The sequence below is a fragment of the Aquamicrobium sp. YD-1-mutant5 genome (genome assembly GCF_059509755.1).
This window is the reverse complement of the sequence record NZ_JCAKKP010000009.1, coordinates 1-113801: the sequence shown is the minus strand read 5'-3', so window position 1 is coordinate 113801 and position 113801 is coordinate 1. Positions and strand designations below refer to the sequence as shown.

Genomic DNA, 113801 nt, shown 5'->3' with positions numbered 1-113801 from the left:
CATGAATTAACGATGGAAGTGTAAGCGCTCAGGATGAGGAACGCTGTGGATAAGCGAGTTCGTGACGCCGGTCTCAGGCCGACGCGCCAGCGCGTCGCGCTGGCAGAGCTGCTTTTTGCCAAAGGTGATCGCCATCTTTCGGCTGAGGAACTGCATGAGGAGGCGCTGGCCGCCGGCGTTCCGGTTTCTCTCGCCACCGTGTACAACTCGCTGCACCAGTTCACCGAAGCCGGCCTGTTGCGCATTCTGGCCCTCGAAGGGTCCAGAACCTATTTCGACACCAACACCTCGGATCACCACCATTTCTTCATCGAGGGCGAGAACCGTATCTTCGACGTCGAGGGCGACGCGATGACGGTCACCAATATTCCGGAACCTCCGGAAGGCATGGAAATCGCCAATGTCGATATCGTGATCCGCCTGCGCCCCAGACAATAATCAGACCTGACCGGTGACAAGGACGCTGCTCAGGCTGGAAGGCGCCGGCCTGCTGTTGGCGGCCGTCATTCTCTATGCCGCATCAGGTGTGAACTGGTGGCTGTTTGCCATTCTGCTTCTGGTGCCGGACCTGTCCATGCTCGGCTATATGAGCGGACCGCGTGTCGGCGCTCATCTCTACAACGCTTTCCACACGACCTTGTGGGGGCTTGCGCTGGCCGTTGCCGGATATGCTTTCACGGCAGAGCTGCCCCTGAGCATCGGGCTGATCTGGCTTGCCCATATCGGCATGGACCGGGCGCTGGGATACGGGCTGAAGGAAGCATCATCCTTTCAGGACACGCATCTTGGCCGCATCGGAAAGGATTGAGCAGGCTCAGTCCTCTACTTTTTCACCCGGATAGGCGCCCCAGACGAGCGACTGGCTGATCCAGCCGGAGCGGCCGGCAAAGCTCATCTCGCACCATTTTCCGTTGCAGGACTTGATCGTGCCGATCGCGCCGGGTTCCACCATGGCCGTCACTGCGGCATCCTCGGAAGGCCGGCGCAGAAGATTGATGCGCGCATCCTTGCCGCGCTGCCATGGCGCAACCATTGCCGTGCGCTTGCCGGAAAGCAGCGACTGGTTCACCCAGCCTTCGGATCCCTCGGCATCGCGCACGCGCCGCCAGGTATCGTATTCCTGAATGATCTCCATCGGCAGACCGGCCTTGGTGTACATCCAGTCGACGGAATAGTTGGTGCCGGGGCCAACGCGCGAATTAACGCGCGCGGACTTCAGGCTGACGAAGCGCGGCAGCGGCAGGCCGGAGGGTCCGAGCCGCACACTCTGGGTCTGCGCGCCGGCGGATTGGGCGCCGGCGGACTGGGCATCGGCGGAAACCGGTGCAACAAGGCCGATCAGCATTGCACCGAGGGCAAGATGGCTAAGGCGAAACGACACGAAACCAGACACTTTCGTTCCCTTGCAGGCATTCTGTTGGATGGAGCGGATGAAGCGGCCGCCCCTTTTTCTTTGTCTTCGGCGGATCGGCTTGGTACATGAGCTATCGAACCGCGACCGCTTTGCAGTTTCGCCGGTCTTGGTTAAAGAGGTCTCAACGGTAACTGCGATCGGGGTAAATATGGCCGGCAGGAAGAAACCTCTCGTCGTCATCACACGCAAGCTGCCCGACCCTGTCGAGACACGCATGCGCGAGCTTTTCGACGCGAGGCTGAATGTCGAGGACCGGCCGATGAGCCAGGCCGAACTGATCGCGGCGGTCCGCGAGGCGGATGTGCTGGTTCCGACAGTTAGCGACCTGATCGATGCCGAGGTTCTGAATGCTGCCGGCGAAAATCTCAAGCTGATCGCCAATTTCGGCAACGGTATCGACAAGATCGATATCGCGGCAGCAACTGCCCGCGGCATCACTGTCACCAATACGCCCGGCGTGCTGACGGAAGACACCGCAGACATGACCATGGCGCTTATTCTGGCCGTGCCGCGCCGGCTCACGGATGGTGCGGCCATTCTGCCCGACGGCAAGAAGTGGGAAGGCTGGTCGCCCACATGGATGCTTGGCCGCCGCATCTGGGGCAAGCGGCTGGGCATCGTCGGCATGGGGCGCATCGGAACCGCTGTCGCCCGCCGCGCCAAGGCCTTCGGCCTCTCGATCCATTACCATAACCGCCACCGGGTGATGCCGGCGCTGGAAGACGAGCTGGAGGCGACCTACTGGGAAAGCCTCGACCAGATGCTGGCGCGCATGGACATCATCTCCGTCAACTGTCCCTCGACGCCGGCCACCTATCACCTTCTGTCTGCCCGCCGTCTGGCGCTGATGCAGCCGGGCGCCTATCTGGTCAACACGGCGCGCGGCGACCTGATCGACGAGCAGGCGATGATCAAGATGCTGGAAGAAGACAAGCTGGCCGGCGCGGGCCTCGATGTCTATGAGAACGAGCCGGCGGTCAATCCCAAGCTGCTCAAGCTGGCGGCTAGGGGCAAGGCGGTGTTGCTGCCGCATATGGGCTCGGCCACGCTGGAAGGCCGCATCGACATGGGCGAGAAAGTCATCATCAACATCCGTGCATTCTGCGACGGACATCGCCCGCCGGATCGGGTGATTCCGACGCGCGTCTGACCGGGCACCCGCCCGCGCCGTTCCCCTTGCGTAAGCCGGGCCTCTGTTGTCTGGCACGAAAAGCCTCTCTATCGTCCGCATGTTCGGGAGGGGAGCATTTATGAGAAAAATTCTTCGTTGGGCTCTGGGCGGCGTGGCAGCGCTGGCCGTGGCGGCGGGTTTGGTTGTCTGGACGTATTGGGACACGATCCAGGATTATCGCGCAGCGCTGGAATATGCCGACAGCTTCAAGCCCGATGTGATCGATCAGAATTTCCGCTCCCTTTTCGTGAAATATCCGTCGATTCGGGTGCCGAAGAGCGCTGTTGCCAGCCCGCTGGAAAAGCAGGAGCGGCCGCTGCCGGAAAACTACAGCTTCGCCGGCGAGAACCGTTCCGTGGAAGAGTGGATCGAGCGCACGCAGACCACAGGCCTCATCGTCATCAGGGATGGTGCCATCGTTCATGAGCGCTATCTGCGCGGCAATGGGCCGGAGACCCAGTCGATCGCCATGTCGCTCTCTAAATCCTTCGTCTCGGCCCTTGTCGGCAGAGCGGTCGAGGATGGCCTGATCGACATCAGCCAGCCTGTGGATAGCTATGCGCCCGTTCTGGCCGAAGGCGGCTACAAGGGCGTCAGCGTCAGGAACGTGCTGCAGATGTCGTCCGGCATCGGATTCAACGAAGACTATGGCGATCTCAACTCGGACATCGTGCGCTACATCATCCAGATCCTGCGCGGCTCGGTGACAGAGTTCACCGCGCATCTGAAGAACGACATCCCGCAGGGCACCGTGAACCGCTACGTCTCGGCCGACACGCAGGTGCTGGGCCTTGTGCTGGAAGGCGCAACGGGCAAGCCTCTGGCCGATTATTTCAACGAGGTTTTGTGGTCGAAGCTCGGCACGGAGGCCGATGCCTACTGGCTGGCGGATCAGAAAGGCGAGGCCATAGCGGCCGGCGGCCTCAACGCCGTGCTTCGGGATTATGCGCGTTTCGGGCTTCTTTATCTGAATGAAGGCCGCACGCTGTCCGGCGAGCAGATCGTGCCGGTGGACTGGGTGAAGGCCTCCACCACACCAGATGCGCCGCACCTGATGCCGGGCCGTGACGACGGCAGAGGCGGCAAGACATATGGCTATGGCTATCAGTGGTGGATACCGGCGGAACGAAAAGGTGGCGACTTCACCGGCGTCGGCATTTACGGGCAGTTCATCTACATCAACCCCGAGCGAAAGATCGTCATCGCCAAGACCTCCGCCTATGCCGACTACAACAATACGGGACAGGAAATGAAGCGGGAGAGCATCGCCGCTTTTCAGGCGATCGCCGAGGGATTGTAAGCCTACTGGCTGTCGGCGCGCCGCTTGTAGCGGATGGTGTCGAAACGGGCGGCAAGCGCATCGTAAAGCAGAAGCCGCCCGACAAGCGGCTCGCCAATGCCGGTGATCAGCTTGATCGCCTCCATCGCCTGCAGGGTGCCCATTACGCCCACAAGCGCGCCGACAACGCCGGCCGCCGCGCAGGAGGGCACCAGCCCCGGCGGCGGCGGTTCCGGAAACAGGTCGCGATAGGACGGGTTTTGTCCGCCATCTTCATTCACCTCGAACGGCATGAGCACGGTGAGCGAGCCGTCGAAACGTCCGACGGCGGCATGAACCAGCGGACGCCTTTCCCGCTCGCACGCATCGGCCACCGCAAAGCGCGTCTCGAAATTGTCGGTTCCGTCTACGGTGAGGTCGTAGGCCGCGACGAGGGCAGGGGCGTTTTCCGGCGTCAGGCGCAGCCGGTGAAGCTCGACCTTCACATGCGGATTGATGCGCAGGATCGCATCGCGCGCACTTTCAGCCTTCGGTCGACCCAGCGATTCCGTGCCGTGGATGATCTGGCGTTGCAGGTTTGAAAGCGACACCTCGTCGTCATCGATAATGCCGAGTGTGCCGACGCCTGCTGCCGCGAGATAAGCGAGAACCGGCGCGCCGAGCCCGCCGGCACCGACCACCAGCACCCGCGCCGCCTTCAGCCGGCGCTGGCCTGCACCGCCGATTTCCGGCAGCACGATGTGGCGCGCATAGCGCTCAAGTTCGTCATCGTTCAGGGAGGGCAGGGTCATGACGCCGACCATAGCGTGTCAGGCGGGACGTGTCATTCGCAGCAATGCCGGATCGTTTGGTCAGGCGGGCGTGTCGTCCACCGTTCCGTGATCCACGGTGAGGAACTGCGCGCGGCCTTCGAGGCTGGAAAACAGCGCTGCATCTGTGCCTGTCATGAAGGCCTGACAGTTCATGTCTTCCAGAATGGAGAACAGCGCCGCGCGGCGGCCGGCATCCAGATGCGCGGCGATCTCGTCGAGCAGCAGGATCGGCGTCATGCCGGAAATCTCGCCGGTCAGCCGCGCATGAGAAAGCACGATGCCGACCAGCAGCGCCTTCTGCTCGCCGGTCGAGCACAGTTCGGCGGGCATGGATTTCGGCCGGTGGCGCACGATGAGGTCGGAGCGGTGCGGACCGTCCAGCGTGCGCCCCGCCGCCCGGTCGCGTTCGCGCCCGGTGGCAAGAGCGCGGCGAAAACCTTCCTCGACATCTACGGCCGGCATGGTGCCGACCTGCGCTTCCAGTTCGCCGGAAAGGGCGATGTCGGCCTGCGGAAAGGGACCGTCGCCGGGCAACTGCTCGATCTTGGCGGCCAGCAGCCGCACCAGTTCCGCACGCGCGGCGGCGATCGCCACGCCGGTCTCGGCAAGCTGCGTCTCGATGGCCTCGAACCAGGCGCCATCGCGGGAATTTTCGGCCAGCAGGCGGTTGCGCCCGCGCATTGCCTTCTCATAGGCCAGCGCGCGCTGGCCGTGAGCGGCGTCTATGGCCAGCACGAGACGGTCGAGAAAACGGCGTCGATCACCGGCAGGGCCGGTGAACAGCGTGTCCATGGAGGGCGTGAGCCACATCACCCGCAGCCATTGCAGCAATTCGTCGGCATTGCGCGCCGGCGCGCCATTGATGCGCACGCGCCGTCCGCCTTCGCCTGCCTCCGCTGCCATGATGCCGGTGCCGATATCGACCTCGCCTTCCGGCCCGTCGAGCTTTGCGTGCAGGGCAAAGCCGCCGTCACCGCCTTCGCGCGCCACTTCTGCATAGGGCGCGCGCCTGAGGCCGCGACCCGGGGCGAGCAGGGAAACTGCTTCGAGAAGATTGGTCTTTCCCGCGCCATTGTCGCCGCTCAGCACAACGGGGCCGGGCTTCAGCTCAAGCGACAGCGCCGCATAGTTGCGAAAGTTGGTCAGGGTGAGCCTGCGGATGTGGGAACTGAGCGGCATGGCCATGGCGCGGGCCTCACGGAGAGGCCCGCAAACTGCCCTACACGCGCATCGGCATCAGCACATAGAGCGTGTTCTCGTCGCTGGTGTCGCGGATGAGCGTGGGCGATCCGGCATCGGCCAGCATGAATTCGGCGTCGCCGCTGGAGAGCTGGCCCGCAACGTCCAGCAGATAGCGGGCGTTGAAGCCGATCTCGATGGGATCGGACGAATAGTCGGCGGCTAGTTCCTCGACCGCGCTGCCGGAGTCAGGATTGTTGACCGCAAGCGTCAGTTGCCCTTCGCTGATCGACAGCTTCACCGCGCGCCCGCGCTCGGACGAGATGGTGGAGACCCGGTCGACGGCGGCGGCAAAGCTCTGGCGGTCGATGACGAGGCGCTTGTCGTTGCCGGTGGGAATGACGCGCTGGTAATCGGGGAAGGTGCCGTCGATGAGCTTTGAGGTCAGCACTACGGAGCCGATGGTGAAGCGAATCTTGGTGTCGGACAGTTCCGTGGTCACCGCCACGTCCGGATCGTCCACCAGCTTCTGCAGTTCGCCAACCGTCTTGCGCGGAATGATGATGCCCGGCATGCCTTCGGAACCGGCAGGCGCGTCGATTTCGGCGCGGGCCAGACGATGGCCATCCGTCGCCACGGAACGCAGTCTGAGATTGCCGCCAGCCTCATGGGTGTGCAGGAAAATGCCGTTGAGATAGTAGCGCGTCTCTTCGGTGGAGATGGCGAACTGGGTCTTTTCGATCAGGCCCTTCAGTGCGGTGGAATCCAGTCGGAAGATATGCGGGAACGAGCCGGCCGACAGTTCGGGGAAATCCGATTGCGGCAGGCATTGCAGGCGAAACGATGAGCGCCCGGAGGTCACGGTCATGGCCGCGCCGTCCTCGTCGGTCTTGAGCATCACCTCGGCGCCGTCGGAGAGCTTGCGCACGATGTCGTAAAGCAGATGCGCGGGCACCGTGGTGGCGCCGGGCTGCTCGACCCGCGCGGCAGTTGCCTCGGTGATCTCGAGGTCAAGGTCGGTAGCCTTCAGTTCGAGGCTGGAACCGTCCGTGGACAAGAGCACGTTGGAGAGGATCGGAATTGTGTTGCGCCGCTCGACCACGCGGTGAACGTGGTTCAGGGACTTGAGGAGGTTCGACCGTTCCAGAATTACACGCATGACGAAACAGGCTCACTTGAAGGAAAGGGCAGGTTCCCGGACCGGCAACCTGCCACAGTCTGAATTGCTCGGAGCATCGGGCCGAAAGCGGGATCGGTTTTCGCAATGCCCCCGACGCTCAATCAAGATATCCGGAGCGCCCCGCCCTCGGGAAGGACGCATGACACTCCGGAATGGGGATTAAGCTGACAGGAAAAGCGCCCTGAAAGCAAGACCAAACGGCTTTGTTGCGCGGGTTTTACAAGGTTTTAGAGCATTTTGCAGTCAGACGGAAAAGTCTGACGTCGCACAAGTGCGGCCGGGCAAAACAAGCTGGAGCAGCGAGGCTGCGTTCGTCAGAACGTCCGTTGCTCCGGAGCATGGCGACGCAATGAGCCGCCATGCCTTCATGGCGCGCGTCAGGCCTGATCGTTGATCAGACGACGCAGAAGCTCAAGTTCCTGCGCCAGCGTGTTGTCGTTGTCCGACAGGCCCTCGATCTTGCGCACCGCATGCAGCACCGTGGTGTGATCGCGGCCGCCGAAACGCCTGCCGATTTCCGGCAGCGAGCGCGGCGTCATCACCTTGGAAAGATACATGGCGACCTGACGCGGCTTGACGATGGTGCGCGTGCGCCGGTTGGACAGCAGTTCCGTTTTCGACACATTGTAGTGACGGGCAACGATGCGCTGGATGTCCTCGATGCGAACCCGCTTCGGCTCGCCGGAGCGGTAGATGTGGCCCAGAATCTCGTCGATCCGGTCCACGGTGATCTGCGGCTCGAAGGTCTGGCGGAACAGAAGCTGGTTGAACGCGCCTTCAAGCTCGCGGCCGCTGCCGGTGACGGTGCGGGCCACATGCTCAAGAACGTCGTCGGCAACCTCGATGGATGCATCTTCAGCCTTTGCCGCCGCCAGCCGCTGCTGGAGCATCGACAGGCGCATGGAGAGGTCAGGCGTCGACATTTCCAGCGCGACGCCGCCGTTGAGGCGCGAGCGTACGCGCGGCTCCAGCGATTCCAGTTCAGCCGGCGGCCGGTCGGCTGCGACAACCACCTGCTTGGCGCTGTCCAGCAGCATGTTGATGAGGTGGCAGAACTCGTGCTGGATCGACTTGCCCTGCAGGAACTGCATGTCGTCGATGATGAGCAGGTCGATGTCGCGAAGCTGCTCCTTGAGCGTCAGCGCATTGTTGTCGCGGATGGCGGTGGCAAAGCGCCACATGAAGTATTCAGCCGTGAGATAGACGACGCGCGAGCGCGGGTTCTGACGCAGCGATTCCGCCGCTATCGCCTGCAGAAGGTGCGTCTTGCCGAGACCGACGGTGGCGTGCAGGAACAGCGGGTTGAAGCGCACCGCGCTGGACTGCGATTCCGCCACGGCGCGCGCGGCAGCGAAGGCAACGCGGTTCGACGGGCCTTCCACGAAGGAAGAGAAGGTGTAGCGCGGGTCCAGAGGCGAGCCGAGGACGTTCTGGCGGAACTCGGTTTCGACCGGGCCCGGACGCTGCGCCGGCATGCGCTCGGTCTTGCCGTTGTTGGTGCCGTTATTGGCCATGGTGGAGGCCAGCGCCGTCTGCGCCTGACGGGAAACCGGACGTCGCTGCTGGGCCGGGACCTCGGCATCAGCCGCGCGTGACTGCCTTGCGGCTGTGCGCACGATGATCTCGACCCTGAGGATCTCGGCATCCTCTTCCTTCCACAGTTCGACAATCTGGTCGAGATAGTGGCCATTGATCCAGGAGCGCAGGAAGGCGGTTGGCACGGAGATCCGCACAACGCCCTTGGAAGCTTCAGCCAGCTTCATGCGGCCGAACCAGCTCGAATAGACCTCTGCACCCAGACGCGCCTTGAGCTTTGCCTTCACACGCTCGAACTTGTGATCTGCCTCCCCAACAGTTGTCATGTCATGTCCTTTGGCAACGTCCCCCTCGTAGGGAGCACCGCCAAGTTCCCTGCCCATGCCGCTCTGCATTTCGTGATCCTTGTCCCGCACTTGCGCCAGGGGCATCATGCCCGTGGCGGCCTCGTTATGATTATGTCCGTCGCGGCCGCCGCTGGCCATCTCCGGATATGCTCGCCGCAGGCCGAACCGTTTCCGGTTCTTTCCACGACAGGGAAACCAAGCGCACGACAAAGCAAGCCGTCCGGCTTGTGGCCGGCCAAACTTCAACGCGCCATACGAATGACTGGTCCCCTACCAGTATCGAAAGCGACAACCGACCTGTACGCGGGCGAGCGCCCACGGTGCCAATGCTGTCTTGTTATGAGTAGGTCGAGGGCTAAAAGCCCGTCCCTTTCGATGACCAGACACTAACGAAATCGCTGTGGAAAGGGCAAGGCCACATCTTACTGGTTTTGAGCGAATCTGGTTACCAAATTGCCCTTGACGGCAGCGCCTGCGCGCCTAGCAATCTTGAAAGCCATTGGGATTCAAACCCTTTTCGAGAACGCCCGGAAACGATAGCTGGCGTGATTCTTTTTTTTAATATTTTGCTTGACACCCGGTTGTCCCCTTTCGGCTCCCGCCGATATGAACAAGCTGTGGATGACCTTCTTTAACTTCATGAAAATAAAGGGATTTTTTTGCCATTCTTGGCGGCGCCCATGGCGCGCTGATGCAGCAGGAAAGTCACATACCGGCAAAATTTCCGGTGACCGGAAACCTGCCCCCGCGGAAGCTCCCGGTGCGCCATTCCCGCTTTTATTCAGACGACGAAAAAAACCCGGCGCGAGCGCCGGGTTTCACAGAATTTGACGGTTCCTTGTTAAGGAATCAGGCAGAAAGGCCCTTGACGCGCTGAGCCAGTCGCGAAACCTTGCGGGAAGCCGTATTCTTGTGCAGCACGCCCTTGGAGGCGGCGCGCATCAGCTCGGGCTGTGCATTCTGGAAAGCGGTCTCGGCGGCTGCCTTATCGCCAGCGGCCAGAGCTTCTTCGACCTTGCGCACGAAAGTGCGGACGCGTGAAACGCGGCTCTTGTTGATCGCGGTGCGGCGAGCAATCTTGCGCGTAGCCTTCTTGGCCGAGGGAGTGTTGGCCATGGTGCCTCTCTTCTGATCTCAATAGGTGGACGCTTGCGGCAACCCGCACGGCGCAAAATAAATGGGCAGCAACGAGGCCACCTCAGTTGGAGCGGCTTATAGTTCAGCTTTACAGGTCAGTCAATCTTGCTTCGCATCCAAACCGCGAATTCGACCTCCTGAGAGCCTCATCTGTTGCGGAATTCGGGTTTGCGCTTCTCCACGAAGGCGCTCATGCCTTCCTTCTGGTCTTCCAGCGCGAACATGGACTGGAAAACCCGCCGTTCGAATCGCAGGCCCTCGGCCAGCGTCACTTCATAGGAGCGGTTGATCGCCTCCTTGTTCATGATCACGGACGGCAGCGAGAAATCGGCGATCTTCGTCGCCGCCTTAAGCGCTTCCCCGACCAGTTCGCCGACGGGCACGATGCGGGAGACGAGACCGGCGCGCTCGGCTTCCTCAGCATCCATCATGCGGCCGGTCAGGCACATGTCCATGGCCTTGGACTTGCCGACGAAACGGGTGAGGCGCTGGGAGCCGCCCATGCCGGGCATGACGCCCAGCGTGATTTCCGGCTGGCCGAATTTCGCATTGTCGCCGGCGATGATGAAGTCGCACATCATGGCAAGCTCGCAGCCGCCGCCAAGTGCATAGCCGGCAACCGCCGCGATGATCGGCTTGCGGGTGCGGGTGAAGTCCTCCCAGCCGGAAAACAGGTCGCCCAGATAGACGTCGACATAAGTCTTCGTCTGCATCTCCTTGATGTCGGCACCTGCCGCGAAGGCCTTTTCCGAGCCGGTCAGCACGATCGCGCCGATATTGTCGTCGGCATCGAACGCCTTCGTTGCGACAAGCAGTTCGCCCAGCACGGCCGAGTTCAGCGCATTGAGGGCTTGGGGCCTGTTCAGCGTGATCAGCCCGACCTTGCCGCGGGTTTCGACAATGATGTTTTCGTAAGCCATGCGTTTCCTCTCCTGAGCGCTGCAGAGACCTAGCCTATTTCTGACAGCTGCGGCAATAAAAGGTGGAGCGGCCGCTCTGCACGATCCGCTCCACCGTGCCCGGGCAGCCCGGTTTGCGGCAGGGTTCGCCCTCGCGATCATAAACGGCAAAGCTGTGCTGGAAATACCCGAGCGACCCATCGGTATGCATGTAGTCTTTCAGCGAGGAGCCGCCGGCCGCGATGGCGTCGGCAATCACCTCGCGGATGGATTCGGCCAGCCGCTGGCGCTGCTCCGCCGCCTTGCGGCCGGGAACGGCGATGGTGCCGGCCGCGCGCAACGGCGAAAGGCCCGCACGCCACAGAGCCTCGCAGACATAGATGTTGCCGAGCCCGGCGATCAGGCGCTGATCCAGAAGTGCAGCCTTCAGAGGCGCCTTGCGGTTTCGGAACAAGGCGGCGAGCAGATCCGCGTCGAGCGTGTTGCCGGTTGGTTCCACGCCGAGGCCAGCCAGCATCGGATGCTCGTCCGGTATGGTTTCGGAAAACAGCATGAAACCGAAACGGCGCGGGTCGTTGAACACGACGCGGTATTGCGCCTCTGCGGCCGACACCACATCGAACACGACATGGTCGTGGGCGGAATCCTTCGAGCGTTCATAATGAAAGCTGCCGGGTGTTGCGCTGTCGCTGCCGCCCTCGATGCGGAAAGATCCGGTCATGCCCAGATGGCAGATGAGGGCCGGGCCGCCATCTGTGTGCATGGTCAGATATTTGGCGCGACGGCCAAGCGCGGTGATGGTGCGTCCGTCGAGACGTTCGGCGAATTTTTCAGGAAATGGGAAGCGCAGGTTGGGACGGCGGGTCTCGACCCTGACGATGCGGGCGCCTTCCAGAACCGGCTGGAGCCCGCGCCGGACGGTTTCCACCTCGGGCAGTTCAGGCATGGCCGCCGATATCTCCGTAAAAGGATGTTCCGTATTTTCCGCGCCCGATGCCCAGATGCTCGGCAACTGTTTCGCCGATATCGGAGAATGTCGTTCTCAGGCCCGCACTCCCGCCAGCCAGTCCCGGCGCCAGGCCGATCAGCGGAATGCGTTCGCGTGTATGATCGGTGCCGCGCCATGTGGGGTCATTGCCGTGATCGGCCGTGAGCACGAACAGATCGCCGGGTGCCAGAAGCGCCAGCGCTTCCGGTACGCGGCAGTCGAACGCTTCCAGTGCCGCCGCATAGCCGGCGGGGTCACGGCGATGGCCGAACTCGCTGTCGAAATCGACGAAGTTGGCAAATACGAAGTCGCCGTCAATCGCTTCCTTCATCGCCTCCAGCGCCTGATCGAACATGGCCATGTTGCCGGCGGCCTTGCGCAGAGTGGTCACGCCGCGATGGGCAAAGATGTCACCGATCTTGCCAACGGCCAGAACGCGCCCTTGCGCTTCGGTGATCCGGTCGAGCAGTGTTGGTTCGGGCGGGGAAACGGCATAGTCGCGCCGGTTGGCGGTGCGTTTGAACGTGTCCGCGGTCTCGCCGAGGAAGGGCCGGGCGATGACCCGGCCGATCTTGAGCGGATCGCACAGCCGCCGCACGATCTTGCAGAATTCATAAAGCCGGTCGAGCCCGAAATGCTCTTCATGCGCTGCGATTTGCAGCACGGAATCGACGGATGTGTAGCAGATCGGTTTGCCGGTCGCGATGTGTTCTGCCCCGAATACCTCGATTGCCGCCATGCCGTCGGAATGGCAGTTGCCGAGGATGCCGGGCAGGTTGCCTTCGCGGATCATGGCCTCGGTCAGGGCAGGGGGGAAGGCGGGCACCGTTTCGGGAAATCGCCCCCAGCCAAAGCGCATCGGCAGCGCGGCGATCTCCCAGTGCCCGGAGGGCGTGTCCTTGCCGCTTGAAATCTCCTGCGCGGCTCCGTGAAAGGAGGAAAGCAGAAGCGGTGCGCTGGCAGGCTCGAAATCATATCCTGAAGCGATGTGGGCTGCATGAGCGAGACCCAGTGCGGTCATGTTGGGAAGAAGAAGCGGGCCATTGCGCAGGCCCGGCCGGTCCGCCTTGCCGGAGCGGCATGCATCGGCGATGTGGGCGAATGTGTTGGCGCCCTCGTCCCCGAACTCGGCCGCGTCTGCTGCGCCACCGATGCCGAAGGAATCGAGAACAAAAACGAAAGCGCGCGCCATTACGACCTTATGGTAAGGATCACATCCTCCGAGGCGGGGCGGTCCTGCGGACGCGGATCAGCTTGATCAGGAGATCCAGACATAAGCCCGGCATGGCACCTTGGCAATCTGCAAACGCCGGTCAGGCGTGCCGCTGCGTCAGCAGTTGGAACAGGCGATTTCACTCCGGATTCGCGGCCTGCCGTAATAGACCTCGTTCATATTGATGTTGCTGAACGCGCCGGTGAGGCCCGTGGTTCTTTCAGCGCCTGAGGCCCAGGCGATGATCGGTCTGTAACCCAGGCTGATTTCCACCTTTATGAGGAACGTGTCGTCGGTCTTAATGTCCTTCTCAACAGTAACGATGGAGTTTTTGGCGATACCTGTACTGTAGGTGTTGTTCGTCAGTTTTCCCGACCACACGACCTTGGGTTCGAGGCTGCCACTTTTGTTCTTTGAAATCTTGATCCCGGTAACTGTGATCGTCGGGCTGGAGCGATTGTAGGGACGCATCGTCGTCTGGCCGACGCGCATGATGCCTGTCAGAGCCTCCTTCGTCAGAGTATCCTGTTGCCCGACGAGATCGGCGACCATGGAACCCAGCCGGCTGAGTTGCTTGCTGGTATCGATGCCCTGCACCGCTTCCACGGTCATGAAGTAAAGCGCCAGCATGATCGGTGCGATGAAAGCGAACTCGACCGCCGCAACGCCGCGCCGGTCGCGCCTGAAACCGGCGATTTTCTCTCTCAGATTTTTCAGCATGCTTAGTACCCCCGTACCAGCGATCATCTTCAGCCGTTTGTGTGCGGCGCGTGTCAGTAAGGTTCGTTCTGCCAGGTCATGGTGGCAAAATGCACCGTCTTGTTGTCTGCCAGCGGTGCCATGTATTTGCTCATGTAGTCGGTGATGATCGGCCATTCGTAGAAGAGGCGCAGCATGTTGCGCGACATGGTCGAACCCGGATCGATGACGAAGCCCTTGGTGTCCGTCTTGCCATTGTCAGTCAGAACCAGCTGCTTGCCTTCGATGGCGTAGCCGAGTTTCGCGGCATCGGTGAAATTGTCGAAGTGACGAAGGTCTATCTTCAGTCCGGGGCAGTTCTCGGTGACGATGACCGACATCCGGCCGCAGACAAGTGTGAAGATCTTTTCCTGCACGGCTGTTTTTTCTGCAGCCGTGACCGGTGCCTGCCACTGGCCGGTGCGGAACTGGCGCGCCACATCGTCGGCGGCGTTCGCAAGAATCTGTTTTCCCGCAAACGAGATGCAGCTTTCCAGAATGGCGAAGGTCAGCAGGGCGAACGGCAGGATGAGCATGCCGAATTCAATCGCCGTGCTGCCTTTTGCATCGCGCCTGAACCTGCCGGGAAGGCTCGTCAGATGCCACCTCGCCTTCGTGCGGGACCTGTTGGGAACGCTTTCCATGTCTCTACCGCCGACCCCCTTTGTCAGTGGATCGGATCATAGCGGGAAGCCGTTGAAGTCCCGTTTGGGGGATCGCTAAATTCCGACGGTGGCAATTAAGGATGCGTCAACCCTGGATCGCCGGGGCCGGATGCGGTTGACCTGATGAGCCGGTTACTCGCGCTTCAGGTCGCTGTCAGACAGTCTCTCGGCCTCGCTCTTGTGGGAGCTTTCGCAATAGGGCGTGCAGGACATGGTCTGCACGTCGGAGCGCCTGTAGATGCGCACCGTCGAGGCCGTCTGGCGCGCGACCGTCACCTGTTCATCCATGATCGGAGCCCCGTCGCTGTCCAGAATGACCAGATTGGTGACCCCAAATCCCTTGCCGGTCAGGATTACCGTCGTGGCATCCTGAACCGATGCATCCGCGATTTCGGAGTTGCCGATCACGATCGTATCGGCCGGGCGCGACAGCTTGACGATGCGGGCCTGGTTCATGACGACCTCAATGCCGGTCTCTGTCGCGGGCGCGGCCGTTTCCACCACCGGCTCGGCAACAGTCGTTTCTGCGGCCCAGACTGTGCAGTTTCCTGCCGCGAACAAAGCGCCCGCAAGCAACACCGGTCTCGACATGCCCATGCCCGTTCTCCCGCTCCGCCAGAGTGATCAACGGAATATGAACGGTTTTGGTGAAGCAACGGTTAAGCTTCGCATGCAGCCATTCAGGCACAGGCTCACCGATCTTTAACGCAAGGCATGTAAGGATGCGCCCGTCATTACATGTCGGGTGGGGCCTCCATGCTTGAAGCTTTGATTTTCGTCATTTTCCCGTTTTGCATGGTCTTCGCAGCTGTCTCGGATGCGCTTTCGATGACCATCGCCAATCGCGTCTCTCTGGTTCTGGTGGGCAGCTTCATGGTGATCGCGCCGCTGACCGGCATGGAGTGGAGCACCGTGGGAATGCATCTGGCCGCGGGTGCGCTGGTTCTGAGCGCAACCTTCGTCCTGTTCGCCATCGGCGGCATGGGCGGCGGCGATGCCAAGCTCATGGCGGCAACCGCCGTCTGGATGGGCTTCGACATGCTGCTGGCGGAATACCTTATCTATGCATCGTTTGTCGGCGGCCTGCTGACGCTTGCCACACTCATGTATCGCAGGTCGTTTCTGGCGGATTTCACGCGCAACAACATGTTCCTGCGCCATTTCGGCGATACCAGCGTGGGTATCCCCTACGGTGTTGCGCTGGGTTTCGCGGGCCTTGTGATCTATCCCAAAACCGCGCTCGCTGCATGGGCCATCGCCCGTCTGGCAGGCTGACCGCCTGAAACGCAGAATTTCCGGAACAGGCTTCCAATACGCCGCACCTGACCGTGCGGCGTATTTTTTGGGCGGAAAGCGACGATAACCTCGCGTTAAGCAATTTTGTAAGCAGCTCATTAACCATAATTTGAGGATTGGCGCTGCAATGTCCGACCTGGGTTGATGCTTTCTGGGGCTTAGGGGTTGGACGTATGGCTGCATCCCGTTTGATAATTTTGGGCGTTGCGGTCGCCGCTGCGGGCGGTGCGGGCTATGTCGCCAAGAACATGGCGGTTCCGCCGCCGCAGCCTGTCATGGCTGAGCCGCAGCCGCGTGAGCCGGCCGTGAAGATGGTCGATGTAGCCGTTGTGTCGGGAGATGTGCCGATCGGCGCGCCGCTGGGCTCCAATGTGGCCTGGTCGGCATGGCCCGAAAATGCCGTCAATCAGCACTTTATCACACGCGACAACGAACCCGACGCGGTCGAAAAGCTGAAAGGTTCCGTCACGCGCATGGCGATGTACAGTGGCGAGCCGGTGCGGCGCGCGAAGCTGATCGACGAAGGACAGAGCTTCATGTCGTCGATCCTGCCGTCGGGCCACCGCGCGGTGGCCACCTCGATCGCAGCCGATACATCCGCCGGCGGCTTCATCCTTCCCAACGATTATGTGGACGTCATTATGACCCGCCGTGCCGACAATGCCGGCGGCGGCAGCGGCTTCACCACCGAAACGATCCTGAAGAACATTCGCGTCCTCGCCATTGATCAGACCATCCAGGAGGATGAGGAGGGCAAGAAGACGCGGGTGGGTCAGACCGCGACGCTGGAGTTGACGCCGCGGCAGTCGGAAATCATCACCGTCGCCCAGCAGATGGCGGATCGCCTCACGCTGGCGCTGCGCTCGATCAAGGATACGCAGGAAACAGGCCTGAGCGAGGCAGACTATCTGGTCAGCGGCAACGGCCGCCGCGGCACCGTGCGTCTTATCCGGTCTGGCGAAGTTTCCGAAGTGGGGGCAAGGAAATGAAGTCATTCAGGAAACTTCCGGTCACAGTCGCCGCCGCTCTCGCTATTTTCGCCGTCACCGTTCCGTCCGGAACGACGACGGCCGATGCTGCGGGCCAGGTGAGCGCGACCTCAGCCAGTCAGCGCATCAAGCTTGGCCTCAACAAATCGGTGGTCATCGATCTGCCGCGTGACGCTTACGACATTCTGGTCGCCAATCCCGGCGTCGCCGACGCGGTGACGCGCACGTCGAGGCGGATCTATATTTTCGGCAAGGCGGTTGGCGAAACCAACATTTTCGTGTTCGGCCCCAATGGTGAGCAGATTGCCAGCTTCGACCTGACGATCGAGCGCGATGTCGCTGGCATCGAAGACTATCTCAAGCGCTTCATCCCGAATTCGAACATCAGGGTTGAACTGGTCAATGACAACGTGGTTCTGACCGGCACGGTCGACACACCTCTGGATGCCAAGCGCGCCGAGCAGCTTGCGAATGCATTCGTGACCGGCGGCGAGGCGACGACGGGCCAATATTCCCAGACGGCGGCCGGCGGGTCCTCGAACTCCGGCGTGGACATCAACAATCCCGACAGCCAGCGCCAGCGCAGCGCCATCATCAACATGCTCCAGATCATGGGCGAGGATCAGGTCACGCTGAAAGTGACGGTCGCCGAGGTCAGCCGCAACGTGATGAAGCAGCTCAATGTCGGCATACTGGCCAGTGGAAATTCTAACGGCATTTCCTGGGGAGCGCTGAGTGAGAACGCAATGGGCCTTGGGGGCATCCCAAGTTCGAATATTGCAGGCAGCTACAGGGCCGGAAGCACGCTGATCGACGGTTATCTGAACGCAATGGAGCAGGCCGGCGTTATGAAAACGTTGGCCGAGCCGACACTCACCGCTATTTCAGGTGAACAGGCGACGTTCCGGGTTGGTGGCGAATTCAACATATTTGACGGTGTATCCAGCACTAAAAACAATGAGAATCGTGATGGCGATACTGTGCTTAATTATCGCAGGATCGAGTATGGGATTGGCCTCGAATTCCGGCCCGTCGTTCTCTCAGCGGGCCGCATCAGCCTGAAGGTCAGGACTTCGGTTTCGGAACCGACCAACGAGTCACCCGGCATGAGCAGTGGCGGGCGGGGATTGACGGTCAATTCGGTATCCCTGCGTAAGCGCCTCGCCGACACCACAATCGAACTTCCCTCTGGTGGATCGATGATGATCGCGGGCCTCGTGCGCGATGACGTGCGTCAGGTTGCTACGGGTCTGCCCGGCATGTCGAAGATTCCGGTTCTGGGAACGCTGTTTCGCAGCCGGGACTTTGTGCGCAACGAAACCGAGCTGGTTATCATCGTCACGCCCTATCTGTCTAAGCCGGTGGCGCGCAATGAGCTGGCCAAGCCGGACGACAATTTCAATGCCGCAAGCGATGGCGCCGCCATGTTCCTTGGCCGCGTGAACCGTGTCTACGGCACCATGAAAACCGACAAGCCTGCCGGTCGCTATCACGGCATGGTCGGCTTCATCTACAAGTGAGCGGGGAAACGGGCATGTCGAGCGCAATGTTCAAAGCAAGGGCAAGTGTCGCAATCCTGACCGTGGCCGCCGCCGCGCTGCTGGCCGGATGCGCCAATCGCGACAGCGTCGTCGTCGGGTCCATTCCGGATGACTATCGCACCAATCATCCGATCGTCATTTCGGAGAAGGACAAGACACTGGACCTGCCGGTGTCAGCCTCGGCACAGGGCGTCTCCAAAATGCAGCGTCAGGCGCTGGCCGGGTTCCTTGACGGATATGACACTGGTGCTGCTCCTGTCCTCACGATTGCAGTCCCGGCCGGATCCGCAAACGAGCATGCTGCCGGCAAGGTAGCCCGCGAGTTTGCTCGTCTGGCCGCGGCGAACGGCGTCAGGCCCAATCGCATCGCGATGGCGCGCTATCAGGCTTCGCCCGATGAACTGACCGCGCCGGTGCGGCTGGTCTACAGTTCGATCAGGGCGCAGACCGACAAGTGCGGGCGCTGGCCGAAGGATATTCTGGATACGTCCGACAACAGGCACTACGCGAATTTCGGATGCTCGTACCAGAACAATCTGGCCGCACAGATCGCCAATCCGGCCGACCTGCTGGGTCCGCGCAAGCAGACCACAATAGATGCGGAAAACCGTAACGTGGTTATCGACGTTTACCGGGAAGCCGGAAACGGCACCACTGCTCGCGAAGTGAACTATTGATGAAGTCCGGCCTGTCCGGGGGGCAAGCAGCATGACAAATCTGGCTTATGAACATGCGATCGAGGCGGAAATTTCCGCCGAACAGGACCTGACCTCCATGCAGATGCTGCGGCCGATCCCGCGCATCTCCATCCAGGCTTTCTGCGAGAGCGAAGGGGTCTCGGTTCCCATCGAACGTGCCGGCGATGACCGCCGCATGTCGAAGGCGCATCTGAAGGTGCATATGGGCGGGATCGCCACGGCGATAGAGTTCTATCAGACCGCGCCGACGCCGAACCTGATCATTCTGGAGTCCCGCAGCGAGCCGAAGGAACTGCTGGAGCAGCTTGCGCAGCTCGCCGAGCATTGCGACCCTTCCACCAAGGTCGTTGTCGTCGGACACTACAATGATGTCGGACTGTATCGCGAGCTGATCCGCAACGGCATTTCCGAATATGTGGTTGCGCCGGTATCGATGGCCGACATCGTCAGTGTCATTGCCACGATCTTCGTGGATCCTGAGGCGGCACCGATCGGCCGTTCCATCGCCTTCGTCGGAGCCAAGGGCGGCACCGGCTCGTCCACCATTGCGCACAATGTGGGCTGGGCGATTTCCTCGCTGTTCAGGTCCGAGGTTGTCGTCGCCGACATGGATCTCGCTTTCGGCACGGCCAACATCAATTTCGATCAGGATCCGGCTCAGGGGATTGCCGAGGCCGTGTTCTCGCCCGAGCGCGTCGACGAGGTCTATCTCGACCGCCTGCTGGCCCAGTGCGCGGAAAACCTGTCGCTGCTGGCCGCGCCTTCGACGCTCGACCGGGTCTATGATTTCGATGCCGACGCCTTCGCCCAGATCATCGATACGGCGCAGCGCACGGCGCCCGTCATCGTTCTCGACGTTCCCCACATCTGGAGCGGCTGGAGCAAGAGCACGCTCATGCACGCCGACGAGGTGGTGATCACCGCGACGCCGGAACTCGCCAACCTGCGCAACACCAAGAACCTTATGGACATGCTGAAGCGTCTGCGGCCCAACGATCCGCCGCCGAAGCTGATCCTCAACCAGACGGGCGTGCCGAAGCGCCCCGAGATTTCGGTTCAGGATTTCGCCGAGCCGCTGGAAACGGAGCCGATGGCGGTGATCCCCTTCGATCCACAGCTTTTCGGCAATGCCGCCAATAACGGGCGCATGCTGGGCGAAATGGATGCCAAAAGCCCGGTTGTGGCCACCATCAACGACATCGCCCATGTGCTGACGGGGCGCGCCGAGATCAAGGCTCGCAAGAAGGCCGGACTGGGCTCGATCCTTGAAAAGCTGAAGCGCGCAAAGTGAGCATAGCCGGGGCAGGGGACAGGTAGTCGATCATGTTCGGAAAAAGAGGCAGTGACGACAGGGACAAGCCGTTGTTCTCGCGGCCAGCGCCTGCGCCGGCAGCCCCGGCTGCGGGCACAGCGGACACCTCTCCATCGCGCGTTGCCGAGACGGCCGCGCCAGTGCCCCCGCCAGCGCGCCGTGTTGTCGAGGCTCCCCCGCTGGCGGCCCAGCCAAAGCGCGTGCAGCGCGAGCGCAGCGAAAGCTATTACGACACCAAGAGCCAGGTCTTCGCCGCGCTGATAGACACCATCGACCTGTCGCAGCTCGCCAAGCTTGATCCCGAGGCGGCGCGCGAGGAAATCCGCGATATCGTCAACGACATCATCGCGATCAAGAACTTCGCCATGTCGATCGCCGAGCAGGAGGAACTGCTCGAAGACATCTGCAATGACGTTCTCGGCTATGGTCCGCTGGAGCCGCTTCTGGCCCGCGACGACATTGCCGATATCATGGTGAACGGCTCGCGCAACGTCTATATCGAGGTGAACGGCAAGGTCGAGCAGACCGGCATTCGCTTCCGCGACAACCAGCAATTGCTCAACATCTGTCAGCGCATCGTCAGCCAGGTGGGCCGCCGCGTCGATGAATCCTCACCCATCTGCGACGCCAGACTGCCCGATGGTTCGCGTGTCAACGTCATTGCGCCGCCGCTGGCCATCGACGGAACCGCGCTCACCATCCGCAAGTTCAAGAAGGACAAGCTGACCCTTGACCAGCTCGTGCGGTTTGGCGCGATCTCGCCGGAAGGCGCAGAAATCCTCAAGATCATCGGGCGCGTGCGCTGCAATGTGGTGATCTCGGGCGGCACGGGTTCGGGCAAGACCACCCTGCTCAACTGCCTGACCAACTATGTCGACCGCGACGAGCGCATCATAACCTGCGAGGACTCGGCCGAACTTCAGCTTCAGCAGCCGCATGTGGTGCGCCTTGAAACCCGCCCGCCTAACCTTGAAGGCGAGGGCGAGGTGACGATGCGCGATCTGGTGAAGAACTGCCTGCGCATGCGCCCGGAGCGGATCATCGTCGGCGAGGTGCGCGGCCCGGAAGTGTTCGACCTGCTGCAGGCCATGAACACCGGCCACGACGGCTCGATGGGAACGATCCACGCCAACAGCCCGCGCGAATGCCTCAGCCGCATGGAATCCATGATCGCCATGGGCGGCTATTCGCTGCCGCAGCGCACGGTGCGCGAGATCATCGTCGGCTCGGTCGACGTGATCGTTCAGGCTGCCCGCCTGCGCGACGGTTCGCGCCGCATCACCCACATCACCGAAGTGATCGGCATGGAAGGCGACGTGGTCATTACCCAGGATCTGGTTCTCTACAACATCAAGGGCGAGGACGCGAACGGCAAGCTGATCGGCGAGCATGTCTCAACGGGTATCGGCCGGCCGCATTTCTGGGACCGCGCCCGCTATTATGGCGAGGATCAGAGGCTGGCTGTCGCTCTGGAAGCCATGGAAAAGCGGGCTGATTGAGCATCATGAGCGTGGAGGGCAGCCACAATGTTCGGAATTGACAGCACCGTCCTGATGTTCGTTGTGCTGGCTGGCATGAGCGCCGGCGCGGTTGCTTACGCCTTTCTCTTCAATCGCATCAGCGAAGAAAAGAACGTTGGCAAGCGTTTGCAGACGATCAAGGCCGCCGACTCCGACAGGGCCTCGGTCAAGGCCTCGCGCGATCGTGTCGCTGAAGCAGCAAAGCGCCGCAAGTCGGTTCAGGAATCACTGAAGGAACTGGACGAGAAGCAGAAGCTTCAGGACCGTAATGTCAGGAAAGCGCCCCTGAAGCTTCAGATCCGGCAGGCCGGTCTCGACCTGAGCCTCGGGCGCTTCTATCTCTACTCGGCGATATGCGGACTTGCCCTGACGCTGGTTGCCTTTGTGGTCGGTCTGCCGCCGATCATTCTGCCCGGCGTTCTTGTGGCTGGCGGCCTTGGGCTGCCGCGCTGGATCATATCCTTCCTGCGTGCGCGGCGCGTAAAGGCCTTCCTCAACGAATTTCCAAACGCGCTGGACATCATCGTGCGCGCGGTGAAATCGGGCCTGCCTCTGAACGACGGGGTGCGCCTGATTGCTTCAGAAGCACCGGAACCGGTACGCGGCGAATTCCGCCGCATCGTCGATGCCCAGCAGATGGGCCTGTCTATTCCCGATGCCGCCATGCGGATGCCTGAAACCATGCCGTGTTCGGAAGCGGGTTTCTTCGGAATCGTCATCCAGATTCAGGCGCAGGCCGGGGGCAACCTCTCGGAGGCCCTTGGCAATCTTTCGCGTGTGTTGCGTGATCGCAAGAAGATGAAAGCCAAAGTCGCAGCCTTGTCGATGGAGGCAAAGGCGTCTGCTGTCATCATCGGTTCTCTGCCTATCATCGTGGCATTTCTCGTCTATCTCACAAGCCCGGAATACATCACGCCGTTGTTCACCACCTCTGGCGGAAACATGATCCTTGGCGTTTCGGCTTTGTGGATGTCGATCGGCATTTTCGTGATGCGCAAGATGATGAATTTCGACGTCTAGGATTTAAGCGGACGCGCTTACTGGATGCATTGAACGGGAGTTTGCCGTGACAGATCTGACCATCAAGACCCTGACCGATCCGGTGTTCCTGACGGCAATTCTGGTCGGCATCGCCGTTTTTGCAACGATGATGACGCTGCTTCCGGCTTTCGGCGGCGATCCGCTCAAGACCCGGATGAAAGCGGTTGCGTTGGAGCGGGACGAACTGCGCGCGAAGCAGCGCGCGCGTCTTGCGGCGGAAGCGGAGCGCCGCAGCCGGGGCCTGCGCGAGCAGCAGTCCACCGGCATGCGCAACATCGTCGACAAGCTCGATCTGCGTCGCCTTCTGGCCGACGAGAACACGGTGCGTCATCTCAAGACAGCCGGTTTCCGTGGCCAGAACCCGATGACGAAATTCCTGTTTTTCCGCCTCGTCCTGCCCTTTGCCGGTCTGTCTTTTGCCGTGTTCTACATCTTCGGTCTCGGCGTCATGGCGGAAAAGCCGATTATGATCCGTGTGCTCGCCTGCATCGGCGCTGCCTATGCGGGGTTCTACGCACCTGTCATCTACGTCACCAACCGCGCCACCAAGCGCAAGGAATCCATCAAGCGCGCCTGGCCAGATGCGCTGGATCTGATGCTGATCTGCGTCGAATCGGGCATGTCGGTCGAAGCGGCGATGCGCAAGGTGGCCGACGAGATCGGCTCCCAGTCGGTGGAGCTTGCCGAAGAATTCATCCTGACCACAGCCGAACTCTCCTATCTGCAGGAGCGCCGGCAGGCTTACGAAAATCTTGCCGAGCGCACGGGGCTGGAGCCGGTGAAGTCGGTTACGCAGGCGCTTATTCAGGCAGAGCGCTATGGCACGCCGGTGGCCCATGCCCTGCGCGTGCTTTCCGCGGAGAGCCGCGAAGCGCGCATGACCGAGGCGGAAAAGAAGGCTGCCGCGCTGCCGCCGAAACTTACCGTACCGATGATCCTGTTTTTCCTGCCCGTGCTGTTCGCGGTCATCATCGGCCCGGCAATCATGCAACTGCGCGAAAATGGCGGTTTCTTCGGCGATCAGCCAAAGGTCACCTCAAGTTCCAGCGTCGAATAGCGGCAGCCGAAGAGCGCAACAGTCCGCCTGTCATGTTTGTGACCGGCTATCAGCAAGGTAACCCCGGTGCTGTTGCACTTCCGTCTGATCACGCAGCGTCTCTGCGCGCGTGTGCCGGGCTGAAGACTTCGCACCCGTTGCGGCCACGCTTTTTGACTGCGTAAAGCGCCTGATCCGCCTGTTCCATCAGTGATTCTGGCTGAGTGGGGGAGGCTTTCGTCCACACCGCCGCGCCCAGACTGACGCTGAGCGGAAAGCTGCGGCCCTGCCAGTGCCATGGCGGCGAGCGCACGGCTTCGACAAGCGCAGATGCGAAGGATTTCGCCTGCGCCGCCGTGGTTTCCGGCAGAACCGCGCAAAATTCATCCCCGCCATAGCGGGCAGGGAAGTCCGTCGGCCTCAGATGCGATGACAGGGTATGCGCCAGATGACGCAAGGCATCGTCGCCCGCCGCATGGCCGTGCTCGTCGTTGATTTCCTTGAACAGGTCGAGATCGATGATGAAAACCGCGAAGGGGCGCCCGGTGCGGCCCGATCTCATGACTTCGGTGGCAAGGCGTTCCAGAAACAGGCGGCGGTTCGGCAGCCCGGTCAACTCGTCCTTCGAGGCGAGGGCGGCGACCTCGTCGCGCAGCCGGTCCATGGCCATGACGACAAAGCCGAAGTTCCACACCACGCCGCTGAAGATCACGCACAGAAGCGCGTAGGACTCGACGACATTGTAGAAGCCGCGGTCCGTGTAGCCGCCCATGAGCATAAAATTCAGGGCTGTTTCCACCGCGTGGCCAGCCACGCCGATCAGCATGGCGGCAGCCGCGATCCAGTCGCCAAGCTTTCGCTCCGGACGGCGCAGGAGGAAAATCGCGGCAAGCAGCATCGGGACGGATTGAGCCGTTGCATAAACGACGTTGCGCCAGTTCCAGCTTTCGAAGGCAGCCACCATGCACAGCATGCTGGCAATGGAGATGGCGACACTGGCCTTCCAGCCTCCGCCAGCGCCGTAAAAATGGCGCACGCCGACCCAGAAAAGACAGAAGCCGAAGATGACGAAGCCGTTTCCGACGATAGCCGGGACCAGTGCGCCCTCATTCCCCTGCAGCGACAGGACAGCGCCGCCGATCACCGACAGCAGGCAGCCTGCCAGCCAGATGCGGGCGGTGATAAAAGAGCGGTAGACATAGGAAACCGCTGCCCAAATCACGCTGAGGGTCAGCGAGTTGAGCAGGATGACGATGTAGAGCGTCAGAAAGTCGAGCGCCACGATACAGGGTCCGGCTTGTGAAATCACCCAAGGGGCAGGGGTCGCGGTTGTTCTTCATGGAAGGTCGACAATTATGCCGGGTCGTCATGAAGAGAGCAACGCGCCTGAAGTGCCTGCCGGGGACGAGCTTATCACCTTACCTTGACGTAAACGCAATACGGCTTGCCGGACGGCGTGTCGCCGGACGGAAAATGTCAGTTTGTCGCGGATTTCTTGCCGTCCTGCGCCTTCAGCTGGCTCCAGGAATTCTGCTGCGCCAGCATGGAGCGCAGGTAGGCCACGTTGGATCGTGCCTGATCGGGCGACAGTTCCTGCGAGGCGATGCGTTCGGCCTCGTCGAAACGCCCCTGCAGGCCAACGACCAGCGCAAGGTTCTGGCGCACGCGGCTGTCGGCGCCCGGCTGCCGTGCCGCCGAGGCGAGGAAGCTTTCCGCCGTTCGCAGATCGCCTTCCAGAACATAGGACATGCCGAGATTGGACAGCACCGAGGGTTCTTCCGGCTTGAGATCGAGGGCCTTGCGATAGAGCTGGCGGGCATTGTCCTTCTGGCCGATCTGGTCGAGTATAGCTCCCTCGGCAGACATCAGGCGCCAGTCTGGATATTCCGGGGTCTGGGCACGGCGAACGGCGTCAAGGGCGGGCTCAAACTGGCCATTGGCCGCGAGCGCCTTGCCATAGGCCGCAAGAACCTGCCTGTCTTTCGGATGGGCGATGGCCAGCTTGCGCATCACGGCCAGCGATTGCTGGGCATTGCCGTCCATCTGCAGAACCGTGGCGAACTGTATAGCAGTTGCCTTGTCGTTCGGGTTTGCAGCATAGGCCTTGCCGAGGCTCGCCGATGCGTTGCGCAACTGACCGGAGGACATCGTCTCCATCGATTTGCCGCCACCGGCGCGACCGATAGAACCGGTCTTCATCTTGTCTGTGCCGCAGCCGGAGACGCTTGCCATCAGGACAATGGCGAGAGCAGCCGTTACCAGACGGCGTCCGTTCGCGGCGTGATTGCGCCAAATCTGCATGAGAGCCCGCCTCCATCTGCTGGCGCGGCCGTTTCAGGACGGCCGATCCTCATGCAAATCAATAGTCCGTTAACCCTAATGGTTGGTTAATTTGGGGGGCGCTGGGAGCGTCAACAGAGCGTGGTATTTTCCTCGAGGGCAAGGACCTGGCCGGCGAAGTCGCCGGGCAGGGCCGAAAAGATTACTTCAGATCTTCGAGAATGCCGTCATAGAGCTTGCATGCGCCATCGAGGTCGGTGGTGGCCTGAGACTGCGCAGTCGCAAGCTTCTGCCCGATCTCCATTGCCTTCTCCGGGTTCGTGGCTGCCAGTTCCTGCATCCTGGTCGAAACCTCCATCGCCTTTGACTGTACTTCTTCGGCCGTGCAGGCGAATGCCGGCGTAGCAGCCATCATGATGGACAGGGCAAGAATATAGGTTTTCATGTTTTTCCTCGTATTTAACCAGCCTTGTGAAAGGCCTGCCGTGTCTAGCAGCCGCCGGTGGGCCGGAGAATGGCACGGGGCTCGCCCGAGGATCACTTCATGTTTTACCGCGAAACGGCAGCACCGGAGCGATGCCGTTTCGCGATGATTTCCGGGTGCTTCAGTTCACGCCGGCCTCTTCCTTCGTCTCTTCCAGATTTGCCAGATAGGGGCGGGTCGAGGCCCATGAGCTGAGGTCGGCACCACTTGGATTCTGGAACACCGCCAGTGCGAATTCGGACAGGATGGCGAACAGGTGGTCGAATATATCGGCCTGAATACCCTCGTATGAAGTCCAGACCGTGGTGTTGGTGAAGCAGTAGATCTCGATCGGCAGACCTTCCGGCCCGGGCTGGAGCTGGCGCACCATGATGGTCATGCCCTTGTGCACGCCCGGATGGTTGCGCAGATAGGTGTCCACATAGGCGCGAAACGTGCCGATATTGGTGATCCGGCGCGTGTTCGCTGCTACTTTTGCCTTCTCGCCAAGCTTGCCGTTCCACTCGGAAATCTCGTTTTTCTTATGCCTGAGATAGGTTTCCAGCAGACCGAAGGACTCGAGTTTTGCGAGCTCGTCCGGCGAGAGGAACCTGATGCTCGTCTGGTCGAGATAGATGGATCGCTTGATGCGCCGTCCGCCCGATTCCTGCATGCCGCGCCAGTTCTTGAACGAATCGGTGACCAGCTTGCGAATCGGAATGGTGGTGATGGTCTTGTCGAAATTGCGTACCTGCACGGTGTGCAGCGCGATCTCGATGACGTCGCCATCGGCGTTGAGGCTGGGCATCTCGATCCAGTCGCCCACCCGCACCATGCCGGTGGATGAAATCTGGATGCCGGCGACCAGCGAGAGCAGGGTATCCTGAAAGACCAGAATGAGAACTGCAGCCATCGCACCGAGACCCGAGAGCAGGATCAGCGGGGAACGGTCGATGAGGGTTGCAATCATCAGCAGTGCGGCGACCACGTAGACGGCGATCTTGACCACCTGAATGTAGCCCTTGATGGGCTTCATCCGGGCTTCCGGCCGGCGGTGATAGAGCGTGTCGACGATGTTGAAAGCGGCGCTGATGGCCATTGCCACCATGAGAATCATGAAGGCATTGGCTACATTCGTCACCACCGTGACCACGACTGCCGGAAGGCCGGGCACCGCCACGATGCCTGCGGCGATCACCAGCGCGGGCGTGACATTGGCCAGCCGCTCTATCACGCCATGGCGACGCAATTCCTCGTCGCGCCCGAATGCCGTTCTGGCAACGATGCGGTTGAGGATCTGGAGAAGAACCGACTTCACGATGAAGTTGGCGAACAGGGCCGCCAGTATCAGCGCGATGAGCGCGGTAAGGGTCTGAAGCCAGGGATAGGACTGGAAGAATTCTTGAAGGGAGACCGTCACTGTCTCGATTGCCTCATCTGTGTGATCGTTGGGTGGGATTTGGAATCGGCGGACCCCAGCATAGCCGCAAGCAGGGCCCTATTTGAACCTTCGGGTTGAAATAGGGCTCAAAACCGGTTGCGACAGGGCAAGCCGGGCTTTCAAGCCATGTTTATCGCCGGGCCGCGACCTGATAAGCCGGGACCGTTCTGTGATTAACTGAAAATGCCGGCGGGTTTCATATCCCGTGCCGGATGGAGATTCGTGATGGCTGTTGAATTCGCCGCAACCGGTTCGGACCGGGCCCTTCCTGTCTATCTCGTCGGCAAGAACAAGCTGGAGCAGGCGGGGCTTTCGGGGCCGGAACTGGCATGGGCGAAGGCCAACGGTTTCGACGGGCAGGCCGGCAAGACGCTGGTGCTGCCGGGAGAGGGCGGCACCATCGCCGGCGCGGCGTTCGGTGTCGGTCATGGAGCGCATGGCGCGCTCGCGCTGGGCGCGCTCGCCCGGGCCTTGCCGGATGGCGACTGGCGCCTCCATGGCGCGCTGGAAAAGCCGGAGCTGGCGGCGCTGGCCATGGCGATGGGCGGTTACGTTTTCACCCGCTATGGCAAGAAGCAGGGCCGGAAGCTGCGCCTTTCGCTGCCCGGCGGCGTCGATGCGCAGCGGCTCGGGCGGATGACGCAAAGCGTCTTCCTCACGCGCGACCTGATCAACACGCCGGCCAATGACATGGGCCCCGATGCGCTGGAACAGGCGGCGCGGGATCTGGCGGCAAAGCATGGCACGGAGGTTTCCGTGACTTCCGGCGACGAACTGCTCGCCGCCGGCTTCCCGATGATCCACGCGGTCGGCCGCGCGTCCGACAAGGCGCCGCGCCTCATCGACCTGCGCTGGGGGCGCGAAGACGCGCCGAAGGTGACGCTGGTTGGCAAGGGCGTGTGCTTCGACACCGGCGGGCTCGACATCAAGCCGGCCTCCGGCATGCTGTTGATGAAGAAGGACATGGGCGGAGCCGCCAATGTGCTTGGCCTCGCATCCATGATCATGGCGGGCGGGCTGAAGGTGCGGCTGCGGGTTCTCATTCCGGCAGTCGAAAACGCCATTTCCGGCAATGCCTTCCGTCCGGGCGATATTCTGCCAAGCCGCAAGGGGCTGACCGTCGAGATCGGCAACACCGATGCGGAAGGGCGTCTGGTGCTGGGCGATGCGCTGACGCTGGCCGATGAGGAAAAGCCGGAGCTTCTGATCGATATGGCGACGCTGACGGGTGCGGCGCGCGTGGCGCTGGGCCCCGATCTGCCGCCGTTCTATACTGACGACGAGGCGCTGGCCGGCGAGATCGCCGCCGCATCCGCCGATGTCGAGGACCCGCTGTGGCGCATGCCGCTGTGGCGGCCATATGACGCCAAACTGGCGTCGAAAGTGGCCGACCTCAACAATGTCACCACGGACGGCTTTGCCGGGTCGATCACCGCCGCCCTGTTCCTGAAGCGTTTTGTGGAAAATACGTCCGCATGGGCGCATTTCGACATTTACGGCTGGACCCCGGCAGAACGGCCGCATGCCCCGGTGGGCGGCGAGGCGCAGGGCATCCGCGCGCTGGAGCAGGTGATCTCGAAACGCTTCGGGAACTGAAACGGAACCGAAACGATTTTGGGCTAAACCGGACGCATGGTTGTTTCCATGCGTCCGATACAGGCCTTGCGGCTGTGGCAGCAGGTGTGCCTGCACGAAGTGCGCGACGATGCGCATGACCTGACCATGCGCCAGATGGCGATCCTGTTCACCATCTATCTCGACCCGCCGCCGCATACGGTGCGCGGGCTCGCCGCGAAGCTCGGCGTCACCAAGCCGGTCATCACCCGCGCGCTCGATACGATGGGCGCGATGAAGCTGGTCTCGCGCCATCGCGACGAGAACGATCGCCGCAACGTCCTCATCCGGCGCACCGTCGAAGGGGCGCTCTATGTCGAGCGCTTCGGCGATGATATCGTCGCCAAAGCCCTCGACCTTCCGACCTGAAAGATGCTGCCCGTGACCCTATCCGACCGCCGCCTGCATGCTTATCGTCCCGACCTTGCCGATGCCCGGCTGGAGGGACAGGTGGAAGCGCAGCGCTTCGTTCCGGGCCGGCTGGCGCGCATATCGGTGGCGGTCGCGGACGTGCTGAGCGCACCGCGCGCCGATGCCGGCGTCAACACGCAGTTTCTGTTCGGTGATGATGTGCTGGTCTATGATATCGCCGACGGCTGGGCATGGGTGCAGGCCGAGCGCGATGGCTATGTCGGCTATGTGCGCGAGGCCGAAACCGGCGCGCGGGGCCCGGCTCCCACGCATCTGGTTTCCGTACCGCGCACCTTCCTCTATCCGGGTCCCGACCTGCGCTTTCCGCGCGCCGGCGCTCTGTCGCTGGGCTCCGCGGTCACGGTGGTGGGCGCGGCTGCAACGCGCGGCACAGCCTATGCCCTGCTGGACGATGGCAGGGCGGTGATCGCCGGCCATCTGGTGCCTGCGGAACAGCATGCGCCGGATTATGTGGCGGTGGCGGAAACCCTGCTCGGCACGCCCTATCTGTGGGGTGGAGCCTCCGGTTTCGGCATCGATTGTTCGGGTCTGGTCCAGCTTGCCATGCGCATGGCCGGCCGCGACGTGCTGCGCGATTCCGACATGCAGGCGGCCGGCCTTGGCGAGCCGCTCGATCCGGGCGCGGATCATGCCGGCCTGAAACGCGGCGATCTCGTCTTCTGGAAAGGGCATGTCGCGATCATGACGGATAGCAAAAACATGATCCATGCCAACGGCCACACCATGACCGTGGCCCGTGAGGGCCTGCGCGAGGCAATCGACCGCATCGGCTATCTCTACGGAACCCCAACCGGCTTCCGCCGCCCCTGATACGCGGGGACCCGATCTGCGGGCTCAGCTCTTGTTGCGGCGCAAATGCTCGTCCAGCCGGGGCATGATCTCCACGAAGTTGCAGGGCATGTGCCGGTAATCGAACTGGGCTTTGAGGATGCCGTCCCAGGCATCGCGGCAGGCGCCGGGGGAGCCTGGCAGCACGAAGACGAAAGTGGCGTTGACCACCCCGCCGGTGGCGCGGCTCTGGATGGTCGAGGTGCCGATCTTGTCGTACGAAATGCGGTGGAACACTGCCGAGAAGCCGTCCATGCGCTTCTCGAAGATCGGCTCCAGCGCGTCCGGCGTCACGTCGCGGCCGGTGAAGCCGGTGCCGCCGGTGGTGATGATGGCATCGATGCCGTCATCCCGCGACCAGCCAAGCACCCTGTCGCGGATCGCTTGCCTGTCGTCGGTCACGATGTCGCGCGCGGCGAGCACATGGCCGGCTTCGGCGATGCGGTCGGCCAGTGTCTGGCCGGAGCGGTCTTCCGCGAGGCTGCGTGTGTCAGACACGGTCAGAACCGCGAAACGCACGGGGATGAAAGGGCGCTGATCGGACATGATGCTAACCTGTCGTTGACGTGGCGGCGGCGAACCAGTCGCGCCGTCCGCGGCCTATGGCCTCCGCCGCAAGTTCGGCCGCCTGCCTGCTTTCGTAAATGCCGAAACAAGTCGCGCCCGAGCCCGACATGCGGGCAAAGGCGGCCCCGCTGGCCCTGAGTGCGGCGAGGCTTTCGGCAATGGTCGGGGCGATGGAAAGGGCGGCGGCTTCGAGATCGTTGCGGCTGGCGGCAAGCCATTCCAGCAATCCACCGAGACCGGGATTCGTCGGCAAGGAGGGCAGGGGCGCATTTTCGCGGCTGGCGAGGGCGGAAAACACCTGCGGCGTTGACACCTCCACGCCCGGATTCACCAGCACCATCGCCAGTTCCGGCAGGCCGGCCACCGGCTCGATGCGCTCGCCCGCACCCCGGGCCAGCAAGGGTCGCGCGGCAAGGCACATGGGCACGTCCGCGCCCAGCCGTGGCGCGAGTGCTGCGAGCGGCGAACTGTCGCCGAGGTTCCAGTGGCGGGCGAGCGCTCTCAACGCCGCCGCCGCATCGCTCGACCCGCCGCCGATCCCGGACGCCACGGGCAGGTTTTTTTCGAGGCGGATGGAAACGGGCGGCAGAAGGACGCCGGGAAACGCCAGCCTGAGCGCCTCGCGGGCGCGGATCACCAGATTGCCGCCGTCCGCAGGCAGGCCGGCGGCGTAGGGGCCATATATGGAGAACTCGTCCTGCTCTGCATGACCGACGCTCAGCCGGTCGCCATATTCGGTGAAGACGGCAAGGGTTTCCAGCTCATGATAGCCGTCCGGCCGGCGGCCGACGACATGCAGGGCGAGATTGATCTTGGCCGGGGCGGCCTCGGCAAGCACAGAAATCGCGTTCACGGACGGCAATCAGTCCTTGGCGACGCGGTATTCGCCCGTCTTCGGGTCCTTGACCAGCGTGCCGTTCGCGCCCGTCTTCTGCTGCTGCTCGGCGCGGCGGATTTTTGCCGTCACCCGCTCGGCTTCCCTGACGAAGGTGCGGTAGCCGATATAGGCGACGATGCCCACGGCGACGAAGAAGATGATCTGCGGCATCTCAGCTCTCCTGCGGCACGATGCCGAAAGGCATCCGGCCGATCATGCATGATGGTAGCGCGTGCGCGCGGTTTTTCAAAGGCCGAAGCGCGACCACAAGGCGCGCTCCTCTGCCGCATCGATCAGGCCGGTGGCAGCCGCCGATGCGATCTCCGGAACATGGCCTCCGCGCGTTCCGAACGATCCGACCCGCGACAGGAGCCCGCGCGGCGCGCTGATCAGCTTCAGCCGGGTTTTGCTGCCATAGCGCTGCTTCAGAACCTCGCGCATGTCGCCCAGCGAATCGACAAGGCCGAGTTCGAGCCCCTTCTTGCCGGTCCAGAACAGGCCGGTGAACAGGTCGGGATCGTCGCTGAGCTTGGCGCCGCGCCGTTGCCGGACCATGTCGATAAAGGTTTCGTGAATTTCGAGTTGCAGCGATTTCAGCCGTTCCACATCTGCCTTCTTCTCTGGCTGGAACGGATCGAGCACGGCCTTGTTCTTGCCGGCGGTGTGGACGCGGCGCTCGACGCCGATCTTCTTCAAAAGTTCGGGAAAGCCGAACGAGGAGGAGACGACGCCGATCGAGCCGACTATGGAGGACGGATCGGCGATGATCTCGTCGCCGGCCAGCGCGATCATATAGCCGCCGGAGGCCGCCACATCTTCCACGAACACCAGAACCTTGCGGTTCTTCTCGCGCGCGAGGTCGCGGATGCGTTTGAAGATGAGCCGCGACTGCACCGGAGAGCCGCCGGGCGAATTGATGGAAATGGCCACCGCCGGCGCGTCGAAGGCGAATGCCTTCTCGATCAGGCCCGCCGTCGACGCCAGCGACAGGGCCGGGCGGAACTGCGAGCCGCCGGACATGATCGTTCCGTGCAGGCGGATGACGGGAATGGTGGCGACGTTGGAGCGCCAGGATTTCGGCAGGAGGCGGTTGAGAAGTCTCTTCAAGGCAATGTCTCCGGGGTCTGCGCAGCATGTAGGTATTCGCCCCGTTGCAGCAAAGCCGTCAATCGCCGAAAAGTGAGTCCATGCCGTTTATGATCTGGTCGCTCTGGCGGCGGGGCTTTCCGCTTCCGCTCTCATGCAGCACCAGTGGAGGAAAAAGAGCAAGCCTGCCGCGCGCGCCATATGTGGCGCGAACGACGATGCGTATCGCTGCCTCATCTTCGCGGGGATGGATGGGTTTGATCCCGACGCTGCCGAAGCGTCCCTGCATGGCCTCCAGTATGGCCGGTAAGGATTCGGGACGCGAGATGACCGAGACGCCGCCGCGCGGACGGATGACGGCAGCGGCGCTACGCAGCCAGTTTTCGAACAGCCCGTCCTCCATCACATGCGCCTGCCGCCTCAGATCGTCCGGCGTCGCCCGGTCCGCTTCCGCATTGAAGGGCGGGTTCATGATCACGTAGTCGAAGGCGTTGTCTTCGAGCCCCGCCATGTGCCGGGCCTTGCCCGTCAGCGCGACATCGGCCGTCAGAACCGTGGCGCGGGCTGATAGATGCGCATTGCCGGGATGGGCGAGCGTGGCTTCGGCGCAGGCAGACATCTCGGACGCGCGCTCCACCAGAACCGCCTGCGCGGCCGGGCAGCGTGACAGCACGGCAAGGCCGGCGGCACCCGCACCCGCGCCGAAATCCGCCAGCCGGCCGGCAAAGCCGGAGGGCACGCTCGCAGCCAGCATCATGGCATCCATGCCGGCGCGGTGTCCGCCTTTTGCCGGCTGGACCAGCCAGAAGCGGCCGCGATGAAAGGCGTCAATGGTGTGCCCGTCAGGGAGTGCCTGCTCGTCGTGAGCCGTCATGCGTCGCGGATCTCATGGGCTATCCCCGCATCGGTCAGTATCCTGCGGGCCTCGTCGGCCTGTTCGGAATCAACAAGGATGCGCCTCGGCAGGATGCCGAGCGAACCGTCCAGTACGCTCATATTCTGGTCTGCCACCATGCAGGCAATGCCCGCATCGCGCATCAGCGCTTCCACGAACGAAATGACGACGGCGTCGTTGGTACGCACAAGCTCGATCATACAGGAGATGTCCCGGTTTGAGGGGCTGATGTAAACGCGTGGATCACGGCTCCTCCTCCATCAGGCTGGCGAGGTGTGCCTTCAGCCGGTCTATGTCGGCGGCCGACCAGCCCTGCACGTCCGTCACCTCGATCCATGCATCGATGTAGTGCTGTGGTGCATAGACATGGCCATGTCCCATTGGGGTCGTCGTGGCCGTCATCATGTCGACCAGCAGTTGCAGGAAGGAGACGATCGGATACCAGCGCATCTGGGGCGACACGTCCGGACCGCGCGGCTCGCTCATCCATTCAGGCGCGCGGTAGACCGACAGCGGATCGAAGAACACGACCGCGTCACTGGCATATTGCAGATAGACGACGCGCATCGGGCCCCACTTCGCGCCCGGAAGGGCGAGCGCGTTTTCCTGCCCGGTGAAGCGCACATAGGAACCGTCGCGGAACCGTGGCAGCCAGACCGGCGAGCCGGGGTTCCTGCGCTCGGTGATCGAACGCCACAACTGGCTGGAATAGGGCGGGCCGGCCCACAGCGCGCCCTGATAGGGATCGCCCAGCACTTCGAAAAGCTCGCTGGAGCGCTGCGAATTCATGGCTCCGAGGCTGAGGCCGTAGAGATAGAGCTTCGGCCGCTTCTCTTTCGGCAGGCTGGTCCAGTAGCCATAGACTTCCGTGAACAGCGCGCGCGCCGTCTCGCCGCCATATTCGGGCTCGACCAGCAGCGAAAGCCAGCTGGCCAGATAGGAATATTGCACGGCTACGGTGGCCACGTCGCCGTCGTGCAGATATTCGAGCGTGTCGATCGCAGGCGGATCGATCCAGCCGGTGCCGGTCGGAGTGATGAGGACGAGGACGGAGCGGTCGAAGGCATGGGTGCGCTTCAGTTCCTCCAGCGCCAGCCGGGCGCGTTCCTGCGGCGTTTCGGCCGAGCGCAGGCCGACATAGACGCGCAGCGGCTCCATCGCCGCACGGCCGGTGAAGGCGGAAATATCCTGACGGGACGGACCGGTGGCGACATATTGGCGGCCGCGCCGGCCAATCCCATCCCAGTCCAGCAGAGAGGCAGAGCTGCCGGTCTTGAGCGCATCTTCCGGCTGCGGGGTGTCCGGCTCGATCAGTTCGTCGGCCGCGCGAAACGAGCTGTCGGCGACATAGATGGCGTAGCGCAGCAACACACCGTTGATGAGGCCGATGAAAATCACCAGCGCCACCGCGCTGCCGATCACCGCTGCGATGCGGCGCGGCATGAAGCCCTGAAGGCGGCTGTCGATGAAGTCCAGCGTCAGGCGAAACAGACGCGTGATGCCCAGCAGAACAGCGAAGGTGACGAGGGTGATCAGGCCGACGCGAAACGGATAGACGCTGTCCACCGGCGGCATATCCACCAGCAGGCGGATCGAGTTCTGCCATTCCGGGGCCTGCCACAAGAATGTTGCCGCGATGGCGGCGCACACGATGCCGGCGATCTGCTTGGTGCGGCGCGCGGCCTGCCCCTTCAGCACAGGCAGTTCCAGATAGGTCCACAGCCAAACGCCGAGCACGCCGATCAGGTATCCGACGCCGAAGGCAAGGCCCGCCAGAACGCCCTGCAAAAGATAGTCGCGCGGAATCAGCGAGGGCGTGAACGAGGCGGCGAAGAACAGCGTGCCCGTCAGCAGCCCGATTGTGGACAGGGAATGCGCGAGGCGGGAAAAGAGATTGCCGGTGCCGGACGTGACGGAAGAAGACATGATTTCACTGTCGCCATTGAGACTGTCTGCAATTCGGTTTCAGGTATAGGCAGCGGGAGGGTAGCTTTTCCAGTTCATTCATGCGAGGCGGAGGCGAATTGCTGGCCCCGCCGTGCCAATTCGCCTCTTGCCGTGACGTGACCATCTCCCTAGAGTCCTGGCAATATGTGACCGTGTCGGCGGGTTTTCTGTTTCAGGAGTCGATAGTTGGGTATCGTTGTCAATCTCGGGGACGGCAAGCGCGAAGCCGCTACCATCAAGGAGCTGGTCGATCTGACGGCTTCGGACATGGGCCGCGTCAACGAACTGATCCTGTCCAGGGCCGGTTCAGACGTGGAGATGATTCCCGAGGTGGCCAATCATCTGATTTCCTCGGGTGGCAAACGCCTGCGCCCGATGCTGACGCTCGCTGCCGCGCAGATGTTCGGCTATGCCGGAGACGGCCATATCAAGCTCGCCACGGCTGTCGAGTTCATGCACACGGCGACATTGCTGCATGACGATGTCGTCGATGAAAGCGGCATGCGGCGCGGCAAGAAAACGGCCCGCATGATCTGGGGCAACCAGGCCAGCGTGCTGGTCGGGGACTTCCTGCTCGGGCAGGCCTTCCGCATGATGGTCGATGTCGGCTCGCTCGACGCGCTGGACATTTTGTCCACGTCCGCCTCGGTCATCGCCGAGGGCGAGGTGATGCAGCTTGCCGCGGCAAAGAATCTGGAAACCACCGAGGACGAGCATTTCGCCGTGATCAAGGCGAAGACGGCGGCGCTGTTCTCCGCTGCCGCCGAAGTGGGGCCGGTGGTCGCCGGCGCCTCGCGCAACGACCGCGCGGCACTTCGCTCCTACGGCATGAATCTCGGTCTTGCCTTCCAGCTCATCGACGATGCGCTGGACTATGGCGGATCGAGCAGCGCGCTGGGCAAGAATGTCGGCGACGATTTCCGCGAGGGCAAGGTGACTCTTCCGGTGATACTCGCCTACCGGCGCGGTGGGGCGCAGGAGCGCGCCTTCTGGAAGAAGGCGATCGAGGACAACGAGACCGACGACGCCGCGCTGGAAAAGGGAATAGGCCTGCTGGCGCGCCATGCGGCGATTGCGGACACCATTGGCCGCGCCCGCCACTTCGGCGAGATTGCCCGCGACGCGCTGGCGCCGCTGCCGGCCACGCCGCAGAAGTCGGCGATGATCGACGTCATCGACTTCTGCATCAGCCGGGTCAACTGATCCCGCCTTTTCCTGAAGCATGACGCCTGAAAGCAGGCACCGGTTTCGGGATCACGACCTGCGTACAAACAAGAGCTTGAAGCGTAAGCCGCGAATCTGAAAGATCGCGACACGCTTTAAGTCAGCCACCCAGTTCCTTCCATGACTTGTGCGAATGGGTGCGGTCGGCCAGCGTCTCGATGACCTGACATTCGCAGACGCGCCCCTGCGCGCATTGATCCACCATGTGCCTCAGTTCCTTGCGCAGAGCCTGAAGGGCTGCGATTCGCCTGTCCACCTCGGCCAGACGCGTTCTGGCGATTTCATCGGCCTGCGCGCAGGGCTGATCGGGATCGTCCTGCAACGAGAGCAGTGTGCGGATGGCCTCGATGTCGAAGCCGAGTTCGCGGGCATGGCGGATGAAAGCCAGCCGCGTCACCGCCGCAGAGCCATAACGCCTTTGCTGGCCTGTGGTGCGCAGCGTTTCCGGCATCAGGCCGATCTGCTCATAATAGCGAATCGTGGGAACCTTCACGTCGGCACGCCGGGCCAGTTCACCGATTGAAAAAGCCATTGTCTGTCTTCACCTCGTTGTTGAGGGAAAAGTAAGCACTCCGGTCAACTATGTCACCCGCTCAGGGCATCAGGCACCCGGTCTTGCAGGATTGCGCCTGCAAGCGGGTAATCGTACAAATGGCCAGGGCGCATCTGTGCGGTTGGGCAGATGCAAAAATACCCCGGATTGAAGCACGATCCCAAAAAGGCCATGCTTCGCCGTCACATGAAGATTACGACGGTTCCGGCAAGGCGTCCGGGACGCTCTCGGCTGAAAGGATGACGATGCCGCATCAACGCATTCGCTGGCTCGCGGGTCTGACTGTGGCAACCGCGCTGGCTCTGTGCGGCCCGGTCGTCGTTGCGCAGGAGGCGGCAAAGCCGATCGAGATCACCTCGTTCTCCGGCGCCTATCTGGCCGCGCGCGTGGCTGAGGGGGATAACGATCTCGACAGCGCCATTACCTATTACAAGCAGGCGCTGGCTTTCGCGCCCGATGACACCCAGCTCCAGCAAAGCCTGATGCTGACGCTGATCGCGCAGGGCCGCTTCGACGAATCGCTGCCCTATGCCGACAAGCTCAGGGAAGTTCCCGACATCGAGCGCTTTTCGCGGCTCGCGCTTGCGGTCGATACCTTCCGCAAGAAAGACTACCAGAAGGCGGAATACTGGCTGAAGCTGTCGCTCCAGGCCGATCTTGATCGCCTCATCAGCGGCGTCATGACCGGCTGGGCACGTCTCGGCGCCGGTCAGGCCGATGATGCCGTGAACTATGTCGGCAAGCTGAAGGGGCCGGAATGGTTCGATCTCTTCAAGTCATACCATCGCGCGCTGATCGCCGATGCAGCTGGCCTGAAGGACAAGGCAGCCGAGGCTTACAAGGCGACCTTTGAAAACACTGCCGCCGGTGGCGCTGCACCTGAAACATGGCTGCGCAGCACCGAGGCCTATGCCCGCCTGCTCGCCCGTGATGGCAAGAAGGACGAGGCGCTTGCGGTTCTCGACAAGTCCGAGGATTTCGTGACCGGCCGGGCCGAAATCGAAGCCCTGCGCGAAAGCATCGGGAACGGCGCGGAGATCGCGCCGATGGTGGTCACGCCGGCAGATGGCGCTTCCGAGATCCTCACCAATCTGGCCACCGCGCTCAACCGGGGTGGGGGCGAGCCCTTCGTGCGGCTTTATCTGGAATATGCGCTGGCGCTGAAGCCCGACAGCGACATTGCGCTGGTGCAGCTCGCCGGCGTTGCCGAACAGATGAAGGACGGCGAGCGCGCCATTGCCTATTACAAGCGCATTTCCGATGCATCGCCTTACAAGCAGATCGCCGAGTTGCAGCTTGGCCTCAACCTTGCCGATCTCGGTCGCAACGACGAGGCGATCGAGCATCTCAAGGCGCTGGTCGAGTCAAAGCCGGACGAGATGCGCGGTTATCTGGCGCTGGGCGGCGTCTACGGCGCCAAGGAAAACTGGCGCGCCTCGTCGGAGCTTTACGACAAGGCGGTCGAACGCCTGAAGGAGCCGGAACCGGCCGACTGGAACATCTTCTACCAGCGCGGCATCGCTTACGAGCGGCTGAAGGAATGGACGAAGGCCGAACCGAATTTCCGCAAGGCGCTTGAGCTCAATCCCGAACAGCCGCAGGTCATGAACTATCTCGGTTATTCATGGGTCGACAAGAACATGAACCTTGAGGAGGCGCTGGAGATGATCCAGCGCGCCGTGGAACTGCGTCCGAGCGACGGCTACATCGTCGATTCGCTGGGCTGGGCCTATTACAAGCTCGGCCGCTTCGAGGATGCCGTGCGCGAGCTCGAACGCGCGGTTTCCCTTCGGCCGGAGGATCCGGTTCTGAACGACCACCTCGGCGACGCCTACTGGCGCGTTGGCCGCAGGCTGGAGGCAACCTTCCAGTGGAGCTATGCGCGCGATCTCAAGCCCGAGCCGGACGTTCTGGCCGAGGTTGAGAAGAAGTTGCAGAAGGGACTGCCGCCCATCACGGCCAGCACCGCGCAGGATGCTCCGGCCCCCAAGCCGAAGCCTGCTGCGGAACCGAAGGGCTGAAATCTGTCATGCGAATGCGAAGCGCGACGAAGTGCTTCGCATTCCCCGGTACTTCGCCAGCGCTCTTTTCTTGACGCTCCGGGAGCGGCGCACTAGGGAAGGCACCATCCTTCCCATTTCCGCCGAGGCCGTTTCCGTGAACGCCGAACTTCCTGCCCATATGCATCCCAGCCGCTCGTTTCAGGGGCTGATCCTCACGCTGCACAATTACTGGGCCAATTACGGCTGTGCCGTTCTGCAGCCCTACGACATGGAAGTGGGCGCCGGCACCTTTCATCCGGCCACGACGCTGCGTGCGCTTGGGCCGAAGGCGTGGAATGCCGCCTATGTGCAGCCCTCGCGCCGTCCCAAGGATGGCCGCTATGGCGAAAATCCCAACCGGCTCCAGCACTACTATCAGTATCAGGTCATCCTGAAGCCGAGCCCGCCGGACTTGCAGGAGCTTTATCTGGGTTCGCTCGCGGCCATCGGCATCGACCCGCTGCTGCACGACATCCGCTTCGTGGAAGACGACTGGGAAAGCCCGACGCTGGGCGCCTGGGGTCTTGGCTGGGAATGCTGGTGCGATGGTATGGAAGTATCGCAGTTCACCTATTTCCAGCAGGTCTGCGGCATTGAATGCGCACCCGTTGCGGGCGAGCTGACCTATGGCCTCGAACGGCTGGCCATGTATGTGCAGGGCGTCGACAATGTCTATGACCTCAACTTCAATGGCCGCGAAGGCGAGGAAAAAGTCACCTATGGCGACGTCTTCCTGCAGGCCGAGCAGGAATATTCCCGCTACAATTTCGAGCATGCCGACACCGGCATTCTGCATCAGCATTTCATCGATGCGGAAAAGGAGAGCATCGCGCTGCTCGCCGCCGGCGCCAGCCGCCCGGAAGGTCAGCCACACCGCATGGTGCTGCCGGCCTACGACCAGTGCATCAAGGCCAGCCACGTCTTCAACCTGCTCGATGCGCGCGGTGTCATCTCTGTGACCGAGCGCCAGAGCTACATCCTGCGCGTGCGCAATCTCGCCAAGGCTTGCGGCGAGGCCTTTCTCCAGACCGAAGCCGGTGGCTTCCAGCGCGCGCCGGAGGCCGCATAAATGCCCGATCTTCTGCTCGAACTTCGTTCCGAGGAAATTCCTGCACGTATGCAGCGTAAGGCTGCCGAAGACCTGAAGAAAATGGTCACCGACGGGCTGGTGGACGCCGGCCTGACCTATGAGGCGGCGCGCGCCTACTGGACGCCGCGCCGGCTGGCGCTCGACGTGCGCGGCCTCACCGCCCGTTCGCGCGATGTGCGCGAGGACCGCAAGGGCCCAAGCACAAAGGCCCCGGAAGCGGCCATTCAGGGCTTCCTGCGCTCCGCCGGACTTGCCTCGATCGAAGAAGCGCATGTGCACTCGGACCCGAAGAAGGGAGATTTCTATGTCGCCCATATCGTCAGGCCGGGGCGCGCGGCGGAAGACATCATCGCCGACCTGATGCCCGGCATCATCCGCGCCTTCCCATGGCCGAAATCCATGCGCTGGGGTGCAGCCTCCGGACCGAAGGGCCGCAGCTATGGCGGCGTTGCCGGGCGCGGCGGCGATGCGTTGCGCTGGGTGAGGCCGCTGCAGTCGATCCTGTGCACCTTCGGCCCCGAAACCAGCGAGCCGGTGGTGATCGATTTCGAGGTCGAGGGCGTGCGTTCCGGCAACGTCACCTATGGCCATCGCTTTCATGCGCCGCAGGCGATCACCGTCCGGCGCTTCGAGGACTATGCCGCCTCGCTCGAAGCCGCAAAGGTGGTTCTCGATGCCGACCGCCGCAAGGAGATGATCCAGACGGATGCGCGCAATCTGGCCTTCGCCAATGGCCTCGATCTGGTCGAGGACGAGGGGCTCCTGGAAGAGGTCGCCGGGCTTGTGGAATGGCCCGTCGTGCTGCTTGGGGAATTCGAGGAGGAATTTCTGGCCATACCGCCGGAAGTCATCCGCCTCACCATCCGCGCCAACCAGAAGTGTTTCGTCGCCCGCCCGCAGGGCGAGACTGAAGCTCTGGCCAATCGCTTCCTGCTGATCTCGAACATCGAGGCGAAGGACGGCGGCAGGGAAATCGCCCATGGCAACGGCAAGGTGGTGCGCGCCCGCCTTTCGGACGCCGTGCATTTCTGGAAAACCGATCAGGCCGACGTGCCCGATCTCGATCAGCTGAAAGGCTCGGCCGAAAAGCTCGCGCTTGACCTGAAGAAGCCGCTCGACCAGCGCATGGCGCGTCTCGATCATCTGGGCGTGACCTTCCACGCGAAGCTCGGCACGCAGGGCGCCCGGGTTCAGCGCATCGTTAGTCTGGCGCGCGAGATCGCCCCGCTGGTGGACGTCGACCCGGATCTGGCCGCCCGCGCGGCCGTGCTCGCCAAGGCCGATCTCCAGACCGAGGTGGTGGGTGAATTCCCCGAGCTTCAGGGCGCGATGGGCCACAAATATGCACTGTTGCAGGGCGAGAAGCCCGAGGTCGCCGCAGCGATCGAGGAACATTACAAGCCGCAGGGTCCGTCCGACCGCGTGCCGACGGCTTCGGTGTCCGTGGCGGTGGCGCTCGCCGACAAGCTCGACACGCTGGTCGGCTTCTGGGCCATCGACGAGAAGCCGACGGGTTCGAAGGACCCCTATGCGCTGCGCCGCGCGGCCCTTGGCGTGATCCGCCTGATTCTGGAAAATGATCTGCGTCTGAACCTGCGAGCCCTGATCGAAAGCGCGTATCGGGCTGTTGCGGAGAAAGCCGACTCGTCTCAGAGCTTTGTGTCTTCTCAGGTAGTTACTGACGACATGCTGTCCTTCCTGCATGACCGTTTCAAGGTCTATCTGAAGGATGAAGGTGCGCGCTACGATGCCATTGATGCGGTTCTGACGGCCGACACCGACAACCTGCTTCTGGCGGCGAGGCGGCTGGAAGCCCTTATCTTTTTCCTCGATTCCGAGGACGGAAAGAACCTTCTGGCCGGCACCAAGCGCGCGGCCAACATTCTCGCAGCCGAGGAAAAGAAGGGGACCGCCGTTGCGGGGACCGTGGAACCCGAATTGTTCCGGGACGATGCGGAGAGGAACCTGTTCGCCGCCATCGGTCAGGCCGAGACCAACGCGCGCGATGCGATCCGCAACGAGGACTTTTCGGCTGCCATGCGCGCGCTGAGCGCCTTGCGCGAGCCGGTCGATGCCTTCTTTGACAAGGTTCTCGTCAATGACGAGGATGCTGCCGTTCGCGCCAATCGCCTCGCTTTGCTCGCCCGCATCCGCACTGCCACCGGCGAGGTGGCCGATTTCTCGCGCATCGCCGGCTGATCCGGCAAGGGGATGACTGAGCGTGGCCGAGATACTGCCCGCCAATAAGGCTCTGGAGCCGGCGCTGGCCCTTTTGAGGGCCGGCGAGGTCGTCGCCATCCCCACCGAAACTGTCTATGGCCTTGCCGGCGATGCCACCAGCGGCGAGGCGGTGGCACGCATCTATGAAGCCAAGGGGCGTCCGCGCTTCAACCCGCTGATCGCCCATGTCAGCGACATGGCAATGGCCGAGCGCATCGGCCGCTTCGATCCGCTGTCGCGCCGGCTGGCTGAGGCATTCTGGCCGGGTCCCCTGACACTGGTCCTGCCGATGCAGCCGGATGCCGGCATTCATCCGCTGGCGACCGCCGGGCTGGACACCATCGCGCTGCGCATGCCGCGCGGTTTCGGCGCGAAACTGATCGCGGCTCTGGGGCGGCCGCTCGCGGCCCCCAGCGCCAACACGTCGGGGCGCATCAGCGGCACCACCGCGCAGGCGGTCGCTGCCGATCTCGGCCAGCGCATCAGGCTTGTGGTGGACGATGGCGCAACGCCTGTCGGCCTGGAATCGACCATCGTCAAGGTCGAGGACGGCAAGGTGCGCTTGCTTCGCCCGGGCGGCATCGCGGCGGACGAAATCGAAGCGGTTTACGGCCGGCAGCCTGAGCGCGGCGCGAAGGGCATCGAGGCGCCGGGCATGATGATGTCGCATTATGCGCCGAAGGCTGGAATGCGGCTTGGCGTGGAACGCGTGCATCCCGGCGAGGCGCTGCTGGCCTTCGGGCCGCAGCGCGTGGCGAATGAGCAGAATGCGGTGGCGGTACTCAACCTATCGCCTTCTGGCGATTTGCGTGAGGCGGCCGCCAACCTTTTTTCCTTCATGCATGAACTGGACCGCAGCGGCGCTGCCGCCATTGCGGTCGAGCCCGTCCCGATGACGGGGCTTGGCGAAGCGATCAATGACCGGCTGGCGCGGGCAGCAGCTCCGCGTGATGTGGTGAACGGAGACTAGAATCGATGGCAGACGCGGCACTTTTCCTCGATTCTGGTCTGGTGCAGCGTTTCGCGGAAATCGTCGGCGCGCGCCATGCGCTCACTTCGCAGCAGGACATTGCTCCTTATCTGATCGAGCCGCGCGGGCTCTGGCATGGGCGCACCTCGCTGGTGCTGAGGCCGGGCAGCGTCGAAGAGGTGAGCCGCATCATGCGGCTGGCGACCGAAACGGGTACGCCTATCGTGCCGCAGAGCGGCAATACGGGACTTGTTGGGGCGCAGGTGCCGGACTCCGGCGGCGGGCAGGTGGTGCTGTCGCTATCGCGGCTCAACCGCATCCGCGAGGTTGATCTCCTGTCGAATACGGTGACGGCCGAGGCCGGTGTCATCCTCCAGACCCTGCAGGAAACGGCGGCGCAGGCTGGCCGGCTGTTTCCGCTTTCGCTGGCCGCGCAGGGCTCGTGCCAGATCGGCGGCAATCTCTCCTCCAATGCCGGCGGCACGAATGTGCTGGCTTATGGCAACGCGCGCGAACTGTGCCTTGGCGTGGAAGTGGTGCTCCCCACCGGCGAGGTGTTCGACGATCTGCGCAAGCTGAAGAAGGACAACACCGGCTACGACCTGAAAAACCTGTTCGTCGGGGCGGAGGGCACGCTTGGCGTGATCACCGCGGCGGTGCTGAAGCTGTTTCCGATGCCGAAGGGCAGGGAGGTCGCTTTCGTCGGTCTGCCATCGGCGGAGGCCGCGCTTCAGTTGTTCGCAATGGCCAGCGACAGGGCCGGCAGTTCACTGACCGCTTTCGAGCTGATCGGGCAGCGGCCTTACAATTTCACGCTGGCCCATGCCCCCGGCGTGGTGCGGCCCCTGACGAGCGACTGGCCATGGTATGTGCTGATGGAGATTTCCTCCGGCCGCTCCGCCGAAGACGCACGTGGCCTGATAGAGGACATATTGGGCGCGGCAATTGAGGAAGACGTCGCAGGTGATGCGGTGATTGCCGCAAGCCTCTCGCAGGCCGAGGCTCTCTGGAATTTCCGCGAGGTTCTGCCCGAAGCCCAGAAACCCGAAGGCGCTTCGATCAAGCACGACATTTCCGTGCCGACTGCCGCGATCCCCGCCTTTATCGACAAGGCCGGCAAGGCCGTGGAGCAGGTGGCACCCGGCGCGCGCCCGGTCTGTTTCGGCCATATGGGCGACGGCAACCTGCACTACAATGTCTCCCGGCCCGCAGACGGCGACGATGCGGCCTTCCTCGCCCTCTACCGTGCCGTCAATGATGCCGTGCATGATGTTGTGCGCGATTTCGTAGGATCGATCTCGGCCGAGCATGGCATCGGCCAGCTGAAGCGCGACGAGCTGATCGCTACGGCGCCGCCCATGGCCATCGACCTGATGCGCCGCATCAAGGCGGCGTTCGATCCGGCCGGCATCATGAACCCGGGTAAGGTTATCTGAGCCTTTACGCCGATGCCTTCCGGTTGGATTTTCCTAACCATCTGGAAGATCAGCAAAATTTAACCGAATTTCTTAAGCGCCCCGGTAAGGGGCTCACGTTACCTTGCCTTGCATAACGAGGCCGAAAACGGCCCGGGGAGACCGGAATACCGGCTCTCGGAAGAAAACAGGAAGGCACCAATGCAAACTGGACTGAAGCCGGTCTGGGCGGGGCGCAACATGCGCCTCGACCCCTTTCGCTTGCCGCAGATGGTGAGCTACGCCAGCCGCGAGGACCATGGCGATGTTACCCTGACTGTGGATCATCGCGGCGCGGTCCTGCGCCGGACGCTGGAGATGAGCGGCCTGCCGGCCGTCATCGCGCTGCCATCCAATGTGTTCCGGGGTGTTGCAGCCCGCGCGCTGGAAGACGCCGATGGCAATGTCACGGTGACGCTGGAGCTTCTTCACGACGACCCCATGCTGTCCGTGCCGCTGCTGGTCGCCCATGATCTGGACGACGTGGCCGCCGACTGGCGCGCCTGGTCGGAAGCCTACCGGTTGCCCATGCTGCTGATCGAGGCTGATGGCGTGGCCCGCACGCTGGAGGAATCGCTTGGCGCTGCGATCAAGACCATGCCGCCGCAGGAGCGCCGGCAGGGCCGCGCGCCGGCCCGCAGGCGTCCCCGCTTCCTTGCCCGCCGCCGCACCGGCAACCTTGGTCTGAGGCTGGTGATCGACGGTGAGGAAATCATCGCCCGGACCTGACGCTTTCCGATAATCGACCACAACAAAAAAAGAACCCGGCAGGAAACTGCCGGGTTCTTCTGTTCAGACGGTGAAACCGATCTTAGAACGAACGCTGGAAGCGGAGGTAACCACCCCAGCCATCCTTCTTGCCGCCGATCTTGTTGTTGTTGATGTCGCGCTCGTAACCCGAGGCGTACACAACTTCCGGACGGATGTTGAAGCCGGGAACCAGCGCGTAGTTCACGCCGACTGCGGCACCGAAGGTTTCGTTGTCGTCGTAGGCCAGCTGCACGTCCAGTGAGGCTTTCTCGTTGAAGCGATACTGACCACCGCCCCAGACAGCCCAGTCACCGCCCCAGACGCCATAGTAGCTGCTGCGGCCGGAAAGATCGAACTGGTCCGACCACCAGGCGCGCTCAGCATTGTAGTCCTGATAGCCAGCCATCACCCACAGGCTCAGAGCTTCGTTGACGTTGAAGTCGACGCGGACCTTACCGGCAACTTCACCGAAGTTGGCGTCGTAGCCGATCACGCCGGCAATCTTGCCCCAGCCCTGCGTGAACGAGGCGCCAGCCACGACATGCGGGACGTAGGAATCAAGGGTGTACTCTTCGCCCGAGCCCTCTTCCACGCCGATCGTGGCGGAGAAGCCGTTGCCACCATCGAAGGTGTAGGCGATCAGGTGGGTCTTGCCCGGCGTGTAGTTGACGCCGATCCCGTCGTTGATGACCGAGCCGGCCGAGTCGGTCAGCGTCTCGAACAGCGAGTCGGTGTAAGCGATGGTCAGGCCGCCAAGCTGAATGATGGCGTGCTCAAGAGCCCATGCCGACTCGGTGTCGGAATACGTATAATCATTGCCATTGAGAACCAGATCTCTCTCGACAGAATCGCGCTGGTAGTAAGTGGCGATGAAGCCGCGCAGGGTGCCGTACTCGGTCTCCGAACGGGCGTCGAAGGTGAGCTGGGCGCGCATGCGCTTGAAGTAGGTGTCGTTGGTGTCGACAGTGTTACCGGTGCCGCGAATGAAGTTGTAGGCGTCCTTCTTGTCGATCGACTTCAGGCCCAGAGCGTCGCCCACGCCGATGTCGTAGCGCAGGTAGCCGCCGATCTTCAGGCAGGTCTCGGTGCCGGGGATGTAGAAGTAGCCAGCGCCGTAGACGTCGCAGATGCGAACGTATTCGGCTGGTTCAGGCTCGGCCACGACGATGGCGTCGGCGGCGCGGGCGCCGGAGACTGCGACGAGAGCCGCAGCGGAGCCGAGAAGAAGGCTCTTGATGTTCATTTATGTTCTCCAGTTCAGAACTGAATGGTTTTCTGTGAGCCCGAAGGCCGTGGATGAAAAGATCGTGCGAGTCGCCCCCTCTTTCCGTGGTGATTGATTTCCCAGCCGGCCTTTTGAGGCAAGGAAAATTACATCTTTTGGTTGTGTAATTTTATGTATTACAATCAAATGTTGCATTAAGGGCACATGTCCGGGGGCGGCCGGAGGCTTGGTGGCGGTGCAGTTTCGTTGGTCAGATATGCAATTATAAATAGATTATTTACAAATAATGCAACCTATGAGAGCGTATAGGTCTCGATCTCCAGTCGAGAGAGGCCTCGCTATAGGGGGGCGGCCGTAACCTTTTACGAGGCCTCTTCTTTTTCCCTTTTGTGATTCTGAAAAATGCCCAGACGACCACCTTCTTCGATGAGTTGTCCTTACCGGCATGCGTGCCGGAAATCTGACTGCGGTGGCTTTTGTACAACCCTAAGGTTGTATCTCTGCGGATGCGGTTCCGGTCTCAGGAACCGCGCGGGCTCGGCTCCTTTCGGTTGAGGAGAGAGGCTGCCGGCGATGTCAGGCGGCTTGCAGAATGGGGCGAGACATGCCCCCCGGAAATTCGCTCTGAGACGGGCGGGGATTGCACGAAAGCGTCCGGGGAACTCGCAATGAGAACGGAGCCTTGTCGAAAAGGGCAGCACCCCAGCCTCGATCTTCGGCCGCAGAGGGGGCCGGATATACAAACAGACTGGATTGCCGCCGGGGCGTTGATCCTAAAGCGTGTCGCGATCTTTCAGATTCGCTCCTTACGCTTTAAGCTATTGTTTTTATGCACGTCGTGATCCCGAAACCGGTTTCCACTTTCGGGGGACATGCTTCAGGCCGGCCTGAACTCGTCGATGCGCCAGGCGCCGGCCCCGACCATGCAGATACGCACCTTGTAGAGCGTCACGCCGTCGAAACTTTCACGACTGCTGGAAAAAGCGCGGCACAGTTCGCCTCTCGCTTTGGTTTCGGCAATCGCCGAGATTGCACCACGGGAGCCCGTATCCGCATTGGCCCATGCCAGGGGCTGTCCGGCCAGTTCTTCAAGATCGGCTGCGGAAGCTGCGTTGCGGATGGTCATCTGGTCGGCAGCAAGGCCGGCATCGGTGGCCGTGCCACTCACGGTGGATGGCACATTGCTGGTGATGATCGAACGGTCTATTTCAGCTTTGTCGAGGCTGAAACCGCCCATGCCGCAGCCACCGAGCGACAGGAGGACGACGCACGCGATTGCCCTGACGGAGACGGAAATCCCACGTGGAGTCCACCGGTTGTCAGAAGCTTGCGCGTTGCGCGACAATCGCCCATCTCCGGTGAAAGTTGAAATTCGAGAAAAACTATGAGCGATGCCAAGTTAACAGATCATGACTTTACGCAGGAGGAGGAGCCGTTTCGCCTGTTTGCCCAATGGCTTGACGATGCGTCAGCTTCCGAGCCCAACGATCCGAACGCGGTAGCGGTGGCCACTGTCGATGAGGAGGGCCTGCCGGACGTGCGCATGGTGCTGCTCAAGGGCTTCGATGAGCGCGGCTTCACCTTCTACACCAATTTCGAAAGTGCCAAGGGCCGCGAAATCCTCGGCAGCATGAAGGCGGCCATGTGCTTCCACTGGAAATCACTGCGCCGGCAGGTGCGGGTGCGCGGACCTGTGGAAATCGTGTCGGATGCGGAGGCGGATGAATATTATGCCTCGCGCCCACGTGGCAGCCGGATCGGTGCCTGGGCCTCGAAGCAGTCGCGGCCGCTGGAAAGCAGGTTCGCTCTGGAAAAGGCCGTTGCCGAATATACCGCACGCCACGCGGTGGGGAGCATTCCGCGCCCTTCTCACTGGTCCGGTTTCAGAATTCTGCCGAAGACCATCGAATTCTGGCACGATCGTCCGTTCCGGCTTCATGATCGCGTCGTTTTCTCGCGCCAATCCGATAGTACGGGCTGGCAGACGACACGCCTCTATCCATGAGCGGGAAATGAACACGCGGGAAGGGCAGGCGCGGGCATTGTTCTTCAGCTACAGCCGCAACAGCAACGCCGCCCTTCTGGCGCCGGACAGCGCCGATATCGATGCGCTGGCCGGAGCTTTCGCCGACCATTTTGTTGGCGCTGGCCCGGCAGGCGTGATGGGCGGGACGAAAGATTCGTCATTCCCGGACATCCTGCGGCAGGGCTTCAGGAATTACCGGTCCATCGGCGGAACACGGTTCGAGATCATCGCTCTCGACGTGGAGATGCTGGACGACGCCAACGCCATGGTCAAAGCGGACTGGGAATTCGACTACCTTCGCCCGCGGGACGGGGCGAAGGGAACGATTGCCTTCCGCAATATCTACTTCGTCAACTTCGCCGGCGGCGAGGCAAAGATCTTTGCATGGATCACCCCGGACGAGGCTCAGGCCATGAAGGATCACGGCCTGATCTGAGGCTCAGCCCTTCTTCCGGTTCATGAAGGCCATGAGCGCGTTGCGCGCCTCTTCCGACGTCAGCCGTTCGCGGAAATGTGCACTCTCGATCCGGATGCGTTCCTTGAGCTCTTCGCGGGAGCCGAGCATGAGGTCGCGGGCGATCTTCAGGGCTTCCGGCGGCTTTTCGGCGATGTCTTCGGCTGCCGCCAGCGTCGTCTCTTCAAGCCTGTCTTCATGGACGACGCCGTAGATCAGGCCTGCCTGATGGGCGCGTTCGGCTGAAAAGCCTTCCCCGAGACCGAGCAGCGCAAAAGCGCCTTGCCGGCCGAGCAGGCGAGGAGCCAGCAGGCTGGATCCTGCTTCGGGCACGAGACCGAGATCGACGAAGGGGGTGCGGAACACGGTGCGCGGGGTGGCCAGCGTCAGGTCGCAATGCAGGTTGATGGTCGTTCCAATGCCGACGGCAATGCCATCCACACCCGACACGATCGGTTTCTGCGATCCGGCCAGCGCCAGCAGGAAATCCCACACTTCGGTTCCGCCTTCGCCGCCGGTGGCAATGGCGAGAAAATCGGCAAGATCGTTGCCTGCCGAGAAAGCGCCCGGCACGCCGAGAAAGACATGCACGCGCACCGCCGGATCGGCATCGCCGCCGGTCAGCGCGTCGGCCATGGCCGCATACATGGCGCGGGTCAGCGCATTCTTCTTTTCGGGCCGGTTCATGCGAATGAGCTGAACCGCGCCGCGCCGTTCGATCTGTATGTGATGGGTCAAGATCAGTTCCTCCCGCAGCCCGTCAGGCCGTTATCAGCGATGCGCCGGCAAGGCTGAGGCTCTCCGCACCGCCCAGCACCCGCTCTTTCAGCGCCGCGACTTCGCCCAGCATGTTCTCGGCGAAGAAGCGGGCGAGCGCAATGCGCTCGCTGTCATGGCCGGCAAGGGCCGCCTGCGCGAGATAGGCGCCGCCAGCCACCAGCGAGATCAGGCGCTGATAAGGCGTTGCGGCGCTCAGCGCCTCCTGCATGGAGTTTCCGGCAAGCTGTTCCTGCAAATAACGCGTCGCTTCGGTCAGGTCATCAAGCGCTTCGCGAAGCAATTTTTCGCAGCGGCCAAAGCCCTCCACGCCCTTCAGCCCGTCGACGATTGCGCCAAGCTCCCCGATATAGCCATGCACATGCTGGCCTTCGCCAAGCGGCAGCTTGCGGGTCACGAGGTCGATGGCCTGAATGCCGTTGGTGCCTTCGTAGATCGGCGCGATGCGGGCATCACGGTAAAGGGCGGCAGCCCCCGTTTCCTCGATGAAGCCCATGCCGCCATGCACCTGCACGCCGAGCGAGGCGACGTCCACGCCGACATCGGTGGAGAAGGCCTTGGCCAGCGGCGTGAGAAGATTGGCGCGGTCGCGCCAGTGTTGCGCCTTGTCGCCTTCCAACACGCGCGCCATGTCGATGGCATGAGCGCAGTTGTAGGAGATGGAGCGGGCGATCTGCGTCAGCGCCTTCATGGTCAGCAGATTGCGCTGAACATCGGGGTGGTGGACGATCGGCGCCATGCCTTCGCCCGTATAGGAAGCGGCCTTGCCCTGCCGGCGCTCATTGGCGTAGGCCAGCGCCTTCTGGAACGCCGCCTCTGCAATCGCCACGCCCTGCATGCCAACTGCCAGACGGGCATTGTTCATCATCGTGAACATGCAGGCGAGGCCCTTGTTTTCCTCGCCAATCAGCCAGCCGATGGCGCCGGGCTCCGCCCCGCCGAAACCGTCGCCATAGATCATGGTGCAGGTGGGCGAGCCGTGAATGCCGAGCTTGTGTTCGAGACCGGAGCAGAACACGTCGTTGCGCGCGCCGAGCGAGCCGTCCGCGTTGACGAAGAATTTCGGCACGAGGAACAGGGAGATGCCGCGCGTTCCCGCCGGCGCGTCCGGCAGGCGCGCCAGCACCAGATGCACGATGTTGTCGGTGAAATCGTGCTCGCCATAGGTGATGAAAATCTTCTGACCGAAGATGCGGTAGGTGCCGTCGCCCACGCGTTCGGCGCGGGTGCGCAGGGCTGCGAGGTCGGAACCGGCCTGCGGTTCGGTCAGGTTCATGGTGCCCATCCATTCGCCCGACACCAGCTTTTCGAGATATGTGGACTTCAGCTCATCGGTGGCATGCTTTTCCAGCGCTTCGACCGCGCCCATTGTCAGCGTCGGGCCGATGCCGAAGGCCATGGAGGCCGAGTTCCACATTTCCAGAACGGCGACCGAGAGCATCATCGGCAGACCCTGTCCGCCATATTCTTCCGGCCCGGTCAGGCTGTTCCAGCCGCCCTCGCGCCAGCGTGTGTAAAGATCCTTCCAGCCGGGAGGGGTGGTGACGGCCGCATCCTTCAGCACCGCGCCGACCTCATCGCCGGCCTTGTAAAGAGGCGCTACCTCTTCCGTGGCGAAACGCCCGGCCTCGGCCAATACCGCATCGACGAGATCGCTGCCCAGATCGCCCAGCGCGCCCGAGGCGAGCGCTTCCTCCAGTCCGGCCACATGCTTGAGAGTGAAGGCGATTTCTTCGACCGGTGCGCGATACATGCGGGCTCCTCCTGAGGCTGTTGGCGGCACTTACAGACTGCGGGGAACGGCGAGCGCCAGCTTCCCGCTTGTCCTTTTTACGTAAACGTCAAACTTTGTCACGCGGATTTTACGGACCCACCTATGATCCTCGCCTTCGGGAAAGGTGCGGCCGATGGGACGTCAACAATCTGTTAACCATAAATGGTGAGGATTGCCGGTCAATCGCAAGGAACACCGGCTTGGGAGCAACGCAATCAGACTTTTGGCGCAGGCTGTTCGCCGCGGCGGCAATTGCCTTTGCCGCGCCGTCCACCGCGCTTGCGTCCGATTTCAGCGAGCCGTGGAAACGCGATGACCGCGCGCTGGTCATCGATGCCTACGAATATAATTCGATAGACTGGGCCGAGCTTGCGAGCGACAAGCGCATCGTCGGCTTCATCAACAAGGCCTCCGACGGGCTGCCTCCGCCCTATGCGTGCAAGGGTGACGAGACCGAGGTGCGCTTGTGCCGGGCGCTGTTTCGCCGCCATGCGGTGGCAAAGGAGCTGTTTCAGACACGGCGCACCGTGGCGCGGGCGCTCGGCCTCGAATGGGGCGCCTATCATCTTGCCCGTCCCGGCAATCCGATCGAACAGGCGAACAATTTCATCGATTTCGCGCGGCCCGGTCCGGATGACCTGATGGCGCTCGACATCGAGGACAATGATCCGGAAAAGTGGATGTCGCTGGCCGACGCCGAGGAATTCGTGCGCCATGTGCATCGCCGCGTCGGACGCTTCCCGGTTCTCTACACCAACGGCTCGACCGCACAGCATATCGCCGACCACCGCCATCTCTATCCGCTGCTGTCGCGGCTGCCGCTCTGGTATGCGCGCTACAAGCCCGAGATCGACATGCATTTCCCAAAAGGCAACTGGCAGAGCTACGCGCTGTGGCAGTTCGCAACGCAGGCCAACTGCAACGCCCGGCGCTGCCCGTATCGCGTGCCCGGAACGCCGACCGATATCGACGTGAACGTCGCGGCGATGACGGCAGAGGAACTGCGTACTGCCTGGCCTTTCGGCGGTCTGGTCGGCGTGCCGGTCGATATGCTGTTTCGCGTGCCGGTGCCCGTCGCGCGCGCCGACGCGCTGGAGGGTGAAGTTACCATCGCATACGCCGATGTCGCCCGGCTGCCGACATTTTCAATGCTGGCGGAAGCGGCCGGCGAAGGCTGGCGCCGGATGCGTTATGGCTGGGCCGTGGCGATGAGCGGGCCTTACAAGGGCCGGTATCGCCATGGAATGGCGGAATATGCAGCTGGCAAGCTGGAGGCCTTCCAGCAGATGGTCGCCGACGCCGAATCCGCAGCCGGGATCGACCCGATAGCCACCGGATCGATCCCGGCTGCGGATTCGGCGAAGGATTAGCCTCTTTCGCGCTCCACCGCACGCCAGCCGATGTCGCGGCGGCAGAAGCCTTCCGGCCAGTCGATGCGCTCGACAGCTTCATAGGCACGTTTCTGCGCCTCGCCGGCGCTGGTGCCCATCGCGGTGACGTTCAGCACCCGGCCGCCATTGGCGATCAGTTCTCCATCACGCATCGCCGTGCCGGCATGAAAGATTTCCACATTCTCACCTGTAGCCGCAGCTTCGACGCCACGGATGACGCTGCCTTTTTCCGGCGAGGCCGGATAGCCCTTCGCGGCCATCACAACGGTCAGCGCCGTTTCGTCGCGCCAGCGGGCGGATGTATGGGCGAGCTGACCATCCACAGCGGCGTTGAGCAGCACCAGCAGATCTTCCTTCAGGCGCATCATCAGCACCTGGCATTCGGGATCGCCGAAGCGGGTGTTGTATTCGATCAGCTTCGGGCCTTCGTCATCGATCATCAGACCGACGAACAGCACGCCCTGAAAGGGGTTGCCCATTTCGGCCATGCCGCGCATGGTGGGCTCCACGATCTCGCGCATGGTGCGTTCGATGATTTCGGGCGTCATCACCGGCGCGGGCGAATAGGCGCCCATGCCGCCCGTGTTGGGCCCGGTGTCGCCGTCGCCGACGCGCTTGTGGTCCTGCGCCGTGCCGAAGGGCAGCGCCGTCCTGCCGTCGCACAGACAGAAGAAGCTGGCTTCCTCGCCCGTGAGGAATTCCTCGATCACCACTTCGGCCCCCGCAGCGCCGAAGGAGCCGTCGAAACAGGCTTCCAGTGCCTCGATGGCTTCGGGCAGCGTCATCGCCACGGTCACGCCCTTGCCGGCGGCGAGGCCATCGGCTTTGACGACGATCGGCGCACCCTGTTCGCGCACATAGGCCTTTGCCGGCTCAAGCGCCGAAAAACGCCCGTAGGCGCCGGTCGGGATGTTGAAGCGGGCGCACAGGTCCTTGGTGAAACCCTTGGAGCCTTCCAGTTGCGCTGCGGCTTTCGAGGGGCCGAAAACGCGGATGCCCGCCGCCCGCAGATCGTCGGCAAGGCCGGCCACCAGCGGCGCTTCCGGCCCGATGACGACGAGATCGATTGCCTGATCGAGGCAGAAGCGACGCACCGCATCGTGATCGCCGATGTCGAGCGCCACCAGTTCGGCTTCCTCGGCGATGCCGGGATTGCCCGGTGCAGCGTAAAGCTTTGTCAGCAAAGGCGACGCCGCCAGCCGCCACGCCAGCGCATGCTCGCGGCCACCGGAGCCGAGAAGGAGAACGTTCATGGGCAGACCTCGCGCGTGTCGGATTGCAAGGGTTTCCGCTATTGGCGATGGCTATCAAGGTCAAGGCGTAATGCCCGATTTGCGGCTGTTTCCACCAAAGCTCAGGTCATTGCGTCCGCTGGCGACAAATCCCATCTGGGATACATGCAAACTGAGGTGAAGCCATGCCTGTCATAACCGAACGCGCCGACACCGCTGAATTCGTCGCAGCAGGGCAGGGAGATTTCAGCTTCATGGTCGAGGCGTTCGCCGAACCGGAATTCGGCAAGCCGGTGACCGATTGGATCAGGACCCCGGTCGTACCGTACCTTAAGAATTACGGCGAAGACGGCGGGATTGATGACGGGACGGCGCTGTTCATCGCAAGGCTGGATGACCGACTTGCAGGGCACATGGTCCTTTCACGCAACTGGAATGGCTATGCGCTGATTGAGACGATCGGTGTCGACCGCAGCATGCGCGGGCAGGGAATCGGCTCCGCGCTGATCGAACAGGCAATCGCTTGGACAAAAGTGGAAAACCTGCCCGGCCTGATGCTGGAAACGCAGAACAACAACCTTGCCGCCTGTGCGCTCTATGAGAAGCATGGCTTTCGTCTGGGCGGCATCGACCGCTGCCTCTATCGGGGCCTGGACCCGCAAAGCAGCGAGATCGCCCTGTTCTGGTATCGCGAGGTTTAGCGGCGGAGTGCTTCAACCTGCGGCTTGACGCTCGCGCCCGCTCCTGCCACTTGAACCACCATGGAAACCATTCAGACGAAAGCATCGCAGGGACGCGTCGCCGATGCGCCGAGCGATCATTGGGTTTATCGTGTTCTGCCGCGTGCCCTGTGGCCGTACGCGCAGCTTGCGCGCTGGGACCGTCCCATCGGCTGGCAGCTTCTTCTGTGGCCGTGCTGGTGGTCGGCTGCGATGGCGGCATCGGCCTATGCCCGCCCGGAAGATACGCTGGACTCGCTTCTGCCCCTGCCGTCGACGCTGATTCTCTTCTTCATCGGTGCCGTCGCCATGCGGGGCGCCGGCTGCACCTACAACGACATCGTTGATGTGAACATCGACAATCAGGTCGAGCGCACGCGCTCGCGCCCGCTGCCGTCGGGCAAGGTCAGCCGTCGCAAGGCGTGGCTGTTCCTCGTCCTGCAGGCGCTGGTCGGCCTTGCGGTTCTGCTGCAGTTCGACAGCTTCACCATCCTGCTCGGCATCTGCTCGCTGGCGGTTGTTGCGGCCTATCCGTTCATGAAGCGCATCACCAACTGGCCGCAATTCGTGCTTGGGCTCGCCTTCTCGTGGGGCGCGCTGATGGGCTGGTCGGCCGAGTTCGGCGATGTCAACGAGCCGGCCATCCTGCTCTATGTCGGCGCGATCATGTGGACGATCGGCTATGACACCATCTACGCCCATCAGGACAAGGAGGACGACGCCATCGTCGGCGTCAAATCCACCGCGCGCCTCTTCGGAGAGAATACGAAGGCGTGGCTGATCGTGCTCTATGGCGGCGCACTGATGTGCTTTGCCGTAGCCTTCGCCAATGCGCAGGTGCCGATGCCGTCCATGGCCGGCCTCATCGCCGCGGCCGTTCATATGGGGCGTCAGATCGTCGTGCTCGACATCGATGACGGCGACCAGTGCCTGAAACTGTTCCGGTCGAACAATCAGGTCGGGTGGCTGATCTTCCTCGGTCTTGTTGGCGGTGCCTGCTGGAATTTCCTCAAGCCGATGATCTAGGCGAGAACCCCGTCGTCCGGCTCGCGTTGCCTGCCGGATCGAAGAATTGCCCCGCGGCTCTGGAATTTCTTCCTATGCGAGTACATATAATGGCCGACACCAACCCCGTTCATCTGGCAGGCAGGTTATATGCGCGACCCGTATGAGGTGCTGGGCGTTGCAAGGAACGCCTCGGCAAAGGAAATCAAGTCGGCCTATCGAAAACTGGCCAAGAAGTATCACCCGGACCAGAATCCGGATGATCCGAAGGCCAAGGATCATTTCGCGGCTGCAAATCAGGCTTATGAGATCGTCGGCGACGAGAAGCAGCGCGCAGCCTTCGACCGTGGCGAGATCGGCCCGGACGGCAAGCCGCTGTTCCAGGGCTTCGAGGGCGCGGCCGGCGGCGATCCCTTTTCCGGATTCCGGCGCCAGCAGGGGCCGGGAGGGACGCATTTTGAGTTCCGTGGCAATGGTCCCGGCGGCGAAGCTTTCGGCGAGGATATTTTCAGTCACATTTTCGGCGATGCCTTCGCCCGCCAGCAGGGCGCGCGTTCTTCTGGCGGTGAACGCAGGGGCCAGGCTCCGCGCGGTCAGGACATCAATGTCGAGCTTGGTATCAGCATCGAGGAAGCGGCAACGACACCGAAGGTGACGGCCCAGTTTCCCGATGGCCGCAAGATCGCCGTCAAGCTGCCCGCCTTTGTCGAGGACGGGCAGACCATCCGTCTCAAGGGGCAGGGCGCGCAGGGCTATGGCGCACCGGGCGATGCACTGGTCAAGATCCGCTTCCTGAACCATCCGCGTTATACCGTGGAAGGGCGCGATCTGCATGTCGACCTGCCGGTGCCCCTTCGTGACGCGGTTTTGGGGGCCAAGATCGCTGTGGAAACGCCAACCGGCAAACTGGCCGTCAATGTGCCGGCATGGTCCAGTTCCGACAAGGTGCTGCGCCTGAAGGGCAAGGGTCTGCCGACGAAGGCCGGCGGGCATGGCGACCTCTATGTGCATGTCCGGCTGATGCTGCCGGAAGGCGGCGACAGTGAGCTTGAGGCGCTGATGCGCGCGAAGAAGGTGTGACCGGCAGTCGGTTCATTGACGTTTGAGACCTTGAAGCCCGCAAGCGCCTGTGCGATAGGGCTTGCTCTCAAGCGGACAATTTGCGGAGAACGCTGACATGGCGGGTGTACAGGGCCTCATGGCCGGGAAGCGTGGCCTCATTCTGGGTGTCGCCAACAATCGCTCCATCGCTTTCGGTATCGCCAGGGCCTGTGTCGATCACGGAGCCGAAATCGCGCTGACCTATCAGGGCGAGGCGTTCAAGAAGCGCGTTGAGCCGCTGGCGGCTGAGCTCGGCGCGCATATCGCCGGCCATTGCGACGTGACCGATCCGGAAAGCCTGGATGCGGTGTTTGCGGAGGTCGAGCGCCATTTCGGCAAGATCGACTTTCTGGTGCACGCCATCGCCTTCTCCGACAAGGAGGAGCTGGACGGGCGCTATGTCGAGACGACTCGCGCCAACTTCAACCGCACCATGGAAATCTCGGTGTTTTCCTTCACCGACATCGCCAGGCGCGCCGAAGCGATCATGAACGATGGCGGCTCGCTGCTCACGCTGACCTATTACGGCGCCGAGAAGGTGATGCCGCATTACAACGTGATGGGCATTGCCAAGGCAGCACTTGAAGCCAGCGTTCGCTATCTGGCCGTCGATCTCGGCGGACGCGGCATCCGCGTCAACGCCATCTCGGCCGGTCCGATCAAGACGCTGGCCGCATCGGGCATCGGCGACTTCCGCTATATCCTGAAGTGGAACGAGTACAACTCGCCGCTCAAGCGCACCGTCACGCCGGAAGAGGTCGGTGATTCGGGCCTCTATCTGCTGTCCGACCTGTCACGCGGCGTTACCGGCGAGGTGCATCACGTCGATTCCGGCTATCATGTCGTGGGCATGAAGGCTGTCGATGCCCCGGACATCTCCACCATCAAGGACTGACACTCCACATTTCTTTTCGGCCTCCGGGCCGAGGTTGTCAGAGGATACCCCCGGAAAATGCCTGCGCCTGTTTATGTGGTGCGTCACGGTCAGACCGACTGGAACGCGGAACTTCGTCTTCAGGGGCAGGCCGACATCGATCTCAATGCCCTCGGCCGGGAGCAGGCGGCGGCCAACGGACGCGCGCTCGCCGGCCTGATCGGTGATGCGGCAGGATATGATTTCGTTGCAAGCCCGATGGCGCGCACCCGCCACACGATGGAGCTGTTGCGCGGTGCCATGGGTCTCGACCCGATGGCCTACCGGATGGACGAGCGCCTCAAGGAGCTGAATTTCGGCGACTGGCAGGGCTATACGGCCGACGAGCTGGAAGCGCTGCATCCGGGCTCGACGCGCGAGCGCCATCTTGCCAAATGGGATTTCCAGCCGCCCGGCGAAGGGGCGGAAAGCTATCAGATGCTTCTGGAGCGGGTGACGCCTGTATTTCGCACCTTGCAGGGTCCCTCAGTCTGCGTGACCCATGGCGGAGTGATCCGCGGGCTGTTCCGCTTCGCCGGTGGGCTGAGCAAGGAAGAAGCCTGCGCGCTCACCATTCCGCAGGATCGCATCCTGCGCTGGCAGGGCGACAGGCTGGACTGGCTCTGAGAGCATTTCTGTCCGCCGCCGCCTGCCTTATTCGACCACCTGCCTTATTCGACCACCTGCCTTATTCGACCACCTGCATGTCGGTGATGACGTTTTCGCCGCCGGTCACGTCGTAGGCGATGACGACTTCCATTCCGGCGCTGAGTGCGTCCACATCCATTTCGGCGTTGAGCTTGTAGGACTTGCCGTTATCCAGCGTCAGGGTCATGTTTTCCTTGCTGACCTGTTTGATGGTCCCTTCGGCCTGCTCGGCCAGGGCCATGCCCGAGAGCATCAGGAGGGCTGCAGCGGCGCCAGCGAAAATGCGCCCGATTCGAATTTGCATGTGTCGTCCTCTTGTTTCTTGCTCCGGCCTGACGCCGGTTGATTGCGGAGACGCGGCGATGTGAACAGAACCAGCCCAATGTGTCAAAGCTTAGACGCCGTCGATGACGGTTTGACCACCGCAAAAAACGCCAATAGAACGCTGGCAACATCGGATCGGGACCGGGCCATCCAACAGGCCCCGGCGTGAAAAGGCAGGGATTTGCCAATGTCGCACAACACGTTCGGCCATATGTTCCGCGTCACAACATGGGGCGAAAGCCATGGTGCCGCGCTTGGCTGCGTGGTTGACGGATGCCCGCCCGGCATCCGCTTTACGCTGGCAGACATCCAGTCGGAACTCGACCGACGCCGTCCGGGGCAGTCGCGCTTCGTCACGCAAAGGCGCGAACCCGATCAGGTGAAGGTGCTCTCGGGCTTCGTCTTCGATGACGATGGCGAGACGATGATCACCACCGGCACGCCGGTCTCTATGCTGATCGAGAATGTCGACCAGCGCTCGAAGGACTATGGCGAGATCGCGCGGCAGTATCGCCCCGGCCATGCCGACTACACCTATGACGTCAAATACGGCCTGCGCGACCATCGCGGCGGCGGACGCTCATCCGCGCGCGAAACCGCTGCGCGCGTCGCCGCCGGCGCTCTTGCCCGCAGGATAGTGCCCGGCCTCGTGGTGCGCGGCGCTCTGGTTTCCATGGGCGTGAAGGACATCGACCGCGCCAACTGGGACTGGGATTTCGTCGGCCATGAAGACAATCCGTTCTTCACGCCGGACCCGGCTTCGGTTCCTGTTTTCACAAGCTATCTGGACGAAATCCGCAAGGCCGGCTCCTCGGTCGGGGCAATTGTCGAGATCGTGGCGGACGGCGTTCCGGCAGGCCTTGGTGCGCCGCTTTACGGCAAGCTCGATCAGGACATTGCCGGCAACCTGATGTCGATCAACGCGGTCAAGGGCGTGGAAATCGGCAACGGCTTCGAGGCGGCCCGCATCACCGGCGAGGAGAATGCCGACGAGATGCGCATGGGCAATGACGGTCGCCCGATGTTTCTGTCCAACAAGGCTGGCGGCATCCTTGGTGGCATTTCGACCGGCGCGCCGGTGGTGGCGCGTTTTGCGGTGAAGCCGACATCCTCGATCCTGACCCCGCGCCTTTCGATCGACAAGGATGGGGCGGAAGTGGAAGTGCGCACCAAAGGACGCCACGATCCGTGCGTCGGCATTCGCGCCGTACCGGTGGGAGAGGCCATGGTCGCCTGCGCCATCGCCGATCATTATCTGCGCCATCGCGGCCAGACGGGCAGGGCGGACGCGTAGCCGGCTGCGAAAGGGCGGACTTGCCCGTCCCTGTTCGAGGCCTTATGCCGTTTCTTATTCCGTCGTTCTTTTTTAGCGAAGCGAGCCTCATGTCCTACGACCAGAAGAAGATCGTTGAAGCCATCCGCGCTTTCGAGCGCGGCGAGATCGTCGTGGTCATGGATGATGACGGGCGCGAGAATGAGGGCGATCTGATCGTCGCCGCCGTCCACTGTACGCCGGAGAAGATGGCCTTCATCGTGCGCCACACCTCCGGCATCGTCTGCACGCCGATGCTGCGCGAGGATGCGCGCCGGCTCAACCTTGCGCCGATGGTGGCGGAAAACGATTCCGCCCACACCACCGCCTTCACTGTTTCGGTCGATTTCAAGCATGGCACGACGACCGGCATTTCGGCGGACGATCGCACGCTGACCGTGCGCAATCTGGCCAATGGCAATGTCGGCCCGTCCGATTTCGTGCGCCCGGGCCACATCTTCCCGCTCATCGCCCGCGAAGGCGGTGTTTTGATGCGCTCGGGCCATACGGAAGCGGCCGTCGACCTGTGCAAGCTGGCCAATCTGCCGCCCGTCGGCGTCATTTCCGAACTGGTCAATGACGATGGAACGGTGATGCGCGGGCCTCAGGTGCAGGCGTTCGCAGAGAAGAACGGGCTGAAGCAGGTTTCAGTGGCAGACCTCATCGCCTACCGCCAGCGGCAGGAAACGCTGGTCGAACGCGTCGCCAGCACCGACATAGAGACACCCGGCGGCAAGGCCAGACTTTATGCCTATACGCTCCCCTGGGATCCGATGCAGCATCTCGCCGTGGTCTTCGGCGACATTCGCGATGGCGAGGAAGTGCCGGTGCGCCTGCATCCGGAAAATGTCGTTTCCGACGTGTTCGGAACGGGCGGCAGGCTGGATGGTATCATGGAGACGATGGGTGCACAGCAGCGCGGCGTCATCGTCTATCTGCGGGAAGGATCCGTCGGTGTCGGCCAGAAGGAAAGCCGTAGCCGGGGCGGAGATGAGGATCACGAGGAAGCCCGCAATCGCGAGAACGAGTGGCGCGAGATCGGACTGGGGGCGCAGATCCTGAAGGATCTCGGCATTTCGTCGATCAATCTCATCGCCTCGCGCGAGCGTCATTATGTCGGGCTGGAAGGCTTCGGCATTCGCATCGTCTCGACCGAAATCCGATAAGCATTTCGCGTTCATAGCGCATCAGGCGAAAGACCTTTGAAATGCGGGCTCCGGAGAGATTCCCCGGAGTCTGCGAGCTTTGATGCCTCATCACTCCGCCGGCTGCGCCAGAGTGTTGCCGGGTATTTCCTGCCGGCCGCCGGCAAGGCTCTTCTGGCCGGAAAGTACTGTCAGCAGGGAGGCAAAGGCGGCTGCGACCGACACAAAGAAGCCGCTGTGCGCGCCGAATGTGTCGACGACCCAGCCGGCCGCGAAGGCTCCGAGCGCCATGCCGATGCCGATGCCCGTCATCACCCAGGTGATGCCTTCCGTCAGCATCGCTTCTGGCACGCGCCGCTCGATCAGGCCGAAAGCGGTGATGAAGGTCGGCGAGATCGCCAGCCCGCTGATGAATACGGTTATGGCCAGCATCAACACTGTGTCAGCGAGAAGCAGCGGCAATGTGGTAAGTGCGATGGCCGCTACCGATATGAGCATCCGTCGGGGCAGCGGCATCGTGAGGTTGAGGCCTCCCACGATGATGCCGACGATGAAGGACCCCAGCGCATAGACGCCGATCACGAGGCTGGCCGCACCCGGCTGGCCCAGTTCCTTCGTCATCGCGACCGTACTGACCTCGGCGGTGGCGAAGATGACCCCGACGAAGATCAGCGCAAGCGTGATGATCTGGACCGGGCGCAGGCGGATCGCTGACCCCGTGGCGCGTTCGGCCGATGGCTCCAGACGCGGTTCCGTAGAACGCTGCAGGAGGAATGCCGCCGTGCCGACGGCGAGGAACAGTGTGCTTGCCAGCATCCCGGCTTCGGGAAACAGCGCCACGCTCAAGCCGACCGACAGCGATGCACCGGCGATATAGACCAGCTCATCCGCGACGGATTCGAAGGCGAAGGCCGTGTACAGTCCGGGCTGGTCCCTGAAAATGCCGGTCCAGCGCGCCCGCACCATTGCCGGTATGCTGGGCATGGTAGCGGCAAGCAGGGCGGATGCGAACAATGTCCACACCGGCCAATGCTGGTTGGTGGCGACGATCAGGACAAGGAAGGCGATTGCGGAAATCGTCGCGGCGGGCGCGGCCACTGTGGTCTGGCCCAGACGGTCGATCAGCCGTGAAATCTGCGGCGCCAGAAATGCGTTGGTCAGCGCATAGGTGGCGGAGACCGCACCGGCCAGCCAGTATTCGCCGTGAGTCTGGGACAGCATGGCCACGATGCCGATTGGCGCCATGGCGATGGGAAGACGCGCGATGAAGCCGGCGGCGGCGAAGCCTTTCGTGCCGGGCGCGCGGAATATCTCGCTGTAGGGATTGGGCATCTGGAATGCTCCTCGACATTTGGTGGAGCGCCACTTACATAGTTTCGCATACGTGGCGTATGCGAAACGAGATAGCGACATACGCCGCGTATGTCAATTGACATACATTACGTATGCGAGTGAACATATGTGAATGGATGGAGAGAATGCGCAAGCCACGCTCGGAAATGATCGCTGAAACCCGCGCCAAACTGATTGACGCCGCCCGCAAGGCGTTTGTCGAAAAGGGGTATGCCGAGGCGTCCATGGATGATTTCACCGCCGAGGCGGGGCTGACCCGCGGCGCCCTTTATCACCACTTCGGCGACAAGAAGGGTCTGCTGCTGGCGGTGATCGTCGAGATCGATGCCGAGATGTCGGAGCGTCTGGCTGCTGCTGCGGACATGTCGGCGAGCCGCTGGCAGCGTTTCGTGGACCAGAACGTCAACTATCTGAACATGGCGCTGGAGCCGGAGATACAGCGCATTGTGCTGTGTGACGGTCCTGCCGTTCTGGGCAATCCCTCCGCCTGGCCGACCGCCCTGAACTGCATCGAGGTGATCTCGTCGGGCATCCGGGAGCTTCAGGAAGAGGGCGTGGTGCGGGAGATGGACGCGGAAGCCGCCGCTAGGCTGATCACCGGTGCATCCACCTTCGCCGCCCAGTGGATCGCCAATGCGCCTGACCCTGCCGCCGCTGCGGGCAAGGCGGTGGAGGCTTTCAAGATGCTTCTGGATGGATTGCTGCTCGATGACGCAACGCCCGGTTCCGCCTGTTGACAGAGCGCCGTCCCGTGGCTTCTGGCATGGCAAAAAGTCGGGCAAAAGCCTATATCAGGTCGGATGACGACCCGCCTCTACAGCCATCCGGTCTATCTGGAGCACCTGACGCCGCCGGGACATCCGGAGCGGCCTGACCGGCTGCGCGCCATCGAGCGCGTGCTGATGGAAGAGCCATTCGAATTGCTGGACCGCGCCGAGGCCCCTCAGGGCGACGAGGCAACGCTTCTTTATGCCCACCCCGAAAGCTATGTGGAGCGGCTGCGTGCGGCCGTACCGGAGGAGGGTATCGCCACCCTCGATGGCGACACCGTCATGAGCCCGAAGAGCTGGGATGCCGCCCTTACCGCGATCGGCGCGGCGAATGCGGCGGTGGACGACGTATTCTCGGGCGCCGCCGACAATGTGTTCGTAGCCTCGCGCCCGCCCGGCCATCATGCCGAGAAAGCCGCGGCTATGGGCTTCTGCCTGTTCAACAATGCCGCGATCGCCGCCCGCCATGCACAGAAGAAGCATGGCGCAGAGCGCGTCGCCATCATCGACTGGGACGTCCACCACGGCAATGGCACGCAGGACATCTTCTGGGATGATCCGAGCGTTCTCTATTGCTCGACGCACCAGCTTCCCCTGTTTCCGGGCAGCGGACGGCGCAACGAAACCGGCGCGTTCGGCAATGTCGTCAACGTGCCGCTGGCACCCGACACGGGCTCCGATGCGTTCCGCGAGGCCTTCGGCACCCGCATCCTGCCCCGCATCGATGATTTCGCGCCGGATCTCATCATCATCTCGGCCGGTTTCGATGCCCACCACCGCGATCCGCTGGCGGACATAAACCTGACCGAGGACGATTTCGACTGGGCGACGGGCTATGTGCTGGAACGCGCGGCGCGCTATTGCGACAACCGGCTCGTCAGCCTGCTGGAAGGCGGCTACGACCTGCACGGGCTGGCGTTTTCGGTTGCGGCCCATGTCGGCCGCCTGATGAAGGGATAGAATGCATGGAAGCTTCGACCAACGAAGACGTGAAGGCGATGAGCTTCGAGCAGGCGCTCGATGCTCTGGAAAAGATCGTCGAGGACCTTGAGCGTGGCGAGGTACCGCTCGACCAGTCGATCCGCATCTACGAGCGGGGCGAGGCCCTGAAGGCCCATTGCGATCGCCTGCTGAAGGCGGCCGAGGACAAGGTGGAGAAGATCAGGCTCGCCCGCGACGGCAAGCCCGCCGGCACCGAGCCCCTCGACGCGGAGTAAGCTGCGGGCGGCGGGCCCGAAAGTGACGGACATTGAACGGTCCGTTATCCGAACGACGCTTTCCGACAGGCCTGGTGCGGCCTACATTGCAGGCATCAGAGCGCCGAACGCGATGACACTCGTGCAAGGCAGGCTCTGGCATTCTGAATGGGCATCGGCACAATCCGAAAATGTCGGACAGCTTCGCTCCGATGCTCAATCAAAGTGCTGGAGCGTCCCTTGTGCGTCCGATAGGACGCACGGCGCTCAGGACGCCAACCTGTGAGGCAGGCCATGAGCTTTTTTCCCGGAAACGACCCCAATGTCGGCGATGCTTTCGCCTGCGATCAGATCGAACTCATGGTCGTACCCAATGCCCGTGACATTGACGGATTTCAGGTGCGCCGCGCGTTGCCGACGGCCCGTCGCCGGCTGGTCGGCCCTTTCATCTTCTTCGACCGCATGGGCCCCGCGATTTTGAGGGCCGGCGAGGCTCTGGACGTGCGGCCGCATCCGCATATCGGCTTGTCCACCGTCACCTATCTGTTCGACGGCAAGATCAGGCACCGCGATTCGCTCGGCACCGAAATGGTGATCGAGCCGGGCGACGTGAACCTGATGACGGCTGGCCGTGGCATCGTCCATTCCGAGCGCACGCCCGAGGAACTGCGCGGTGCGCCAATGTCCGTCTCCGGGCTGCAGACCTGGCTCGCCCTGCCGGATGGCAAGGAAGAGGTCGCTCCGGTATTCGATCACACGGTGAAGGCCGAGCTTCCGCGCTTCGAGGCTGAGGGTGTGAAGGGCAGGGTCGTCATCGGCTCGTTCGAGGGCATGAACTCGCCTGTCTCGGTGGCGTCGAAGACGCTCTATGCCGATATCCGGCTGGAGGCCGGGGCCAGCGTGAAAATACCGCAGGATGCCGAGGAACGGGCCATCTATACGCTGGACGGAGAGGTTTCCATCTCCGGCGATCGTTTCCCCGCGGACCGGCTTCTGGTTTTCAAACCCGGCGACGAGATCGTGGTGAGTTCAGAGCGCGGCGCGCATTTCATGCTGTTTGGCGGCGACTCGCTGGGCAGCAAACGCTACATATGGTGGAATTTCGTCTCCTCCTCGAAGGAACGCATCGAGCAGGCCAAGGAAGAATGGCGTACCGGCCGCTTCGATATCGTGCCGGGCGATGAGGAAGAATTCGTACCGCTGCCAAAGGGCTGAGCAATAACGCTCCCGGGCTGCGGGCGGCGTTTACATTTCCGGCCTGCCGGCCTATTCCGGCCGCAGGCTCCAGCTTCGGGAGGACGCCACCGATGAACGCCACGCCCCATACCCAGCCTCTTGAGACGCCGCTTCTCGACAAGGTCCGCATTCCGGCGGATATGCGAACCCTTCCCGAAAGTGCGCTGCCGCAACTGGCCGATGAGTTGCGCCGGGAAACCATCGACGTGGTGTCGCACACGGGCGGTCATCTGGGTGCCGGTCTTGGCGTGATCGAGCTTACCGTGGCGCTGCACTATGTGTTCGATACGCCGGCCGACCGCATCATCTGGGACGTCGGCCATCAGACCTATCCGCACAAGATCCTCACCGGCCGCCGCGACCGCATCCGCACCCTGCGGCAGGAGGGTGGCCTTTCGGGCTTCACCAAGCGCGACGAGAGCGAATACGATCCGTTCGGTGCGGCGCATTCCTCCACGTCCATCTCGGCCGGCCTCGGCATGGCGGTGGCGCGCAATCTCGCCGGCGGGCGCAACAATGTCATCGCCGTCATCGGTGACGGCTCAATGTCGGCCGGCATGGCCTATGAGGCGCTCAACAATGCGGGCGCGCAGGGCTCGCGGCTGATCGTCATCCTCAACGACAACGACATGTCGATCGCCCCGCCCAGCGGCGCGATGAGTTCTTATCTGGCGCGGCTGGCTTCGGGGCGCACCTATCAGGGCGTTCGCGAACTGGGCAAGAAACTGACCGCTTATCTCGGCAAACGCGCCGACCGGGCGATCACCCGGGCAGTGGAACATGCCCGTGGCTACGTCACCGGCGGCACGCTGTTCGAGGAAATGGGCTTCTTCCACATCGGCCCCATCGACGGCCACAATCTGGAGCATCTGGTGCCGGTGCTGAAGAATGTGCGCGACCATGGCGAAGGCCCGGTTCTGATCCATGTGGTGACGCAGAAGGGCAAGGGCTATGCGCCTGCCGAAGCCGCTGCCGACAAGTATCACGGCGTCAACAAATTCGACGTCATCACCGGAGCGCAGGCCAAGGCCCCCGCTAATTCACCGGCCTATACAAGGGTGTTCGCCGAAAGCCTGATCCAGGAAGCGCGGGAGGACGAGAAAATCGTCGCCGTCACTGCCGCCATGCCTTCCGGCACCGGGCTCGATCTGTTCGGCGAGGCGTTTCCTTCGCGCACTTTCGATGTGGGCATCGCCGAGCAACATGCGGTGACCTTTGCGGCAGGCCTCGCCACCGAGGGCTACAGACCCTTTGCGGCGATCTATTCCACCTTCCTCCAGCGCGCCTATGATCAGGTCGTGCATGACGTGGCGATCCAGAAACTGCCGGTGCGCTTTCCCATCGACCGTGCCGGCTTCGTGGGTGCGGACGGGCCGACCCATTGCGGCGCTTTCGACACCACCTTCCTTGCCTCGCTGCCCGGCTTCGTGGTCATGGCCGCCGCCGACGAGGCGGAGCTGAAGCACATGGTGCGCACCGCTGCTGAATATGACGAAGGGCCGATCTCCTTCCGCTATCCGCGCGGCAACGGCATCGGCGTCGATATGCCCGAGCGTGGCGAGGCGCTGGCCATCGGCAAGGGGCGGATCATGCGGCAGGGCACGCGCGTGGCGCTCCTGTCCTTCGGCACGCGGCTGGCCGATTGCCTGCTGGCCGCCGAGGCGCTGGACGCGGCCGGGCTTTCCACCACGGTTGCCGATGCGCGCTTCGCCAAGCCGCTGGACACCGACATGGTGCGCCGGCTGGCGCGCGAGCACGAGATTCTGCTGACGGTGGAGGAGGGCGCCATCGGCGGTTTCGCCACCCAGGTGCTGCACTTCCTTGCCCATGAAGGGTTGCTGGACGGCGGCCTGAAGGTACGGCCGCTTGTGCTGCCGGACGAGTTCACCGATCACGGCAAGCCGGAGAAGATGTATGCGGAGGCCGGGCTGGACAGCGCCGGCATCGTCGGGACCGTGTTTGCCGCGCTCGGCCATGTCGAAAGCGCCCAGCGCGCCTGAGTGCGCAATGCGGATCTGCGCGAAGGCTTTTTCCGCTTCCGTGGCCGCATTTGCGGCATGGTTGCTGAATCGTTGCATGAGAAACTTGAATCCGCTTCTGTCGGTTTGATCATAACCCTCTGTTTACGCTGGTTTTTGTCTTTTCGCTTACCGTTCCTTTTGGTCGAATCTCAACGTCGCGCTGTTAGCTCTGACCCCGACAAGGGGCGTGATGACAGTGAAAGCGTTTTTCTGCGGACTGGCAGGATTGGTGGCGGCGACGGCGCAAGGTGCTGCCGAGACGCGCATCGACTCCCGCATAGACGAGGCGGCGCGAGAGATCGTGGCCACACGGATGGGAGAACTGCGCGGCAGCTTCGCGCCCGGCCAGCAGCCCGTGCTTGTCCGGCAGCAGGCAGAGCAAAGACAGCGCGAGCCGCTCAGGGTTCTCCAGTATGGCCGCTACGGCGACAACCCGCGCCCGGAGCCGCAAAGCAGGAAGACGCGCTGACGGCGCTTGCGTTCCCGCCCGCCTTTCGTCAATGAAGGCGGATGAAGCCCGAAGCACCTGCCAGCCGGCGGCTGCGTCTCGATGAACTGCTCATCGAGCGCGGCCTGTTCGCCAGCCGATCCCGCGCCCGCGATGCGATCGAGCGCGGAACCGTGCGCGTCGAAGGCGAGGTGGCGGTCAAGCCCGGACGAACGGTTGCAGCGGATGCTGTCCTGGAGATCGACGATCCGGCCCGCGCCTATGTCTCGCGCGCGGCGCTCAAGCTGCTCGCCGGTCTCGATGGCTTCGGTTTTGATCCGGCGGGCTGCACGGCGCTCGACATCGGCGCATCCACGGGTGGCTTTACGCAGGTTCTGCTGGAACGGGGTGCCGCCCACGTCACCGCAATCGATGTCGGACATGGCCAGATGCGCGGGGAGATCGAGGCCGATCCGCGCGTTGCGTCGATAGAAGGCCTGAACGCGCGTGACCTGACCGCCGCCGATCTGGGCGGTCGCATCCCGGACTTCATCGTGTCCGATGTCAGCTTCATCTCGCTGAAGCTCGCCCTGCCGCCGGCGCTGGAACTGGCCGCTCCCGGGGCGAGGGCGGTGCTTCTGGTCAAGCCGCAATTCGAGGCCGGGCGCGAAGCCATCGGCAAGGGCGGACTGCTGAAGAACCCTGATGATGCGGAGCGGGTCGCCGGCGGCTTGCGCGACTGGCTGGATGCTCAGCCGGGCTGGCGGGCGCCCGGCTTGCGTCCGTCGCCGATCGAGGGCGGTGACGGCAACCGCGAATTCCTGCTGGCCGGAGTGAAAGACCGATGAGCGCGCGCTTTACGATCGACAGGCTGGGCGCGCAGGGCGACGGCGTGGCCAATACCGAAAGCGGGCAGGTGTTCATTCCCTTCACGCTGGCCGGGGAGGTGGTGACCGCCGCCCGCGAGCGCGACCGTGCGACGCTGATGGCCGTTCTGGAAAAGTCGCCACTCAGGATCGAGCCTGCCTGTCGTCATTTCGGCGATTGCGGCGGTTGCGCGGTGCAGCATCTGGAGGATGGCGCCTATCGCGCATGGAAACGCGACAAGGTGGTGCATGTGCTGAAGGGCGCGCGCATCGAATGCGAGGTGGACGATCTGGTGCCCTGCGCGCCGCACACGCGCCGCCGGGTTTCGTTCAGTGCCCGGCGCACCGATACGGGCCTCGCTCTGGGGTTCAACCGGCATCTGTCGTCGCAGATCGTGCCGCTTGAGGAATGCCCCGTCGCTGTGCCGCAGATCGTGGGCGCGCTGGATATGCTGCGCGAACTGGGCACGCTGATCTGCGCCACGCCAAAGCCCTTCCACATGACGGTTACCGTCACCGCATCCGGGCTCGACGTGGCGGCTTCCGATTCTGGGCGCATGGGCGAACGCCAGCGCCAGATCGCTTCGAATTTCGTTGTCCATCATGGGCTGGCGCGGCTGTCGGTTGATGGCGAAATCATCATCGAGCCGAAGAAGCCGATGGTGCTGTTCGGCACTGCGGCGGTGCCTGTGCCGCCGGGCTCCTTCCTTCAGGCAACGGAACCGGCCGAGCAGACCATGGCCGATCTGGTTGGCCAGCATCTGGCGCGGGCGAAGAAGGTTGCCGACCTTTTCGCCGGTTGCGGCAGCTTCGCGCTGCGGCTGGCCGCGAAATCGGAGGTGCATGCGGTGGAAGGCGAGGCAGCCGCCCTTGCCGCGCTGGATCGCGGCTTCCGTTTTGCAACGGGGCTGAAGCGCGTGACCTCCGAAAAGCGCGACCTGTTCCGCCGTCCGCTTACCTTCAAGGAACTCAACGCCTTTGACGGTCTGGTGTTCGATCCGCCACGCGCCGGGGCGGAGGACCAGTGCCGCCAGATCGCGCGCTCCGACGTGCCGCTGGTGGCTGCCGTGTCGTGCAATCCCGTCACCTTCGCGCGCGATCTCGCCATCCTGCTTGCCGGCGGCTATCGCCTGAAGAAGGTCACGCCGATCGACCAGTTCCTGTGGTCCCCGCATGTCGAGGCGGTGGCGCTGCTGGAAAAGCCGAAGAAGCGGCGGTAAAAGCGCTGCGCTTGAATTGAGCGCCGATTGCGCCTATTTTGAACGGCAGATGTTCAAAATATGAAAGGAGGGCGCATCATCACCTCCATGGCCCTTGAAATCAATGCTTCCCGCTTCGGCGAAGGCGGTTCGCCTTTCCTGTCACCGAGGCGGGTGGCCGAACTGCTTGGCGTCACCCTGTCCGAGCTGGCGGCCCTGATCGGCGTCGCCCGCAACACGCTGGCGGCTAAGACCGGCGCGCGCAAGGTCGATGCGGCGCTCAGCCCTGTCGTGCGCATATTGGCGATGGCCGGCGAAATGGCGGGTGACGAACGCCGCGCCGCGATCTGGTTCAAGCACCAGCCCATACCCGGCTGGGCCGGCAAGACGGCTTACGATCTCGTCCGCGAAGGCAAGGCCGACAAGGTTCTCGCCTATTTGGAGGCCGTGCGCTCCGGCGTCTATGCCTGACAGCGCACCGCTTACCCTGTGGCGCGCCTTCGTGCCGCAATGGGCCTATCTGCCGCTGTCGGGTGAAGGTGCGGCCCGGTTCGGCGGGCGCTGGAACCCGGTGGGCGCGCCGACGATCTATGCGGCGCGCGAATTGTCGACGGCCTGGGCCGAATACAATCAGGGTTTTGTCCAGCACCCGGCGCTGATCGCCCGGCTCGAACTGAGCGGCGCACGGCTCGCCGATCTCACCGAAGACGAGACGCTGGACGCTATCGGCATCTCGCCCGCCATTCACGAATGCGAATGGCGCGACATGATGGATCGCGGCAAGGTGCCCGATACCCACAGGCTGCGGGCAAAATTGCTGCGGCAGGGCTGGGATGGTGTGATCTATCCGTCCTTCATGTCGCCCGGCGGCACATGCGTGGCGCTGTGGCGCTGGAACGGAAACGACGCGCCCGACCTCGCCGTTATAGATCCCGACCACCGGCTGCCGAAATCGTCAGCCTCGTGGATGTAGGTTCGGGCTTACCTGCCCGCCTGCGCGGCGAGCGCGCTCCATTGCGCCAGCAATGCCTCCCGCGCGCGCAGGCCTGCGGAGCGCTTTTCGCGCTTATCATCCTGCACGAGACGCGCGAACACCAGTGTCACGTCGCCCTTGCTCGCCCAGCCGACATACCAGCCCCACATCCGCGCCCGATCGAAGGTGTCGTCGGTCTTCCGGGGATAGGCTGATCCCGTCTTTCCGGAAATCCGCCAGCCATCGGAGGTTTCACTGCTTTCGACGATCGCCATGGTCTTTGCCGTGGCGTCGCGCGATATCGGCAATTGCCGGGTGATCAGCCTGCGCAGGAAAACTGTCTGCTCCACAGGAGAGATGGTCAGCGAGGACGAAATCCAGGCGCGCTCCAGTGCGTTGTTCTTTCCGGCATCTCCTGAAAAATCGGCATTGCCGTAGGCGAAGCTCCGTCCGTAGCCGCGCAGCTTCTCCAAGCCGAGCTCACGCGTGATCTGCTGCGAGTACCAGACGACCGAATGGCGCATCCATGCGGCGGGGTCTGTTGGCCTGCGCCATGCATCGCCGCCCCAGTCCGGATAGCCTTGGCGGAAGGGCAGCACCGGATTGGCCGCGTCCCGCAGAAATCCGGAATCATAGCCCATTGCCGCCAGCGCAATCTTGAAGGTGGAGGCGGGCGTCACCCGGTCTTCGCACCGGCCTTCGTTCACCAGCACGCTGCCTGTGTGGGCATCGGCGATCACCGTGCAGACAACTGCCGCTCGTGCCGGAAGAACGGAAAGGGCCGTCAACACGGCCCCAAGCGCGACTGCGAACGCCTTCAGGCCGCTCATCAGACCTGCGTGCCGCCAACCGTCATCTGGTTCATGCGCAGATGCGGCTGGCCGACGCCGACCGGCACCCACTGGCCGGCCTTGCCGCAATTGCCGATGCCGGTGTCGAGCCTGGTGTCGTTGCCGACCATGGAGACGCGATGCATGGCATCCGGCCCGTTGCCGATGAGCATGGCGCCCTTGATCGGACGCGTTACCTTGCCATCCTCGATCATGTAGGCCTCGGTGCAGCCGAACACGAATTTGCCGGAGGTGATGTCGACCTGACCGCCACCGAAGGACACGGCGTAGACGCCCTTCTTCACCGAAGCGATGATCTCCTCGGGCGTCTTGTCGCCGGACATCATGAAGGTGTTGGTCATGCGTGGCATGGGGCGGTGGGCATAGCCTTCACGGCGTCCGTTGCCGGTCGCCTTCATGCCCATCAGCCGCGCGTTCTGCCTGTCCTGCATGTAGCCGACGAGTTTGCCGTCCTCGATGAGTACGTTGTGGGCGCTCGGCGTGCCCTCGTCATCGACGGTGATCGAGCCCCTTCGCTCAGCGATGGTGCCGTCATCGACGACGGTGACACCCCTGGCGGCGACCTGTTGCCCCATCAGCCCCGCGAACGCGGACGTCTTCTTGCGGTTGAAGTCGCCTTCGAGACCGTGGCCCACCGCTTCATGCAGCATCACGCCCGGCCAGCCATTGGCCAGCACGATGTCGAAAGTGCCGGCCGGAGCCGGAACCGCTTCGAGATTGACGAGCGCCTGCCTGAGCGCCTCGCTTGCCGCATATTTCCAGTTGTCTTCCGTCAGGAACTCGCCGAAGGCCTTGCGCCCGCCTGCTCCATAGGAGCCGCTTTCCTGGCGGTCGCCGTCACCGACGACCACCGAGACGTTCATCCGCACCATGGGCCGGATGTCGCGCACCACCTGTCCGTCGCCGCGCAGGATCTCCACATGCTGCCACGAGGATGCGAGCGAGGCAGTGACCTGCCGCACGCGCGGATCCGCATTGCGCAGCCATGCGTCGATCTCCTGCAGCAGCTTCGCCTTGGCGTCGAAGCCGGGCGAGGGGATCGGGTTGTCATCGGAATAGAGGTGGCGGTTGGTGCGCGCAGGCGCGTCGGCCAGCGTTCCCGCATGTCCGCTTTTGACGGTCGCAACGGCATCGGAGGCGCGCAGCAGGGCGGCATGGGACAGTTCGCTGGAATGCGCGTAGCCGGTCGCCTCGCCGGCCACCGCGCGCAGGCCGAAGCCGCGGTCGGTGTTGAAGCTGGCCGTCTTGAGCCGGCCATTGTCGAAGAGCAGGGCTTCGCTTTCGCTGCTTTCGAGGAAAAGCTCGCCATCGTCAGCGCCGTTGAGCGTATCGGCCACCAGAGTGCGGATGCGCTCTTCGGAAATGTCGAACTCGGAAAGCAGGCTGGTCATGGCGCATCCTCGGATCAGGGTCTGCACGCCATGTAGGCGTACACGACCCGTTCGGCAATGCGAAGCTGACGCGGGCTCGTCAGGGCAGGGCGGCGAAGCCGTCCGCGAAGCCCTTGAGGTCGACGGGAATGCCGATGCCCTCTTCCGGCGTCTGGAAGATGATGAAGGTGGCCGCCATGCCTGCTTTCAGCGTATCGAGCAACTGCTTTTCCAGAATCACCTCAGCGTAGCAACCATCCTGGAAGCAACGCACGAAATAGGCCCGGCCAATATCCTTGCCATCGACATTGAGGCCCAGGCCGTTTGGCAGCAGAACGCCCAGAGGCGCCAGCACGCGCAGAATCTCGGCCTTGTTGTCGGCGGTGCGCAGCACCACCACGGAAAGACCCATCTCCGGCCTGTCCTCGGCAACGACGTTCTGCATCATCACGCACTGCTCGGTCGTGGCACCCGCTGGCGTGTCGCAGATCACGGACCATGCGCCATGCGTGGAACGCACGCTGCCGCTTTGCTGCGCCAGGGCTGTGCCCGATGCGGATATCGCCCCCAGAGAGGCGGCGAGAAGGGTGACCTTCGCCAAGGTTCCCGAAACCCAAGACTTCATGACGGCTCCACTGCGAATCGCCTCACTTTAAGCCGCACATGGGCCAAGCGGAAGGATGCGAACGCGCCCAATCGCCTCCGACTGCGGCAATAATACGGTTTTTCACTTCTATTTTGCGCGTCGTGGCGGCTTTCAGCAATAATTGCCCGTTTCATGGCAGGGTCGCGGCTTTTGTGACGCGCGCAAAAATGCCGCATGGATGAGCCGGGTCCTTCCTTGCGGAGGGAAACAGAGTATGGTTTGAACCAGCATCGACTGTCCGGGATTCCCGTTCCGGCATCAATTGGATTATTCTCGCGGCACATGCGCGAGCAAGGGAGAAGAATAGGGCGATGAAAAGATCCATTGCAGGGGGATTGTGTGCTGCCGCCGCACTGCTTTCCGCAGCGTCCGCCTGGGCGGCGCAGCCGGTAGACTGGGAATACAGGTTCCAGCCAGCCGCGACCGACATCATGCACCAGATCACATGGTTCGAGGGTTACACGCTGGCCTTCATCATACCGGTCACGCTTCTCGTTCTCGTGCTGCTCGCCTATTGCATCCTGAAGTTCCGCGCCAGCAGGAACCCGGTGCCGTCACGCACCAGCCACAACACCGCCATCGAGGTGATCTGGACCGTCGGTCCGGTCGTGCTGCTGCTGATGCTGGCCGTTCCTTCCTTTCAGCTTCTGACCAACCAGTACTCTCCACCGGAAGAAGCCAAGCTTACCATCAAGGCGACGGCCAACCAGTGGAACTGGGACTACGAGTATCAGGACAACGAAGGGCCTTCATTCAACTCGGCCATGTTACACGAGGGGGATCGGGCTGCTGCCGGCAAGGAAGACAAGTCGGTCTATCCGCGCCTGCTCGCTGTCGATAACGAGATGGTGGTGCCGTCCAATACCGTGGTTCGCGTGCTTGTCACCGCCTCCGACGTCATCCACGCCTTCGCTGTGCCGTCATTCGGCGTGAAGAGCGATGCTGTGCCCGGCCGTCTGAGCGAGGTCTGGTTCAAGGTCGAGAAGGAAGGCTTCTACTACGGCCAGTGTTCCGAGCTTTGCGGCAAGGATCACGCCTTCATGCCGATCGCCGTCCGTGTCGTTTCTCCGGACCAGTATGAAAGCTGGCTGGCGGCCGCCAAGAGCGATCTGCCCGCCGCGAACAAAGCGCTGACCGCGCAGATTGAGGCTGCCAGCAAGCTGGCCGCCGCGAATTGAGCCCGCAACCCAGGTATACAAGGTAACGGAGCCGGAAATGGCAGAAGCTGCAACACATGACGATCACCACGCGCCGCGTGGCTGGGTTCGCTGGGTCTACTCGACCAATCACAAAGACATCGGAACCCTCTACCTGATCTTCGCGATCATGTCGGGCATTCTCGGCGGCGTCATGTCGATCATGATGCGCTGGGAGCTGGCGGAGCCGGGTATCCAGATTTTCCATGGTCTTGCGTCCATGGTTTATGGGGTCGAGGGTGATGCGGCTCTTGATGCCGGCAAGCACATGTTCAATGTGTTCACCACCATGCATGCCCTGATCATGATCTTCTTCATGGTCATGCCTGCCCTGATCGGCGGTTTCGCCAACTGGATGATCCCGATCATGATCGGTGCGCCGGATATGGCGTTCCCGCGCATGAACAACATCTCCTTCTGGCTTCTGCCTCCGGCACTCATCCTGCTGCTGATCTCGTTCTTTGTGCCGAGCGCACCGGGTGCTCACGGCATCGGCGGCGGCTGGACCATGTATCCGCCGTTCTCGACGTCCGGTCAGCCGGGCCCGGCCATGGATTTCGCCATCCTGTCGGTTCACATCGCCGGTGTGTCGTCGATCCTCGGAGCCATCAACTTCATCACCACCATCTTCAACATGCGCGCACCTGGCATGACCATGCACAAGATGCCGCTGTTTGCGTGGTCGGTGCTGATCACGGCGTTCCTGCTGCTGCTGTCGCTCCCGGTTCTGGCCGGCGGCATCACCATGCTGCTGACCGACCGCAACTTCGACACGGCCTTCTTCTCGCCTGAAGGTGGCGGTGACCCGATCCTGTTCCAGCATCTGTTCTGGTTCTTCGGGCATCCGGAAGTGTACATTCTGATCCTGCCGGGCTTCGGCATCGTCAGCCACATCGTGTCGACCTTCTCGCGCAAGCCGGTGTTCGGTTATCTCGGCATGGCCTACGCCATGGTCGCGATCGGTGCCGTCGGCTTCGTCGTGTGGGCGCACCACATGTTCACCTCGGGCATCTCGCTGAATGCCCAGCGCTACTTCACCTTCGCCACGATGGTGATCGCGGTTCCGACCGGCATCAAGATCTTCTCGTGGATCGCGACGATGTGGGGTGGCTCGATCACCTTCCGCACGCCGATGCTGTGGGCGATCGGCTTCATCTTCCTGTTCACCGTTGGCGGCGTCACCGGTGTGCAGCTGGCAAATGCCGGTCTCGACCGCATGTATCACGACACCTACTACGTGGTGGCGCACTTCCATTACGTGCTGTCGCTGGGTGCCGTGTTTGCCATCTTCGCTGCCTGGTACTACTGGTTCCCGAAGATGACGGGGTACATGTACTCCGAGACGATCGCCAACACCCACTTCTGGGTCACCTTCGTGGGCGTGAACATCGTGTTCTTCCCGCAGCATTTCCTCGGACTGGCCGGCATGCCGCGCCGCTACATCGACTACCCCGATGCTTATGCCGGCTGGAACATGGTTTCCTCCTACGGCTCCTACATCGCCGGTATCGGTGTGCTGATTTTCCTCTACGGTATCTTCGATGCCTTCCAGAGGAAGCGCGTGGCCGGTGCCAATCCGTGGGGCGAGGGCGCCACGACGCTGGAATGGCAGCTGCCGTCGCCGCCGCCTTACCACCAGTGGGAACAGTTGCCCCGTATCCGCTGATACGGACTTTGATGCGAACCGCCGGCCCCGGCCGGCGGTTTGGCCACACGGAATGATCGGACGTTTGAGTACGCATGGCCCTGATTGACGACAGATGCATTGATGAAGCGCCGCTGCGCATGTCGGAAGCGACGCCGGGCGACTATATCGCGCTCTTGAAGCCGCGCGTTATGTCGCTGGTGGTGTTTACGGCTGTGGTGGGGCTTGTCGCCGCACCGGGGACGATGAACCCGCTTCTCGCCCTCATCGCCATTCTGGCTATAGCCATTGGCGCGGGCGCGTCCGGCGCGCTCAACATGTGGTACGATGCCGACATCGACAAGGTGATGAGCCGCACGGCCAAGCGGCCGGTTCCGGCGGGCCGCGTCACGCCCGGCGAAGCGCTGGGCTTCGGTCTGGTGCTGTCGGTTCTGTCGGTGATGACGCTTGGCGTCCTCGTCAACTGGCTCTCGGCTTCGCTGCTGGCCTTCACCATTTTCTTCTATGCCGTCATCTACACGATGTGGCTGAAGCGCTGGACGCCGCAGAACATCGTCATCGGCGGTGCCGCCGGCTCCTTCCCGCCCATGATCGGCTGGGCAGCCGCCACTGGAAATATCAGCCTGGAAAGCGTTATCCTGTTTCTGATCATCTTCCTGTGGACGCCGCCGCATTTCTGGGCGCTGGCGCTCTTCAAGTCGGGTGATTACGAGCGCGCCGGCATCCCGATGATGCCGAATGTTGCCGGCCCGGCTTCGACCCGCCGCCAGATATTCGCCTATGCCCTGTTGCTGGCGCCTGTCGGCGTCGCACCGTGGCTGCTTGGCTACACGACCCTGTTCTATGGCGTCATATCGCTGGTGCTGGGCGCGGGCTTCGTATGGTATTCCTGGAAAGTTCTGGGCATGTCGGATGATGACAAGACCATGGTTCCGGCCAAGAAGCTGTTTGGTTTCTCGCTGGTCTATCTGTTTGTCATCTTCGCTGCCTATATGGGCGACCGCTTTGTCGTCTGGCTTGGCGGCATGGGAGCATGAGCACCATGGATAAGCTTGAAACCGTCGATCTGACCGAACAGCAGAAGAAGGCCCGGCGTTTGCGATCCGTCGCCATCGGGCTGGCCTTGGTGGCACTCGTCATCATATTCTATGTTGCGACGCTGGCGAAGTTTGGCCCGGCGGTCCTGAACCGGCCTATGTGAGACGAAGGATGAGCAATACCCCAGCCACGGATGAGGCCAGGCAGAAGAGCAACCGCAAGGTTGCTGCGCTCTGCGTCGCCTTCTTTTGCGGCATGGTCGGCATGGCTTATGCGGCCGTTCCGCTCTACACGCTGTTTTGTCAGGTCACCGGATATGGCGGAACCACGCAGCGCGTGACCCAGTATTCCGACCGGGTGCTCGATCGTGACATCACGATCCGCTTCGATGCCAATACGGCCGGCGGCGTTCCGTGGAAGTTCGCGCCTGTCGACCGCTCTATCACGGTCAAGATCGGTGAAACGGCGCAGGCCCATTATACCGCCACCAACATGGCGGCCCGGCCGACGGGCGGACGCGCCACCTTCAACGTGACGCCTGAGACGGCAGGCGCCTATTTCAACAAGGTGGAATGCTTCTGCTTCACCGACACCACGCTTGCCGCTGGCGAGACGATGGACATGCCGGTGATCTTCTTCGTCGATCCGGACATCGTGGATGTGCCGGAGCTCAAGAATGTGAAGACCATTACCTTGTCCTACACCATGTTCCCGATCGACAAGGAGGCACCGGCGACAACCGGTTCGATCGATCGGAGCACTGTAACAACTACGAACACCGAAGCAGATGTCGGGGGCTGATATGGCTGAAGCGCACGCAAAACAACATGATTATCATATCCTCGATCCGAGCCCGTGGCCGGTTCTCGGTTCGCTCGGCGCACTGGTCATGTGCATCGGCGGCGTCTTCTGGATGCAGTATCTGAAGGGCAACGAGTTCCCCGTCTTCGGCATCAACATGGCTTCGCCGTGGCTGTTCTGGATCGGCGTGCTGATCGTTCTCTACACCATGTATGGCTGGTGGTCGGACACGGTTAAGGAGGCCCATGAGGGCCACCATACCCGCGTCGTCTCCCTTCATCTGCGGTACGGCATGATCATGTTCATCGCCTCCGAGGTGATGTTCTTCGTCGCATGGTTCTGGGTATTCTTCGATGCCAGCCTTTTCCCCGGCGAAGTGGCGCAATATGCCCGCAACGAATATACCGGCGGTATCTGGCCGCCGAAGGGCATCGAGGTTCTCGACCCCTTCTATCTGCCGCTCTACAACACGATCATCCTGCTTCTGTCGGGTACGACGCTGACGTGGGCTCACCACGCCATGCTGCACAACGACCGCAAGGGGCTGATCAATGGTCTGGCGATCACTGTTGCTCTCGGCGTCCTGTTCAGCTTCGTGCAGGCCTACGAGTATGTGCACGCTCCGTTCAACTTCAAGGACTCCATCTACGGCGCCACTTTCTTCATGGCGACCGGGTTCCATGGCTTCCACGTTTTTGTCGGAACGATCTTCCTGACCATCTGCTTGATCCGCGCCATTCGTGGCGACTTCACGCCCAAGCAGCATTTCGGTCTTGAGGCGGCTGCATGGTACTGGCACTTCGTGGACGTGGTGTGGCTGTTCCTCTATGCCACGATCTATGTCTGGGCTTCGGTCGGTGCCGACATCGCCGTGCATTGAGGCCAGGTGAATGCAATGAATTTCAGGGCGGCCGCGGCAACGTGGCCGCCCTGTCTCTTTTTGGAAGACGAGCACGGGCTGGCTCACAATAAAGCTGCCTGCATGGCTGGCGGGCAGATGCAGGACGTCGATGGCATGCGCCGGTGAAATGCTTTGAGCCGTGCCGGGATTTTCAGAAATGCTACCTGCGCTTTAAGTTCTTGTTTTCACGCATGTCGTGGTCCCGAAACGGTTCCCACTTTCGGGCCACATGCTGTAAGGTAGGCCGATGACACAGAATGAGAATCCCGCCGCTAGAGATCAGGCACTGTGGGCCCCGGTCGATCCGGTGCGCGCCGGCGTTGCCGGCCGCTGCCCGCGCTGCGGCGAGGGTAAGCTGTTTTCCGGCTTTCTGGCCGTGGGCACGGAATGCACGAATTGCGCTCTCGACTATTCCTATGCGGATGCGGGAGACGGTCCGGCCGTCTTCGTCATCCTCATCATCGGCTTCGTGGTGCTTGGACTGGCGCTGTGGATGGAGGTCAACTACGGCCCTGCACTGTGGGTGCATCTGGTCTTGTGGATACCGCTTGCGCTGATCCTCAGTCTCGGCTCCCTGCGCGTCATCAAGGGCATTCTGCTGACGCTGCAATACCGTAACAAGGCTTTTCAGGGCCGGCTGGACAACGGCGAATGACTTCAGACATGGAGACGGGGACAAAGCCATTGTCCGCCAGGCGCCTGTGGCTCGCCGCCGTGCTGGGGGCCATTGCCATTGCCATTCTTCTGTCGCTTGGAACATGGCAGATGCAGCGCCTCTACTGGAAGGAGGATCTGCTCGCCACCATCGACCACCGCATGCATGCCGAGCCTCTGGCCCTTGCGGAAGCGGAGCGTCTTTTCGCCGAAACCTCCGATGTGGACTATGTGCCGATAACCGCCACCGGCAGCTTCGTGCATGAAGGCGAGCGGCATTTTCTGGCGACATGGAAGGGCCAGTCGGGTTTTTACGTCTACACGCCGCTGAAGCTCGGGGACGGCCGTTTCCTGCTCGTCAACAGGGGGTTCGTCCCCTATTGGCTGAAGGAAGCCTCTTCCCGGTCGGCCGGGCAGGTCGACGGCGTGGTCACGGTCAGGGGGCTTGCCCGCAACCCGCTTTCCGAAAAGCCGTCCAGCATGGTGCCGGACAATGATCTGGCAAAGAACATCTTCTACTGGAAGGACCGTGACGTCATGGCCGCATCGGCGGGCCTGCCTGACGGCTATGCCCTGCTGCCGTTCTTTCTTGATGCCGATTCGTCACCGAACCCAGGCGACTGGCCGGCCGGGGGCGTGACCATCATTTCCCTGCCCAACAATCACCTTCAATATGCCGTGACCTGGTACGGGCTTGCCGCGGCGCTGGCCGGCGTAATGCTGTTCTCTTTTGCGGGACGCAGGCGCAGAACGAAGCGCTGAGCGTCGGGGTGCGGCCCGCTGACCCTTGACAGGACAGGGGTGCTCATCCCATGTCGGGCTGACACGCGAAGGACAAGATGCTGCAAACCTTACCGGCTGATGCCGCACCTGAGACGACCAAGCCGCCGCTGACGCTGCGGCTGTGCCAGCCGCGCGGCTTCTGCGCGGGTGTGGATCGCGCGATCCAGATCGTCGTTCTGGCGATCAAAAAATATGGCGCGCCGGTTTATGTGCGCCACGAGATCGTCCACAACCGCTATGTGGTCGAGGGCCTTCAGAACCTCGGCGCCGTCTTCATCGAGGAACTGGACGAGATTCCGCCGGAGCACAATCAGAGCCCGGTGGTGTTCTCCGCCCATGGCGTTCCGAAGTCCGTTCCGGCCGACGCCACCGAGCGCAATCTGTTCTATCTGGACGCGACCTGCCCACTGGTCTCCAAGGTCCACAAGCAGGCGATCCGGCATTATCGCCATGGCCGTCATGTGCTGCTGATCGGCCATGCGGGGCATCCCGAGGTCATCGGCACGATGGGGCAGTTGCCGGAGGGTGCGGTCACCCTGATCGAGACGGATGAGGATGTGCGCCGCTTCGTGCCGCATGATCCGGAAGCCCTCGGCTTCGTGACGCAGACGACCCTGTCCGTCGAGGACACCGCCCATATTCTCGAAGCCTTGCAGGAACGGTTTCCGGCCATGCAGGCGCCGGCTGCGGAATCCATCTGCTATGCCACCACCAATCGTCAGGAGGCGGTGAAGGAAACGGCTCCGGGCGTCGATCTCTATCTGGTGGTTGGCGCGCCGAATTCGTCGAACTCGCGCCGTCTCGTCGAGGTTGCGGAACGGGCCGGCGCGCGCATGTCGCTTCTGGTCCAGCGCGCCAGCGAGATTCCGTGGAACGACGTCGGCGATATCAAAACGCTTGGTCTGTCTGCCGGCGCGTCGGCACCCGAGATCATCGTCGATGAGATCATCGATGCCTTCAGGGCCCGCTTCGAAGTGACGGTGGATCTTGCCATCACTGCCACGGAGACCGAGGATTTTCCGGTCATGCGCGTTTTGCGCGATGTGGAACTCACCAAGGCCGACATGGCCTTCGTCAACGGCGAACGATAGCAGGCACGCATGGCCGTCTACACCGATGTCACCGAAGGTGAACTGGGCGCGTTCCTGCGCGATTATCCGGTCGGAGAGCTGCTCTCCTACAAGGGCATTGCCGAAGGCACGGAGAATTCGAACTTCCTGCTTCACACCACCGGCGGCTCCTTCATCCTGACTCTCTATGAAAAGCGGGTGGCGACGCACGATCTGCCGTTCTTTCTCGGGCTGATGGATCATCTGGCGGCAAAGGGCCTTTCCTGCCCGCTTCCCGTTCGCCGCGCCGATGGCGAGATGATCGGCACGCTTGCCGGCCGCTCGGCCGCCATCATCACTTTCCTGGAAGGCATGTGGCCGCGCCGCCCCACTGCCGCGCATTGCCGCGAGGTCGGAAAGGCGCTGGCGTCGATGCATCTGGCCGGCGCCGATTTCGACCTATCCCGCGCGAATGCGCTGGGTCCCGACGGCTGGCGCGAGCTTTGGGCGGCCTCGCGCGAGCGCGCCGATGAGGTCGAGCCCGGTCTTGCCGCCGAGGTCGATGCCGATTTCGAGACGTTCGGCCGCGAATGGCCGGCCGATCTGCCCACCGGCATCATTCATGCGGACCTGTTTCCCGACAATGTGTTCTTCCTCGGCAACGAGCTTTCGGGGCTCATCGACTTCTATTTCGCCTGCAACGACCTGCTGGCCTATGATCTTGCCACCTGCCTCAATGCATGGTGCTTCGAGAAGGATTGTTCCTACAACCTCACCAAGGGCACAGCCTTGCTTGCCGGATATGAGAGCGTGCGACCCCTGAGCGCTGCCGAGAAGCAGGCCCTGCCGATGCTGGCGCGTGGATCGGCGCTGCGCTTCATGCTGACGCGGCTCTACGACTGGCTGCATGGGCCGGAAGGCGATCTCGTCGTCAAGCGCGACCCGGCCGAATATATCCGCAAGATGCGCTTTCACCGCGCCATCGTCTCGCCGCAGGAATACGGACTGTCATGAAGTGCATTGAAATCTTCACCGACGGCGCCTGCTCCGGCAATCCGGGGCCGGGGGGCTGGGGCGCGATCCTGCGCTTCAACGGCGTCACGCGCGAACTGTGCGGCGGCGAGGCCCAGACTACCAACAACCGCATGGAACTGATGGCCGCCATCTCGGCGCTGAACGCGCTGAAGGAGCCGTGCGAAGTCGATCTCCATACCGATTCCAGCTATGTGAAGGACGGCATTTCCAGCTGGATGGAAAACTGGAAACGCCGCGGCTGGAAGACTGCCGACAACAAGCCGGTCAAGAATGTCGAGCTGTGGCAGGCGCTGGACGAAGCGCGGCGGCGCCACAAGGTGACGTGGCACTGGGTCAAGGGTCATGCCGGCCATCCCGAGAACGAGCGCGCCGATGAACTGGCCCGCGAGGGCATGGCGCCGTTCAAGAAGGGAACTGCACGACCTTCCGCTTCGGACACGAAAAAACCGGCGCCCGTCAAAGCGCGCCGGTCTTCGCAAAGTTACTGAAAGCCGCTTCGGGAAACCCCGGGCACGCTTGCAGCGCAAAAATCAAAGCTGTTCGAGAATTTTCGCAGCCGCCGTTTCGTCGGCCTGGCTCGGAACCGGCTCGACGTTGAGCGCCGTCACCTTGCAATCGTCGACGATCATGGAAAAGCGCTTCGAGCGCAGGCCGAGGCCGGCACCGCTGAGGTCGATGTCGAGGCCGAGTGCCTTGGCGAAATGGCCGCTGCCGTCTGCCAGATAGGTGATCTTGCCTTCGCCGCCGGTGAACTTTTCCCACGCGCCCATGACGAAGGGATCGTTGACGGCGACCACGGCGACGGTGTCCACGCCGCGGGCGCGGATGGCGTCGTTGTTTTCCAGATAGCCGGGCAGATGATTGTTGTTGCAGGTGGGCGTGAAGGCGCCCGGAACGCCGAACAGCACGACCTTCTTGCCCGCGAAAATATCGGCGGTGGTCAGTTCCTTCACGCCGTCGGCGGTCATCGTCTTGAGGGTGGCTTCAGGCAGCTTGTCGCCAACGGAGATCGTCATTGCAATTCCTCATCATGAACAGGGGAGTGAAATCGATAGCGGACTATGCCGGCCGCCGCAATGACGCTGCGCCTAAGGGTAGGGCAGGAAGCCCGAAACGGCTCCCGCAGAGGAAGTCAGCGTGTAGGGCACGCCTTCTCCGGACGGCTTTTCTGCGGGGCGGGAAAGCACGGGCACTTCAAACTTAAACTTGCCGTCACCGGCTTTCGCGACCGGCGTGCCGAAGGCATAGCCGTCTTCGCCGGCCACGAAAAGCTCGGCCGATTGCGCGGCTTGGGGCAGCGATGCCGTCACCGTCATTGCGGTGCCGTGCGAGCCGGCAAGGCTGGCGCCGAAAGCGGGCGTGGCAGGGCCGGGCAGGGCCGCCTGTGCATTGCGCACCAATGCTTCCTCGATCACCGTATGGGTCGGATTTGCGGCCTCGACAACCAGATCGGCATGGACCGGAACGCAGATCTTCTCGCAGATTCCAACGAGAACCGTTGCCGCAATGCCGCCCGCCGGCAACGCCCTGTCGGCAAGGGTAAAGCTGACGGGAAGCAGCACGGAGCGGTCGTAGCCCGCCCATTCCGAATAGCCGTCATCGTGACGAACCGGGGCGGGGAAGGCCATTTTTGCTTCCCGGATCTGCTCGCCATCGACCGTGATCTGTGGGGGCACGCCGCTGTCGCCGGGATCGCGCCAGTAGGTTTTCCAGCCGGGTTTCAGATCGATCTGCAACACGCCGTTCAATTGCCCGGATGCATCCGGCTGGCCGGCGGTGACCAGCCGGATGCGGCCGCCTTCGCTGTCGTGCCAGCCGGAAGAGCCCGCATATGCGGGCAGGGGAACGACGAAAGCGGCAAGAGACGCGGCAGCAATGGCGGACGTGATGCGCATGGTCTTTGATTTGATATCCAGCTGGTATGCCTGCAAGCTTTTTCGCCATGCCGCGGGCATCATTTTTGCGTGAGCCTTTTCGGGGCGCTGATTTTCAGATCGGTTGGACCATACAAGTCCATCTTTCAACTGTCGCCGAAACACGCTAACTTTCAGGCCATGGATATTCTGTCCGGCAAGAACGCGAATTCGGGGCGCGGCGGTTTCCTCGAGGATCAGTTCCTCATCGCCATGCCTGGCATGAAGGACGACAGGTTCGCGCGCTCCGTCATTTATGTCTGCGCCCACAGCGAAGAGGGCGCCATGGGACTGATCATCAACCAGACCCAGCAAATACTCTTTCCCGACCTTCTTGTGCAGCTTGGCATCATGGAAGAGCAGGAGGCAATCCGCCTGCCGCCGCCGGCGCGCGATCTGGTCATCCGCAACGGCGGCCCTGTCGACCGCAGCCGTGGCTTCGTGCTGCATTCGGGCGACTACCGGGTGGAATCTTCGCTGAGCATTGCAGACAACATCTGCCTGACGGCGACGGTCGACATATTGCGCGCCATCTCCAAGGGGCGCGGCCCGCAGCGGGCGCTGATGGCGCTCGGCTATTCCGGCTGGAGTTCGGGGCAACTTGAAACCGAGATCGCCCAGAACGGCTGGCTGACCTGCCCGGCAACCCCGGAACTGCTTTTTGATGCCGACATCGAAAGCCAGTACGATCGTATTCTTGCGGCGATCGGCATCGACATCGCGCATCTGAGCCCCAACGCCGGCCACGCCTGACTGGCTTCGCTTTTCGGCTCAGGCCTGCGTCAGCGGATATTGCTCCTTGAGCAGGCGGATGACCTGATCGGCCGCTACGGGCGGACCGAACATGAAGCTCTGCACATATTCGCAGCCGATCTGGCGCAACTCCAGCGCGTCGCTCTGATCCGACACGCCTTCGGCAACCACTGACAGTCCCAGTTCATGCGCCATGTTGACCATGGATTTCAGAAGCATGGTGCGCTTGGGCGTGGTGTCGTCGACGAAGCTCTTGTCGATCTTGATCGTGTCGAAGGGGAAGCGGGTCAGATAGGCGAGCGACGAATAGCCGGTGCCGAAATCGTCGAGCGAAAGGCCGATGCCGAGCTGCTTCAGCCTGTTGAGGACATGGGCCGTCTGCTCGGGATTGTCCATGACCAGCGATTCGGTGAGCTCCAGCCGGAAGCAGCGTGCCTTCAGATTGGCGCGTGCGATGATGGAGCGCACATCGCTGACCAGATCGCGGCGGATGAGCTGACGGCTGGAGAGATTGACGGACACGGAGAGCGGCACATCGCCGATCTGCTTCTGCCAGGAAACGAGGTCCTCGGCCGCCTTCTGCATGGCGAACAGGCCGAGCGGCACGATCAGGCCGCAGTTTTCCGCAATCGGAATGAAGTCGGCCGGCGGGATCATGCCGCGGCGCGGATGCTCCCAGCGCATGAGCGCCTCGAAGCCGGCGATACTGTTGTCCTCCAGCCGCACGATCGGCTGGTAGGCAAGCGTCAGTTCCTTGCGCTCGATGGCGCGGCGCAGGTCGGACTCGAATTGCAGCTTGTCGGTGCCGACTGTACGGAAGGAGGGGCGGAACGGCTCGATCCTGTCGCCGCCGAAGCGCTTGGCCTGATGCAGCGCGAGCTCCGCGTCCTTGACCATGTCGCCGGCCGACGACTGGTCGGAGGTCCATGTGATCAGGCCAATGGAGGCGGTCAGCACGATCTCGCGCTTCGCGAAGGTGATGGGTGCGCTGATGGCGTGCTTGATGGCATCGGCGATGGCGGCGATGCGCGCCGGCTCCTGCTCGGAAAGCAGCATCAGCGCGAACTGGTCGCCGGCGAAGCGGGCAAGCGAATCCTGCGGCTTGAGCAGGCGGTGCAGGCGGCGCCCGATGGTGAGCAGGATGGTGTCGCCGGCCGATATGCCGAGCCCGTCATTGACCTGCTTGAAGCGGTCGATGTCGATGACGAAGACGGTCGGGCGCACCTTTTCCTCGGTGCGGGCGATGGAGATGACCGCCTCCAGCCGGTTCATGAACAGCTCGCGGCTCGGCAGGCCGGTGAGATTGTCATGCACGGCGTCGTGCAGCAGGCGTTCTTCTGCCTTCTTCTGCTCGGTGACGTCGATCATGGTGCCGACGCAGCGGATGACTTCGCCGTCCGATCCGATCACCGGGCGCGCGCGCAACGCGAACCAGTGATAGTGGCCGTCGGCGCCGCGCATGCGGAATTGCTGGGCGACGCGCCCGCGCCTGTGCTCCAGAACGATGTCGAGCGTGGTGCGGAAGGTGTCGCGGTCGTCGGCGTGCAGTACCGGCAGCCAGTTGCGGGCCGGTCCGCCAAGGCTGTTGGGGGCGAGGCCAAGCTGTACGCTGATGTCGGGGCGGGTGACGACGCGGTCGCGCAGGACGTCCCAGTCCCAGACGGTGTCGCCGGCGCCCATAACGGCAAGCGCCTGCCTTTCGATGTCGGAGAACAGGCCCTGATGGAGCGCCCCGCCAGCGAAAGCGTGCTGCATGATGGTAAAGCCGATCAGCAGGATGATGAGGATCAGTCCGCCACCCAGCGCCGGCTGGACGATGTCGTTGTCGAGCAGGCCGGTGACCGCCATCCACGATCCCGTCAGCCACAAAAGCACCATCACCCAGCTCGGCACCAGCATGATGGCCCGGTCATAGCCGCGTATACCGAGGAACACGATCAGGCCAAGGCCGACAATCGCCGTGGCGGCGAAGGAGAAGCGCGCGATGCCGGCAGCGATCGGCGGGTCGATGATGGCGATGCCAGCGATCACGGTCAGGCACAGCATCCACACCAGCGCGCCATAGCTGAAATGGCCATGCCAGCGATTCAGGTTGAGGTAGGTGAACAGGAACACCACGAAAGTTGCGGCAAGGCCGATTTCCGTTCCCGCCCGCCATATCTGCTCATTGCCGGGTGACATCTCTATGATCTTGGAAAGGAAGCCGAAATCGACGCAGATATAGGCCAGAACCGCCCAGGAAAGCGCTGCCGTGGCCGGGAACATGGAAGTGCCCTTGACCACGAACAGGATCGTCAGAAACAGGGCCAGAAGCCCGGCGATGCCGATGACGATGCCCCGATAGAGCGTATAGGAATTGATGGAGTCCTTGTAGGCTTCCGGCTCCCACAGATAGACCTGAGGCAGTTTTGGCGAAGCGAGATCAGCCACGAAGGTGACGACCGCGCCGGGATTGAGCGTGACGCGGAAGACATCGGCATCAGGGCTTGCCTGCCGGTCGAGCGCAAAGCCTTCACTGGGGGTAATGGCGGCAATGCGGGTGGAGCCGAGATCGGGCCACAGCAATCCGGAATTCACCAGCCTGAAATGCGGCGCGACGATCAGCCTGTCGATCTGCTCTTCGGTCGTGTTGGCGAGCGCGAAGACGGCCCAGTCGCCGGTGGAGCGGTTGTCGTTTGCCTCGACCTCGATGCGGCGCACGATGCCATCAGGGCCGGGGGCTGTGGAAACCTGAAAATTCTCACCCTGATTGCGGTAGATCTCGACGGCTCCCGACAGGTCGAGGGCCACGTCGTCGCGGGCGATCTTGATCGGCTCGACCGCGTGTGCCGCAGCCATCTGGAAAAACAGGGCCATGGCGGCGAGAAGGGCGGCCAGCAGCGACCTCGCTTTCAGGGATGTCGTCAAAATCAGTCCTTCGTTCACGCAACGGGCGGATCGTCGGCGATCCGGGCATACAAATAATGGTCCTGCCAGACGCCATTGATCCTCAGGTAAGACCTCAGCAGTCCTTCGCGCCGGAATCCGGCTTTTTCAAGCACGCGGATCGAGCGGCTGTTTTCGGGAATACAGGCTGCTTCGATCCGGTGCAATGTCAGCTCGCCAAATGCGAAGCGTGAAAGCGTCTTCACCGCGTCGGTCATCAGCCCCTGGCCGGCATAGGGCTGGCCGATCCAGTAGCCGATCTGCGCGCTTTTGGAGACGCCGTGACGTATGTTGCCAAGCGTTATGCCGCCGACAAGCCGGCCGTGGCCACGCTCGTACATAAAGAAGGCCATGGCCGCACCCTGCGCATAATCACGCCGGTAATGATTGATGCGCAGCCGCCAGGCGGAGCGCTCGAATTCGTCCGGCATCCATCGCGGTTCCCACGGTTCGAGGAAGGCGCGGCTGATGGCGCGAAGCTCTGCCCATTCGCGATAGTCGCTTGCCTGCGGCATGCGCAGCCGTACCTTGTCGCCTTCCAGTTCCGGCGTTTCGCGGCGGATGAACGGAAGGGAGAACACGGCTGCGGAAAATTCTACACGGCCAGCCGATGCGGCACCGACGCGGACGATGGAAGCGCGCTGGCGATTGATTCATACGACGTCAGCGAACCGACCGGGCCGACAGCTGCCAGCGTCGGTTTTGTGGAGAACAGGCGCCCGGACAGATCGGTCAGCCGCCCCACAGTGAGGGCAGAAAGGCGCTCCATCAGCTCTTCCTTGGGGATCGGCCGGCCGAACAGAAGCAACTGCCGGGCAATCTGCGATGCGCGGCTGGAAGGGCTTTCCGCCGACATGATGAGCCCCGCGCGATACTGCGCGCGTGCCCGGTCGAGCTCTTCCTGAAGAATGCGGTCGCCGGCTTTCTGAAGCTCGGTGGCGATGACCGGAACGAGTTCGGACAGATTGTTCTGACCCGTGGCGGCATGGATGCCGAAAATGCCGGTGTCGGAAAAGCCCCAGTGGAAAGCGTAGACCGAATAGCACAGGCCACGCTTTTCGCGCACTTCCTGAAACAGGCGCGAGGACATGCCGCCGCCGAGGATCATGGAAAGAACCTGCGAGGCGTAGAAATCGCGCACATGATAGGCGCGGCCCTCGAAGCCAAGGATCACCTGAGCGTCCATCAGGTCGCGGTCTTCGCGGAAATCGCCTCCGACATATTGCGCATATTGCGAAACCGCGCCCTGCGCATGCGGGCGGAAACCACCGAGCCGCTTTTCGACCTCGCGCACGAACTCGTCGTGCTTCACATCGCCGGCGGCGACGACGACCATGCGGTCGGCACCATATTCGCGCTGCATGAAGCGGTGGAGTTGCGCGGAGTTGAACGACAGGACCGTTTCCGGCGTGCCGAGAATGGAGCGGCCAAGCGTCTGGTGGCGGAATGCGGTTTCGGTGAAATGATCGAAGACCACATCGTCGGGCGTGTCGTGGGCTGCGCCGATTTCCTGCAGGATGACGTTCTGTTCGCGCTCCAGCTCTTCGGGATCGAAGGTGGAGTTCTGGAGAATGTCGGCCAGAAGATCGACCGCCAGCGGAACGTCGCCGGACAGGACGCGGGCGTAGAAGGATGTGGTCTCGACGCTTGTGGCGGCATTGATCTCGCCGCCTACATTCTCGATCTCGGAGGCAATCTCGAACGCCGAACGCCTGGCGGTACCCTTGAACGCCATGTGCTCAAGCAGGTGAGCCATGCCGTGCTCATCGTCACGTTCGTTGCGGGCTCCGGACTTTACCCAGACCCCCAGAGCAACGGATTCCATGCTTGGAAGGGTTTCGGTGGCGACTGTCAGGCCGTTCGACAGACGGCTTACCTCAACACCCATGTAGATCTCACTCCCTACTGACGTGCCCGCGTATGGCGGGAAATATGATCTTCCAACATTTTTTTGTCCGATGGAAGCACTGTATAGTTTTCCTTTGCGTCCATCAGGTGGGAAAGCCATGCAGGCAGCGCAGGGGATATGCCGCAGGCATCCTCGACGGCAGCCGGGAACTTGGCCGGATGAGCCGTGCCGAGGATGACGTTGGGGGCAGACGACCGGGGCTGGCCAGCAGCGACATGCACAGCCGTCGCCGTGTGCGGGTCCAGCAGATAGCCGCTGGTTTCAAGGGTCGAGCGGATGGTTTCGGCCGTATCCTTCATCGTCGCCCGGCCAGCGCCGAAGCCGCCACGGATCGTCTCGATCTCCTGCTTTTCGATGGTGAACGCGCCGGATTGCCTCAGCCCGTTCATGTAGCGCCGCACCGTTTCCGCGTTGCGGTCCGAGGCCTCGAACAGCAGGCGCTCGAAGTTCGAGGAGATCTGGATGTCCATGGAAGGCGAGGTCGTGGCAACCACGCCCTGCATCCGGTATTCGCCGGTTTCCAGTGTGCGGGCCAGAATGTCGTTGTCATTGGTGGCGATGGTGAGCATTTCCACCGGCAGGCCCATGCGCTTTGCGGCATAGCCGGCGAAGATGTCGCCGAAATTTCCGGTCGGCACCGTAAAAGAAATGGTGCGATCCGGCGCGCCGAGCGAAACAGCCGAGGTGAAGTAGTAGACGATCTGGGCCATGATGCGCGCCCAGTTGATCGAGTTCACGCCCGACAGCGCCACGCGGTCGCGGAAGGCGTGATCGTTGAACAGCTCCTTCACCAACCCCTGACAGTCGTCGAAATTCCCCTCGATGGCGAGCGCATGGACATTGTCCGCAGTCGAGGTCGTCATCTGGCGCTGCTGCACCGGCGAGACCTTTCCATTGGGGAAGAGAATGAAGATGTCGGTGCGGCTGCGCCCGGCGAAGGCTTCGATCGCGGCGCCGCCTGTATCGCCGGAGGTGGCGCCCACGATGGTGGCGCGCTGGTCGCGCTCGGTCAGCACATGGTCCATCAGCCGGGCCAGCAGTTGCATGGCCACGTCCTTGAAGGCCAGCGTGGGACCGTGGAAAAGCTCCAGCACGAAGCTGTTGGGGCCGAGCTGCACAAGCGGGCACACCGCCTCATGGCGGAATGTGGCGTAGGCCTCGTTGATCAGCCTTTCCAGCACCGGGGTCGCGATCTCACCGCCGACGAAAGGCGTCAGAACACGCAGCGCGATCTGCTGGTAGGAAAGACCACGCATGGCACGGATGTCTGCGGCGGAAAATTGCGGCCATTCCTGCGGAAGATAAAGGCCGCCGTCGCGCGCCAGCCCTGCAAGGACGGCATCCGAGAAACCAAGACGAGGTGCTTCACCACGGGTGCTGATGTAGTTCATGAAAGGTATTCCGTCTTTCCAGTCGGCAGGCGTGTGGATTTGTCGCTTTCGTCAGTCGCATTTTCGCCGCCGGATTGCTATAGGACACCACCGTCGCGAGAGGGAAATGCACTTCATGGTCTCTGCTACATCGAATTTTCGCTTTTTCACGGGCGTCGCCCTGTCCGGCATGTTGCTGGCTTTGGCGGGGTGCCAGTCGAACAGCGGTGATGTGCTGAATGTGCAGGACAAGCAGGCCGCCAGTGGCGGGAAGGTATTGGCCAGCGAGCTGAACGCCTACTGCCCGACGCTGACCTTGCGTGAAGGTACGGCCTATTTCAACACCTATGCCAGAGGCGGTCAGGACGATGCTTCAAAGATCGTCTATCAGGCGTCCATCGGCGAGGTTACCCGCGACTGCAAAAGAGCGAACGGCCAGCTGACCATGAATGTCGCCGCTGCCGGCCGCATCGTTCCCGGCCCGCAGGGCACAGCCGGAACCATCACCATGCCGATCCGCGTGGTGGTGACGCGCGGCAGCAACGTGCTGTATTCGCAGCTTCACCAGCACAAGGTGCAGGTGAGCGATACCACCTCCGCCACCCAGTTTGTGTTCAACGATGCGAACGTGACGGTTCCTGAGCCGAGCGCGCGCGATTATCAGGTGTTCGTCGGCTATGACGAAGGCCCGCCGAAGCCCAAGGCCGCTGACAAGCCGCGCCCCGTCGCGCGCAAGAAGGCACCGGCCCGCACCGCGCAGCAGCCTGCGCCCGCCGCTCCTGCGGCGCAGCAGCAGCCGGCCACCACCTCGGCATCGGATATTCCGCGCTGATTTAAAAAAGGCCGCTTTCGAGCGGCCTTTTTAGTATGTTTGATGCTCAGTCGTCTTCCGACCATGTGAGCAGGGCGTCGAGCACGCTCCTGAAATCGCTCCAGCGGCGGATCGAGGTTTCAGCACCTGCTTCCGTCAGCACATCGGCATGGCCAGGATAGGAATGCGCACCGCCGGTGAAGCCGATAACACGCATGCCGGCTGCGCGCGCACCGGCAATGCCGTGCACGGAATCTTCGATGACGAAGGTGCGTGCCGGATCGGCATTGAATTCCTTCGCAGCATGCAGGAACACATCGGGCGCCGGCTTGGTCCTGCCCGTGGGCAATTCAGGCGCGGAGAATATCGGACCCCTGAACAAAGGCAGGATACCCGTCTTCTCCAGCATGGCGCGAATGCGTTCGCTGGACGAATTGGAGCATATGCAGCAGGGCACGGAAACCTGCGCGACGGCCTCGCGCACGCCTTCGATGGCGCGCACTTCCTGACGCAACCTGCGATCGACGGCAGCTTCGGCCTGATCAATCAGCGTGGCCTGAAAGGGCAGGCCCGAGATTTCCTCGATGCGCAGCAATATGTCCTTGAAGGTGAGGCCGGCATAGGTCTGCGCCAGTTCTTCGGCCGAAATCGCGAAACCCGCTTCGGTGAGCAGTTCGGCTTCCACGCGTGCGGCGATGATTTCCGAATCGACCAGAACCCCGTCGCAGTCGAAGATGATGAGGTCGGGCTTTTCCATGGCGTTCCGCATTTCTGTTTCAAAGGGGGAGAAGGCACCAGCATCTGGTGGCGCGGGCATACATCAAGGTGTGAAGCCACGCAAATTGCGCCGGTCCTTCACTGATTATTTACGCTGATCGGTAACCATAACAGCAGGTAAACAGTAACGCGCATCCTGGGTGTACAACATGTCTGCAGTACGTCGTCTCAACGAGTTTTCCGGCGTTTCTTCCAGAACGGAATGGCTGGACACGATCCTCAAGGGCGACTGCGTGGCGGCGATGAACCGGCTTCCCGACGCTTCCGTCGATGTCATCTTCGCCGATCCCCCCTACAACCTCCAGCTCAACGGCGACCTGCACCGGCCGGACCAGTCCAAGGTCGATGCAGTGGACGATGCATGGGATCAGTTCGAGAGCTTCGAGGCTTACGACGCCTTCACCCGCGCCTGGCTTCTGGCCGCCCGCCGTGTGCTGAAGCCGAACGGCACCATCTGGGTCATCGGCTCCTACCACAACATTTTCCGCGTCGGCGCCAAGATGCAGGATCTGGGGTTCTGGATCCTCAATGACATCGTGTGGCGCAAGACCAACCCGATGCCGAATTTCCGTGGCCGCCGTTTCCAGAACGCGCATGAGACGATGATCTGGGCCTCGCGCGACGACAAGGCCAAGGGCTACACCTTCAATTATGAAGCGATGAAGGCGGCCAACGAGGATGTGCAGATGCGCTCCGACTGGCTGTTCCCGATCTGCACCGGCAATGAGCGTCTGAAGGACGACAAGGGCGACAAGCTGCATCCGACGCAGAAGCCGGAAGCCTTGCTGGCGCGTGTCATGCTGGCCTCGACCAAGCCGGGCGATGTCGTGCTCGACCCGTTCTTCGGGTCCGGCACCACCGGCGCCGTTGCCAGGCGGCTCGGCCGCCACTTCGTCGGCATCGAGCGCGAGCAGGAATATATCGACGCGGCGATGCAGCGCATCGCGGACGTGAAGCCGCTGGGCGCGATGGAGCTTACCGTTTTGACCGGCAAGCGCGCCGAACCGCGTGTCGCCTTCGGCAGCCTCGTCGATACGGGCCTGATCAAGGCCGGCACCACGCTGTGGGATTCGCAGCGCCGCTGGTCGGCGAAGGTGCGCGCCGATGGCACGCTCTCGATCGGCGACGATGCCGGTTCCATCCACAAGATGGGTGCGCGCGTGCAGGGTTTCGATGCCTGCAATGGCTGGACCTTCTGGCACTATGAGCGTGCCGGCGGCCTGACCCCGATCGACGAGTTGCGCCGCATCGCGCGCCTCGGCATGGAAAAGGCCGGAGCCTGACCGACTGGAAAGAACCTGACCGGCTAGAAACTGATCCCGCGCGCGACAAGATCGCGTTCGAGCGCGCGGGCATCGGTAAACAGCACCGCCTGCCATCCGGCGCGTTGCGCACCTTCGACATTCTTTTCACTGTCATCGATGAACAGCGTGGCCGACGGTTTCGTCCCGAAGCTCGCCACATGATGGTCGTAGATGGCCCGGTCCGGCTTGATCAGCCCGATCTCGCCTGAAACGGTGACGCCGCGCGGTTTTTCGAGGAAGGCAAAGCGGCTGCGCGCTTCCGCAAACGTATCCGCCGCCCAGTTGGTCAGCATGGTCACGTCGTGGCCGGCGTCGATCAGCCTTTCGAGCAGGGCGACGCTGTCGTCATAGGCATGCGGCACCATCTCGTGCCAGTGCCGGCGAAAGGCGCGGATATTGTCTGCATGGTCCGGATGCTCGGCGATCAGCAGCGCTTCCGCCTCTTCCCATGTGCGCCCGCGATCCTGCTCGATATTCCACGCGCTGCTGCAGACATTGCCGAAGAACCACTGGCGCTCGGCCGGGTCGGGAATGATGCGGCTGAAGGGAATGTCCGGATCATAGTGAACCAGCACCTTGCCGATATCGAAAACAATGTGCCGGATTTCCATGTGCTTTATTCCTTCTTCCGCTTCGTTGCGCCGGGAATGGCAGCCTCTATCGCCTTTTTCATGACGGTGGGGAGCGCCTCGCCATGAAGCGCATCGGGACCCGACCAGAAATGGTCCTGCGGAGTGTTTCCGTCGAAGCTGGTGCGATAGATGTCCAGTTCCAGCGAAAAATGCGTGAACACATGAGTGATCTGGCCGCGGCGTTCCCATTGTGAAGGGAAGGGCGCGGCATCGGGCGAGGTCTCGCCGTCCTGACGCGCGGTCCAGCCGGTTGTCGGAACTTCGCTCATGCCTCCAAGCAAGCCTTTTTCAGGGCGTTTGCGAAGGAGTACCGCGCCATCCGCGCGCACCGCAACAAAGGCCGCGCCGCGCCGCAGGGGCTTTTCCGGCTTCGCCAGCCTGACCGGATACAGTTCCGGATCGCCGGCGCTCAACGCATCGCAATCGTCTCTCAAAGGGCACAGCATGCATTTCGGCCGGCGTGGCGTGCAGATGGTGGCACCGAGATCCATGGTGGCCTGCGCGAAATCGCCGGGCCGGTTCAGGGGGAGCAACTGGCCGACGAGGGCACGGATTTCGGCCTTGACCTTTGGCAACGGCGTCTCGATGCGATAAAGCCGCGACATGACGCGCTCGACATTGCCATCCACAACCGCAGCCGGGCGGTCGAAGGCGATCGAGGCAATGGCTGCCGCCGTGTATTGACCGATACCAGGCAGGGCGCGCAGGCCTTCCTCCGTATCCGGAAAGATGCCGCCTTGTGCGGCAACCAGATCGGCACAGGCTTTCAGGTTGCGGGCACGGGAATAGTAGCCGAGCCCTGCCCACGCCTTCATGATGTCGTCATTCGATGCGGCAGCAAGCGCGCCGACTGTCGGCCAGCGCGCGACGAAGGCGGTGAAATAGGATTTGACCGCTTCCACCGTGGTTTGCTGCAACATGATTTCGGAGAGCCACACCCTGTAGGGATCGGGCCGCTCGCCGCGCGCCAGTTGCGGCGGCGCCACGCGCCATGGCAGTTCGCGATGGTGAGCGTCGTACCAGTCGAGGAGCCGGGTGGCTATGCCGGACTTGCGGCTTTGGTCCTGCGGTGCCATTGATCGGGAAGTGCCGGTTTCCGGTGCCTGAGGTTCAGATAAACGTCGCTGGAGTACGCACATGGCAGGGAAACCCTTCCGGGGCAATCCCGTTCCGGTCAGCGATCTGGCTACCGCTATCCTCGATCCCGTGCTGCGCAAGCGCACCGGCATATCGGTGGGGCTCATCCAGTCGTGGGACGAGATCGTGGGGGAGCGGCTGGCGGGAAGCTGCAGGCCTGAGAAAATACAGTGGCCGCGGCGCATGCGCGAAGAAGATCCGTTCGAGCCGGCTGTTCTGGTCGTGGCGTGCGAGGGGCTGGCAGCACTTCATATCCAGCACCAGAGCAGCGAGATCATCGGTCGGGTCAACGCGTTTCTGGGTTTCGCCGCAATCGGCCGCATCAGGATCGTTCAGAAACCCATCGCTGGAGCTGCGCGAAAGGCGCGGCCTGTTCTGCGCGCCTTGTCGCAACAGGAAAAGGCGAAGCTCGCGCATACCGTGGAGGCCATCGAGGATGAAGGCCTGCGGGCCTCGCTGGAACGGCTGGGCGCTACGGTTCTCGGCAGTCGCAAGTGAAGCGGGGCGCTGCGCCATCGCGCTTTCGTGATCGGGCAAAATGGGCCTGGTGATTGGATTGTTCGCGACAATGCCTTAATTGGCCACAACTCTCGCTTTTATAGCCACTCACAGTGCACAATCGGAAAACAAATCGGGTGATTCGCATGACCTTGTCCCGCAGAACGATCCTGTCCTCCATGGCGGCTGTTCCCGCCGGCCTGCTGCTGGCGGCTTGCAGCGATTCCGGACAGCAGGGGACTGCCAATGCCGCGCCATCGGCTGCCGCGCCGCAACCGTCTGGCACGCTGGACATGGCTGAAGTGCTGAAGCCGGGCGCGCTGCCCGACAAGGTGAAGGGCAGCGAGGACGCCAAGGTCACGGTCGTCGAATACGCGTCGATGACCTGTTCGCATTGCGCCAGTTTCGCCGTGAACACCTATCCGGAAGTCGAGAAGAAATATGTCGACACCGGCAAGGTTCGTTTCATCCTGCGTGAATTCCCGTTCGATCCGCGCGCCGAAGCCGGCTTCATGCTGGCCCGTTGCTCGGGCGACAACTATTTTGCGATGATCGATGTGCTGTTCAAGCAGCAGATGAACTGGGCAGCGGCCGAAAACGTCAAGGACGCCATGTTCCAGCTCGCCAAGCTCGCCGGTTTTACACAGGAGAGCTTCAACGCCTGCTTGACGGACCAGAATCTTCTCGACCAAGTGAGAGCAGTGCAGAAGCGCGGTGCGGAAGAGTTCAGGATCGACTCCACGCCGAGCTTCATCATTAATGGCAAGGTCTACAAGGGAGCCATGTCGATTGACGAGTTCTCGGCGGTCATCGATCCGCTGCTGTAACGTCTCGGCAGCATCGGGGCGGCACGCTTTTGGCGTGCCGTGCACCCTGATGCACGGCCTCTCGCCTGCGGCGGGACGGCGCGGATGAAGTTTTCGCGCCTTCGCCTTCTCGGCTTCAAGTCTTTCGTCGAACCCGGCGAATTCGTCATCGAGCGCGGCCTGACCGGCATTGTCGGGCCGAATGGTTGCGGCAAGTCCAATCTTGTCGAAGCCCTGCGCTGGGTCATGGGCGAAAGCTCCTACAAGAACATGCGCGCGTCCGGCATGGACGACGTGATCTTTTCCGGCTCCGGGTCGCGTCCGGCCCGCAATACGGCAGAGGTGACGCTGTTTCTCGACAACAGCGACCGCACCGCACCGCCAGCCTTCAACGATGCCGATGAATTGCAGGTATCGCGCCGCATCGAGCGTGAGGCGGGTTCGGTCTATCGTATCAACGGCAAGGATGCGCGCGCCAAGGATGTGCAGCTTCTGTTCGCAGACCAGTCGACCGGCGCGCGGTCGCCTTCGATGGTCGGGCAAGGCCGCATCGGCGAACTCATTCAGGCAAAGCCGCAGGCGCGGCGCGCCCTTCTGGAAGAGGCGGCCGGCATTTCCGGCCTGCATACGCGCCGCCATGAAGCGGAACTGCGGCTGCGGGCGGCGGAGCAGAACCTTGAGCGTCTCGACGATGTGGTCGGCGAACTGGAAGGCCAGATCGAGAGCCTGAAACGACAGGCAAGGCAGGCCTCGCGCTTCAAGAACCTGTCTTCGGACATCCGCAAGGCCGAGGCCACGCTTCTGCATCTGCGCTGGACAGCCGCGAAGACGCAGGAAGGCGAGGCGCGGTCCGCGCTGGCGCAAGCAACGTCGCTGGTCGGCGAGCGCGCGGCAGCACAGGTGGAGGCCGCGAAAGAGCAGGCCATCAGTGCGCACAAACTGCCGCAGTTGCGCGAGGCGGAAGCCGCGGCCGCGGCCGCTTTCCAGCGCCTGTCCATCGCCAATGCGCAGCTTGAGGAAGAAGCAAGGCGCATCCTTTCTCGCCAGTCGGAACTCGACAGGCGGCTGGAGCAGTTCGATGCCGACATCGCCCGCGAAGAGCGCATGGTGCGCGAAAACGCCGATATTCTGGAGCGGCTGGCGGAAGAGGAAAGCCTTCTCCTTGACGAAAATGCAGGGTCCGACGCGCGCGCGGAATCAACGCGAGCGGCTCTTGAGGCCGCTTCCGAAACGCTGGCTACCAGCGAGGATGCGCTTTCGCGTCTGACCGCCGAGCGGGCGGAGGCGGCAGCATCCCGCAACCAGCTCGAACGCTCCCTGCGTGAAGCCGGTGAGCGGCGCGAGCGCTTCGCCCGCCAACTCGGCGAGATGGATCACGAATTGTCCGGGATCGCATCGCGTCTGGCCGCACTCCCCGATCCTGCCGAAAAGAAGCTGCTGGTCGAGCAGGCGGAAGCCGCGCTTGAGGAAGCGGAAGCTTCCGTCGAGACCTGTGAGCAGGCCGTGGCGGAGGCGCGCGAAGCCGAGGCCGAAGCGCGCGGCCCCTTGCAGAACGCACGCGCCGAACTGGCCGGCATCGAGACCGAGGCGCGCACGCTGGCAAAGATGCTGAGCGTTGGCGGCAGTGACCTGTTTCCGGCCGTTCTGGAGCAGATCAGTGTCGAGCGCGGCTTCGAGACGGCTTTGGGTGCAGCGCTCGGGGAGGACCTCGACGTGCCGCTCGATCGCGGTGCGCCGGTTCATTGGGGCGACGTTCAGCTTACGACAAGCGATCCGGCCCTGCCGCAGGGCGTGCGCAGCCTAGCTTCGGTCGTACGCGCCCCGCAGCAACTGGCGCGGCGTCTGGCCCAGATCGGCATCGTAGAGGCAGCCGATGGCCCGGCGCTTCAGCTGATGCTTACGCCCGGCCAGCGGCTGGTGACGCGCGAAGGCGCGCTGTGGCGCTGGGACGGCTTTACGGCCAGCGCCGATGCGCCGACGGCGGCAGCGCTTCGTCTGGCGCAGAAGAACCGGCTGGCCGAGCTTGATGCCGAGGCAATCGAGGCGACGGCGAAAGTGCGTACGGCGGAAGAGGCGCTTGCCGCCGCCGAAGCCGCCATCCGCGCCAATGCCGAAATGGAACGTGTCGCACGGCAGGCGCTGCGCGATACGCAGCATGGGCTCGACAATGCACGCCGGGCGCTGGCTGAAGCGGAACGGGCGGCGGGCGAGATCGCAAGCCGCCGTGATGCTCTGGAAGATGCGCGCCAGCGGCTGATGGAGGAACTTGAGGAAGCCACTTCCATCCATGCCGAGGCGGAAGAGGCGCTGCGTGAAACATCCGATCCGGCCGACCTGCAACTGCGCCTTGAACAGGCCATGGCACGTGTTTCAGCCGACCGCGGCGGCCTTGCGGAAGCGCGTGCCATCCATGATGGCCTGAGCCGGGAGGCGGATGCACGGGCCCGCCGGCTTCAGGCGATCGAAGCCGAGCGCCGTAACTGGCTGATGCGGGCGGAAAACGCCGATGGCCACATAAGGGCGCTGCAGGAACGCCGCGCCGAAGCGCTGGAAGAGCGCGAGGGACTGGCGGATGCACCGGATGAGTTCGATGCGCGCCGACGCTCGCTGCTGTCGCAACTTTCGCAAGCCGAAGCCAGCCGCAGCGCGGCTTCGGATGTGTTGCGGGAAGCGGAAAACCGGCAGATCGAGCTGGACAAGGCCGCCACCGCATCGATCCAGCAGTTGTCCGAGGCCCGCGAGGCCCGTGCCCGCGCCGAAGAGCGCCTCACCGCTGCTGACGACAGGCGCCAGGAGGTCGAGGCACGCATTCAGGAAGCGCTGAATACGCCACCGCATCTGGTCATCCGTCATACGGGATTGCAGGCCGATGATCCGATGCCCGACGCCGGCAATGTGGAGCGCACGCTGGAGCGGCTGAAGATCGAACGTGAGCGGCTGGGTGCCGTCAACCTGCGCGCCGAGGAAGAACAGCGCGAGCTTTCCGGGCGTCTGGAGCTGATCGTGTCGGAGCGCGACGACATCATCGAGGCGATCCGCAAGCTGCGGCAGGCGATCCAGAGCCTCAACCGCGAAGGGCGCGAGCGCCTGCTTGCCGCTTTCGAGGTCGTCAACGGGCATTTTCAGCGTCTGTTCACGCATCTGTTCGGGGGCGGCACCGCCGAATTGCAGCTGATCGAATCGGATGATCCGTTGGAGGCTGGCCTTGAAATCCTCGCCCGTCCGCCGGGCAAGAAGCCGCAGACCATGACGCTGCTGTCCGGTGGCGAGCAGGCGCTGACGGCGATGTCGCTGATCTTCGCCGTGTTCCTGACCAACCCGGCGCCTATTTGCGTGCTGGACGAGGTCGATGCGCCGCTGGACGATCACAACGTGGAACGCTTCTGCAACCTGATGGACGAGATGGCGGCGAGCACCGAGACGCGCTTCGTCGTCATTACCCACAATCCGATTACCATGGCACGCATGGACCGCCTTTTCGGCGTCACCATGGCGGAGCAGGGGGTGAGCCAGCTCGTCTCGGTCGATCTTCAGGAAGCCGAGGCCCTGCGCGAGGCAAGCTGATGAAGGCGCGGATGCAACGATGGCACTGCCGGACGGTCTCTGCAAGCCGGTGGAAAACGGATTGCTTGCCAGAGCGGATCGTGAACGGGGTTCAATTTCCTGAAATACTGACTTGAAGCCAAATCAGTATACGTTGTGTCACAGTAATGCCATTTGGCAATGCAAGACATCTGAACGCTTCTGACTGGTCAATCAAAGCGCAGTGGTGGATCAAAGGGCGTCGCCCTCAAGCCGGAGCCGGTTTGGGGACAACGACATGTCTTAAAAAAAGGGAAATAGAAGCGTAAGAAGCTATCCTGAAAGGTCGCCCTACGCTTTAGCGATTTCGAGATCCTTTTGGGAGTGCTCCACCCGTGTCCGTGAGCCGTGATCGGCAGGCCAGACGATTTTTTTGGGCGGCATTGATTTGGTGTGCACTGTCGGCAGCCGCAGGGATGAGGATGAGACAGCTCTGGTTTGCCGGTCTTATGCTTTGGTAGTGCAGTTTTTTCGCAGGAATGAGAATATGCACTGTCAGACCGCCTCGCGATGGAAGCGCAACCACGAATATCTTTGCCGCAAGGTCTTGAAGGTTGCGGATTGTATGCTGCGGGGTGTATCAGTGATGTTTTCCGGTAGACGATTTGCCCCGTCGTATTTGCTGAATGTTTTTGCTCTGCCCTAGGATAACAAAATTGTTCACTCGTCCGAGCACCACGCAGCTACGCCTCATATCGCGTCATTTCGTAAGCCTTCTGTTCGATCTTCTGGCCGTTGCCGGCGCATTTTTGCTGTCCTACATAACAATCCTTGGCTATCCGGCGACTTTGGCGGTCCCTTCCTTCAACTTTAAAATAATCGCCTTCGTCGCTGTCGCATTCTTCGTATATCTGGTTTTCAGGCCCTATCGCGGGTCATGGCGATATGTGTCGATCCCCGACCTCAAGACGATAGTTCTGAGCGCCGGAAGCATCGTGGCTATCTACACGGTGGGCATGTTCATGCTTTCGCGCGGCAACGATATTCCGCGCTCCGTTCTGATACTCGGCTTCATCTATCTGGTAACGGCAATGGCTGGCGCACGCCTGGCTTATCGCATGATCGTGGAACGGGTCGTCTACTTCCCCAGTCTGTCGGGAGGCAGGGAACGCAATGTCAACTGCGTGCTGCTTTGCGGATTCTCGGATAAGGCCGAGAGCTTCCTCCGTGCCACGAGGCGCAACCTGGACAGCCAGTTCTCGATCGTCGGAATTGTCGACGATACAAAAATGAATCTGGGACGCACCATTCAGGGTGTGAAAGTCCTTGGCAGCCTGGCAACGCTTGAGGGCGTTATCGGAAAGCTGGAACGCCGCGGGATCAATGTTGGCGAACTGGTCATTACCGAAAGCGCTCCCGGCCGGGCGCGGCTCGCGGAGATAATCGAGCGCGCCAACGGCTTGTCGCTTACGGTTTCACGCATCCCCGATCCGACCGAAATGGCGGAACTGACCAGCAATCTTCTTCTGGAGCCCAAGCGCATCGAACTGGAGGATCTGCTGGAACGTCCGGAAGTGAAGCGTAGCGTTGCCGATATTGCGCGCCTGATTCAGGGCAAGGTTGTGCTCGCAACCGGCGCCGGTGGCTCGATCGGCTCTGAACTGTGTCGGCAGATCGCTACGTTCAGCCCGGCAAAGCTGATCATCACCGACCATTCGGAATTTCACCTGTACAAACTGGACAAGGAACTGCGTGAAAAACATCCGGACGTGGACATCGTTTCCAGGGTGGTGGATGTCAGGGACAGAACCCGCGTTTCCAACATGTTTTCAACCTTCACCCCGGAAGTCGTCTTCCATGCAGCGGCGCTCAAGCATGTTCCGCTCATGGAGGAGAACCCGCTCGAAGCGGTAAAGACCAATATACTGGGGACAAGAAATGTTGCCGACGCCGCGCTGGAGAGCAAGGCAGCTACCTTTGTGATGATTTCGACCGACAAGGCGGTGAATCCCACCAATATAATGGGCGCCACCAAGCGTGCGGCCGAAGCCTATTGCCAGTCGCTCGACATAACTTCGGTGCATACGCGCTTCAGAACGGTCCGTTTCGGCAACGTTCTGGGGTCCAATGGATCGGTTGTGCCGCGTTTCCAGGAACAGATAGCCGCCGGCGGCCCCGTCACGGTGACGCATCCGCAGATCGTGCGCTATTTCATGACAATTCCGGAAGCTGTCAGTCTGGTTCTGCAGGCCAGCGGCCATGCCCTCAACCGTCAGGGCGAGCGCGGCAAGATCATGGTGCTCGAGATGGGCAAGCCGGTGCGTATCGCCGATCTTGCTGAGCGCATGATCCTGCTCGCGGGATACAGGCCGGGGATCGATATCGAGATCAAATTCACCGGCCTGCGTCCGGGCGAGAAACTGTATGAAGAACTGTTCGATGCGGACGAGGTGCCGGACGGACATGGGGAGGAAGGCTATGTCGTTGCATCGCCGCGCATTGTCGATCGCCGACTGGTCGAGAAAACGCTGAATGAAATGCAGGCGTGCCTCACACGCGAAGATGCGGTGCGCGCGGTTGAACTGCTCGCGCACATCGTGCCGGAATACCGAAAAGTGACCTCCGGTGCTGTTCCCGACATTGGAGTGGGCGCTGAAGCTTAAGCCGGCATGGGTCCCGCTATCGCGCGCGCGGCCCATGAGAAATGCGTGTCTTTGCGGGCTATGCCTTTACAACGGCTGTGTCTGCATCCGATAAGAACGTCGGTGTCTTTGCCCGATTCAATCGGGTATGCTGATGGCGAAGACGACGATTTGCCCCCATTGTCACGTGGTGTCGTAATTGTCTTCGACAGATCCACGAAGTTTCCCGGCAGCTTTCCGGCATGTGATCGAATTTGTTTGGCGAAGCGGGCAAGGGTTGTGTATTGCAGGTCTTCACGCGGGAAGGCTTAGGTCAGACATCCGAAAATCAAGCGAGGTTGTAGTGTCAGAAATTTCGGAACAAGAGAGTGGCATTTCCCTCTCCGATATATTCTGGAGGTTATGGCAATGGCGCGGCCTTATCGTAATCATCCCAATACTGCTCGCAGGCATTGCTGCGCTTGTCGTTGTTTTTTCGGCGCTTGGGCAAAGCCGGCAGGTAACCTATCTCGTTAACCTGCGGAACATCGAAAATCAGCGTTATCCCAATGGTTCCGATTTCTCGCCCCGCGACCTGCTGATCCCGGAAGTGCTGAATGAGATTCGGCGATTGTACAATATTCCGGCAGATGTTGACCTGAATGACGCGATCACAGTGGCTTATGATTCGCCGGTCGCAGACGGAATAGCCAAGTCCTATCAGCAGAGGCTTGCGGCCCGCAATCTCTCGCAGGCCGAGATTGAAGCTCTCAATCAAAGCTATCTGGAAGAGTTGCGCACTTCTATGCGTTCGGCTCTCAGGATCACCGTGGATTACCCGTTTCTGGGGCTCGACAGTGAACGAGGCCTGGCGCTCGCCGCCGACGTGCCCCGTCTCTGGACGCTCGTCTACACCACGAAATATCGAATCTTCACCGACCGTGGCCTTGCAGACCTTGCCGTTACGCGGACTGAGGAGGGTTTGCAAACGACAGCAAGCATTCTCATTGCCAACAATCGTCTGACGGCAATGCTCAAGGGAGTGAATACATTTCTGGAAGACAATCGTTTGTCCATGCTCAGGGCCGCAAATGGCGTATCTCCTGCGGATCTTTTCATTGAATTGCAGAATTTCCAGGCGATATATTTCAATGTGCTGAAGGCACGGGCATTCCAGTCGGGTGATACTGCCGCGCAGGCCTACCTGAATCGGTTGCGTCTCGATATTTCGGAAAAGAATCGCCAGATCGAAGCTTCCGACGCAGCGCTCAAGGGGCTCGGTGATTATCAGCGTAGCGGCCGATCGGAACAGGTCTCCCAAGTACCCGTCACAACGTCGGACCAATCGAGCACCATTCAGATCGGCGACTCTGCATTTTCCAGCATTGTGGAACTTGCAGAACGCGGCTCCTATGCGGGTCTTGTGAGGCAAGTGCTCGACGAGCGGCGAGAGTTGATGATTGAGCTTGCTGCTCTGGAGAAAGAGCGCGAGGTGGCTACCGTGGGTGGCAACAACATCGCGGTTTCTCCGAATTTCACCGCAGACGCCGCTGCTGCGCTTGGTACATTGACATCGCAATACTCTCAGATGCTGCGCGCTGCCGAGGAGCAACTGCGCACGCGGGGCGGAGAATTGTTCCAGCCGCTTCTTGGTCCGCGCCTTGGGGTCAGCCCGCTGATCTCGCTGAGGAGCGCGCTGATTGTCGGGGCAGCTGCATTTGCGGGACTGCTTCTAAGTATCGTTGGCGTGTTGATGGCGGGAAGTCTGAGGCGCCCGCGGGCTGCGTCCGAACGGTGATGCACCACCAGCAGCGCCTGGATTGAAGATGAAAACAGCGACTGCCTTCTGCCCGGTGTTGACTTTAAAGCACCGGGCGGAACAGGCAGGAGAGGATTTTCTTGTCGTTTAACTCCAGATTACTGAACCTGATGCTGCGGGTGACGACGCTGGTCACCCGTTTCATCTTCATTTTCTGTCTGGCCAGATATCTGGAGCCGTCAGAGGTTGGCTATTATGGCCTGTTCACGGCGACCATCACTTATTTTCTGTATTTGGTCGGCTTGGATTTTTACGTACATACTACGCGGGAGATCATACGAACCAAAGCAGAGAGCAGGGGATTGCTGCTTAAGAACCAGATCTCTCTCTCTGCTGTTCTCTATGTGATAACTTTGCCCGTGGCGTTCTTGATTCTGAAGTTCATCGGTTGGCCGACGAACCTCATTCTTTGGTTTGCGCCGATACTTATCCTCGAGCATCTCAATCAGGAACTCTATCGGCTTCTCATCGCGCTCTCGGATCAGATTTTTGCCAGTATCCTGCTTTTTGTCCGGCAGGGTAGTTGGGCTATTGCGGCCATCGCGCTCATGTTGCTTGACGATGGCAGCCGGCATCTCGACACCGTCATGATGTTGTGGACAGGCTCGGGCATCGTGGCTGTCGTTTTGGGTTGCCTTAAGCTGCACTGGTTGAAGATGGGAGGTTGGGATCTTCCCATTGATGTCACCTGGATAAAAAAAGGCATTCTGGTCAGCGGCGGCTTCCTTGTGGCGACCCTGTGCCTGCGTGGAGTTCAGACGATCGATCGCTATTGGTTCGAAGCTCTTGCCAACATAGAGATCGTCGCCGCATACGTGCTTTTCCTGGGCATGGCCAGCGCGCTGATGGTCTTTCTCGATGCAGGCGTATTCTCCTATACCTATCCTGAACTCATACGGTTGGCGCATGAAAGGGATTATGCCCTGATCCGCCGGCGGGTGTGGCAGATGGTGTTCCAGGTCGTGGCTACATGCGCTATCTTCGCCGTTTGCAGCTGGATGATGCTACCTTATCTGTTGGACTGGATCGGCAATCCCTTCTACAAGGCAGCGCTGTATCTTTACCCTTGGGTGTTGGCAGCCATGATGATTAACGCCCTTGGCATGGTGCCGCACTATGCGCTTTACGCGCTGGGGCTCGACCGCCCGATCATTTACAGCCATCTGGCTGCCTTGCCGGTTTTCGTGCTGGCGACGTGGCTTGTGAGCATGTCGTTTCCCATGATCGCTGTGCCCGTTGGTCTGGGAGCCTGCTTTGCCCTGGTGCTCTTGTGGAAGGTGGTTGCTTACTGGCGCTTCCAAAGCGGCCCTAATAGTTTAAAGCCCTCCACATCATCCCCCTAACTTCAGAATGGTTCGTCCCACATGATTCGATATGGACAGCAGGATATTGTGCAGGATGACATCGACGCGGTTATCCGTGTGCTGAAGTCCGTCAACCTCACTCAGGGACCGAATATCCCTCAGTTTGAGCAGGCGGTGCAGGCGCATGCAGGTGCCCGGCACGCTGTCGCCGTCAACAGCGCCACCTCAGCACTTCACATCGCCTGCCTCGCACTCGACCTTGGCCCCGGCGACTGGTTGTGGACCACACCCAATACCTTCGTCGCTTCGGCCAATTGTGCGCTCTACTGTGGCGCTCAGGTCGATTTCGTCGATATCGATTCCCGCACCTACAACCTGTGCCCACAGGCACTGGAGGAGAAACTCGTTCAGGCCGAAAAGGACGGGCGCCTGCCGAAGATCGTCGTGCCGGTGCACCTCTCCGGCCAGCCCTGCGACATGGCGGCCATACATGCCCTTGGTCAAAAATACGGGTTCCGCATCATCGAGGATGCCTCACACGCCATCGGCGGTCGTTACAAGGGCGAACCGATCGGCAACTGTCGTTACAGCGACATTACCGTCTTCAGCTTCCACCCGGTGAAGATCATCACCACGGCCGAAGGCGGAATGGCTCTGACGAATGATGATGAACTGGCCACCCGCCTTGGCCTGCTGCGCAGCCACGGTATCACCCGCGATCCGGCTCTCATGACCCAGGGGATGGACGGGCCTTGGTATTACCAGCAGGTCACGCTCGGCTATAACTACCGCATGACGGATATTCAGGCCGCTCTCGGCGTGAGCCAGATCGCCCGTCTCGATGGCTACGTCTCACGCCGTCACGAGATCGCCGCACGTTACGACAGGCTGATGGCCGACATGCCTCTGACCTTGCCATGGCAGCACCCGGAGGGGTACTCGGCCTGGCATCTCTACGTGATCCGCTTGCAGCTCGACAAAATCCGTGCCACGCATCTTGAAGTGTTCGAGGCAATGCGGGCGCGCGACATCATGGTCAACCTGCACTACATTCCCGTGCATATCCAGCCCCATTACCAGAAGATGGGCTTCAAGCCAGGAGACTATCCGCAGGCTGAGCAATATTACCGCGAGGCAATCAGCATTCCGATGCACCCGACACTGACGGACGCCGAACAGGATTTCGTTGTCGAGACCTTGCGTGAGGCCATTGGGGGATGAGGCTTGCGGTGATTCCCGCGCGGGGCGGCTCCAAGCGCATTCCGCGCAAGAACATCCGGCTCTTCGGGGGGGTGCCGATGATCGTCTGGTCGATACGCGCCGCCGCTGAAAGCAAATGCTTCGATCGCATCATCGTCAGCACCGACGACGCGGAAATCGCACAGGTGGCGCAGGAATACGGAGCCGAAGTGCCGTTCATGCGCCCGGCCGAATTGTCGGATGACTATACGGGAACCATTCCCGTCATTGCGCATGCGGTGCGATGGCAAAACGATAATGGGGCCACTGCCGGTCAGGTCTGCTGCATCTACGCCACCGCGCCCTTCATCCGTGCCGCCGATATTCGGCAAGGTCTGCGAGTGCTTGATGAAAGCGGGGCGGAGTATGCCTTTTCCGTTGCAAGCTATCCATTCCCGATCCAGCGCGCGATCCGTCGGACCCGCGATGGCCGCGTCGAGATGTTCGAGCCGGCAAATTTCAACACGAGATCGCAGGACCTGGAAGAAGCCTGGCATGACGCGGGACAGTTCTATTGGGGAAAAGCCGTTGCGTGGCTGTCTGGAACGCCGCTCTTCAGCTCAAGCAGCGCGCCGGTTTCGCTTCCGCGTTATCGTGTGCAGGATATAGACACGCCCGAGGATTGGGAGCGAGCGGAGATCATGTTCAGGGCCATGGACGGCTTGCGAACGAAAGTGCCGGTCCAAAATGATCCCTGACACGCGACACCCCTCACGCATTGCCTTCCGCGCCGATGCTTCGGTGCAGATAGGTACCGGTCACGTCATGCGCTGCCTCACGCTGGCGGACGCGCTTTGCGAGGACGGAGCGGAGTGCCTTTTCCTGTGCCGGCCTCATGACGGACATCTGCTTGAGCTGGTTGCCGCGCGCGGCCACAGGGCGATAGCTCTCCCCGCGCGGGACGCTGCGACATTAACAGCGCCCGATCAGTCGCTGCCTGCCCATGCGCATTGGCTGGGCACGGATTGGATGACCGATGGTCAAGAGTGCCTGGAAGCTTTGGCGGGCAGAAGCGTGGACTGGCTCGTTGCGGACCACTATGCCCTGGACAGACGCTGGCAGCGGACGATGCGCTCGAGTGTTCGCCGTCTTATGGTGATCGACGATCTCGCGGACCGTCCGCATGACTGCGATCTGCTTCTCGATCAGAATCTGGGCCGGCGTGCGGAGGACTACAGCGGCCTGCTGCCGTCAGGGGCGCAAATGCTGATCGGCCCGCACTATGCGCTGCTGCGTCCCGAATTCGCGGCCCTTCGCGCCGAAAGTCTGGCGCGACGCCGGCATCCGCAATTGAAGAATCTGCTGATCACGATGGGCGGCGTCGACAAGGACAACGCAACAGGCGCGGTTCTGACGGCGCTGCAATGCTGCGACCTTCCTTCAGACTTGCATATAACCGTGGTGCTGGGCCCGCATGCGCCCTGGTTGGCGCAGGTGCGCTCGCAGGCCGAAACGATGCCGAGGCGAACCCGTGTGCTGGCGGGCGTCGACGACATGGCCCGCCTGATGCTTGAGGCCGACCTCGCCATAGGCGCTGCCGGCAGCACATCCTGGGAACGCTGTTGTCTGGGATTACCGGCTATTCAACTGGTTCTTGCGGAGAATCAACGCATGATCGCGCATGCGCTTGCACAGACAGGTGCCGCTACTACGATGGATGTCGCAACCGTCAGCGATGGCCTTCCTGAAATTTTTGGGGAGAGGCACTTTGCAGAGCGTATTACCATGCAAAGTCATCAAGCCAGATCGATATCGGATGGGCGCGGTGCACGACGTGTAGTCAGCCTGCTACAGGATGTGGAGCGGTGAAAGTCACGATACTGTGCAGCGACGCTGCTCACCCAATCAACAGTTATCTGTATCGATGGATGGCGAACGTACAGCCTTCCGTAACCACCGAACTAGTGCGAAGAAAAATGGATGCCTCCGGTGGTGACATTCTGTTTCTGGTCTCCTGTTCTGAAATCATCACCGCAAAGGATCGCGCAGCCTATGGCGCATCTCTAGTTTTGCATGCCAGTGATCTGCCCAATGGACGTGGATGGAGTCCGCATATCTGGGAGTTGAGCCGTGGTGCCGAAGCAATTACGCTATCCTTGTTGGAAGCAGAAGATAAAGTGGATACTGGCCGCATATGGAAGAAGGTCCATATCCCTGTTCCCAGGCATATGCTTTGGGATGAGATCAACAGCCTGCTGTTTCAAGCCGAGATCGATCTCATCGAATTTGCGATCGGAAATTTTGGTATGATCAGGCCTGAACCGCAATCAACAAGTGTGCCGGCGACATACTACCCGAAGCGTAATCCTCACGACAGCAAAATAGATCCTCTCAAAAGTATTGCAGAGCAATTCGATCTTATTCGATTGTGCGATGTAAACCGATTTCCCGCATATTTCGAATATTTAGGACATAAGTACATCTTAAAGATAGAGAAATCGAATGAGAAATGAAATAACCATAAATGGCCGCAAGATCGGATTTCAATACTCACCCTATGTCATTGCTGAACTGTCCGCCAATCACAACGGCAGCATAGATGTTGCATTAAGCATTATGGCGGAAGCAAAGAAGGCTGGCGCCGATTCTGTCAAGATTCAGACTTACAGACCAGACACCATCACGCTCGATAGCGAAAGGGAGGATTTCCGGATAAGGGGTGGATTATGGGACGGGCGCACACTCTACAACCTGTATGAAGAAGCACATACACCGTGGGATTGGCATGCACCGCTGTTCGATCACGCGCGCAAGCTCGATATCACGATTTTCTCTTCGCCCTTCGACACCACAGCGATCGACCTGCTCGAAGACCTCGGCGCACCGGCCTACAAGATCGCTTCGTTCGAGGCAGTGGACCTGCCGCTGATCCGCTATGCCGCTGCGACCGGAAAGCCGATGATCATTTCCACGGGCATGGCCGATGAAGAGGAAATCGCCGAAGCCATTGAGGCTGCCCGAGAAGGCGGTTGCCGCGAACTGGCCATCCTGCACTGCGTTTCCGGATATCCCGCCCCGCCCGCGGACTACAATTTGCGCACCATTCCCGACATGATCGAACGCTTTGGCCTGATCACCGGCCTGTCAGACCATACGCTCGACAACACCACGGCCATCGCCGCAGTAGCGCTGGGCGCCTCGATCATCGAGAAGCATTTCACGCTCGACCGCAACGGCGGCGGACCCGACGACAGCTTCTCGCTGGAGCCGGCGGGGATGGCCGCGTTGTGCACCGGCTCCAGGGCCGCCTGGGAAGCGCTCGGCCGTGTCGACTACGGGCGCAAATCGAGCGAGCAGGGCAATGTCCAGTTCCGCCGCTCGCTATATTTCGTCAGGGATCTGAAGGCAGGTGAGATCATCACCCCCGATGCGGTGCGCAGCGTGCGTCCGGGTTACGGTTTGGCGCCGAAATATCTGGAGAAGGTGATAGGCTCCACAGTGACGCGAAACGTGGAAGCCTGCACGCCCGTTATGGAAGAGACAATCTCGGACTGGGCTGCGGGATAAAACCTCATCTCTCCCAATAAAGATACTCCGATGCTGGCCTGCCCCATTAGGGAGGTCCGCTGGATAAGTTAGCTGGGGTAACTGTTTCTGTTCTCGTCGCGTGTGAGGAAAGCGCCTCTTGCCATACCGTGAACGGTGATCTGACCGGCTCGTGCCGGTCCACCAGCAACCGGA

General features: G+C 62.1%; 110 protein-coding genes. 67 read left to right on the top strand and 43 right to left on the bottom strand.

Going from position 1 to position 113801, the window contains the following annotated elements; all coding sequences use genetic code 11:
- The first annotated feature begins 33 nt into the window (after positions 1 to 33).
- Together irrA and AC5XE7_RS13895 are read left to right on the top strand one after the other, a co-directional pair.
- Positions 34 to 438 (top strand): iron response transcriptional regulator IrrA, encoded by a 405-nt coding sequence (irrA, locus tag AC5XE7_RS13900; RefSeq protein WP_183828021.1) that lies wholly within the window; start codon positions 34 to 36, stop codon positions 436 to 438.
- Positions 439 to 451: 13 nt separating this feature from the next.
- A complete protein-coding gene (locus AC5XE7_RS13895) occupies positions 452 to 808 on the top strand; it encodes a DUF4260 domain-containing protein (RefSeq protein WP_495366488.1) in 357 nt (118 codons plus the stop codon).
- Between the two features lie 6 nt (positions 809 to 814).
- Here AC5XE7_RS13895 and AC5XE7_RS13890 read toward each other — a convergent pair whose 3' ends face one another.
- On the bottom strand, positions 815 to 1393 hold the full coding sequence (locus AC5XE7_RS13890) for an SH3 domain-containing protein (protein ID WP_183828027.1): 579 nt from the start codon (positions 1391 to 1393) through the stop codon (positions 815 to 817).
- A gap of 169 nt (positions 1394 to 1562) precedes the next feature.
- Between AC5XE7_RS13890 and AC5XE7_RS13885 the strand changes: the two genes are divergently transcribed.
- Positions 1563 to 2564, top strand: a complete 1002-nt coding sequence (locus tag AC5XE7_RS13885; RefSeq protein ID WP_495366487.1) for a 2-hydroxyacid dehydrogenase — start codon at positions 1563 to 1565, stop codon at positions 2562 to 2564.
- A 100-nt stretch (positions 2565 to 2664) separates the two neighbouring features.
- Positions 2665 to 3885, top strand: coding sequence for a serine hydrolase domain-containing protein (locus AC5XE7_RS13880; protein ID WP_495366486.1), 1221 nt, complete (start codon positions 2665 to 2667; stop codon positions 3883 to 3885).
- 2 nt (positions 3886 to 3887) lie between these two features.
- Here the strand turns inward: AC5XE7_RS13880 and AC5XE7_RS13875 are convergent, their stop codons facing one another.
- The 11 genes from AC5XE7_RS13875 to AC5XE7_RS13825 all read right to left on the bottom strand — a co-directional run bounded on the left by AC5XE7_RS13875 (position 3888) and on the right by AC5XE7_RS13825 (position 15149).
- Positions 3888 to 4655, bottom strand: a complete 768-nt coding sequence (locus tag AC5XE7_RS13875) for a molybdopterin-synthase adenylyltransferase MoeB (protein ID WP_495366485.1) — start codon at positions 4653 to 4655, stop codon at positions 3888 to 3890.
- A gap of 60 nt (positions 4656 to 4715) precedes the next feature.
- Positions 4716 to 5855, bottom strand: coding sequence for a DNA replication/repair protein RecF (gene recF / locus AC5XE7_RS13870; protein WP_495366498.1), 1140 nt, complete (start codon positions 5853 to 5855; stop codon positions 4716 to 4718).
- A gap of 40 nt (positions 5856 to 5895) precedes the next feature.
- On the bottom strand, positions 5896 to 7014 hold the full coding sequence (gene dnaN / locus AC5XE7_RS13865; protein WP_183828040.1) for a DNA polymerase III subunit beta: 1119 nt from the start codon (positions 7012 to 7014) through the stop codon (positions 5896 to 5898).
- 398 nt (positions 7015 to 7412) lie between these two features.
- Complete coding sequence (dnaA, locus tag AC5XE7_RS13860; protein ID WP_239801168.1) at positions 7413 to 8966, bottom strand: chromosomal replication initiator protein DnaA; 1554 nt, start codon at positions 8964 to 8966, stop codon at positions 7413 to 7415.
- An 801-nt stretch (positions 8967 to 9767) separates the two neighbouring features.
- Positions 9768 to 10034 (bottom strand): 30S ribosomal protein S20, encoded by a 267-nt coding sequence (rpsT, locus tag AC5XE7_RS13855; RefSeq protein WP_183828043.1) that lies wholly within the window; start codon positions 10032 to 10034, stop codon positions 9768 to 9770.
- A gap of 167 nt (positions 10035 to 10201) precedes the next feature.
- A complete protein-coding gene (locus tag AC5XE7_RS13850; RefSeq protein ID WP_495366484.1) occupies positions 10202 to 10975 on the bottom strand; it encodes an enoyl-CoA hydratase in 774 nt (257 codons plus the stop codon).
- A 34-nt stretch (positions 10976 to 11009) separates the two neighbouring features.
- Complete coding sequence (gene mutM / locus AC5XE7_RS13845; protein WP_495366483.1) at positions 11010 to 11900, bottom strand: bifunctional DNA-formamidopyrimidine glycosylase/DNA-(apurinic or apyrimidinic site) lyase; 891 nt, start codon at positions 11898 to 11900, stop codon at positions 11010 to 11012.
- Complete coding sequence (locus AC5XE7_RS13840; protein WP_495366482.1) at positions 11893 to 13134, bottom strand: phosphopentomutase; 1242 nt, start codon at positions 13132 to 13134, stop codon at positions 11893 to 11895. The genes mutM and AC5XE7_RS13840 overlap by 8 nt, the downstream gene beginning before the upstream one ends.
- Positions 13135 to 13272: 138 nt before the next feature.
- Positions 13273 to 13875, bottom strand: coding sequence for a TadE/TadG family type IV pilus assembly protein (locus tag AC5XE7_RS13835; RefSeq protein WP_495366481.1), 603 nt, complete (start codon positions 13873 to 13875; stop codon positions 13273 to 13275).
- A 53-nt stretch (positions 13876 to 13928) separates the two neighbouring features.
- Positions 13929 to 14537: a TadE/TadG family type IV pilus assembly protein gene (locus AC5XE7_RS13830; protein WP_495366480.1), complete on the bottom strand. Its 609-nt coding sequence runs from the start codon at positions 14535 to 14537 to the stop codon at positions 13929 to 13931.
- A gap of 153 nt (positions 14538 to 14690) precedes the next feature.
- The gene (locus AC5XE7_RS13825; protein WP_495366497.1) at positions 14691 to 15149 is read right to left on the bottom strand and encodes a pilus assembly protein N-terminal domain-containing protein; all 459 of its coding nucleotides are present in this window, start codon (positions 15147 to 15149) and stop codon (positions 14691 to 14693) included.
- 165 nt (positions 15150 to 15314) lie between these two features.
- Between AC5XE7_RS13825 and AC5XE7_RS13820 the strand changes: the two genes are divergently transcribed.
- From AC5XE7_RS13820 to AC5XE7_RS13785, 8 genes are all read left to right on the top strand, one after another.
- Positions 15315 to 15833 (top strand): A24 family peptidase, encoded by a 519-nt coding sequence (locus AC5XE7_RS13820; RefSeq protein ID WP_495366479.1) that lies wholly within the window; start codon positions 15315 to 15317, stop codon positions 15831 to 15833.
- 194 nt (positions 15834 to 16027) lie between these two features.
- The gene (cpaB, locus tag AC5XE7_RS13815; protein WP_495366478.1) at positions 16028 to 16843 is read left to right on the top strand and encodes a Flp pilus assembly protein CpaB; all 816 of its coding nucleotides are present in this window, start codon (positions 16028 to 16030) and stop codon (positions 16841 to 16843) included.
- Positions 16840 to 18363: a type II and III secretion system protein family protein gene (locus tag AC5XE7_RS13810; RefSeq protein WP_495366477.1), complete on the top strand. Its 1524-nt coding sequence runs from the start codon at positions 16840 to 16842 to the stop codon at positions 18361 to 18363. The genes cpaB and AC5XE7_RS13810 overlap by 4 nt, the downstream gene beginning before the upstream one ends.
- Before the next feature lie 14 nt (positions 18364 to 18377).
- Complete coding sequence (locus AC5XE7_RS13805; protein ID WP_495366476.1) at positions 18378 to 19061, top strand: CpaD family pilus assembly protein; 684 nt, start codon at positions 18378 to 18380, stop codon at positions 19059 to 19061.
- A gap of 31 nt (positions 19062 to 19092) precedes the next feature.
- Complete coding sequence (locus AC5XE7_RS13800; protein WP_183828070.1) at positions 19093 to 20373, top strand: CpaE/TadZ family protein; 1281 nt, start codon at positions 19093 to 19095, stop codon at positions 20371 to 20373.
- Between the two features lie 32 nt (positions 20374 to 20405).
- A complete protein-coding gene (locus tag AC5XE7_RS13795) occupies positions 20406 to 21893 on the top strand; it encodes a TadA family conjugal transfer-associated ATPase (protein WP_495366475.1) in 1488 nt (495 codons plus the stop codon).
- A gap of 27 nt (positions 21894 to 21920) precedes the next feature.
- Entirely contained in the window at positions 21921 to 22934 is a 1014-nt protein-coding gene (locus tag AC5XE7_RS13790) for a type II secretion system F family protein (RefSeq protein ID WP_495366474.1), read from the top strand.
- 46 nt (positions 22935 to 22980) lie between these two features.
- On the top strand, positions 22981 to 24012 hold the full coding sequence (locus AC5XE7_RS13785) for a type II secretion system F family protein (RefSeq protein ID WP_287943013.1): 1032 nt from the start codon (positions 22981 to 22983) through the stop codon (positions 24010 to 24012).
- An 88-nt stretch (positions 24013 to 24100) separates the two neighbouring features.
- Here AC5XE7_RS13785 and AC5XE7_RS13780 read toward each other — a convergent pair whose 3' ends face one another.
- The 4 genes from AC5XE7_RS13780 to AC5XE7_RS13765 form a co-directional block, all read right to left on the bottom strand.
- Positions 24101 to 25273 (bottom strand): GGDEF domain-containing protein, encoded by a 1173-nt coding sequence (locus tag AC5XE7_RS13780; RefSeq protein ID WP_495366473.1) that lies wholly within the window; start codon positions 25271 to 25273, stop codon positions 24101 to 24103.
- A 194-nt stretch (positions 25274 to 25467) separates the two neighbouring features.
- Positions 25468 to 26292, bottom strand: a complete 825-nt coding sequence (locus tag AC5XE7_RS13775; RefSeq protein WP_495366472.1) for a tetratricopeptide repeat protein — start codon at positions 26290 to 26292, stop codon at positions 25468 to 25470.
- Between the two features lie 181 nt (positions 26293 to 26473).
- Entirely contained in the window at positions 26474 to 26716 is a 243-nt protein-coding gene (locus AC5XE7_RS13770) for a hypothetical protein (protein WP_239800823.1), read from the bottom strand.
- 160 nt (positions 26717 to 26876) lie between these two features.
- Positions 26877 to 28154, bottom strand: coding sequence for a mechanosensitive ion channel family protein (locus AC5XE7_RS13765; protein WP_495366471.1), 1278 nt, complete (start codon positions 28152 to 28154; stop codon positions 26877 to 26879).
- 246 nt (positions 28155 to 28400) lie between these two features.
- On the opposite strand from AC5XE7_RS13765, the gene AC5XE7_RS13760 reads away from it, so the two are divergent.
- The 3 genes from AC5XE7_RS13760 to AC5XE7_RS13750 are packed head-to-tail and all read left to right on the top strand — an operon-like array spanning position 28401 to position 31031.
- On the top strand, positions 28401 to 29771 hold the full coding sequence (locus tag AC5XE7_RS13760) for a leucyl aminopeptidase family protein (RefSeq protein WP_495366470.1): 1371 nt from the start codon (positions 28401 to 28403) through the stop codon (positions 29769 to 29771).
- A 36-nt stretch (positions 29772 to 29807) separates the two neighbouring features.
- Positions 29808 to 30158 carry a MarR family winged helix-turn-helix transcriptional regulator gene (locus tag AC5XE7_RS13755; protein ID WP_183828086.1) on the top strand — a complete coding sequence of 117 codons (351 nt, stop codon included), beginning with the start codon at positions 29808 to 29810 and terminating at the stop codon, positions 30156 to 30158.
- A 12-nt stretch (positions 30159 to 30170) separates the two neighbouring features.
- Positions 30171 to 31031 (top strand): C40 family peptidase, encoded by an 861-nt coding sequence (locus AC5XE7_RS13750; protein WP_495366469.1) that lies wholly within the window; start codon positions 30171 to 30173, stop codon positions 31029 to 31031.
- 24 nt (positions 31032 to 31055) lie between these two features.
- On the opposite strand, the gene moaB is transcribed toward AC5XE7_RS13750, so the two are convergent.
- The 7 genes from moaB to AC5XE7_RS13715 form a co-directional block, all read right to left on the bottom strand.
- Positions 31056 to 31595 (bottom strand): molybdenum cofactor biosynthesis protein B, encoded by a 540-nt coding sequence (gene moaB, locus AC5XE7_RS13745; protein ID WP_495366468.1) that lies wholly within the window; start codon positions 31593 to 31595, stop codon positions 31056 to 31058.
- A 4-nt stretch (positions 31596 to 31599) separates the two neighbouring features.
- Positions 31600 to 32469, bottom strand: coding sequence for a 4-(cytidine 5'-diphospho)-2-C-methyl-D-erythritol kinase (locus tag AC5XE7_RS13740; protein ID WP_495366467.1), 870 nt, complete (start codon positions 32467 to 32469; stop codon positions 31600 to 31602).
- Between the two features lie 9 nt (positions 32470 to 32478).
- Positions 32479 to 32664 (bottom strand): hypothetical protein, encoded by a 186-nt coding sequence (locus AC5XE7_RS13735; RefSeq protein ID WP_183828096.1) that lies wholly within the window; start codon positions 32662 to 32664, stop codon positions 32479 to 32481.
- A gap of 75 nt (positions 32665 to 32739) precedes the next feature.
- Complete coding sequence (locus AC5XE7_RS13730) at positions 32740 to 33600, bottom strand: S49 family peptidase (RefSeq protein WP_495366466.1); 861 nt, start codon at positions 33598 to 33600, stop codon at positions 32740 to 32742.
- A 58-nt stretch (positions 33601 to 33658) separates the two neighbouring features.
- Entirely contained in the window at positions 33659 to 34453 is a 795-nt protein-coding gene (locus AC5XE7_RS13725) for a tRNA1(Val) (adenine(37)-N6)-methyltransferase (protein ID WP_495366465.1), read from the bottom strand.
- Positions 34450 to 34674 carry a putative signal transducing protein gene (locus tag AC5XE7_RS13720; protein WP_239800829.1) on the bottom strand — a complete coding sequence of 75 codons (225 nt, stop codon included), beginning with the start codon at positions 34672 to 34674 and terminating at the stop codon, positions 34450 to 34452. Before AC5XE7_RS13720 ends, AC5XE7_RS13725 begins: the two co-directional genes overlap by 4 nt.
- Before the next feature lie 43 nt (positions 34675 to 34717).
- A complete protein-coding gene (locus AC5XE7_RS13715) occupies positions 34718 to 36400 on the bottom strand; it encodes an alpha/beta hydrolase (RefSeq protein ID WP_495366464.1) in 1683 nt (560 codons plus the stop codon).
- 207 nt (positions 36401 to 36607) lie between these two features.
- Here AC5XE7_RS13715 and AC5XE7_RS13710 point away from each other — a divergent pair, with 207 nt between their 5' ends.
- Positions 36608 to 37624 (top strand): polyprenyl synthetase family protein, encoded by a 1017-nt coding sequence (locus AC5XE7_RS13710; RefSeq protein ID WP_495366463.1) that lies wholly within the window; start codon positions 36608 to 36610, stop codon positions 37622 to 37624.
- 121 nt (positions 37625 to 37745) lie between these two features.
- Here AC5XE7_RS13710 and AC5XE7_RS13705 read toward each other — a convergent pair whose 3' ends face one another.
- Positions 37746 to 38177: a MerR family transcriptional regulator gene (locus AC5XE7_RS13705; RefSeq protein ID WP_495366462.1), complete on the bottom strand. Its 432-nt coding sequence runs from the start codon at positions 38175 to 38177 to the stop codon at positions 37746 to 37748.
- Between the two features lie 266 nt (positions 38178 to 38443).
- On the opposite strand from AC5XE7_RS13705, the gene AC5XE7_RS13700 reads away from it, so the two are divergent.
- The 6 genes from AC5XE7_RS13700 (at position 38444) to AC5XE7_RS13675 (ending at position 46703) form a co-directional block, all read left to right on the top strand.
- Positions 38444 to 40219, top strand: coding sequence for a tetratricopeptide repeat protein (locus tag AC5XE7_RS13700; protein WP_495366461.1), 1776 nt, complete (start codon positions 38444 to 38446; stop codon positions 40217 to 40219).
- Between the two features lie 136 nt (positions 40220 to 40355).
- The gene (locus AC5XE7_RS13695; protein WP_495366460.1) at positions 40356 to 41309 is read left to right on the top strand and encodes a glycine--tRNA ligase subunit alpha; all 954 of its coding nucleotides are present in this window, start codon (positions 40356 to 40358) and stop codon (positions 41307 to 41309) included.
- Entirely contained in the window at positions 41310 to 43529 is a 2220-nt protein-coding gene (gene glyS, locus AC5XE7_RS13690; RefSeq protein WP_495366459.1) for a glycine--tRNA ligase subunit beta, read from the top strand.
- A 22-nt stretch (positions 43530 to 43551) separates the two neighbouring features.
- Complete coding sequence (locus tag AC5XE7_RS13685; protein ID WP_495366458.1) at positions 43552 to 44520, top strand: L-threonylcarbamoyladenylate synthase; 969 nt, start codon at positions 43552 to 43554, stop codon at positions 44518 to 44520.
- Positions 44521 to 44525: 5 nt separating this feature from the next.
- A complete protein-coding gene (locus AC5XE7_RS13680; protein ID WP_495366457.1) occupies positions 44526 to 45956 on the top strand; it encodes an FAD-binding oxidoreductase in 1431 nt (476 codons plus the stop codon).
- 180 nt (positions 45957 to 46136) lie between these two features.
- Positions 46137 to 46703, top strand: coding sequence for a DUF6101 family protein (locus AC5XE7_RS13675; protein WP_280199910.1), 567 nt, complete (start codon positions 46137 to 46139; stop codon positions 46701 to 46703).
- Between the two features lie 82 nt (positions 46704 to 46785).
- Here the strand turns inward: AC5XE7_RS13675 and AC5XE7_RS13670 are convergent, their stop codons facing one another.
- Positions 46786 to 47967, bottom strand: coding sequence for a porin (locus AC5XE7_RS13670; RefSeq protein ID WP_495366456.1), 1182 nt, complete (start codon positions 47965 to 47967; stop codon positions 46786 to 46788).
- 859 nt (positions 47968 to 48826) lie between these two features.
- Positions 48827 to 49186, bottom strand: a complete 360-nt coding sequence (locus AC5XE7_RS13665) for an RT0821/Lpp0805 family surface protein (protein WP_495366455.1) — start codon at positions 49184 to 49186, stop codon at positions 48827 to 48829.
- A 147-nt stretch (positions 49187 to 49333) separates the two neighbouring features.
- Between AC5XE7_RS13665 and pdxH the strand changes: the two genes are divergently transcribed.
- Entirely contained in the window at positions 49334 to 49954 is a 621-nt protein-coding gene (gene pdxH, locus AC5XE7_RS13660) for a pyridoxamine 5'-phosphate oxidase (protein ID WP_495366454.1), read from the top strand.
- Between the two features lie 7 nt (positions 49955 to 49961).
- Positions 49962 to 50411, top strand: a complete 450-nt coding sequence (locus tag AC5XE7_RS13655) for a hypothetical protein (protein ID WP_495366453.1) — start codon at positions 49962 to 49964, stop codon at positions 50409 to 50411.
- Between the two features lie 3 nt (positions 50412 to 50414).
- On the opposite strand, the gene AC5XE7_RS13650 is transcribed toward AC5XE7_RS13655, so the two are convergent.
- Both AC5XE7_RS13650 and AC5XE7_RS13645 read right to left on the bottom strand, forming a co-directional pair.
- Entirely contained in the window at positions 50415 to 51167 is a 753-nt protein-coding gene (locus AC5XE7_RS13650; protein ID WP_183828145.1) for a crotonase/enoyl-CoA hydratase family protein, read from the bottom strand.
- A 22-nt stretch (positions 51168 to 51189) separates the two neighbouring features.
- On the bottom strand, positions 51190 to 52959 hold the full coding sequence (locus AC5XE7_RS13645) for an acyl-CoA dehydrogenase family protein (protein ID WP_495366452.1): 1770 nt from the start codon (positions 52957 to 52959) through the stop codon (positions 51190 to 51192).
- Between the two features lie 221 nt (positions 52960 to 53180).
- On the opposite strand from AC5XE7_RS13645, the gene AC5XE7_RS13640 reads away from it, so the two are divergent.
- Positions 53181 to 54350 (top strand): glycoside hydrolase family 25 protein, encoded by a 1170-nt coding sequence (locus AC5XE7_RS13640; RefSeq protein WP_495366451.1) that lies wholly within the window; start codon positions 53181 to 53183, stop codon positions 54348 to 54350.
- Here AC5XE7_RS13640 and purD read toward each other — a convergent pair.
- A complete protein-coding gene (gene purD / locus AC5XE7_RS13635; RefSeq protein WP_495366450.1) occupies positions 54347 to 55624 on the bottom strand; it encodes a phosphoribosylamine--glycine ligase in 1278 nt (425 codons plus the stop codon). The genes AC5XE7_RS13640 and purD overlap by 4 nt on opposite strands.
- A gap of 164 nt (positions 55625 to 55788) precedes the next feature.
- Here purD and AC5XE7_RS13630 point away from each other — a divergent pair, with 164 nt between their 5' ends.
- From AC5XE7_RS13630 to AC5XE7_RS13610, 5 genes are all read left to right on the top strand, one after another.
- Positions 55789 to 56304, top strand: a complete 516-nt coding sequence (locus tag AC5XE7_RS13630; RefSeq protein ID WP_495366449.1) for a GNAT family N-acetyltransferase — start codon at positions 55789 to 55791, stop codon at positions 56302 to 56304.
- 60 nt (positions 56305 to 56364) lie between these two features.
- The gene (gene ubiA, locus AC5XE7_RS13625) at positions 56365 to 57348 is read left to right on the top strand and encodes a 4-hydroxybenzoate octaprenyltransferase (protein WP_495366448.1); all 984 of its coding nucleotides are present in this window, start codon (positions 56365 to 56367) and stop codon (positions 57346 to 57348) included.
- 129 nt (positions 57349 to 57477) lie between these two features.
- A complete protein-coding gene (locus AC5XE7_RS13620; protein WP_495366447.1) occupies positions 57478 to 58407 on the top strand; it encodes a DnaJ C-terminal domain-containing protein in 930 nt (309 codons plus the stop codon).
- A 97-nt stretch (positions 58408 to 58504) separates the two neighbouring features.
- The gene (fabI, locus tag AC5XE7_RS13615) at positions 58505 to 59323 is read left to right on the top strand and encodes an enoyl-ACP reductase FabI (RefSeq protein WP_183828163.1); all 819 of its coding nucleotides are present in this window, start codon (positions 58505 to 58507) and stop codon (positions 59321 to 59323) included.
- A 57-nt stretch (positions 59324 to 59380) separates the two neighbouring features.
- Complete coding sequence (locus tag AC5XE7_RS13610) at positions 59381 to 59968, top strand: histidine phosphatase family protein (RefSeq protein WP_239800848.1); 588 nt, start codon at positions 59381 to 59383, stop codon at positions 59966 to 59968.
- Positions 59969 to 60029: 61 nt separating this feature from the next.
- Here AC5XE7_RS13610 and AC5XE7_RS13605 read toward each other — a convergent pair whose 3' ends face one another.
- Positions 60030 to 60293, bottom strand: a complete 264-nt coding sequence (locus tag AC5XE7_RS13605; RefSeq protein ID WP_183828169.1) for a DUF1344 domain-containing protein — start codon at positions 60291 to 60293, stop codon at positions 60030 to 60032.
- A gap of 207 nt (positions 60294 to 60500) precedes the next feature.
- Between AC5XE7_RS13605 and aroC the strand changes: the two genes are divergently transcribed.
- Together aroC and ribB are read left to right on the top strand one after the other, a co-directional pair.
- Positions 60501 to 61607: a chorismate synthase gene (gene aroC, locus AC5XE7_RS13600; protein ID WP_495366446.1), complete on the top strand. Its 1107-nt coding sequence runs from the start codon at positions 60501 to 60503 to the stop codon at positions 61605 to 61607.
- A gap of 89 nt (positions 61608 to 61696) precedes the next feature.
- The gene (ribB, locus tag AC5XE7_RS13595) at positions 61697 to 62791 is read left to right on the top strand and encodes a 3,4-dihydroxy-2-butanone-4-phosphate synthase (protein WP_183828175.1); all 1095 of its coding nucleotides are present in this window, start codon (positions 61697 to 61699) and stop codon (positions 62789 to 62791) included.
- A gap of 90 nt (positions 62792 to 62881) precedes the next feature.
- On the opposite strand, the gene AC5XE7_RS13590 is transcribed toward ribB, so the two are convergent.
- Complete coding sequence (locus AC5XE7_RS13590; protein ID WP_495366445.1) at positions 62882 to 64102, bottom strand: MFS transporter; 1221 nt, start codon at positions 64100 to 64102, stop codon at positions 62882 to 62884.
- A gap of 146 nt (positions 64103 to 64248) precedes the next feature.
- Here AC5XE7_RS13590 and AC5XE7_RS13585 point away from each other — a divergent pair, with 146 nt between their 5' ends.
- From AC5XE7_RS13585 to AC5XE7_RS13540, 10 genes are all read left to right on the top strand, one after another.
- Entirely contained in the window at positions 64249 to 64860 is a 612-nt protein-coding gene (locus AC5XE7_RS13585; RefSeq protein WP_280199930.1) for a TetR/AcrR family transcriptional regulator, read from the top strand.
- A gap of 63 nt (positions 64861 to 64923) precedes the next feature.
- Positions 64924 to 65853, top strand: a complete 930-nt coding sequence (locus tag AC5XE7_RS13580) for a histone deacetylase family protein (protein ID WP_495366444.1) — start codon at positions 64924 to 64926, stop codon at positions 65851 to 65853.
- Between the two features lie 5 nt (positions 65854 to 65858).
- Complete coding sequence (locus AC5XE7_RS13575) at positions 65859 to 66110, top strand: exodeoxyribonuclease VII small subunit (protein ID WP_183828188.1); 252 nt, start codon at positions 65859 to 65861, stop codon at positions 66108 to 66110.
- A gap of 273 nt (positions 66111 to 66383) precedes the next feature.
- Positions 66384 to 67304: a pirin family protein gene (locus AC5XE7_RS13570; RefSeq protein WP_495366443.1), complete on the top strand. Its 921-nt coding sequence runs from the start codon at positions 66384 to 66386 to the stop codon at positions 67302 to 67304.
- Between the two features lie 92 nt (positions 67305 to 67396).
- Positions 67397 to 69325 carry a 1-deoxy-D-xylulose-5-phosphate synthase gene (dxs, locus tag AC5XE7_RS13565; protein WP_495366442.1) on the top strand — a complete coding sequence of 643 codons (1929 nt, stop codon included), beginning with the start codon at positions 67397 to 67399 and terminating at the stop codon, positions 69323 to 69325.
- Positions 69326 to 69536: 211 nt separating this feature from the next.
- Positions 69537 to 69815 (top strand): hypothetical protein, encoded by a 279-nt coding sequence (locus AC5XE7_RS13560; protein WP_495366441.1) that lies wholly within the window; start codon positions 69537 to 69539, stop codon positions 69813 to 69815.
- Between the two features lie 41 nt (positions 69816 to 69856).
- Positions 69857 to 70621, top strand: coding sequence for a TlyA family RNA methyltransferase (locus AC5XE7_RS13555; RefSeq protein ID WP_495366440.1), 765 nt, complete (start codon positions 69857 to 69859; stop codon positions 70619 to 70621).
- Entirely contained in the window at positions 70618 to 71859 is a 1242-nt protein-coding gene (locus AC5XE7_RS13550; protein ID WP_495366439.1) for a class I SAM-dependent RNA methyltransferase, read from the top strand. The genes AC5XE7_RS13555 and AC5XE7_RS13550 overlap by 4 nt, the downstream gene beginning before the upstream one ends.
- An 87-nt stretch (positions 71860 to 71946) precedes the next feature.
- Positions 71947 to 72309 (top strand): antitoxin Xre/MbcA/ParS toxin-binding domain-containing protein, encoded by a 363-nt coding sequence (locus AC5XE7_RS13545; RefSeq protein ID WP_495366496.1) that lies wholly within the window; start codon positions 71947 to 71949, stop codon positions 72307 to 72309.
- The gene (locus AC5XE7_RS13540; RefSeq protein ID WP_495366438.1) at positions 72302 to 72811 is read left to right on the top strand and encodes an RES family NAD+ phosphorylase; all 510 of its coding nucleotides are present in this window, start codon (positions 72302 to 72304) and stop codon (positions 72809 to 72811) included. The genes AC5XE7_RS13545 and AC5XE7_RS13540 overlap by 8 nt, the downstream gene beginning before the upstream one ends.
- Positions 72812 to 72819: 8 nt before the next feature.
- Here the strand turns inward: AC5XE7_RS13540 and blaOXA are convergent, their stop codons facing one another.
- The 3 genes from blaOXA to AC5XE7_RS13525 form a co-directional block, all read right to left on the bottom strand.
- A complete protein-coding gene (gene blaOXA, locus AC5XE7_RS13535; protein WP_495366437.1) occupies positions 72820 to 73641 on the bottom strand; it encodes a class D beta-lactamase in 822 nt (273 codons plus the stop codon).
- A complete protein-coding gene (gene tldD, locus AC5XE7_RS13530) occupies positions 73641 to 75053 on the bottom strand; it encodes a metalloprotease TldD (protein WP_495366436.1) in 1413 nt (470 codons plus the stop codon). Before tldD ends, blaOXA begins: the two co-directional genes overlap by 1 nt.
- Before the next feature lie 79 nt (positions 75054 to 75132).
- Entirely contained in the window at positions 75133 to 75657 is a 525-nt protein-coding gene (locus AC5XE7_RS13525) for an invasion associated locus B family protein (protein WP_183828221.1), read from the bottom strand.
- Positions 75658 to 75989: 332 nt separating this feature from the next.
- On the opposite strand from AC5XE7_RS13525, the gene coxB reads away from it, so the two are divergent.
- From coxB to rnhA, 11 genes are all read left to right on the top strand, one after another.
- On the top strand, positions 75990 to 76856 hold the full coding sequence (coxB, locus tag AC5XE7_RS13520; protein WP_183828224.1) for a cytochrome c oxidase subunit II: 867 nt from the start codon (positions 75990 to 75992) through the stop codon (positions 76854 to 76856).
- 37 nt (positions 76857 to 76893) lie between these two features.
- Positions 76894 to 78540 carry a cytochrome c oxidase subunit I gene (gene ctaD / locus AC5XE7_RS13515; protein ID WP_183828226.1) on the top strand — a complete coding sequence of 549 codons (1647 nt, stop codon included), beginning with the start codon at positions 76894 to 76896 and terminating at the stop codon, positions 78538 to 78540.
- Positions 78541 to 78614: 74 nt separating this feature from the next.
- Complete coding sequence (locus AC5XE7_RS13510) at positions 78615 to 79556, top strand: heme o synthase (RefSeq protein ID WP_495366435.1); 942 nt, start codon at positions 78615 to 78617, stop codon at positions 79554 to 79556.
- Between the two features lie 5 nt (positions 79557 to 79561).
- Positions 79562 to 79720 (top strand): cytochrome c oxidase system small membrane protein, encoded by a 159-nt coding sequence (locus tag AC5XE7_RS13505; RefSeq protein WP_183831611.1) that lies wholly within the window; start codon positions 79562 to 79564, stop codon positions 79718 to 79720.
- An 8-nt stretch (positions 79721 to 79728) separates the two neighbouring features.
- Positions 79729 to 80358 carry a cytochrome c oxidase assembly protein gene (locus AC5XE7_RS13500; RefSeq protein WP_183828232.1) on the top strand — a complete coding sequence of 210 codons (630 nt, stop codon included), beginning with the start codon at positions 79729 to 79731 and terminating at the stop codon, positions 80356 to 80358.
- 1 nt (position 80359) lies between these two features.
- Complete coding sequence (locus AC5XE7_RS13495) at positions 80360 to 81238, top strand: cytochrome c oxidase subunit 3 (protein ID WP_495366434.1); 879 nt, start codon at positions 80360 to 80362, stop codon at positions 81236 to 81238.
- A 268-nt stretch (positions 81239 to 81506) separates the two neighbouring features.
- Positions 81507 to 81914, top strand: a complete 408-nt coding sequence (locus AC5XE7_RS13490; RefSeq protein WP_495366433.1) for a DUF983 domain-containing protein — start codon at positions 81507 to 81509, stop codon at positions 81912 to 81914.
- A gap of 8 nt (positions 81915 to 81922) precedes the next feature.
- Complete coding sequence (locus AC5XE7_RS13485; protein WP_495366495.1) at positions 81923 to 82675, top strand: SURF1 family protein; 753 nt, start codon at positions 81923 to 81925, stop codon at positions 82673 to 82675.
- A 77-nt stretch (positions 82676 to 82752) separates the two neighbouring features.
- Complete coding sequence (gene ispH, locus AC5XE7_RS13480; protein WP_495366432.1) at positions 82753 to 83787, top strand: 4-hydroxy-3-methylbut-2-enyl diphosphate reductase; 1035 nt, start codon at positions 82753 to 82755, stop codon at positions 83785 to 83787.
- Between the two features lie 9 nt (positions 83788 to 83796).
- Positions 83797 to 84759 carry a homoserine kinase gene (locus tag AC5XE7_RS13475; protein WP_495366431.1) on the top strand — a complete coding sequence of 321 codons (963 nt, stop codon included), beginning with the start codon at positions 83797 to 83799 and terminating at the stop codon, positions 84757 to 84759.
- Positions 84756 to 85268, top strand: a complete 513-nt coding sequence (rnhA, locus tag AC5XE7_RS13470) for a ribonuclease HI (RefSeq protein WP_495366430.1) — start codon at positions 84756 to 84758, stop codon at positions 85266 to 85268. The genes AC5XE7_RS13475 and rnhA overlap by 4 nt, the downstream gene beginning before the upstream one ends.
- A gap of 42 nt (positions 85269 to 85310) precedes the next feature.
- On the opposite strand, the gene AC5XE7_RS13465 is transcribed toward rnhA, so the two are convergent.
- Both AC5XE7_RS13465 and AC5XE7_RS13460 read right to left on the bottom strand, forming a co-directional pair.
- On the bottom strand, positions 85311 to 85796 hold the full coding sequence (locus AC5XE7_RS13465; protein WP_495366429.1) for a peroxiredoxin: 486 nt from the start codon (positions 85794 to 85796) through the stop codon (positions 85311 to 85313).
- 72 nt (positions 85797 to 85868) lie between these two features.
- The gene (locus AC5XE7_RS13460; protein ID WP_495366428.1) at positions 85869 to 86675 is read right to left on the bottom strand and encodes a protein-disulfide reductase DsbD domain-containing protein; all 807 of its coding nucleotides are present in this window, start codon (positions 86673 to 86675) and stop codon (positions 85869 to 85871) included.
- 159 nt (positions 86676 to 86834) lie between these two features.
- Between AC5XE7_RS13460 and AC5XE7_RS13455 the strand changes: the two genes are divergently transcribed.
- Positions 86835 to 87446 (top strand): YqgE/AlgH family protein, encoded by a 612-nt coding sequence (locus AC5XE7_RS13455; RefSeq protein WP_183828255.1) that lies wholly within the window; start codon positions 86835 to 86837, stop codon positions 87444 to 87446.
- A gap of 18 nt (positions 87447 to 87464) precedes the next feature.
- Here AC5XE7_RS13455 and AC5XE7_RS13450 read toward each other — a convergent pair whose 3' ends face one another.
- From AC5XE7_RS13450 to thrC, 4 genes are all read right to left on the bottom strand, one after another.
- Positions 87465 to 90302, bottom strand: coding sequence for an EAL domain-containing protein (locus tag AC5XE7_RS13450; RefSeq protein WP_495366494.1), 2838 nt, complete (start codon positions 90300 to 90302; stop codon positions 87465 to 87467).
- 65 nt (positions 90303 to 90367) lie between these two features.
- Positions 90368 to 90952 carry a GNAT family N-acetyltransferase gene (locus AC5XE7_RS13445; protein ID WP_183828258.1) on the bottom strand — a complete coding sequence of 195 codons (585 nt, stop codon included), beginning with the start codon at positions 90950 to 90952 and terminating at the stop codon, positions 90368 to 90370.
- A gap of 14 nt (positions 90953 to 90966) precedes the next feature.
- Positions 90967 to 92259 carry a M16 family metallopeptidase gene (locus AC5XE7_RS13440; RefSeq protein ID WP_239800869.1) on the bottom strand — a complete coding sequence of 431 codons (1293 nt, stop codon included), beginning with the start codon at positions 92257 to 92259 and terminating at the stop codon, positions 90967 to 90969.
- A gap of 14 nt (positions 92260 to 92273) precedes the next feature.
- Positions 92274 to 93671 (bottom strand): threonine synthase, encoded by a 1398-nt coding sequence (gene thrC / locus AC5XE7_RS13435; RefSeq protein ID WP_495366427.1) that lies wholly within the window; start codon positions 93669 to 93671, stop codon positions 92274 to 92276.
- 115 nt (positions 93672 to 93786) lie between these two features.
- On the opposite strand from thrC, the gene AC5XE7_RS13430 reads away from it, so the two are divergent.
- On the top strand, positions 93787 to 94482 hold the full coding sequence (locus tag AC5XE7_RS13430) for a hypothetical protein (RefSeq protein ID WP_495366426.1): 696 nt from the start codon (positions 93787 to 93789) through the stop codon (positions 94480 to 94482).
- Between the two features lie 46 nt (positions 94483 to 94528).
- Here AC5XE7_RS13430 and AC5XE7_RS13425 read toward each other — a convergent pair whose 3' ends face one another.
- Positions 94529 to 95218: an HAD family hydrolase gene (locus tag AC5XE7_RS13425; protein WP_495366425.1), complete on the bottom strand. Its 690-nt coding sequence runs from the start codon at positions 95216 to 95218 to the stop codon at positions 94529 to 94531.
- A gap of 169 nt (positions 95219 to 95387) precedes the next feature.
- Here AC5XE7_RS13425 and AC5XE7_RS13420 point away from each other — a divergent pair, with 169 nt between their 5' ends.
- Positions 95388 to 96521, top strand: coding sequence for a site-specific DNA-methyltransferase (locus tag AC5XE7_RS13420; RefSeq protein WP_495366424.1), 1134 nt, complete (start codon positions 95388 to 95390; stop codon positions 96519 to 96521).
- A gap of 23 nt (positions 96522 to 96544) precedes the next feature.
- Here the strand turns inward: AC5XE7_RS13420 and AC5XE7_RS13415 are convergent, their stop codons facing one another.
- On the bottom strand, positions 96545 to 97153 hold the full coding sequence (locus tag AC5XE7_RS13415) for an HAD family hydrolase (RefSeq protein ID WP_495366423.1): 609 nt from the start codon (positions 97151 to 97153) through the stop codon (positions 96545 to 96547).
- 5 nt (positions 97154 to 97158) lie between these two features.
- Complete coding sequence (mutY, locus tag AC5XE7_RS13410) at positions 97159 to 98250, bottom strand: A/G-specific adenine glycosylase (RefSeq protein ID WP_495366422.1); 1092 nt, start codon at positions 98248 to 98250, stop codon at positions 97159 to 97161.
- 61 nt (positions 98251 to 98311) lie between these two features.
- Here mutY and AC5XE7_RS13405 point away from each other — a divergent pair, with 61 nt between their 5' ends.
- The 11 genes from AC5XE7_RS13405 to pseI all read left to right on the top strand — a co-directional run bounded on the left by AC5XE7_RS13405 (position 98312) and on the right by pseI (position 113627).
- Positions 98312 to 98809, top strand: a complete 498-nt coding sequence (locus tag AC5XE7_RS13405; RefSeq protein WP_280199969.1) for a DUF721 domain-containing protein — start codon at positions 98312 to 98314, stop codon at positions 98807 to 98809.
- 146 nt (positions 98810 to 98955) lie between these two features.
- Entirely contained in the window at positions 98956 to 99636 is a 681-nt protein-coding gene (locus AC5XE7_RS13400; RefSeq protein WP_183828277.1) for a DsbA family protein, read from the top strand.
- An 84-nt stretch (positions 99637 to 99720) separates the two neighbouring features.
- Entirely contained in the window at positions 99721 to 103179 is a 3459-nt protein-coding gene (gene smc, locus AC5XE7_RS13395; protein WP_495366421.1) for a chromosome segregation protein SMC, read from the top strand.
- Between the two features lie 674 nt (positions 103180 to 103853).
- Entirely contained in the window at positions 103854 to 105800 is a 1947-nt protein-coding gene (locus AC5XE7_RS13390; RefSeq protein WP_495366420.1) for a polysaccharide biosynthesis protein, read from the top strand.
- Positions 105801 to 106122: 322 nt separating this feature from the next.
- Positions 106123 to 107556 carry a hypothetical protein gene (locus tag AC5XE7_RS13385; RefSeq protein WP_495366419.1) on the top strand — a complete coding sequence of 478 codons (1434 nt, stop codon included), beginning with the start codon at positions 106123 to 106125 and terminating at the stop codon, positions 107554 to 107556.
- Between the two features lie 101 nt (positions 107557 to 107657).
- Positions 107658 to 108920 (top strand): lipopolysaccharide biosynthesis protein, encoded by a 1263-nt coding sequence (locus AC5XE7_RS13380; protein WP_495366418.1) that lies wholly within the window; start codon positions 107658 to 107660, stop codon positions 108918 to 108920.
- Between the two features lie 21 nt (positions 108921 to 108941).
- Positions 108942 to 110102, top strand: a complete 1161-nt coding sequence (pseC, locus tag AC5XE7_RS13375; protein ID WP_495366417.1) for a UDP-4-amino-4,6-dideoxy-N-acetyl-beta-L-altrosamine transaminase — start codon at positions 108942 to 108944, stop codon at positions 110100 to 110102.
- Positions 110099 to 110818 carry a pseudaminic acid cytidylyltransferase gene (gene pseF / locus AC5XE7_RS13370; protein ID WP_495366416.1) on the top strand — a complete coding sequence of 240 codons (720 nt, stop codon included), beginning with the start codon at positions 110099 to 110101 and terminating at the stop codon, positions 110816 to 110818. The genes pseC and pseF overlap by 4 nt, the downstream gene beginning before the upstream one ends.
- Positions 110808 to 111929 carry a UDP-2,4-diacetamido-2,4,6-trideoxy-beta-L-altropyranose hydrolase gene (gene pseG, locus AC5XE7_RS13365; protein ID WP_495366415.1) on the top strand — a complete coding sequence of 374 codons (1122 nt, stop codon included), beginning with the start codon at positions 110808 to 110810 and terminating at the stop codon, positions 111927 to 111929. Before pseF ends, pseG begins: the two co-directional genes overlap by 11 nt.
- Positions 111926 to 112573 (top strand): formyltransferase family protein, encoded by a 648-nt coding sequence (locus AC5XE7_RS13360; RefSeq protein ID WP_495366414.1) that lies wholly within the window; start codon positions 111926 to 111928, stop codon positions 112571 to 112573. The genes pseG and AC5XE7_RS13360 overlap by 4 nt, the downstream gene beginning before the upstream one ends.
- Complete coding sequence (gene pseI, locus AC5XE7_RS13355) at positions 112563 to 113627, top strand: pseudaminic acid synthase (RefSeq protein WP_495366413.1); 1065 nt, start codon at positions 112563 to 112565, stop codon at positions 113625 to 113627. Before AC5XE7_RS13360 ends, pseI begins: the two co-directional genes overlap by 11 nt.
- Positions 113628 to 113801 lie beyond the last annotated feature (174 nt).

Bases quoted from the DNA above. Each gene is read 5' to 3' on its own strand.
- irrA (WP_183828021.1), top strand. From the start codon at position 34: ATGAGGAACGCTGTGGATAAGCGAGTTCGTGACGCCGGTCTCAGGCCG.
- AC5XE7_RS13885 (WP_495366487.1), top strand. From the start codon at position 1,563: ATGGCCGGCAGGAAGAAACCTCTCGTCGTCATCACACGCAAGCTGCCC.
- AC5XE7_RS13880 (WP_495366486.1), top strand. From the start codon at position 2,665: ATGAGAAAAATTCTTCGTTGGGCTCTGGGCGGCGTGGCAGCGCTGGCC.
- AC5XE7_RS13875 (WP_495366485.1), bottom strand. From the start codon at position 4,655: ATGACCCTGCCCTCCCTGAACGATGACGAACTTGAGCGCTATGCGCGC.
- recF (WP_495366498.1), bottom strand. From the start codon at position 5,855: ATGCCGCTCAGTTCCCACATCCGCAGGCTCACCCTGACCAACTTTCGC.
- dnaN (WP_183828040.1), bottom strand. From the start codon at position 7,014: ATGCGTGTAATTCTGGAACGGTCGAACCTCCTCAAGTCCCTGAACCAC.
- dnaA (WP_239801168.1), bottom strand. From the start codon at position 8,966: ATGCAGAGCGGCATGGGCAGGGAACTTGGCGGTGCTCCCTACGAGGGG.
- rpsT (WP_183828043.1), bottom strand. From the start codon at position 10,034: ATGGCCAACACTCCCTCGGCCAAGAAGGCTACGCGCAAGATTGCTCGC.
- AC5XE7_RS13850 (WP_495366484.1), bottom strand. From the start codon at position 10,975: ATGGCTTACGAAAACATCATTGTCGAAACCCGCGGCAAGGTCGGGCTG.
- mutM (WP_495366483.1), bottom strand. From the start codon at position 11,900: ATGCCTGAACTGCCCGAGGTGGAAACCGTCCGGCGCGGGCTCCAGCCG.
- AC5XE7_RS13840 (WP_495366482.1), bottom strand. From the start codon at position 13,134: ATGGCGCGCGCTTTCGTTTTTGTTCTCGATTCCTTCGGCATCGGTGGC.
- AC5XE7_RS13835 (WP_495366481.1), bottom strand. From the start codon at position 13,875: ATGCTGAAAAATCTGAGAGAGAAAATCGCCGGTTTCAGGCGCGACCGG.
- AC5XE7_RS13830 (WP_495366480.1), bottom strand. From the start codon at position 14,537: ATGGAAAGCGTTCCCAACAGGTCCCGCACGAAGGCGAGGTGGCATCTG.
- AC5XE7_RS13825 (WP_495366497.1), bottom strand. From the start codon at position 15,149: ATGTCGAGACCGGTGTTGCTTGCGGGCGCTTTGTTCGCGGCAGGAAAC.
- AC5XE7_RS13820 (WP_495366479.1), top strand. From the start codon at position 15,315: ATGCTTGAAGCTTTGATTTTCGTCATTTTCCCGTTTTGCATGGTCTTC.
- cpaB (WP_495366478.1), top strand. From the start codon at position 16,028: ATGGCTGCATCCCGTTTGATAATTTTGGGCGTTGCGGTCGCCGCTGCG.
- AC5XE7_RS13810 (WP_495366477.1), top strand. From the start codon at position 16,840: ATGAAGTCATTCAGGAAACTTCCGGTCACAGTCGCCGCCGCTCTCGCT.
- AC5XE7_RS13805 (WP_495366476.1), top strand. From the start codon at position 18,378: ATGTCGAGCGCAATGTTCAAAGCAAGGGCAAGTGTCGCAATCCTGACC.
- AC5XE7_RS13800 (WP_183828070.1), top strand. From the start codon at position 19,093: ATGACAAATCTGGCTTATGAACATGCGATCGAGGCGGAAATTTCCGCC.
- AC5XE7_RS13795 (WP_495366475.1), top strand. From the start codon at position 20,406: ATGTTCGGAAAAAGAGGCAGTGACGACAGGGACAAGCCGTTGTTCTCG.
- AC5XE7_RS13790 (WP_495366474.1), top strand. From the start codon at position 21,921: ATGTTCGGAATTGACAGCACCGTCCTGATGTTCGTTGTGCTGGCTGGC.
- AC5XE7_RS13775 (WP_495366472.1), bottom strand. From the start codon at position 26,292: ATGCAGATTTGGCGCAATCACGCCGCGAACGGACGCCGTCTGGTAACG.
- AC5XE7_RS13770 (WP_239800823.1), bottom strand. From the start codon at position 26,716: ATGAAAACCTATATTCTTGCCCTGTCCATCATGATGGCTGCTACGCCG.
- AC5XE7_RS13760 (WP_495366470.1), top strand. From the start codon at position 28,401: ATGGCTGTTGAATTCGCCGCAACCGGTTCGGACCGGGCCCTTCCTGTC.
- AC5XE7_RS13755 (WP_183828086.1), top strand. From the start codon at position 29,808: ATGGTTGTTTCCATGCGTCCGATACAGGCCTTGCGGCTGTGGCAGCAG.
- moaB (WP_495366468.1), bottom strand. From the start codon at position 31,595: ATGTCCGATCAGCGCCCTTTCATCCCCGTGCGTTTCGCGGTTCTGACC.
- AC5XE7_RS13735 (WP_183828096.1), bottom strand. From the start codon at position 32,664: ATGCCGCAGATCATCTTCTTCGTCGCCGTGGGCATCGTCGCCTATATC.
- AC5XE7_RS13725 (WP_495366465.1), bottom strand. From the start codon at position 34,453: ATGACGGCTCACGACGAGCAGGCACTCCCTGACGGGCACACCATTGAC.
- AC5XE7_RS13720 (WP_239800829.1), bottom strand. From the start codon at position 34,674: ATGATCGAGCTTGTGCGTACCAACGACGCCGTCGTCATTTCGTTCGTG.
- AC5XE7_RS13715 (WP_495366464.1), bottom strand. From the start codon at position 36,400: ATGTCTTCTTCCGTCACGTCCGGCACCGGCAATCTCTTTTCCCGCCTC.
- AC5XE7_RS13705 (WP_495366462.1), bottom strand. From the start codon at position 38,177: ATGGCTTTTTCAATCGGTGAACTGGCCCGGCGTGCCGACGTGAAGGTT.
- AC5XE7_RS13700 (WP_495366461.1), top strand. From the start codon at position 38,444: ATGCCGCATCAACGCATTCGCTGGCTCGCGGGTCTGACTGTGGCAACC.
- glyS (WP_495366459.1), top strand. From the start codon at position 41,310: ATGCCCGATCTTCTGCTCGAACTTCGTTCCGAGGAAATTCCTGCACGT.
- AC5XE7_RS13680 (WP_495366457.1), top strand. From the start codon at position 44,526: ATGGCAGACGCGGCACTTTTCCTCGATTCTGGTCTGGTGCAGCGTTTC.
- AC5XE7_RS13675 (WP_280199910.1), top strand. From the start codon at position 46,137: ATGCAAACTGGACTGAAGCCGGTCTGGGCGGGGCGCAACATGCGCCTC.
- AC5XE7_RS13670 (WP_495366456.1), bottom strand. From the start codon at position 47,967: ATGAACATCAAGAGCCTTCTTCTCGGCTCCGCTGCGGCTCTCGTCGCA.
- AC5XE7_RS13665 (WP_495366455.1), bottom strand. From the start codon at position 49,186: ATGGGCGGTTTCAGCCTCGACAAAGCTGAAATAGACCGTTCGATCATC.
- pdxH (WP_495366454.1), top strand. From the start codon at position 49,334: ATGAGCGATGCCAAGTTAACAGATCATGACTTTACGCAGGAGGAGGAG.
- AC5XE7_RS13655 (WP_495366453.1), top strand. From the start codon at position 49,962: ATGAACACGCGGGAAGGGCAGGCGCGGGCATTGTTCTTCAGCTACAGC.
- AC5XE7_RS13645 (WP_495366452.1), bottom strand. From the start codon at position 52,959: ATGTATCGCGCACCGGTCGAAGAAATCGCCTTCACTCTCAAGCATGTG.
- purD (WP_495366450.1), bottom strand. From the start codon at position 55,624: ATGAACGTTCTCCTTCTCGGCTCCGGTGGCCGCGAGCATGCGCTGGCG.
- AC5XE7_RS13630 (WP_495366449.1), top strand. From the start codon at position 55,789: ATGCCTGTCATAACCGAACGCGCCGACACCGCTGAATTCGTCGCAGCA.
- ubiA (WP_495366448.1), top strand. From the start codon at position 56,365: ATGGAAACCATTCAGACGAAAGCATCGCAGGGACGCGTCGCCGATGCG.
- AC5XE7_RS13620 (WP_495366447.1), top strand. From the start codon at position 57,478: ATGCGCGACCCGTATGAGGTGCTGGGCGTTGCAAGGAACGCCTCGGCA.
- fabI (WP_183828163.1), top strand. From the start codon at position 58,505: ATGGCGGGTGTACAGGGCCTCATGGCCGGGAAGCGTGGCCTCATTCTG.
- AC5XE7_RS13610 (WP_239800848.1), top strand. From the start codon at position 59,381: ATGCCTGCGCCTGTTTATGTGGTGCGTCACGGTCAGACCGACTGGAAC.
- AC5XE7_RS13605 (WP_183828169.1), bottom strand. From the start codon at position 60,293: ATGCAAATTCGAATCGGGCGCATTTTCGCTGGCGCCGCTGCAGCCCTC.
- aroC (WP_495366446.1), top strand. From the start codon at position 60,501: ATGTCGCACAACACGTTCGGCCATATGTTCCGCGTCACAACATGGGGC.
- ribB (WP_183828175.1), top strand. From the start codon at position 61,697: ATGTCCTACGACCAGAAGAAGATCGTTGAAGCCATCCGCGCTTTCGAG.
- AC5XE7_RS13590 (WP_495366445.1), bottom strand. From the start codon at position 64,102: ATGCCCAATCCCTACAGCGAGATATTCCGCGCGCCCGGCACGAAAGGC.
- AC5XE7_RS13585 (WP_280199930.1), top strand. From the start codon at position 64,249: ATGCGCAAGCCACGCTCGGAAATGATCGCTGAAACCCGCGCCAAACTG.
- AC5XE7_RS13580 (WP_495366444.1), top strand. From the start codon at position 64,924: ATGACGACCCGCCTCTACAGCCATCCGGTCTATCTGGAGCACCTGACG.
- AC5XE7_RS13575 (WP_183828188.1), top strand. From the start codon at position 65,859: ATGGAAGCTTCGACCAACGAAGACGTGAAGGCGATGAGCTTCGAGCAG.
- AC5XE7_RS13570 (WP_495366443.1), top strand. From the start codon at position 66,384: ATGAGCTTTTTTCCCGGAAACGACCCCAATGTCGGCGATGCTTTCGCC.
- dxs (WP_495366442.1), top strand. From the start codon at position 67,397: ATGAACGCCACGCCCCATACCCAGCCTCTTGAGACGCCGCTTCTCGAC.
- AC5XE7_RS13560 (WP_495366441.1), top strand. From the start codon at position 69,537: ATGACAGTGAAAGCGTTTTTCTGCGGACTGGCAGGATTGGTGGCGGCG.
- AC5XE7_RS13555 (WP_495366440.1), top strand. From the start codon at position 69,857: ATGAAGCCCGAAGCACCTGCCAGCCGGCGGCTGCGTCTCGATGAACTG.
- AC5XE7_RS13550 (WP_495366439.1), top strand. From the start codon at position 70,618: ATGAGCGCGCGCTTTACGATCGACAGGCTGGGCGCGCAGGGCGACGGC.
- AC5XE7_RS13545 (WP_495366496.1), top strand. From the start codon at position 71,947: ATGGCCCTTGAAATCAATGCTTCCCGCTTCGGCGAAGGCGGTTCGCCT.
- AC5XE7_RS13540 (WP_495366438.1), top strand. From the start codon at position 72,302: ATGCCTGACAGCGCACCGCTTACCCTGTGGCGCGCCTTCGTGCCGCAA.
- blaOXA (WP_495366437.1), bottom strand. From the start codon at position 73,641: ATGAGCGGCCTGAAGGCGTTCGCAGTCGCGCTTGGGGCCGTGTTGACG.
- tldD (WP_495366436.1), bottom strand. From the start codon at position 75,053: ATGACCAGCCTGCTTTCCGAGTTCGACATTTCCGAAGAGCGCATCCGC.
- AC5XE7_RS13525 (WP_183828221.1), bottom strand. From the start codon at position 75,657: ATGAAGTCTTGGGTTTCGGGAACCTTGGCGAAGGTCACCCTTCTCGCC.
- coxB (WP_183828224.1), top strand. From the start codon at position 75,990: ATGAAAAGATCCATTGCAGGGGGATTGTGTGCTGCCGCCGCACTGCTT.
- ctaD (WP_183828226.1), top strand. From the start codon at position 76,894: ATGGCAGAAGCTGCAACACATGACGATCACCACGCGCCGCGTGGCTGG.
- AC5XE7_RS13510 (WP_495366435.1), top strand. From the start codon at position 78,615: ATGGCCCTGATTGACGACAGATGCATTGATGAAGCGCCGCTGCGCATG.
- AC5XE7_RS13505 (WP_183831611.1), top strand. From the start codon at position 79,562: ATGGATAAGCTTGAAACCGTCGATCTGACCGAACAGCAGAAGAAGGCC.
- AC5XE7_RS13500 (WP_183828232.1), top strand. From the start codon at position 79,729: ATGAGCAATACCCCAGCCACGGATGAGGCCAGGCAGAAGAGCAACCGC.
- AC5XE7_RS13495 (WP_495366434.1), top strand. From the start codon at position 80,360: ATGGCTGAAGCGCACGCAAAACAACATGATTATCATATCCTCGATCCG.
- AC5XE7_RS13490 (WP_495366433.1), top strand. From the start codon at position 81,507: ATGACACAGAATGAGAATCCCGCCGCTAGAGATCAGGCACTGTGGGCC.
- AC5XE7_RS13485 (WP_495366495.1), top strand. From the start codon at position 81,923: ATGGAGACGGGGACAAAGCCATTGTCCGCCAGGCGCCTGTGGCTCGCC.
- ispH (WP_495366432.1), top strand. From the start codon at position 82,753: ATGCTGCAAACCTTACCGGCTGATGCCGCACCTGAGACGACCAAGCCG.
- AC5XE7_RS13475 (WP_495366431.1), top strand. From the start codon at position 83,797: ATGGCCGTCTACACCGATGTCACCGAAGGTGAACTGGGCGCGTTCCTG.
- rnhA (WP_495366430.1), top strand. From the start codon at position 84,756: ATGAAGTGCATTGAAATCTTCACCGACGGCGCCTGCTCCGGCAATCCG.
- AC5XE7_RS13465 (WP_495366429.1), bottom strand. From the start codon at position 85,796: ATGACGATCTCCGTTGGCGACAAGCTGCCTGAAGCCACCCTCAAGACG.
- AC5XE7_RS13460 (WP_495366428.1), bottom strand. From the start codon at position 86,675: ATGCGCATCACGTCCGCCATTGCTGCCGCGTCTCTTGCCGCTTTCGTC.
- AC5XE7_RS13455 (WP_183828255.1), top strand. From the start codon at position 86,835: ATGGATATTCTGTCCGGCAAGAACGCGAATTCGGGGCGCGGCGGTTTC.
- AC5XE7_RS13450 (WP_495366494.1), bottom strand. From the start codon at position 90,302: ATGGCCCTGTTTTTCCAGATGGCTGCGGCACACGCGGTCGAGCCGATC.
- AC5XE7_RS13440 (WP_239800869.1), bottom strand. From the start codon at position 92,259: ATGGGTGTTGAGGTAAGCCGTCTGTCGAACGGCCTGACAGTCGCCACC.
- thrC (WP_495366427.1), bottom strand. From the start codon at position 93,671: ATGAACTACATCAGCACCCGTGGTGAAGCACCTCGTCTTGGTTTCTCG.
- AC5XE7_RS13430 (WP_495366426.1), top strand. From the start codon at position 93,787: ATGGTCTCTGCTACATCGAATTTTCGCTTTTTCACGGGCGTCGCCCTG.
- AC5XE7_RS13425 (WP_495366425.1), bottom strand. From the start codon at position 95,218: ATGGAAAAGCCCGACCTCATCATCTTCGACTGCGACGGGGTTCTGGTC.
- AC5XE7_RS13420 (WP_495366424.1), top strand. From the start codon at position 95,388: ATGTCTGCAGTACGTCGTCTCAACGAGTTTTCCGGCGTTTCTTCCAGA.
- AC5XE7_RS13415 (WP_495366423.1), bottom strand. From the start codon at position 97,153: ATGGAAATCCGGCACATTGTTTTCGATATCGGCAAGGTGCTGGTTCAC.
- mutY (WP_495366422.1), bottom strand. From the start codon at position 98,250: ATGGCACCGCAGGACCAAAGCCGCAAGTCCGGCATAGCCACCCGGCTC.
- AC5XE7_RS13405 (WP_280199969.1), top strand. From the start codon at position 98,312: ATGGCAGGGAAACCCTTCCGGGGCAATCCCGTTCCGGTCAGCGATCTG.
- AC5XE7_RS13400 (WP_183828277.1), top strand. From the start codon at position 98,956: ATGACCTTGTCCCGCAGAACGATCCTGTCCTCCATGGCGGCTGTTCCC.
- smc (WP_495366421.1), top strand. From the start codon at position 99,721: ATGAAGTTTTCGCGCCTTCGCCTTCTCGGCTTCAAGTCTTTCGTCGAA.
- pseC (WP_495366417.1), top strand. From the start codon at position 108,942: ATGATTCGATATGGACAGCAGGATATTGTGCAGGATGACATCGACGCG.
- pseF (WP_495366416.1), top strand. From the start codon at position 110,099: ATGAGGCTTGCGGTGATTCCCGCGCGGGGCGGCTCCAAGCGCATTCCG.
- pseG (WP_495366415.1), top strand. From the start codon at position 110,808: ATGATCCCTGACACGCGACACCCCTCACGCATTGCCTTCCGCGCCGAT.
- pseI (WP_495366413.1), top strand. From the start codon at position 112,563: ATGAGAAATGAAATAACCATAAATGGCCGCAAGATCGGATTTCAATAC.